Annotated in this window: 96 protein-coding genes, 1 tRNA gene and 1 pseudogene (2 of these 98 only partly in view); 56 read left to right on the forward strand and 42 right to left on the reverse strand. The window is 73.0% G+C overall.

Features of this window, described 5'->3' with window-relative positions; genetic code table 11:
* The 6 genes from GTY84_RS21580 to ligD form a co-directional block, all read right to left on the reverse strand.
* Positions 1 to 735, reverse strand: the 5' portion of a protein-coding gene (locus tag GTY84_RS21580; protein WP_161227958.1) for a penicillin-binding transpeptidase domain-containing protein. It extends 723 nt beyond the left edge of the window; only the first 735 of its 1,458 coding nucleotides appear in the window; it begins with the start codon at positions 733 to 735; the stop codon falls past the left edge of the window.
* Positions 732 to 2,066, reverse strand: a complete 1,335-nt coding sequence (locus tag GTY84_RS21585) for an FtsW/RodA/SpoVE family cell cycle protein (protein ID WP_161228049.1) — start codon at positions 2,064 to 2,066, stop codon at positions 732 to 734. Before GTY84_RS21585 ends, GTY84_RS21580 begins: the two co-directional genes overlap by 4 nt.
* 145 nt (positions 2,067 to 2,211) lie before the next feature.
* Positions 2,212 to 2,751 carry an SH3 domain-containing protein gene (locus GTY84_RS21590; RefSeq protein WP_161227959.1) on the reverse strand — a complete coding sequence of 180 codons (540 nt, stop codon included), beginning with the start codon at positions 2,749 to 2,751 and terminating at the stop codon, positions 2,212 to 2,214.
* A gap of 563 nt (positions 2,752 to 3,314) precedes the next feature.
* Complete coding sequence (locus GTY84_RS21595) at positions 3,315 to 4,550, reverse strand: HAMP domain-containing sensor histidine kinase (RefSeq protein ID WP_161227960.1); 1,236 nt, start codon at positions 4,548 to 4,550, stop codon at positions 3,315 to 3,317.
* Entirely contained in the window at positions 4,547 to 5,347 is an 801-nt protein-coding gene (locus GTY84_RS21600) for a hypothetical protein (protein WP_161227961.1), read from the reverse strand. The genes GTY84_RS21595 and GTY84_RS21600 overlap by 4 nt, the downstream gene beginning before the upstream one ends.
* Positions 5,348 to 5,777: 430 nt before the next feature.
* The gene (gene ligD / locus GTY84_RS21605) at positions 5,778 to 6,644 is read right to left on the reverse strand and encodes a non-homologous end-joining DNA ligase (RefSeq protein WP_161227962.1); all 867 of its coding nucleotides are present in this window, start codon (positions 6,642 to 6,644) and stop codon (positions 5,778 to 5,780) included.
* A 67-nt stretch (positions 6,645 to 6,711) separates the two neighbouring features.
* Here ligD and GTY84_RS21610 point away from each other — a divergent pair, with 67 nt between their 5' ends.
* Positions 6,712 to 7,881: a Ku protein gene (locus tag GTY84_RS21610; protein ID WP_161227963.1), complete on the forward strand. Its 1,170-nt coding sequence runs from the start codon at positions 6,712 to 6,714 to the stop codon at positions 7,879 to 7,881.
* A gap of 530 nt (positions 7,882 to 8,411) precedes the next feature.
* Here the strand turns inward: GTY84_RS21610 and GTY84_RS21615 are convergent.
* The 10 genes from GTY84_RS21615 to GTY84_RS21660 form a co-directional block, all read right to left on the reverse strand.
* Positions 8,412 to 8,987 (reverse strand): hypothetical protein, encoded by a 576-nt coding sequence (locus GTY84_RS21615; RefSeq protein ID WP_161227964.1) that lies wholly within the window; start codon positions 8,985 to 8,987, stop codon positions 8,412 to 8,414.
* Between the two features lie 286 nt (positions 8,988 to 9,273).
* Positions 9,274 to 9,786 carry a nitroreductase family deazaflavin-dependent oxidoreductase gene (locus GTY84_RS21620; RefSeq protein ID WP_161227965.1) on the reverse strand — a complete coding sequence of 171 codons (513 nt, stop codon included), beginning with the start codon at positions 9,784 to 9,786 and terminating at the stop codon, positions 9,274 to 9,276.
* Positions 9,787 to 10,078: 292 nt separating this feature from the next.
* A complete protein-coding gene (locus GTY84_RS21625) occupies positions 10,079 to 10,894 on the reverse strand; it encodes a DUF3152 domain-containing protein (protein ID WP_161227966.1) in 816 nt (271 codons plus the stop codon).
* Positions 10,895 to 11,285: 391 nt separating this feature from the next.
* Entirely contained in the window at positions 11,286 to 11,621 is a 336-nt protein-coding gene (locus GTY84_RS21630) for a TcmI family type II polyketide cyclase (RefSeq protein WP_161227967.1), read from the reverse strand.
* A gap of 30 nt (positions 11,622 to 11,651) precedes the next feature.
* Positions 11,652 to 12,131: an SRPBCC family protein gene (locus tag GTY84_RS21635; RefSeq protein WP_161227968.1), complete on the reverse strand. Its 480-nt coding sequence runs from the start codon at positions 12,129 to 12,131 to the stop codon at positions 11,652 to 11,654.
* A gap of 2 nt (positions 12,132 to 12,133) precedes the next feature.
* A complete protein-coding gene (locus GTY84_RS21640; RefSeq protein WP_161227969.1) occupies positions 12,134 to 12,403 on the reverse strand; it encodes an acyl carrier protein in 270 nt (89 codons plus the stop codon).
* 80 nt (positions 12,404 to 12,483) lie between these two features.
* Positions 12,484 to 13,734, reverse strand: coding sequence for a ketosynthase chain-length factor (locus tag GTY84_RS21645; protein WP_161227970.1), 1,251 nt, complete (start codon positions 13,732 to 13,734; stop codon positions 12,484 to 12,486).
* On the reverse strand, positions 13,731 to 14,999 hold the full coding sequence (locus GTY84_RS21650; protein ID WP_161227971.1) for a beta-ketoacyl-[acyl-carrier-protein] synthase family protein: 1,269 nt from the start codon (positions 14,997 to 14,999) through the stop codon (positions 13,731 to 13,733). The genes GTY84_RS21645 and GTY84_RS21650 overlap by 4 nt, the downstream gene beginning before the upstream one ends.
* Complete coding sequence (locus GTY84_RS21655; protein WP_161227972.1) at positions 14,996 to 15,463, reverse strand: cupin domain-containing protein; 468 nt, start codon at positions 15,461 to 15,463, stop codon at positions 14,996 to 14,998. The genes GTY84_RS21650 and GTY84_RS21655 overlap by 4 nt, the downstream gene beginning before the upstream one ends.
* A gap of 198 nt (positions 15,464 to 15,661) precedes the next feature.
* Entirely contained in the window at positions 15,662 to 16,909 is a 1,248-nt protein-coding gene (locus GTY84_RS21660; protein WP_161227973.1) for a SchA/CurD-like domain-containing protein, read from the reverse strand.
* A 370-nt stretch (positions 16,910 to 17,279) separates the two neighbouring features.
* On the opposite strand from GTY84_RS21660, the gene GTY84_RS21665 reads away from it, so the two are divergent.
* Both GTY84_RS21665 and GTY84_RS21670 read left to right on the forward strand, forming a co-directional pair.
* The gene (locus GTY84_RS21665) at positions 17,280 to 18,983 is read left to right on the forward strand and encodes an FAD-dependent monooxygenase (RefSeq protein WP_161227974.1); all 1,704 of its coding nucleotides are present in this window, start codon (positions 17,280 to 17,282) and stop codon (positions 18,981 to 18,983) included.
* A gap of 210 nt (positions 18,984 to 19,193) precedes the next feature.
* Positions 19,194 to 19,445, forward strand: a complete 252-nt coding sequence (locus GTY84_RS21670) for a LapA family protein (protein ID WP_161227975.1) — start codon at positions 19,194 to 19,196, stop codon at positions 19,443 to 19,445.
* Positions 19,446 to 19,701: 256 nt separating this feature from the next.
* Here the strand turns inward: GTY84_RS21670 and GTY84_RS21675 are convergent, their stop codons facing one another.
* Positions 19,702 to 20,028 (reverse strand): thioredoxin domain-containing protein, encoded by a 327-nt coding sequence (locus GTY84_RS21675; RefSeq protein WP_161227976.1) that lies wholly within the window; start codon positions 20,026 to 20,028, stop codon positions 19,702 to 19,704.
* Positions 20,029 to 21,567: 1,539 nt separating this feature from the next.
* Between GTY84_RS21675 and GTY84_RS21680 the strand changes: the two genes are divergently transcribed.
* The 8 genes from GTY84_RS21680 (at position 21,568) to GTY84_RS21715 (ending at position 37,079) form a co-directional block, all read left to right on the forward strand.
* A complete protein-coding gene (locus GTY84_RS21680; protein ID WP_202551549.1) occupies positions 21,568 to 23,730 on the forward strand; it encodes an N-6 DNA methylase in 2,163 nt (720 codons plus the stop codon).
* 89 nt (positions 23,731 to 23,819) lie between these two features.
* Positions 23,820 to 25,814 (forward strand): class I SAM-dependent DNA methyltransferase, encoded by a 1,995-nt coding sequence (locus tag GTY84_RS21685; protein WP_161227977.1) that lies wholly within the window; start codon positions 23,820 to 23,822, stop codon positions 25,812 to 25,814.
* A complete protein-coding gene (locus GTY84_RS33085; RefSeq protein WP_202551550.1) occupies positions 25,811 to 27,112 on the forward strand; it encodes a restriction endonuclease subunit S in 1,302 nt (433 codons plus the stop codon). The genes GTY84_RS21685 and GTY84_RS33085 overlap by 4 nt, the downstream gene beginning before the upstream one ends.
* A complete protein-coding gene (locus GTY84_RS21695) occupies positions 27,109 to 30,300 on the forward strand; it encodes a type I restriction endonuclease (protein ID WP_161227978.1) in 3,192 nt (1,063 codons plus the stop codon). Before GTY84_RS33085 ends, GTY84_RS21695 begins: the two co-directional genes overlap by 4 nt.
* 291 nt (positions 30,301 to 30,591) lie before the next feature.
* Positions 30,592 to 32,169 (forward strand): serine/threonine-protein kinase, encoded by a 1,578-nt coding sequence (locus tag GTY84_RS21700; RefSeq protein WP_161227979.1) that lies wholly within the window; start codon positions 30,592 to 30,594, stop codon positions 32,167 to 32,169.
* 72 nt (positions 32,170 to 32,241) lie between these two features.
* A complete protein-coding gene (locus tag GTY84_RS21705; protein WP_161227980.1) occupies positions 32,242 to 34,419 on the forward strand; it encodes an AIPR family protein in 2,178 nt (725 codons plus the stop codon).
* A 24-nt stretch (positions 34,420 to 34,443) separates the two neighbouring features.
* Positions 34,444 to 36,576: a UvrD-helicase domain-containing protein gene (locus GTY84_RS21710; RefSeq protein WP_161227981.1), complete on the forward strand. Its 2,133-nt coding sequence runs from the start codon at positions 34,444 to 34,446 to the stop codon at positions 36,574 to 36,576.
* Between the two features lie 65 nt (positions 36,577 to 36,641).
* A complete protein-coding gene (locus GTY84_RS21715) occupies positions 36,642 to 37,079 on the forward strand; it encodes a hypothetical protein (protein ID WP_161227982.1) in 438 nt (145 codons plus the stop codon).
* A gap of 46 nt (positions 37,080 to 37,125) precedes the next feature.
* On the opposite strand, the gene GTY84_RS21720 is transcribed toward GTY84_RS21715, so the two are convergent.
* The 3 genes from GTY84_RS21720 to GTY84_RS21730 all read right to left on the reverse strand — a co-directional run bounded on the left by GTY84_RS21720 (position 37,126) and on the right by GTY84_RS21730 (position 38,410).
* Complete coding sequence (locus tag GTY84_RS21720) at positions 37,126 to 37,539, reverse strand: PIN domain-containing protein (protein ID WP_161227983.1); 414 nt, start codon at positions 37,537 to 37,539, stop codon at positions 37,126 to 37,128.
* Positions 37,536 to 37,799 carry a CopG family transcriptional regulator gene (locus tag GTY84_RS21725; RefSeq protein WP_161227984.1) on the reverse strand — a complete coding sequence of 88 codons (264 nt, stop codon included), beginning with the start codon at positions 37,797 to 37,799 and terminating at the stop codon, positions 37,536 to 37,538. Before GTY84_RS21725 ends, GTY84_RS21720 begins: the two co-directional genes overlap by 4 nt.
* Positions 37,800 to 38,338: 539 nt before the next feature.
* Positions 38,339 to 38,410 (reverse strand) — tRNA-Arg (locus tag GTY84_RS21730).
* Between the two features lie 180 nt (positions 38,411 to 38,590).
* On the opposite strand from GTY84_RS21730, the gene GTY84_RS34090 reads away from it, so the two are divergent.
* The 25 genes from GTY84_RS34090 (at position 38,591) to GTY84_RS21855 (ending at position 66,385) form a co-directional block, all read left to right on the forward strand.
* Positions 38,591 to 39,040: a response regulator gene (locus GTY84_RS34090; protein WP_161227985.1), complete on the forward strand. Its 450-nt coding sequence runs from the start codon at positions 38,591 to 38,593 to the stop codon at positions 39,038 to 39,040.
* Positions 39,041 to 39,522: 482 nt separating this feature from the next.
* Entirely contained in the window at positions 39,523 to 40,737 is a 1,215-nt protein-coding gene (gene nrtL / locus GTY84_RS21740; protein ID WP_161227986.1) for an ArgS-related anticodon-binding protein NrtL, read from the forward strand.
* 17 nt (positions 40,738 to 40,754) lie between these two features.
* Positions 40,755 to 42,146: a diaminopimelate decarboxylase gene (lysA, locus tag GTY84_RS21745; RefSeq protein ID WP_161227987.1), complete on the forward strand. Its 1,392-nt coding sequence runs from the start codon at positions 40,755 to 40,757 to the stop codon at positions 42,144 to 42,146.
* Positions 42,147 to 42,296: 150 nt separating this feature from the next.
* The gene (locus GTY84_RS21750) at positions 42,297 to 43,589 is read left to right on the forward strand and encodes a homoserine dehydrogenase (protein WP_161227988.1); all 1,293 of its coding nucleotides are present in this window, start codon (positions 42,297 to 42,299) and stop codon (positions 43,587 to 43,589) included.
* 6 nt (positions 43,590 to 43,595) lie between these two features.
* The gene (gene thrC, locus GTY84_RS21755; RefSeq protein ID WP_161227989.1) at positions 43,596 to 44,654 is read left to right on the forward strand and encodes a threonine synthase; all 1,059 of its coding nucleotides are present in this window, start codon (positions 43,596 to 43,598) and stop codon (positions 44,652 to 44,654) included.
* Between the two features lie 567 nt (positions 44,655 to 45,221).
* Positions 45,222 to 46,139, forward strand: a complete 918-nt coding sequence (gene thrB / locus GTY84_RS21760; protein WP_161227990.1) for a homoserine kinase — start codon at positions 45,222 to 45,224, stop codon at positions 46,137 to 46,139.
* Between the two features lie 406 nt (positions 46,140 to 46,545).
* Entirely contained in the window at positions 46,546 to 48,612 is a 2,067-nt protein-coding gene (gene rho, locus GTY84_RS21765) for a transcription termination factor Rho (protein WP_161227991.1), read from the forward strand.
* A 910-nt stretch (positions 48,613 to 49,522) separates the two neighbouring features.
* Positions 49,523 to 50,698: an LCP family protein gene (locus GTY84_RS21770; protein WP_161227992.1), complete on the forward strand. Its 1,176-nt coding sequence runs from the start codon at positions 49,523 to 49,525 to the stop codon at positions 50,696 to 50,698.
* 122 nt (positions 50,699 to 50,820) lie between these two features.
* A complete protein-coding gene (gene rpmE / locus GTY84_RS21775) occupies positions 50,821 to 51,045 on the forward strand; it encodes a 50S ribosomal protein L31 (protein ID WP_055625166.1) in 225 nt (74 codons plus the stop codon).
* Positions 51,046 to 51,160: 115 nt separating this feature from the next.
* Positions 51,161 to 52,237, forward strand: a complete 1,077-nt coding sequence (prfA, locus tag GTY84_RS21780) for a peptide chain release factor 1 (RefSeq protein ID WP_161227993.1) — start codon at positions 51,161 to 51,163, stop codon at positions 52,235 to 52,237.
* 107 nt (positions 52,238 to 52,344) lie between these two features.
* Entirely contained in the window at positions 52,345 to 53,190 is an 846-nt protein-coding gene (prmC, locus tag GTY84_RS21785) for a peptide chain release factor N(5)-glutamine methyltransferase (RefSeq protein ID WP_161227994.1), read from the forward strand.
* A 55-nt stretch (positions 53,191 to 53,245) separates the two neighbouring features.
* Entirely contained in the window at positions 53,246 to 53,893 is a 648-nt protein-coding gene (locus GTY84_RS21790) for an L-threonylcarbamoyladenylate synthase (protein ID WP_161227995.1), read from the forward strand.
* Entirely contained in the window at positions 53,890 to 54,567 is a 678-nt protein-coding gene (locus GTY84_RS21795) for a protein-tyrosine-phosphatase (protein ID WP_161227996.1), read from the forward strand. Before GTY84_RS21790 ends, GTY84_RS21795 begins: the two co-directional genes overlap by 4 nt.
* Positions 54,568 to 55,002: 435 nt before the next feature.
* Positions 55,003 to 56,244: a serine hydroxymethyltransferase gene (locus GTY84_RS21800; protein ID WP_161227997.1), complete on the forward strand. Its 1,242-nt coding sequence runs from the start codon at positions 55,003 to 55,005 to the stop codon at positions 56,242 to 56,244.
* A 129-nt stretch (positions 56,245 to 56,373) separates the two neighbouring features.
* Positions 56,374 to 57,684 carry an MraY family glycosyltransferase gene (locus GTY84_RS21805; RefSeq protein ID WP_161227998.1) on the forward strand — a complete coding sequence of 437 codons (1,311 nt, stop codon included), beginning with the start codon at positions 56,374 to 56,376 and terminating at the stop codon, positions 57,682 to 57,684.
* 289 nt (positions 57,685 to 57,973) lie between these two features.
* The gene (locus tag GTY84_RS21810) at positions 57,974 to 58,411 is read left to right on the forward strand and encodes a hypothetical protein (RefSeq protein WP_161227999.1); all 438 of its coding nucleotides are present in this window, start codon (positions 57,974 to 57,976) and stop codon (positions 58,409 to 58,411) included.
* Positions 58,412 to 58,621: 210 nt separating this feature from the next.
* Positions 58,622 to 59,461: a F0F1 ATP synthase subunit A gene (gene atpB, locus GTY84_RS21815; RefSeq protein WP_161228000.1), complete on the forward strand. Its 840-nt coding sequence runs from the start codon at positions 58,622 to 58,624 to the stop codon at positions 59,459 to 59,461.
* 69 nt (positions 59,462 to 59,530) lie between these two features.
* On the forward strand, positions 59,531 to 59,752 hold the full coding sequence (gene atpE, locus GTY84_RS21820; RefSeq protein ID WP_161228001.1) for an ATP synthase F0 subunit C: 222 nt from the start codon (positions 59,531 to 59,533) through the stop codon (positions 59,750 to 59,752).
* Between the two features lie 40 nt (positions 59,753 to 59,792).
* Positions 59,793 to 60,353 (forward strand): F0F1 ATP synthase subunit B, encoded by a 561-nt coding sequence (locus GTY84_RS21825; protein ID WP_345943498.1) that lies wholly within the window; start codon positions 59,793 to 59,795, stop codon positions 60,351 to 60,353.
* 5 nt (positions 60,354 to 60,358) lie between these two features.
* Positions 60,359 to 61,174 carry a F0F1 ATP synthase subunit delta gene (locus tag GTY84_RS21830; protein WP_161228002.1) on the forward strand — a complete coding sequence of 272 codons (816 nt, stop codon included), beginning with the start codon at positions 60,359 to 60,361 and terminating at the stop codon, positions 61,172 to 61,174.
* A gap of 152 nt (positions 61,175 to 61,326) precedes the next feature.
* Positions 61,327 to 62,916, forward strand: coding sequence for a F0F1 ATP synthase subunit alpha (gene atpA / locus GTY84_RS21835; RefSeq protein ID WP_161228003.1), 1,590 nt, complete (start codon positions 61,327 to 61,329; stop codon positions 62,914 to 62,916).
* Positions 62,917 to 62,937: 21 nt separating this feature from the next.
* Positions 62,938 to 63,855, forward strand: a complete 918-nt coding sequence (locus GTY84_RS21840) for a F0F1 ATP synthase subunit gamma (protein ID WP_161228004.1) — start codon at positions 62,938 to 62,940, stop codon at positions 63,853 to 63,855.
* Positions 63,855 to 65,291 (forward strand): F0F1 ATP synthase subunit beta, encoded by a 1,437-nt coding sequence (gene atpD, locus GTY84_RS21845; RefSeq protein ID WP_161228005.1) that lies wholly within the window; start codon positions 63,855 to 63,857, stop codon positions 65,289 to 65,291. The genes GTY84_RS21840 and atpD overlap by 1 nt, the downstream gene beginning before the upstream one ends.
* Positions 65,292 to 65,424: 133 nt before the next feature.
* Positions 65,425 to 65,799, forward strand: a complete 375-nt coding sequence (locus tag GTY84_RS21850) for a F0F1 ATP synthase subunit epsilon (protein WP_161228006.1) — start codon at positions 65,425 to 65,427, stop codon at positions 65,797 to 65,799.
* Positions 65,800 to 65,941: 142 nt separating this feature from the next.
* A complete protein-coding gene (locus tag GTY84_RS21855) occupies positions 65,942 to 66,385 on the forward strand; it encodes a DUF2550 domain-containing protein (protein ID WP_161228007.1) in 444 nt (147 codons plus the stop codon).
* A 71-nt stretch (positions 66,386 to 66,456) separates the two neighbouring features.
* Here GTY84_RS21855 and GTY84_RS21860 read toward each other — a convergent pair whose 3' ends face one another.
* The 3 genes from GTY84_RS21860 to GTY84_RS21870 all read right to left on the reverse strand — a co-directional run bounded on the left by GTY84_RS21860 (position 66,457) and on the right by GTY84_RS21870 (position 70,258).
* Positions 66,457 to 68,292 carry a glycoside hydrolase family 18 chitinase gene (locus GTY84_RS21860; protein ID WP_161228008.1) on the reverse strand — a complete coding sequence of 612 codons (1,836 nt, stop codon included), beginning with the start codon at positions 68,290 to 68,292 and terminating at the stop codon, positions 66,457 to 66,459.
* A gap of 134 nt (positions 68,293 to 68,426) precedes the next feature.
* Positions 68,427 to 69,068, reverse strand: a complete 642-nt coding sequence (locus GTY84_RS21865; protein ID WP_161228009.1) for a response regulator transcription factor — start codon at positions 69,066 to 69,068, stop codon at positions 68,427 to 68,429.
* Complete coding sequence (locus tag GTY84_RS21870; RefSeq protein WP_161228010.1) at positions 69,065 to 70,258, reverse strand: histidine kinase; 1,194 nt, start codon at positions 70,256 to 70,258, stop codon at positions 69,065 to 69,067. The genes GTY84_RS21865 and GTY84_RS21870 overlap by 4 nt, the downstream gene beginning before the upstream one ends.
* Before the next feature lie 149 nt (positions 70,259 to 70,407).
* Between GTY84_RS21870 and GTY84_RS21875 the strand changes: the two genes are divergently transcribed.
* The gene (locus GTY84_RS21875; protein WP_161228011.1) at positions 70,408 to 70,986 is read left to right on the forward strand and encodes a hypothetical protein; all 579 of its coding nucleotides are present in this window, start codon (positions 70,408 to 70,410) and stop codon (positions 70,984 to 70,986) included.
* 52 nt (positions 70,987 to 71,038) lie between these two features.
* A pseudogene (locus GTY84_RS21880) lies at positions 71,039 to 71,548 on the forward strand (DUF6596 domain-containing protein); the annotation flags it as partial.
* Between the two features lie 106 nt (positions 71,549 to 71,654).
* Here GTY84_RS21880 and GTY84_RS21885 read toward each other — a convergent pair.
* Together GTY84_RS21885 and GTY84_RS21890 are read right to left on the reverse strand one after the other, a co-directional pair.
* Positions 71,655 to 72,227: a cob(I)yrinic acid a,c-diamide adenosyltransferase gene (locus tag GTY84_RS21885; RefSeq protein ID WP_161228012.1), complete on the reverse strand. Its 573-nt coding sequence runs from the start codon at positions 72,225 to 72,227 to the stop codon at positions 71,655 to 71,657.
* Between the two features lie 117 nt (positions 72,228 to 72,344).
* Positions 72,345 to 73,079: a D-Ala-D-Ala carboxypeptidase family metallohydrolase gene (locus GTY84_RS21890; RefSeq protein ID WP_161228013.1), complete on the reverse strand. Its 735-nt coding sequence runs from the start codon at positions 73,077 to 73,079 to the stop codon at positions 72,345 to 72,347.
* Positions 73,080 to 73,431: 352 nt separating this feature from the next.
* On the opposite strand from GTY84_RS21890, the gene GTY84_RS21895 reads away from it, so the two are divergent.
* From GTY84_RS21895 to GTY84_RS21905, 3 genes are all read left to right on the forward strand, one after another.
* Positions 73,432 to 74,280 (forward strand): 3-hydroxyacyl-CoA dehydrogenase family protein, encoded by an 849-nt coding sequence (locus tag GTY84_RS21895; RefSeq protein ID WP_161228014.1) that lies wholly within the window; start codon positions 73,432 to 73,434, stop codon positions 74,278 to 74,280.
* 207 nt (positions 74,281 to 74,487) lie between these two features.
* A complete protein-coding gene (locus GTY84_RS21900) occupies positions 74,488 to 74,811 on the forward strand; it encodes an STAS domain-containing protein (protein ID WP_161228015.1) in 324 nt (107 codons plus the stop codon).
* A gap of 518 nt (positions 74,812 to 75,329) precedes the next feature.
* Positions 75,330 to 78,173, forward strand: a complete 2,844-nt coding sequence (locus GTY84_RS21905) for an ATP-binding protein (protein WP_161228016.1) — start codon at positions 75,330 to 75,332, stop codon at positions 78,171 to 78,173.
* A gap of 349 nt (positions 78,174 to 78,522) precedes the next feature.
* Here GTY84_RS21905 and nucS read toward each other — a convergent pair whose 3' ends face one another.
* Positions 78,523 to 79,194 carry an endonuclease NucS gene (nucS, locus tag GTY84_RS21910; RefSeq protein ID WP_161228017.1) on the reverse strand — a complete coding sequence of 224 codons (672 nt, stop codon included), beginning with the start codon at positions 79,192 to 79,194 and terminating at the stop codon, positions 78,523 to 78,525.
* Between the two features lie 301 nt (positions 79,195 to 79,495).
* Between nucS and GTY84_RS21915 the strand changes: the two genes are divergently transcribed.
* Positions 79,496 to 79,888 carry an SCO5389 family protein gene (locus GTY84_RS21915; RefSeq protein ID WP_161228018.1) on the forward strand — a complete coding sequence of 131 codons (393 nt, stop codon included), beginning with the start codon at positions 79,496 to 79,498 and terminating at the stop codon, positions 79,886 to 79,888.
* A gap of 156 nt (positions 79,889 to 80,044) precedes the next feature.
* Here the strand turns inward: GTY84_RS21915 and GTY84_RS21920 are convergent, their stop codons facing one another.
* Complete coding sequence (locus GTY84_RS21920; RefSeq protein ID WP_161228019.1) at positions 80,045 to 81,073, reverse strand: LLM class flavin-dependent oxidoreductase; 1,029 nt, start codon at positions 81,071 to 81,073, stop codon at positions 80,045 to 80,047.
* Positions 81,074 to 81,264: 191 nt separating this feature from the next.
* Here GTY84_RS21920 and GTY84_RS21925 point away from each other — a divergent pair, with 191 nt between their 5' ends.
* Positions 81,265 to 81,597 carry an ATP/GTP-binding protein gene (locus tag GTY84_RS21925; RefSeq protein ID WP_161228020.1) on the forward strand — a complete coding sequence of 111 codons (333 nt, stop codon included), beginning with the start codon at positions 81,265 to 81,267 and terminating at the stop codon, positions 81,595 to 81,597.
* 22 nt (positions 81,598 to 81,619) lie between these two features.
* On the opposite strand, the gene GTY84_RS21930 is transcribed toward GTY84_RS21925, so the two are convergent.
* The 7 genes from GTY84_RS21930 to mce form a co-directional block, all read right to left on the reverse strand.
* On the reverse strand, positions 81,620 to 82,492 hold the full coding sequence (locus GTY84_RS21930) for an ABC transporter permease (RefSeq protein ID WP_161228021.1): 873 nt from the start codon (positions 82,490 to 82,492) through the stop codon (positions 81,620 to 81,622).
* Positions 82,489 to 83,607 carry an ABC transporter ATP-binding protein gene (locus GTY84_RS21935; protein ID WP_237532493.1) on the reverse strand — a complete coding sequence of 373 codons (1,119 nt, stop codon included), beginning with the start codon at positions 83,605 to 83,607 and terminating at the stop codon, positions 82,489 to 82,491. The genes GTY84_RS21930 and GTY84_RS21935 overlap by 4 nt, the downstream gene beginning before the upstream one ends.
* A gap of 130 nt (positions 83,608 to 83,737) precedes the next feature.
* On the reverse strand, positions 83,738 to 84,514 hold the full coding sequence (locus GTY84_RS21940; protein ID WP_161228022.1) for an ABC transporter permease: 777 nt from the start codon (positions 84,512 to 84,514) through the stop codon (positions 83,738 to 83,740).
* Positions 84,511 to 85,566 carry an ABC transporter ATP-binding protein gene (locus tag GTY84_RS21945; protein ID WP_161228023.1) on the reverse strand — a complete coding sequence of 352 codons (1,056 nt, stop codon included), beginning with the start codon at positions 85,564 to 85,566 and terminating at the stop codon, positions 84,511 to 84,513. Before GTY84_RS21945 ends, GTY84_RS21940 begins: the two co-directional genes overlap by 4 nt.
* Before the next feature lie 96 nt (positions 85,567 to 85,662).
* A complete protein-coding gene (locus GTY84_RS21950; protein ID WP_161228024.1) occupies positions 85,663 to 86,598 on the reverse strand; it encodes a cellulose-binding protein in 936 nt (311 codons plus the stop codon).
* Positions 86,599 to 86,804: 206 nt separating this feature from the next.
* Positions 86,805 to 90,785 (reverse strand): polarized growth protein Scy, encoded by a 3,981-nt coding sequence (gene scy, locus GTY84_RS21955; RefSeq protein WP_161228025.1) that lies wholly within the window; start codon positions 90,783 to 90,785, stop codon positions 86,805 to 86,807.
* 235 nt (positions 90,786 to 91,020) lie between these two features.
* Positions 91,021 to 91,461 (reverse strand): methylmalonyl-CoA epimerase, encoded by a 441-nt coding sequence (mce, locus tag GTY84_RS21960; RefSeq protein ID WP_161228026.1) that lies wholly within the window; start codon positions 91,459 to 91,461, stop codon positions 91,021 to 91,023.
* Between the two features lie 149 nt (positions 91,462 to 91,610).
* Here mce and GTY84_RS21965 point away from each other — a divergent pair, with 149 nt between their 5' ends.
* The 3 genes from GTY84_RS21965 (at position 91,611) to GTY84_RS21975 (ending at position 95,861) form a co-directional block, all read left to right on the forward strand.
* Positions 91,611 to 92,834: an acetyl-CoA C-acetyltransferase gene (locus GTY84_RS21965; protein WP_161228027.1), complete on the forward strand. Its 1,224-nt coding sequence runs from the start codon at positions 91,611 to 91,613 to the stop codon at positions 92,832 to 92,834.
* A 33-nt stretch (positions 92,835 to 92,867) separates the two neighbouring features.
* Entirely contained in the window at positions 92,868 to 93,824 is a 957-nt protein-coding gene (gene meaB, locus GTY84_RS21970; RefSeq protein WP_161228028.1) for a methylmalonyl Co-A mutase-associated GTPase MeaB, read from the forward strand.
* A gap of 534 nt (positions 93,825 to 94,358) precedes the next feature.
* Complete coding sequence (locus GTY84_RS21975) at positions 94,359 to 95,861, forward strand: MFS transporter (protein WP_345943499.1); 1,503 nt, start codon at positions 94,359 to 94,361, stop codon at positions 95,859 to 95,861.
* A gap of 197 nt (positions 95,862 to 96,058) precedes the next feature.
* Here GTY84_RS21975 and GTY84_RS21980 read toward each other — a convergent pair whose 3' ends face one another.
* The 4 genes from GTY84_RS21980 to GTY84_RS21995 form a co-directional block, all read right to left on the reverse strand.
* A complete protein-coding gene (locus tag GTY84_RS21980) occupies positions 96,059 to 96,535 on the reverse strand; it encodes a MarR family transcriptional regulator (protein WP_161228029.1) in 477 nt (158 codons plus the stop codon).
* A 101-nt stretch (positions 96,536 to 96,636) separates the two neighbouring features.
* Positions 96,637 to 97,410, reverse strand: a complete 774-nt coding sequence (locus tag GTY84_RS21985; RefSeq protein WP_161228030.1) for an AIM24 family protein — start codon at positions 97,408 to 97,410, stop codon at positions 96,637 to 96,639.
* Positions 97,407 to 98,057, reverse strand: coding sequence for an AIM24 family protein (locus tag GTY84_RS21990; RefSeq protein WP_161228031.1), 651 nt, complete (start codon positions 98,055 to 98,057; stop codon positions 97,407 to 97,409). Before GTY84_RS21990 ends, GTY84_RS21985 begins: the two co-directional genes overlap by 4 nt.
* A gap of 1 nt (position 98,058) precedes the next feature.
* Positions 98,059 to 98,691 (reverse strand): AIM24 family protein, encoded by a 633-nt coding sequence (locus tag GTY84_RS21995; RefSeq protein ID WP_161228052.1) that lies wholly within the window; start codon positions 98,689 to 98,691, stop codon positions 98,059 to 98,061.
* A 258-nt stretch (positions 98,692 to 98,949) separates the two neighbouring features.
* On the opposite strand from GTY84_RS21995, the gene GTY84_RS22000 reads away from it, so the two are divergent.
* The 5 genes from GTY84_RS22000 (at position 98,950) to GTY84_RS22020 (ending at position 102,960) form a co-directional block, all read left to right on the forward strand.
* Positions 98,950 to 99,294, forward strand: a complete 345-nt coding sequence (locus tag GTY84_RS22000) for a DUF3817 domain-containing protein (RefSeq protein ID WP_161228032.1) — start codon at positions 98,950 to 98,952, stop codon at positions 99,292 to 99,294.
* The gene (locus tag GTY84_RS22005; RefSeq protein WP_161228033.1) at positions 99,291 to 99,584 is read left to right on the forward strand and encodes an MTH1187 family thiamine-binding protein; all 294 of its coding nucleotides are present in this window, start codon (positions 99,291 to 99,293) and stop codon (positions 99,582 to 99,584) included. Before GTY84_RS22000 ends, GTY84_RS22005 begins: the two co-directional genes overlap by 4 nt.
* 84 nt (positions 99,585 to 99,668) lie before the next feature.
* Entirely contained in the window at positions 99,669 to 100,178 is a 510-nt protein-coding gene (locus GTY84_RS22010; RefSeq protein ID WP_161228034.1) for a MarR family transcriptional regulator, read from the forward strand.
* 259 nt (positions 100,179 to 100,437) lie between these two features.
* On the forward strand, positions 100,438 to 100,776 hold the full coding sequence (locus tag GTY84_RS22015; protein ID WP_161228035.1) for a DUF3817 domain-containing protein: 339 nt from the start codon (positions 100,438 to 100,440) through the stop codon (positions 100,774 to 100,776).
* A 483-nt stretch (positions 100,777 to 101,259) separates the two neighbouring features.
* Positions 101,260 to 102,960, forward strand: coding sequence for a methylmalonyl-CoA mutase family protein (locus GTY84_RS22020; RefSeq protein WP_161228036.1), 1,701 nt, complete (start codon positions 101,260 to 101,262; stop codon positions 102,958 to 102,960).
* Positions 102,961 to 103,248: 288 nt separating this feature from the next.
* Here the strand turns inward: GTY84_RS22020 and GTY84_RS22025 are convergent, their stop codons facing one another.
* Positions 103,249 to 103,866: a TetR/AcrR family transcriptional regulator gene (locus GTY84_RS22025; RefSeq protein ID WP_161228037.1), complete on the reverse strand. Its 618-nt coding sequence runs from the start codon at positions 103,864 to 103,866 to the stop codon at positions 103,249 to 103,251.
* Positions 103,867 to 104,232: 366 nt separating this feature from the next.
* Between GTY84_RS22025 and GTY84_RS22030 the strand changes: the two genes are divergently transcribed.
* The 4 genes from GTY84_RS22030 (at position 104,233) to GTY84_RS22045 (ending at position 108,787) form a co-directional block, all read left to right on the forward strand.
* Entirely contained in the window at positions 104,233 to 105,213 is a 981-nt protein-coding gene (locus GTY84_RS22030; protein ID WP_202551551.1) for a tetratricopeptide repeat protein, read from the forward strand.
* Positions 105,214 to 105,849: 636 nt separating this feature from the next.
* Positions 105,850 to 106,482, forward strand: coding sequence for a DUF6230 family protein (locus tag GTY84_RS22035; RefSeq protein WP_161228038.1), 633 nt, complete (start codon positions 105,850 to 105,852; stop codon positions 106,480 to 106,482).
* A 129-nt stretch (positions 106,483 to 106,611) separates the two neighbouring features.
* On the forward strand, positions 106,612 to 107,205 hold the full coding sequence (locus GTY84_RS22040; RefSeq protein WP_161228039.1) for a DUF6114 domain-containing protein: 594 nt from the start codon (positions 106,612 to 106,614) through the stop codon (positions 107,203 to 107,205).
* A 94-nt stretch (positions 107,206 to 107,299) separates the two neighbouring features.
* On the forward strand, positions 107,300 to 108,787 hold the full coding sequence (locus GTY84_RS22045; RefSeq protein WP_237532495.1) for a hypothetical protein: 1,488 nt from the start codon (positions 107,300 to 107,302) through the stop codon (positions 108,785 to 108,787).
* Between the two features lie 82 nt (positions 108,788 to 108,869).
* Here GTY84_RS22045 and pyk read toward each other — a convergent pair whose 3' ends face one another.
* From pyk to pta, 3 genes are all read right to left on the reverse strand, one after another.
* Positions 108,870 to 110,303, reverse strand: coding sequence for a pyruvate kinase (gene pyk / locus GTY84_RS22050; protein ID WP_161228041.1), 1,434 nt, complete (start codon positions 110,301 to 110,303; stop codon positions 108,870 to 108,872).
* Between the two features lie 73 nt (positions 110,304 to 110,376).
* Positions 110,377 to 111,591 carry an acetate kinase gene (locus GTY84_RS22055; protein ID WP_161228042.1) on the reverse strand — a complete coding sequence of 405 codons (1,215 nt, stop codon included), beginning with the start codon at positions 111,589 to 111,591 and terminating at the stop codon, positions 110,377 to 110,379.
* The gene (gene pta / locus GTY84_RS22060) at positions 111,588 to 113,696 is read right to left on the reverse strand and encodes a phosphate acetyltransferase (RefSeq protein ID WP_161228043.1); all 2,109 of its coding nucleotides are present in this window, start codon (positions 113,694 to 113,696) and stop codon (positions 111,588 to 111,590) included. The genes GTY84_RS22055 and pta overlap by 4 nt, the downstream gene beginning before the upstream one ends.
* A 274-nt stretch (positions 113,697 to 113,970) precedes the next feature.
* Here pta and GTY84_RS22065 point away from each other — a divergent pair, with 274 nt between their 5' ends.
* On the forward strand, positions 113,971 to 114,693 hold the 5' portion of the coding sequence (locus GTY84_RS22065; protein WP_161228044.1) for an ATP-dependent 6-phosphofructokinase. The gene runs 303 nt beyond the window's last position; the window shows 723 of its 1,026 coding nt (coding positions 1-723); its start codon is at positions 113,971 to 113,973; the stop codon falls past the right edge of the window.

Below are 114,693 nucleotides of genomic sequence, written 5' to 3' on the forward strand. Positions count from 1 at the left end.
GTACGGGTCGGGGGTGAGGGTCGGCGCGTCCAGGTCCCGCACCACCCCGGCGTCCAGCGCCGCCGCCGCCGTGACCACCTTGAAGGTCGACCCCGGCGGATAGGTGCCCCGCACCGCCCGGTTGAGCATCGGCTTGTCCGGATCGCGGTTCAGCCGGGTCCAGGTGCCGTCGGCGTCCGCGCCGTTGCCGGACAGCAGCTGCGGATCGTACGACGGCGTGGACACCAGCGCCAGCACCCGCCCCGTCGCCGGGTCGACCGCCGCCACCGCCCCCTTGCGCGCCCCCAGCCCCTCGTACGCCGCCCGCTGCGCCGCCGGGTCGACGGTCGTCACCACGTCGCCCCCCGGGCTGCGGCCGCCGGTGACGTCGTTCCACAGCGGCAGCGGTGCCAGCACCGGATCGGCGCCCGACAGCAGCCCGTCCTCCGCGTGCTCCAGCAGCGTCGTGCCGTACGCCTGCGAGGCGAAGCCGGTCACCGGCGCGTACAGCGGACCGTCGGCGTACGTCCGCTCGAAGCGCAGGTGCTCGCCGGTGTCCCGGGAACCGGTGACCGCCCGCCCGCCGACCAGGATGTTCCCGCGCGGCTGCTGGTAACGGGCGATGTCCGGGCGGCGGTTGGCCGGGTTGCCGTCGTACTCCGGGGCGCGCACCAACTGCACCCGGACCGCGTTCGCCAGCAGCGCGGCCAGCAGCAGCGCGCAGAAGAGGGCGGCGTGCCGGATGTTGCGGGTCATGGCCGCGCCCCGCGCCGGGCCGCGTCGCTGATCCGGATGAGCAGCGCCACCATCGCCCAGTTGGTCACCACCGACGAGCCGCCCTGCGCCAGGAACGGCATCGCCATCCCGGTCAGCGGGATCAGCCCCGTCACCCCGCCCGCGATGACGAACACCTGGAGCGCCACGATGGAGGCGAGGCCGACCGCCAGCAGCCGGCCGAAGGGGTCGCGGGCGCCCAGGCCCGCCCGCAGCCCCCGCTCCACCAGCAGCCCGTAGAGCAGGAACAGCGCGGCCAGCCCGAGGAAGCCCAGCTCCTCGCCCGCGGTGGCGAGGATGAAGTCGGACTTCACCGCGAAGCCGATGAGGGCCGAGTGGCCGAGCCCCAGCCCCGTCCCCGTCCAGCCGCCCGCCGCGAACGCGAACAGCGACTGCGCGAGCTGGTTGGGGCCCCGGCCCGCCTCGATGGAGGCGAAGGGGTGCAGCCAGTCCTCCACCCGCGCGTGCACGTGCGGCTCCAGCCACCCCACGGCGAGCGCGCCCAGCGAGGCCAGCAGCAGGCCGACGGCGATCCAGCCGCTGCGGCCGGTCGCCACGTACAGCAGGACCACGAACAGGCCGAAGAACAGCAGCGAGGTCCCGAGGTCCCGCTCCAGCACCAGCACCAGCACGCTGACCAGCCACACGGCGAGGATGGGGCCGAGCACCCGCCCGGTGGGCAGCCGCATCCCCCACACCCGGCGCCCCGCGTACGCCAGCGCGCCCCGGTTGGCGGCCAGATAGGCGGCGAAGAACACCGCGAGGAGGACCTTGGCGAACTCCCCGGGCTGGATCGACAGGTCCCCGACCCGCAGCCAGATCCGGGCCCCGTTGACCGCCGGGAACAGGATCGGCAGGGTCAGCAGCACCAGCGCGGCGGCGACCGACAGATAGGCGTAGCGCTGGAGCACGCGGTGGTCGCGCAGCAGCAGCACGACCAGGGTGAACAGCCCGATGCCCAGCGTCGACCAGACGAGCTGCGCGGGGGCCGCCCGGTCGCCCGGCGTCTCCAGGTCCAGCCGGTAGATGAGGACCAGGCCCAGGCCGTTGAGCAGGACCCCGATGGGCAGCAGCAGCGGGTCGGCGTACCGGGCGCGCAGCCGGACGGCGAGGTGCGCGAGGACCGCGAGCACGCCGAGCCCGGCGCCGTAGCCGGCGGCGCCGGGCGGGAGGGTGCCGTGCCGGGCGAGGCCCACGGCGCAGTAGCCGCAGACCGAGAGCAGGACGGCCAGCAGGATGAGGGCGAGCTCGACGCCGCGGCGCCGGGGGAGCCCGGCGGTGGGTTCGGGGGCGTCCGCCTCGGCCACGGCCATTCCGATGCCCGGCCCGGCGCCGGTGCCGCGGCCGTCCTCCGCGCCGTGCCCGCCGTCTCCGGGGCCCTGTCCGCCGTCTCCCGTGCCGTGCCCGGTCCCGGTGCCGGGTCCCGCTCCGGCCGTCGTCATCCGCGGTCCTCCGGCGTCAGCACCAGCGCGGTGCGGGGCCGATGTTGTCGATGTACCGGGCGGCGCCCCAGGCCCAGGTGCCGTCCGTGAGGAGGTACCAGAGCGGATTGCCCCGCACGGTGTCACCGGGGGTCTTGCAGTGGATGGACACGATCTCGCCCCGGTGGGCGTAGCGGATCACGTCCCCGCCGCGGGTGGGCGAGGTGCGCAGGGCCAGCCGGTCGGCGGTGACGACACCCCGGTAGGCGCCGCTCTGCTCCGGCCGCCCGGTGCCGTTGCCCCCGGTGCCGCCGCTCCCGGCGACGTTGCCCTGGTGGCCCACGCCTCCGCCCCCGTTGCCCCCGCTCCCGTTGCCTCCGCCTCCGTCGCCCCCGGCGCCGGAGCCGCCGCCGGGCCGTTCGCCGTGCGCGTTCTGCCCGGCGGCCGCCGAGGGCCCCGGGTCCGGGCCGTCGGCCGCACCCGCGGGGGCGGCGGCCACGGAGGCGAGGAGCGCTCCGGTGGCCGCCGCTATGGCGAACCGGCGGACGAGGACGGGGCGCGGCTGCGGTGTCGGCATGGGAACCTCCCGGGAGGACGAGTGCGACGGAACGGTGTCGAAGGTGGGCAAACGCCACCTTAGAAGCGCCCCCGGCGCCCCGCCCGTCTCACTGCGCCATCGGGGCCCCGAGCGGGTGTACGGCGGCGGGTGCGCGGTGGGGCGGGGACGTGCGGCGGGGCACGGCGGGCACGGCGCGGGGTTCCCGTCCGCCGGGCCCCGGGACGGGCAGCGGGATGGCGAACGACCTTTCGCCGGGAGGGGGTTGTCATGAGGAGTCGGCGGCCCCGGGGCCTGTCGGGGGCGTCACCGGTGGCTCGCGGTCGGCACCCCGGCGGGGTGTGGCGGGCGGGTGGCGGGCGTCCGGCGCGGGGTGCGGGGGCGGGCGGCCGGCTCTGGGCGGGACGGGTCGGGGGCGGACGGTCGGCTCGGGGTGCGACGGGGCGGGGGCGGACGGTCCGCTCGGGTGCGGTCGGGGTGCGGTCGGCCGGGTGGGTCGGACGCGGTCGGGGTCGGAGTTCCGGGGGCAGAGGACAGGGGGGCAGGGGCCGGGGGCGGAAGTCGGGCGTCCCTTGGGGGCGCTGTCAGGGGAGGGTCAGGACCGCCCGGGCGCCGCCGTCGGGCGGGTTGGTGAACTCCAGGCGCGCGCCGAGCACGTCCGCCTGCCCCAGGGCGATGGTCAGCCCCAGCCCGTGGCCCTTCGAGCCGCCCTCCGTGCGGAACCGCTGCGGTCCGTGCGCGAGCAGGTACTCCGGATAGCCGTCCCCGTGGTCCCGCACGGAGACCTCCCGGCCGTCGACGGTCAGCACCACCGGCCCCCGCCCGTGCCGGTGCGCGTTGGCCACCAGATTGCCGAGCACCCGCTCCAGCCGCCGCCGGTCCGTCTCCACCCGGACCTCCCGCAGGACATCCACCCGGGTGCCGGTGCCCGAGGCGCCCACCACCCGCCGGGCCAGCTCGCCCAGGTCCTCGGTGTCCGTCTCCAGCAGCTCCCGGCCCGCGTCCAGCCGGGAGATCTCCAGCAGGTCCTCGGTCAGCGTGCGCAGCGCCGCCACCCGGTCCCGCACCAGCTCCGTCGGACGGCCCGGCGGCAGCAGTTCGGCCGCGGCGTGCAGCCCGGTCAGCGGGGTGCGCAGCTCGTGCGCCACGTCCGCGGTGAACCGCTGCTCCGCCAGCAGCTTGCCCTGGAGCGAGGCGGCCATGGAGTCCAGCGCGGCGGCGACCGCGGCCACCTCGTCCTGCCGGGACACCGGGTCCTTGGTCCGGGGGTCGTCGACCCGCGCGTCGAGGTCGCCCGCGCTGATCCGCCGGGCGACCCGTGCCGTCGTGTGCAGCCGGCGGGTCACCCGGGCCACCGCGAACGCCCCCACCAGCAGCGTCGCCCCGATCGCCAGCGCCGACGACCACACGATCGCCCGGTCCAGGTCCTCGATGGTGCGCCTGCCCTGGGAGTGGTCGACCCCGACCGCGAGCACCCGGCCCCCCTCGGCCGGACCCGCCGCCCACATCGTGGGCCGCCCGCCCTCCTCGGTGGCCATCGTGCCGCGCCGCCCGGAGGCGGCCAGCGCCCGCAGCGGCTCCGGCAGCCCCGGCGGATCGATGGCGGCGCCCGGCCGCAGCGGGTCCCCCGCCTCGTACGCCGCCGTCGCGTCCCGCAGCCGGACCAGCGCCGTCTCCCGGGCCCGGCCCTCGGTCTGGTCGGCCACCGAGACATGGACCAGCACACCGAGCAGCGCGGCCAGCGCGCAGCACATCACGGTGATGAACACGGCGGCGCGCACCGCCAGCGGACCGGCCCAGCGGGGGCGGGCGAGCCTCACCGGACGCCCGCCGGAGGCGCGGGAGGCGACGGCGCGGGGGAGGACGGCGGTGGTGAGGGCGCCGGGGGTGAGGACGGGGAGGCGGAGGGCGGGCCCGACGGCCGTAGGCCGTCACCGGTGCGCAGCATCTCGTCCCGGGTGAGCAGCATCGCCCTCTGGTCCGGGTCCCAGGTCCACTGGAGCCGGTACTCGTAGCCCGCGACCTCCGACGGCGCGCGGACGATCACCGACCGCCCGGCCAGCTCGACGGCGCTCACGGCGTCCTCGTAGGCCATGATCCGGACGAGCCGGTCCCCCTCCACGGTGAAGACGCGCACGGCGGTCAGCTTCTCCGGCAGCAGCCGGAACCCCAGCGTCAGCTCGGGCCGCCCGTCTCCGGTGAGGTCCCGGTAGTACGGCCGCAGCACCGGGCACCCGGTGCCCCGCCCGGCCGCCGAGCAGTCCGCCAGGCGGCGGGTCGTCTCCCGGTACGGTGCCCGGTCGCCGTCGTACTGCTCGGGATGCGCGGCGATCTCGGCCCGTACGGCGGCCAACGGGTCGACGTCCCGGATGTCCCCGCCGGGCACGCCGACGCCCTCGACGTCCTGGTGCTCCACCTCGCCGATGTCGTAGGCGGGGCTCGACGCGGGCGGCAGCTCCGGCCAGGGCCGGGCCGGGCTCACGGCCGTCGGGGTCGCCCCGGCGCCCCGCAGCCCGCCGGTGTCCCCGCAGCCGGACAGCGCCACGGCGGCCCCCAGAGCCGCCACCGCGGCGGCGGACGCGCGGGCGGCGCGGCGCCGTGGGTGACTGGTGGGCACAGCACTCCTGTGGGGGGAGGGCGGACGGGGCGGCCTGGCCCCGCACGCCCTGTTCGGCTTCGTACGCCTGTCCATCTTGCCTGGCGCAACCCGCGAACGACCACCGAGACCCCCGGAGCCCCGGCCCACCCCGGGCGCACCCGCGGGGACCGCGCCCTCCAGGGGCCGGTGAACCGTGGCCGCGAAGCCCGGCCCGCGCGCACTCGCGAAGCCTGCCCCGCGCGTACCCGTGGGGACCGCCCGGCTCCGGGCGCGTCCCGGGTTCCCTCCGCGGGTGCCGACCCCGGTCCTCCAGGCACCGGGGGGCCTCCCCGGCTCTCCGCCCCGTCCGGCCCTGGCGCGCGCCTCTGGTTCCCGCCGTGTCCCGGCGCCGTGCGCACCGTGCGTTCCCGGCCGCGCGGATGCCGCGGTCCCGGCTCCCCGGCCGGGCTCAGGGTGGCGGGGCCAGGAGGGGGGCGAGCAGGTCGCCGTGGGAGGCGAGGCGCGCGAGGACGTCCCCGGGGAGGAAGCGCAGCCGGTCCGGGTCGTCGCAGTCCGCCACCTCGTCCCAGGTCACCGGCGTCGACACGGCGGGAGTGGCGCGGGCCCGCACGGTGTAGGGGGCGGCGGTGGTCTTGCGGGCCGCGTTCTGGCTCCAGTCGACGAACACCTTCCCCGGCCGCAGGCTCCGCGTCATCCGGTGCACCACCAGTCCCGGCAGCGCCGCCTCCGCCTCCACGGCCAGCCCCTTCGCGTAAGCCGACACCCGCTCGGGCGACGCCCCCCGCACCCCCGCCAGCAGGTGCAGCCCCTTCGCCCCGGACGTCTTCGCGTACGCCTCCAGACCGTCCGCCGCCAGCCGCTCCCGCAGCCACAGCGCCACCTCGCAGCACTGCGCGACGGTCGCGGGCGGACCGGGGTCCAGGTCGAGCACCAGGCGGTCCGCCTCACCGGGCACGGCGGCGGTCCACTGGTGGGTGTGGAACTCGGCCACCAGGTTCGCCGCCCACATCAGGCTCGGCAGGTCCTGCACCAGCACCATCCGCGCGGGCCCCTCCGACCGGGCCACCTCCGCGGTGGTGACCCAGCCGGGCGTACCCGGCGGCACGTTCTTGGTGAAGAACACCTGCCCGTCCGGCCCGTCCGGATAGCGCAGGAAGGAGAGCGGGCGGTCCCGCAGGTGCGGCAGCAGCGCCCCGGCCGCCGTCGCGTAGTAGTGCAGCAGTTCGCCCTTGGTGAGGCCGGTCGCCGGATACAGCACCTTCTCCAGGTTGCTGAGGGCCACCCGCCGCCCCTCCACCACGGTGATAGGCGCCATACCATGAGAATCTCACGCAATACGGATGAACCGCCCGGCGGTGGGCGCGACCGGAAAGGTGCTGCACATGAGATCCATCTGGAACGGCGCCATATCCTTCGGCCTGGTCAGCATCCCCATCAAGCTGGTGAACGCGACCGAGAGCCACACCATCTCCTTCCGCCAGATCCACACCGAGGACGGCGGCCGGATCCGCTACCGCAAGGTCTGCGAGCTGGACGACCAGGAGGTCGCCTCCGGCGAGATCGGCAAGGCCTACGAGGACGCGGACGGCTCGATGATCCCGATCACCGACGAGGACCTCTCCCGGCTGCCGATCCCCACGGCGCGCACCATCGAGATCGTGGCCTTCGTGCCCGGGGACCGGATCGACCCGCTCCAGATGGGCTCCGCCTACTACCTCGCCGCCGCCGGGGCGCCCGCCGCCAAGCCGTACACCCTGCTGCGCGAGGCGCTCAAACGCAGCGACCGGGTCGCCATCGCCAAGTTCGCGCTCCGCGGCCGGGAGCGTCTCGGCATGCTCCGGGTGGTGGGGGACGCCATCGCCATGCACGGGCTGCTCTGGCCGGACGAGGTGCGCGCCCCCGAGGGCGTGGCCCCGGACGCCGACGTCACCGTCCGGGACAAGGAGCTGGATCTCGCGGACGCCCTGATGGACACCCTCGGCGAGATCGACCTGGACGATCTGCACGACGAGTACCGCGAGGCCCTGGAGGAGGTCATCGCCGCGAAGTCGGCCGGCGAGGCGCCGCCGGAGAGCCCGGAACCGGCGGGCCACGGCAAGGTGCTGGACCTGATGGCCGCGCTGGAGAGCAGCGTGCGGGCGGCCCGGGAGTCGCGGGGCGAGGGAGAGGGCGAGGGCGGGGGAGACGGGGCGGAGGGCGGCGGCGCGAGCGGGAAGGGCGCCGGGGGCGATGCCGCCGGGCGCGAGGACGCCGAGGTCAGGGCGTTGCCGCGGCGCGAGGCGTCCTCCCGGGCCACCCCCAAGCGGACCGGCGGCAAGAAGACGGCGTCGGCGGCGAAGGGGACGGCCGCCGGGAAGTCGTCGGCGTCGTCGGCGAAGAAGTCGACCGCGCGGTCCTCCGGATCGCGCTCCGGCTCGGCCTCCGGCTCGGGGTCGGGGAAGAGGACCGCCGCCAAGGGTTCCGGCGGGAGGGCGACGGCGGGCGGCGGCTCGGGGAAGGGCACGGCGGGGACGACGGCGAAGAAGACGTCGTCCCGCAAGCGCACGGCCTGATCCCGGCCGCGTGGCCCCGGCGGGACCGGGGCCGGGTCCTGCCGGGACGCCACCGCCGGGTGCCGGGGGAGTACGTACGGCGGCCGGGCCCGCCCGCCTGCCCGACCGGACCGGCACCTGGGTCTGCCCGACCGATGGCCATCGGGGTCTGTCCGGCCGGGGCGGTGCCGTGCCTGCTCATCCGAACGCCGTCCGGGCCCGCCCACGGGTCGGTGTCCGGGATTGCCCGACGGGACGGACCGGTACCCGGGCCTGCCTGGCTGGACCCGCGTTCGGGCCCGCCCGATCAGACCGACACCTGGGTCTGCCCGACCGATGGCCATCGGGGTCTGTCCGGCCGGGTCGGTGCCGTGCCTGCTCATCCGAACGCCGTCCGGGCCCGCCCACGGGTCGGTGTCCGGGATTGCCCGACGGGACGGACCGGTACCCGAACCCGCCCGGCCGGACCCGCGTCCGGACCGCCCGACCCGGACCGACATCCGGGCCCGCCCGACCCGGCGCCGGTCCGCCATCGCTCCCCGTGGGCGGCGTCAGCCTCCCGGTGTCCCGGAGGGTGCGTACAGCGCGGGGCCCGCGGACGCCGGCGCATCCGGAGCCCCCGTGGCCACGGGCACCGCCGGGGCCACCGACGCCGCCGGGGCGACCGGTACCGCCGAAGCCGCCGGGGCCGCCGGTGCCGTCGACGCCGGCGGTGACGCCTCCGGGGGCAGCCCGAACGGGGTCTCCTCCAGCGGGCGGCCGATGGTGTCGGCGGGGCCCTCCACGGGGGCGACCGGGCCCCCGGCCCATTGCGACCAGGCGGTCAGGGCCAGGGCGACCGCCGCCGCCGTGCCCGCCACCCGGCCCGCGCGGCGCAGCCGTCCGCCCCGGTCCAGCTCGCCCCAGGCGGGGCGGGAGCGCGGCTCCTCCGGCTGCCACGGCTCGCCCACCGTGTCGGCGTACGGCGCGCGGGACGGCGGGGGCGGGACCGGCGGGGGCGGCGGCGCGGTCGTCCGCCCCCGGCCCCGCTCCGCGGCGGCGGGCTCCCTGGGCGCCGAGGCGAGGATCGCGCGCTCGGTGTCCGCCAGGAACTTCCGCCAGACGTCCTCGCCCACCGGCTCGTCCACCGGGGGGACCGGGGGGACCGGGGGTGGCGCGGGCACGGGGGCCGCCGGGGGCGGGGACGGCCACGAAGCCACCCCGTCCGGTCCCGGAGGAACCCCGGCGGCACCGTCGGGTCCGCCCGACGCATGGGGTCCGCCCGGTCCGCCCCGTCCGTCGAATCCACCGGGTCCGTCCGGCTCAGCCGAACCGTTCGGCCCGTCCGGGCCGGACGCGCTCATCGTGCCCCTCCGGCCGTCACGGAGTCCGCGCGGTGCGCGGGGCGCGGGGGATCGTGGCGGTGCCCGTCCGTCATCCGCGGCCCCCGTCCGCCGCGTCCAGCCGGACGAACGGGATGACCCGCCCCGCCGCGCGGAACGACTCCTCGCCGCCGTCCACCGCCAGTCCCATCAGCGCGCACATCCGCCGGGCGGTACCCGGATGGCGTCGGGCGTAGTCCGCCATGATCCCGGCGCCCGCGTCCGGCGTCAGGAACCGCGCGGTGATGGCGTGATGGCGGTTGCCGAACTGGATGACGGTCTTGGGCTGCCGCAGCAGGTTGCGGTACCAGTCCGCCGTCGGGCCGAACCCGGAGGCGACGGTCCAGCTCCGGCCGTCCGGCTCGTGGCGCTCGTACTCCACCACCTCCAGCACCGACCGCCGGTCCAGGCCGCTGACCCGGCCGGTGTGGTGCAGCAGGAGCAGTCGCCCCCGGAAGAGGGGGGCCAGGCCCGCGCGGAAGAGGAGGTCCGGCAGCCGGGCGGCGAGCCGCCGCCACCGGGTGGGCGACTGGGGCCGGCCGGGTGCGGTGCGGGTGCGCGCCATGATCGCCCTCCCGGTGCGAGCGGTACGGAACGGAACGGTACGGATCGCCAGGGAACAGATCCTTCGCCGCCCACCCTTCCACAGTCACCCGGTCACCGTGCAGTCGCCGCCGTTCACGGTCCGCTCACGGTCGGGTCACGGCCGCCCCGGGCCGCCGTCGCGGAGGAGCGGGAGCGGGGGAATGGGGGAGCGGGGCAGCGGGGGAGGGCGACGACGGGGAAGCGCGGGTGCCTCCGGGGAGAGAGCGGGGATCGGGGGGCGCCGTCCCGCCGTGCCCGGCTGGCCGGGAGCCTCAGGGGACCGGGGGGCCGCCGAGATAGGTCCCGGCGCGGTCGTGGGGCCAGGCGTTGGCGACGCACCCCTTGAGCCCCTTGATCTGCTGCATCATCACCGGCGCCGGACGGCCGGGCCCGGGGCAGGTCTCGTGGCCCCGGCCGATGCGGTGGCCCACCTCGTGGTTGACGATCAGCGCCCGGTACTCCCCGATCGGCCCGTCGAACTCCGGCGAACCCAGCTTCCAGCGCTTGAGGTTGACCACCACGTCGCTGCCGACGCTGCAGTTCACCTCGCCGCGCGTGTCCAGCCCCGCCCGGCCGCAGATCGCGTCGACGGTGCCGGGGGTGGCGATCCGCACCACGAAGTCGTACGGCTCCGAGCCGGCCAGCCGGAAGGACTCGGTGCCGTCACGGGTCCAGCCGCGCGGGTCGGCCAGCACGTCGGCGATCTCGGCGGCGGCCTTCTCCGGGTTGACGTCGATGCCGTTCTCCACGACCACCATGTACCGCCGGACCCGGCCGCCGTGCCCCACGACCCGGCCGTCCGCCTTCGCCGTGACGAAGGTGCCGGGGCCGGTCGCCGGGATCGCGGCCGGTGACGGCGGGGGCGCGGCGGGGGAGGCCGGGGCGGGCGCGGAGCCGGGCGGAACGGCGGCCGGGGAGGGCCCGCCGGGGGACGCGGTGCCTCCGGCCGCCGGGGTCCCGGACCGGTCCGGCGGGTCCGCCGCCCCCGGTGTCCGGGTCCCGTTCCAGTACAGCAGCGCGGCACCCGCCAGCACGACGGCTCCGGCGGTCCGCGCGGTCACGGGCGGGCGGCCTCGGTGTGGGCTCATGGCGGGTGCCTCCTCCTCACGGCGCGTCACCTCCGGCGCCGTTCCCTCCGCCAAGATCAAACCGGATGGATGTGCGAAAGGGGTACGGATGGTCATGTAACCCTTCTCACAGGGGGGTTGACACGAGGTGGGGCAACCTCCGGGGACCGGCGGCCCTCCCCGGTCGCGCCTGCCCCGCGTGCCGGCGTCCGTGTCCCCGCGCGTCCGCGCCCCGTGCCCCGCGCTCGCGCTCCGCGTCCGCGGTCCCGGCCCTTTCCCCTCCCCGGCGCCGCGCCCCACTCGCGCCGGCCCCCTTCCCCCGCGTCCCCGTCCACGCGCCCGTCCACGCCCCGTCCACGCGCCGGGGCCGCCCCGCGACGGCGGGACGGCCCCGGAGGGGGGAGCGCGGGCGTCAGCCGGGGGCGGACCGCTCCCAGCGGTAGAAGCAGCGGGCCATCGCGTCCCGGGGACCCCGCCAGGTCTCCGGGTCGTACGCCGAGACGTACGGCTCCAGCCGCTCGCTGACCTGCCGGAACTCCGGATGTCCGGTCAGTCTGCCGATGGCCGGCGCCGGGTCCTCCTCGCTCTCGATGAGGTGCAGGTACACACCGTCACCGAACTCGAAGAGACTGCGCCGGCTGACCCCCACCAGATGGGGCAGCTCGCCCCGGTCGGACTCGGCGAACACCTTCGCGATGTCCGGTGCCGCGCCCGGGGTCATCCGGGCGACGATCAGGGTGTGGTGCATGCGGATGCCTTCCCGGTCGGCGGGGCCGTGTCAGTCCGCGACCGCGGCGGCGGTCCGCCGCTCGCCCGCCGCCTGCTCGATCCGGTCCCGGATCAGGGCCATCTGCGTACGGGAGTTGCGGTTGATGTTGTCCGTCATCCCCGCGTCGTCCACCGGGGCCTCCGGCTTCATCGCGAAGTCCTGGATCCAGCGCATCCGGGTCCCCTGCGGGGTCTCGGCGTACTCCCAGACGATGTCCATGTACTGGAACGGGCCCGTCTCCACCCGCCGGGCGCGGACGGTGCGGGCCACCGGGTCCACGACCCGCTCCGAGACCCAGCTCCACACCCGGTCCTGCTCGTCCGGGTGCATGGTGAGCCGGAACACCACGCGGTCCCCGTCCCGCTCGATGACCTCCACCGAGGCGTACTCGCTGAACAGCCGCGGCCAGTTGTCGACGTCGTTGGTCATCGTCCACACCAGCTCCAGCGGCGCGGCGATGGTGATCTCGTTCTCGGTGTGCCCTGCCATGCTCACACTCCTGTCCTGAGGGCGCCGTTGACCAGCGCGAGGAAGTCCGCGGGCGTCTTGCACCGCTCGGCCTGCTCGGGCAGGCCGAGGCCGTAGCGCTTCTCCAGCTCGGCCACGATGCCCAGCAGCCCGAGGGAGTCCAGGCCGAAGGCCTCGAAGCCGTCGCCGGCCTGCTGCTGGAGGGTGACCGGGTCGACCTGGACGCCCGCCGTGCGCCTCATCAGCGCCGACAGCTCCTCGACGGTCACCTGGTGGTCCACTTGGTCGGTCATGGGTGGTGCTCCTTCACTGGTTCGCTGGATACGGCGCGCGCCCGCGGCGGCGCCGGTCTGATCGGCCGGACCGGCCGCGGTCAGGCCCCCGGGGTGCCGCCCCGGCGCAGGACGAGCGCCGAGTTGCCGCCCATCAGGCCCCGGCCGAGGACCAGCGCGGTGCGCGGCCGGGCGGCCCGGGCCCGGCCGGTCACCAGGTCGAGGTCGTGGTGGACCTCGTGGACGTTCGGGGTGGGCGGGATCAGCCCGTGCTCCATCGAGAGCACCGCCGCCGCGACGTCCAGCACCGGCGCCGCGCAGTACGCCCGGCCGGTCCCGGTCTTCGGCGCCGTCACCGGCACCCGGCGGGCGTGCGGGCCCAGCGCGTCGGCGAGGGCGAGGGCCTCGGCCCGGTCGGCCTCCGGCACCCCGAGGGCGTCGGCGAAGACCACGTCGACCTCCTCGGGCCGGCACTCCGCCTCCGCCAGCGCCCCCCGTACCGCGCGGGCCAGCCCCTCCCGGGACTCCGCCCACCGGGACGCGCCGGTGAACGTCGCCGCGTGCCCCGCCACCGTCGCCCGGACGTCGGCGCCCCGCCGCCGGGCCGCCCGCTCCTCCTCCACCAGCAGCACCGCACCGCCCTCGGCGGGGGCGAAACCGCACGCCGCGTCCGTGAACGGGCGGTAGGCGCGGTCGGGTTCGGACTCCCGGCTCAGCTCCGGGTAGCCGAGCTGGCAGACGATGGAGTACGGGGCGAGCGGCGCCTCCGTCGCCCCGCACACCACGGTGTCGGTGCCCCCGCGCACGGTCAGCGCCGCGTGCGCCAGCGCGTCCAGCCCGCCGGCCTCGTCGGCCGCGACCACCCCGCAGGGGCCCTTGAAGTCGTTGCGGATGGAGATCTGGCCCGTGCTGGCCGCGTAGAACCAGGCGATCGACTGGTACGGGCCCACGTACCGCGAGCCCTGGCCCCACAGGTTCTGCAGCTCCCGCTGGCCGAACTCGCCGCCGCCGGAACCGGCCGCCGTCACCACCCCCACCGAGAACGGCGAGGCCACGTCCGCCCGTCCGAACCGGGCGTCGTCCAGGGCCAGTTCGGTCGCGGTGAGTGCGAAGTGCGTGAACCGGTCGGTCTGGACGAGGTAGCGCTCCTCGACCGTCCCGGCCGGCTCGAAGCCGCGCACCTCGCCCGCCACCCGCAGCGGCAGGTCCCCGCAGCCCTCCCGGGTCACCGGCCCGAGGCTGCTGGTGCCGTCCGACGTCGCCTTCCAGAACGCCTCCACGCCGATGCCGTGCGGGGACACCACACCGAGGCCGGTGATGACGGCGTTCCGCCGCCGCTGCCGTCCGCTCATCGCAGCCCTCCTTCGCCGCCGAGGACGACCGCCGACTGGAAGCCGCCGAAACCGCTGCCCACCGACAGCACCTGCCGCAGCGTCCGCTCCCGCGCCTCGCGCGGCACGTAGTCGAGGTCGCACTCGGGGTCGGGGGTGGTGTAGTTCGCCGTCGGCGGCACCACCTGGTGGTGCAGCGCCAGGACGCAGGCGGCCAGCTCGATGGAGCCGATGGCCCCCAGCGAGTGGCCCACCATCGACTTGATGGAACTCATCGGGGTCGCGTACGCGTGCTCGCCCAGGGACCGCTTGACGGCCGCGGTCTCGTGCCGGTCGTTCTGCAGCGTGCCCGAGCCGTGCGCGTTGACGTAGTCGACGGCGGTGCCGTCCAGCCCGGCCATGTCCAGGGCGGAGTCGATGGCCCGCGACATCTCCAGGCCCTCCTTGGTGAGCCCGGTCATGTGGTAGGCGTTGCCGAAGGTGGCGTAGCCGGTGATCTCGCAGTACACGTCGGCGCCTCGGGCCCGCGCGTGCGCCAGGTCCTCCAGGACCAGCACCGCCGCGCCCTCGCCCATCACGAAGCCGTTGCGGTCGGCGTCGAACGGCCGGGAGGCGTGCTCCGGGTCGTCGTTGTTCGGCGAGGTGGCCTTGATGGCGTCGAAGCACGCCATGGTGATCGGGGCGATCGGCGAGTCCGAGGCGCCCGCCAGGCAGACGTCGGCACGCCCCTCCACGATCGTGTGGTAGGCGTACCCCACCGCGTCCAGCCCGGAGGTGCACCCGGTGGACACCGTCCGCACCGGTCCCCGCACCCCGGCCCGCTCGGCCACCGCCGAGGACAGCGTGGCCGGGGTGAAGGCCCGCTCCAGATGCGGCTCGGCCCGCCCGGCGTCGACGTCCCAGCGCGAGCCCCGCTCGCTGACCAGCACGTAGTCGTGCTCCAGCCGGGTGGTGCCGCCGACCGCGGTGCCCAGCACCGCACCGGCCCGCCAGGGGTCCTCCCGCGCCATGTCGAGCCCCGCGTCGCGGATCGCCTCGTCGGCGGCGACCAGCCCGAACTGCACATAGCGGTCGCTGCGCTGGACGGTCGCGAGGTCCAGGCCGTGCTGCGCGGGGTCGAAGTCGCACTCGGCGGCGATCCGCGACCGCAGCCCCTCCGGGTCGAAGAGGGTGATGCCGCGCGTCGCCGTCCGTCCGGCCGCCAGCATGTCCCAGAACGCCCGCGCGCCGATGCCGCCGGGCGCGACCACGCCTATGCCGGTGACGGCCACCCGACGCCGGGTCATGACAACGCCTCGGCGGCGGTGGGCCGCCCGTGCCCGGCGCACCCCGCGTGGTCCGCGCCGGGCAGGGGGTTGCCGGCCGCGTCCTCCGTGTCGACGTGGCCCAGTTCCGGGCGGGGCGCGAGCGGCCCCAGGTGGAACACGATCCGGGCCTCCGTGTCACCGGTGTTGCGGAAGCGGTGGCGCACGTCCTGCGGGATGAGCACGCCCTGCCCGGTCGCGAGCGGGTGCGGCACACCGTCCAGGTCGACCTCCAGGGCGCCGTCGGTGACGTACACGAACTCCTCGGAGTACGGGTGGTAGTGCTCGGCGATCCGCTCGCCGGGCGGCACCGTGGCCACGCCCATGAAGCCGCTGGTCGACCCGGCGGTCGTGGGGGTGAGGAGGGCGCGGAGGTCACCGCCGCGACGGCGGTTGGGGGCGATGTCGGCGAGGGAGACGATGCGTGCCTGCTGCTGGTCTGACATGTCGGTCACTCCGGGGTGGGCGGAAGGCTGGGGGAGGGGCACCGCGGTGTCCGGCACCCGCCTCGGCGGGACCGCCGGACACGGCGGTGGGTCGGGGTGGCGGACCGGGGCCGCCGGGTCGGGGCCGCGGGACCGGTGGGACGGGCCGCGGGCGACGGGCCGGTGGGGGAGGGGCGCGGACGGGGCGGACCCCGGCCGTCAGGTCTCGGAGGCGCGCCGGTCGGTCAGCGGCCTCATCCGCGCGTACGCGAGCAGCCGGGCCTGCGTCTCCGGGTCGGTCAGCGGACCGTCCGCCCCGGCGGCGTCGGTGTCCAGCAGCCGCCGGGCCCCGTCGGCCGCCCGCCCGTACAGCCCGAGGACCCGGCCCGGGGCGTCCGCCGGGTCACCGGCCACGTCGACCAGGCGCACGACGAGGTCCTCCCGGTGGAAGACGGTGGCGGCGCGCACCGGGCCGCCCGGCTCCCGTACGGCGGCCTCGTCCTGCCGGGCCAGCAGCCGCGCCAGTTCGGGACCGGCGCCGGGGCGCACCGGGTAGAGGAGCCCGCAGCGCGTCGTGGCGGCGGTGTCCGACGCCGATCCGGTGGCCGCCCCCGGCGTCCTGCCCGTCCCGGCCGGGGCCGTCATGTGGTGCACGGCGGGCATCGCGGCCCGGGTGAAGAACGCGCGGGCGGACCGCGGGTCGTCCAGGTCCCGGTCCTCCTCCAGATGCGGGTTGAGCGCCTCCTCGACGGCCCGTACGCCGGGCTGCCGGGCGACGTGCCGCAGCGCGGTCTGGAGGTCGCCGCGCACCTCCACGGCCCGCACGATCCGGTTGCCGTGCAGGAACAGCGAGGTCCGCAGCAGCCGGGTGGTGCCGTCGACCTCGGCCGCGGGCGACACATAGGTCGACAGCAGCTCCGCGGCCTCCGCCTCGCTTCCGGGCCGCACCGTGAAGGTCAGCGCGTGCCGCACGACGTCCCCGCCGATCCGGGGGGCGCCGAGCAGCGGGCCGTCGGCAGGGGCGGCGCCGCCCTCCGGGAGGGTCTCCCGCAGGACGCTGTAGCGCAGCGAACGCGTGTCGCGGACGCAGTCCTGCAGCGGCTCGACGGTCGCCAGGTGTTCGTCGCTGTTGACCCACGCGAGGAAGGGCCCGGCGCTCTCCCACTCGCTGGTCAGCAGCCACTGCGTGGGGTTCTCCAGGGACTGGCAGAGCTGGTCGCTCACATGCCCCGGCACCGCCGCCACCCGGTCGCGGATGCGTTCGTAGGCGTTCAGGAACTCCCGCTGCATGCCGTCGTGGATGTCCAGCATCAGCACGACCCGCACGCGGGCTCCGTCGAACGCGGATATCGAGACGCCGCCCTCCTCGGCGGCTCCGGCGGCCGTCGTCGCGGCGGCGGCCGGGGCGTCCAGGGACGCGGCATCGGTCGATTCGGCGTCCGTCGGTACGACGGGAGAGACCGTCATCCGGCCCACCTCTTCTCGGAAACGTCTTTCGGGTCTTCTTCGTGGCCTGGGTACGGAACAGGTGCCGCGGCGGGGAGCCGATGCTCCGGCCGGGCGGCCGCCCGGCCGTCCGCCGGGACGTGCCGCGGGCGCGCCCGCCGCGGCGGTGCGGGGACCGTGCCGGCGCCGGACGCGTCACGCCGTTGTGACGAGGGGTGCCGGTCGCACAAGGACGATCGTGTGCCGTGCCCGCGGGGACCGCGAACCAGACGGGTTAAGCGGGTGAAGCCTGGGCCGCGGGCGGCCCGGCGGGGCATGGATGAAGGCCCAGGTCCCGACGTGTCCGGGACCCGACGTCAGACATCAGCCGCGCCGCAACGGAGGACGAGCAATGAAGGAAAGAGCCGATCGATCCGCGCCCCGGTCCGACCCCGGGGCGGCGTCCGAGCCCGGCCCCGGGCCCGGCAGTCTGCGGGTGCCGGTGCTGATCGTCGGGGGGTCCCTGGTCGGACTGTCGGCCTCGGTGTTCCTGGGCCGGCTCGGCGTCCGGCACACCCTCGTGGAACGCCACACCGGCACCTCCCGCCACCCCCGGGGGCGCGGCAACAACGTCCGCACGATGGAGCTGTTCCGCGTCTCCGGCACCGAACCGGACATCCGGCGGGCCGCCGCCACCCTCGCCGGCAACCACGGCATCCTGCAGACGCCCACGCTCGTCGGCGACGCCGGGGAGTGGCTGTTCAAGGACATCGACCCGGGCAACGGACTGGCCCGCTTCAGCCCCAGCTCCTGGTGCCTGTGCAGCCAGAACGACCTGGAGCCCCAACTGCTCCGGCACGCCCGCGACCTCGGCGGCGACCTGCGCTTCGGCACCGAACTGCTGTCCTTCGAGCCGGCCGCCGACGGGGTGACCGCCGTCCTCAAGAGCCGGGAGACCGGCGAGCACACCACCGTCCGCGCGGACTATCTGATCGCCGCCGACGGCCCCCGCAGTCCCGTCCGCGAGCAGCTCGGCATCGGCCAGAGCGGCCCCGGCGACCTCTTCCACAACATCAGCGTCACCTTCCGCTCCCGCCGCCTCGCGGACGTGGTCGGCGACCGCCGCTTCATCGTCTGCTACCTGACCGACCCCGACGCCGACGGCGCCCTGCTGCCCGTCGACAACCGCGAGAACTGGGTCTTCCACGCCCCCTGGCACCCCGAACGGGGCGAGACCCTGGAGGACTTCACCGACGAGCGGTGCGCCGCCCACATCCGCCGCGCGGCCGGCGACCCGGACCTCGACATCGAGATCACCGGCCGGGCTCCCTGGCACGCCGCCCAGCGCGTCGCCCGCGGCTACCGGGCGGGCCGCGTCCTGCTCGCCGGGGACTCGGCGCACGAGATGTCCCCCACCGGCGCGTTCGGCTCCAACACCGGCATCCAGGACGCGCACAACCTCGCCTGGAAGCTGGCCGCGGTCATCGGCGGCTGGGCGGGCGACGGCCTCCTCGACACCTACGACGCGGAACGCCGCCCGGTCGCCGAGGCCACCAGCGCCCGCGCCGCCGCCCGTTCGACCGAGCACAGCCACCCCGGCTTCGCCCCGCCGCCCACCCCGGGAGGCGGCCCCGGCCCCCAGCGCGGCATCCTCAACGTCGCCCTCGGCTACCGCTACCCCCGGGGCGCGGTCGTCGGCGCCGACCCGGCCACGCCGGTGGTCCCCGAGGGCCTCGACCTCACCGGAGCCCCCGGCAGCCGGGCCCCCCACCTCTGGCTGCTCCGGGGCGGGGAGCGGATCTCCACGCTCGACCTCTACGAGGACGCCCCGGTCCTGCTCAGCGACGCCGCCGAGGGCACCGGATGGCACGAGGCCGCGCTCCGCCTGGCCGACGACACCGGCATCCCCCTGCGCTCCCACCGCCTCGGCGACGGCCCCGGCGCGGACCTCGCCGTCGAGGACGGCGCGGACTGGGCGAGGCCGCACGGCGTCACCCGCGGCGGGGCGGTCCTGGTCCGTCCCGACGGCTTCGTCGCCTGGCGCTCCCCGGGCCCGGCCACCGACCCGGGCCCCCTCCTGCGCCGGACCCTGACGGCGGTGCTGTCCCTCACCTGACCCCCGGCCGGGGACACACCACCCCCCACCGGAGACACCCGCACCCCCGGGCTCCACGCGGCTCCACGCGGGCTCGGGGGATGCGGGCCGGGGCGCCGGTGGCTCGGGGCGACGGACCCGTCCGTCCGCACCCGGACCGAGCGGAGGCCGTGCACCCGACCGGCCGTACCCAACGGACCGCCACCCGCCGGAGCGGCCGATCCTGACTCCATGAGCCCAGACCGATCGTCCCCGCAGTCGTCCGGCACCCGAAGGGGGCGCGGCTCCCCGCTCACCCCGTCCCGCATTGCCACCCTGGTGGTGGCCGCGCTCGCCGTCGTGCTCATCGTGCAGAACACCAGGGAGGTCAGGATCCGGCTGCTGGTACCGGTGGTGACAATGCCGCTGTACCTGGCGCTGCTCATCATGTTCATCCTCGGCGGCCTCTGCGGTGCCCTCCTGTGGCGCGGCAGGGGCAGGTGAGTCGGCGGCCGGGATCAGCACCGTGGACGCCCGTCCCGACGGCCGGACGCCCGCGGCGGCGTGCCGGGAGCCGGACGTGGAGCCCGGTTCCCGGCACGCCGCCGAGACGTTCGCGGACCGCCCTGTTCAGTCTGCGAAGACCGAACGCAGCTTGGCCTCCTGCTCAGTTCGGATCTACTTGACCGATTCGATGAAGTCGTCGCCGATCCCGACACCGGCCAGCCGCATGTCGCGAGATCCCTCACCGCCCGTCCGGTCACAGGTGCGGCGTGACCAGCTCCACGACGTTGTCCCTGGAAGCCGGCCCGATCCTCGTGGCCGCTATGCTCCCGCCCTTGAACAGGTGCAGGGTCGGGATGGCCGTGACGCCGTACCGCGGCGGCGTCTGCGGGCTCCCGTCGATGTCCAGCCGGGCAACGGTCAGACGGCCCGCGTAGGCGGCGGCGACGTCCGTCAGCACCGGGTCCAGGGCGCGGCACACGCTGCTCCACTCGGCGCGGAAGACGGCGAGCACCGGCCCGGCGGCCGTGGCCACCCTCGCCTCGAAGTCCGCATCGGTCACGTCGACGACGGTCGCGGTCACTGGTGATCCTCTCGTTTCGCACGGCACGCACCGAACGTAGCCAGGCAGGTGCAATGCGTCACGATCGATTCCCGCCCCGCAAAGGTTGGCCGAACGGCCCCCCTTGCGGAACGCGATCGTGCGACGAGGGACGCCGGGCGGCCCCGGGGCGCACGCGCGGCGGACAGGGAGGTGATTTTCTTCGTGAGCACAATGGGGGAGACTGTCCGGAGAGTGCTCATATGAGCGCAAGCCTCTGCCAATCCGAGCGGCACCTGACGCGGAATCCTGAAACGACCGGGCCCAGGACCCCGGATCACCCAGGGCGCCGAACACGATGCGACGAATCGCGTCCGCCCAGGCCCCGGAACATCGACGAACCCCACCACACCTGCCCGTACGGCATGGAGGCAACGGCCCGCGCCTCCTCCAGGAGGCCACCAGTCCCGAACAGCTCGGCAGATAGGCGTAGTCAAAGCCAGCGCCCGCCCAACCCGCCTTTCCTGGACGGCGCAACGCAGCCGTCGAACGCCAACCGGGCGACCGTCAGGCGTGGTTCGTCACCCATCGGCCCCTTCCTTCGAGTGCTCCTCGTCGACGGACCGCGTCGAACCCCGAATGCGCCCGGCGCCCACCCGCTGGCTTGGGGGACCGCTGACGGGAGTGGGGAAGGCGTGGGGCGATTCAGGGATTCGGAGCCGCGATCGGCGTCCGGAGCAAGCTCGTTGGCGCGCGGGCGCGCCTGCGTCGACTGGGTCTCGGGCGTCGAATCCGGCGAGGGGCGGATCAGGGCGTCGGGCGCCGGCAAGGGAGTGGTGCACGGTGGAGCTGGACCTCAACGGCGACGACGGGCCGACGGGCAGACGCGACCGTCCCTGCGGGTAGGGGGAGACTTCTGCGAGCGCCTGGTCGCCCTCGGCCTGTCCCTGCTGCCTGAGCGCGCCGGCCTCTCCGGGCCGTTGGAGGACGAACGTGAGCGCGCGGCACCTGGATGACCGGCTGTCGGGCCTTGGCGAGAGAGGGCCTGCTCTCCCTGGTCCGGGGTGAGGCGGCCACCGACGCGCGTCGGTGGAGCAGGAGGTTTCCCGTTCCGAAGGTGAGGGCGAAGGAGTCCTCGGCGACAGGGAGGCGGTGCGTACTCCGATGCGCGGTTCTCCACGGGCGGTTTCCGCCAGGTGAGGGTGTGCACGGCCGAGGTCCGGTCGGGCGGCTGACGGCGGCCGATCACGCCTTGGCGCAGGAGCGCCGGGGTGCCCCCGATCGTCACCTCCTCGACGAAGGAGTGATCGCGTTCGTGCCCGGCTTGAACGCGTCGCACAGGTATGCGGAAGACGTGCCGGTATCCCTGGGCAGGTAGAGGGTGCTGCATCGTGTTTTGGTGGTGGAAGGGCCGTGGTCGATGGTCGGGTCGAGCAGTGTGCGGGCCTCCCGGGGTGGTGAGGCGGAGGGTGATGGGCGCGACCTCCAATGGCGTACGTGAAAGCGTTGTCAAATAGTGATTGCCGTTCAGGTGGTGGTGTAGAGTGTGAACTGTCCACCCCGAGGAGGTGTGCCCCTGCCATGCCCGAGGCAACAGCCCACGTGACAGCCGCGGAGATCTCCCGCATCGCCGGTGTCACCCGGGCCACCGTCAGCAACTGGCGTCGACGGCACGAAGACTTCCCGGCTCCGTCCGGAGGTACCGACACCAGCCCGCTCTACGACCTCGGAGCGATTCAGGCATGGCTCGGCTCCCGTGGCCACACGCAGGTCGCCGACCCCCGCGAGGAATTGCGCACCGCGGTCCGCCTTCAGGCATCCGACCCGGACAGGACGACCAGTCGCATGGGCTTCGTCCTCACGCTCGCCCGCCACTCCCCGGACGAGACGGCGGCGCTCGCCGACCTCGCGGACGCCGAACTGGTCGCCCGTGCCTCCGAGGAGGTGGCCAAGCTCCTGACCTCGCTCCCCGGCCCGACACCCGAGCCCCCCCTGTTCACCACATCCGACGGCACCATCTTGCGCGCGCTCCTCAGCTGCGTTCGTGAGCAAGGCGGTTCGGTCGCCCTCGCGGTGCTCGCGGAAAGGGAACTGGAGGACAGTGCCGCGACCGGCGTCCACGGAACCCCCGAGCCGTTGGCGCAGATGGTCGCCAGGCTGCTCCCGGCTGGGGTCGCGCGGGTGCTGGACCCGGCCTGCGGTAGCGGCGCGCTGCTGGCGGCCGCCTCCGGGCGCGGCGCCACCATCCTCCTCGGCCAGGACTCCGTACCCGTGCAGGCCCAGCGCGCCACGGTCGGCCTGAGGCTCGCCGCGCCACGGGCCGAGGTTGCCGTACGCATCGGGGACAGTCTCCGCGCGGATGCCTTCGACGGGCTGACGGCGGACGCGGTGGTGTGCACCCCGCCCTACGGGGATCGCGACTGGGGGCACGACGAGTTGGCCTACGACCCCCGCTGGGCGTACGGCGTGCCCGGGCGGGCCGAATCCGAGCTCGCCTGGGTGCAGCACTGCCTCGCCCACCTCGTTCCCGGCGGCCGGGCCGTACTGATCCTGCCGCCCGCCACCGCCTCCCGCCCCTCCGGGCGCCGGATACGGGCGGAACTGGTGCGCGGCGGCGCCGTGCGGGGCGTGCTCGCCCTGCCGCCCGGGGCCGCGCCACCGCTGCACGTGGGCTTGCATCTGTGGCTGCTCCAGCGGCCCGAGCCGGGCGGCCCGGAGCGCAAGTCGGTGCTGTTCGTCGACACGACCGGGTCGCCCCCGCCGGGCGCGACGGAACAGGAGCCGGGCACGCCGCGTACGGGTTCCCCCCGTGCCCCGATCGACTGGGCCGGCCTGACGGCCCGCACGCTCGCCCACTGGGAGGCCTTCACCGCCGACCCGGACCGGTTCGCGGCCGAGCCCGGCACCGCACGTGCGGTGCCGGTCGTGGACCTCCTGGACGACCTCGTCGACCTCACCCCGGCCCGCCAGGTCCGCATCTACCGCACGGACATCGATCCCGCCGAGCTGTACACACGTACGGAGACGGGCCGCCGCGAGCTGACTGAAGCCGCCCGCGCCCTCCTCGACTCGGCGGACCTCACCGGCTGGACCGCATCCGCACCCGGCGGCCCGGCCCGGGAATGGCGTACGGCCACCGCCTCCGACCTTGCCAGGGGCGGGGCGCTGGCCCTGCTTCGCACGGTGCCGGACACCAGGGGTCTGGAGCCGGGCAGGACGGATCCCGCCGCCGCTCCGGTCCTCACCGGGGCCGACATCGCCCGGGGGACGGGTCCGACCGGCGACCCGGCGGAGCTGGGCTCCACCACCGCGCCCGTGGTCGCCGCCGGAGACGTCCTCGTCCGGGCGGTCGCCGGCGGGGGCGGGCCGATGGCCCGGGTGGCCGAGAAGGCGGACGCGGGCGCACTGCTCGGCCCTCAGGTCCACCTTCTGCGCCCCGACCCGGATCGTCTGGACTCCTGGTTCCTGGCCGGCTTCCTCGGATCGGCGGAGAACGTCGCCGGGGCTTCCACCGGAAGCACCGTCCTGCACGTCGCCCCGGGCCGGCTCCGGGTCCCGCTGCTCCCGCTGGAGGAACAGCGGCGCTACGGCGAGGCCTTTCGGCACGTCCATGAGCTGCGGGCGCGGGCGCGGCGGGCCGCGCGCCTCGCGGAGGAGACGGCCGCCTTGCTCGTGGGCGGGTTCACGGGCGGTGCGCTGCTTCCGTCCACGACCGAGACGCCGGCAGATGCCGGCCCGGCCTGAACCGCACCTGATCTTCGTAGCCATCCACCACACTTGTCCGCACCCGCTCCGGTTGGGCGGGACGGTCCGGAAGGAAACCGGGGAACCCCTTGAACAGCAGTAAGCACACGGAACTGGCGAATCACGCCTGGTCCGTCGCCGACCTCCTGCGCGGTGACTACAAGCAGTCCGACTACGGCAAGGTCATCCTGCCGTTCACCGTGCTGCGCCGGCTGGAGTGCGTCCTGGAGCCTACGCGGGACAAGGTCACCGAGACCGTCGCACAGTACAAGGGACAAGGGGACATCGACCCGGACCACTGGCTGCGCAAGGCCTCCGGCCACTCCTTCTACAACAGGAGCGACCTGACCCTGAAGAGGATCGCCGCGGACCCGCAGAGCGCGGCGGAGAATCTCCAGCTCTACGTGGCCGCCTTCTCGGACAACGCCCGCGAGGTCCTCGACAAGTACGACTTCGCCCAGCAGATCAAGCGGCTCGCCGCCGCCGACCTGCTGTACAAGGTCATCGGCAGGTTCACGGACCTGGATCTCCACCCCGAGCGCGTGCCCAACCACAACATGGGCTACATCTTCGAGGAACTGATCCGACGCTTCGCGGAGCAGTCGAACGAGACGGCGGGGGAGCACTTCACCCCCCGCGAGGTCATCAAGCTGATGGTCAACCTGCTGATCGCGCCCGACGGCGACGCGCTGCAGGTGCCAGGCGTGGTCCGCACGGTCATGGACCCGGCATGCGGCACGGGCGGCATGCTGTCGGCGGCCGAGGAGCACATCCGTTCCCTGAACCCGGACGCCACGGTGGAGGTCTACGGTCAGGAGCTCAATCCCGAGTCCTGGGCCATCTGCCGGTCCGACCTGATGATCAAGGGACAGGATCCGGAGCACATCGCCGCCGGCAACTCGCTGAGCGATCCGGGGCAGGGCCGTGAGAAGTTCGACTACCTCCTGGCCAACCCGCCGTTCGGTGTGGAGTGGAAGAAGGTCAAGGACGAGGTCGAGTACGAGCACCAGCACCTGGGCGAGGCCGGCCGCTTCGCCGCAGGCCTGCCCCGGATCAACGACGGCTCACTCCTCTTCCTCCAGCACATGATCTCGATGATGAAGCCGGTGGACGCCAAGGGCGGTGGCGGTTCCCGCCTGGCCATCGTCTTCAACGGTTCTCCGCTCTTCACCGGAGCGGCCGGCTCGGGCGAGTCCGAGATCCGCCGCTGGATCCTGGAGAACGACTGGCTGGAGGCGATCGTCGCCCTCCCGGACCAGCTCTTCTACAACACCGGCATCTCCACGTACTTCTGGATCCTCACCAACCGAAAGTCCCCGGACCACAAGGGCAAGGTCGTCCTGCTTGACGCGCGCGACCAGTTCCAGAAGATGCGCAAGTCGCTGGGTGACAAGCGCAAGGAGTTGGGCACGCGGCACATCGCGGACGTGACGCGCCTGTACGGGGAGGCCGTCCAGGCCGCGGCGGACCCGGGCCACGAACTCCACTCCAAGGTCAAGGTCTTCGAGAACTCGGCCTTCGGCTACCAGCGCATCACGGTCGAACGCCCGCTGAAGCTCCGCTTCGAGGTCACGGAGGAGACGCTGACGGCCCTGGCGGCGGCCAAGCCGGTCCAGAAGCTGGGATGGGCGGGCGCGTTCGTGGCCGCCGTCCGTACGCTGCTGGGTTCGTCGTGGCCGACGAAGTCGGACGCGCTGGTGGCCCTGAAGGGCGCGGTGGCCGACGCGGGCTTCCTCTGGCCGACGGGCGCGCCTTTCGCGAAGGCGGTACGGGACACGATCGGTGTGCGAGACCCCGAGGGCGAGGTCCAGCTCCTCAAGGACGGGCCGGAGCCCGACGCGGAGCTTCGTGACTACGAGAACGTGCCGCTGGGTGAAGACGTCGAGGATTACCTGAAGCGCGAGGTCCACCCGCATGTCCCGGACGCTTGGATCGACCACACGAAGACAAAGATCGGCTACGAGATTCCGTTCACGCGGCACTTCTACGTGTACGAGCCGCCGCGGGCACTGGCGGAGATCGACGCGGAGCTGAAGTCGCTGGAGGCGGAGATTCAGGCGCTGCTGGGAGAGGTGACGGAATGAGCTCAGTGCTCGGCATTTCGCTGCCCGGCGAGTGGTCCTCGGCGCCGCTCAAGCATGTCACCACATATCTCAACCGTGGTTCGGCCCCGACGTATGTTGATGAGGGGCCGGTGCGGGCGGTCAGCCAGGCTGCAAACCAGAACGCCGGCCTTGACTGGACGCGGACCCGCTTTCATGATTTCAACGGTGACCCGAGGAAGCTCAAAGGCTTTCTGCGGCCTGATGACGTTCTCATCAACTCAACGGGCACTGGCACGCTCGGTCGAGTCGGCTATTTTGATCAGTCGCCGGACGGTCTCCCTTGCATGGCCGATAGTCACGTTACTGTTGCGCGTTCGACGCGGGGAAAATTGGATCCCCGTTTTATGTACTACTGGCTGAGTTCGCGTCCCTTCCAGGGGTTCGTGCATGCAGCGCTCGTGGTCGGGGCAACAAACCAGATTGAGCTCAATCGGGATCGCTTGGGCGACGCGCCTGTGCCGCTTCCTGAAATAGAGGAACAGTGCCGTATCGCTGCCTTCCTCGACGTCGAGACCGCCCGAATCGATAGACTGGTCATCCTTCAGCGGAGCGTCCTTCGGAAGATTGACGAGCGCGAAGCCACTCAGCTTGATTTGGAGATTGATGAACTAGTCGAGCGTCACGGTGCGGTGCCGCTTCGTCGGTTCCTCCTAGGAGTCGACCAGGGGACCAGTCCTCAGTGTGACGCGGTGCCGGCTGCCGACGACGAGTGGGGAGTCCTAAAGGTGAGCTGCCTTCGGCCCGGAAATTTCGTGCCAGCAGAAAACAAGAGGCTTCCGGAGGGGACAGAACCCGATTCGATCAGTGAGGTGCGAGAAGGGGATTTGCTCATTGTTCGCGCGAACACTCCGCAACTAGTCGGGTCGACTGCCGTTGTTCCCAAGGTGCGGCGGAGGCTGCTTCTTTCGGACAAGATTTTCCGCGTCCGCTTGGACGACAGACTTAGCGCCGACTTCGTGGCTGCCATCGCACGGGGGCGCCGCATCCGCGCTCTCTGTTCCGCAGGCTCAAACGGTGCTTCCCAGTCCATGGCGAACATCCGGTTCGAAGAGGTCAAGGCGTGGCCGATGCCCGCCGTGGGACCGGGCGCGCAAGCCGATTTCGTAGCAAAGGTCGCCAACGGTCGGGCGGTGTTGGACAAGCTGCACCCCCGTATTGAGCGCCAGCTTGCTCTCTTTGCTGAACGCCGCCAAGCCCTCATCACCGCCGCCGTAACCGGCCAGTTCGACGTCTCCACCGCCAGCGGACGCAACGTCACGGAGGGAATCACCGTATGAGCCCCGGCCCCGTCCACCGCGAATCCGCCTTCGGCGACGCCATAGTCGCCGCCATGGCCGAGCGTGGCTGGCGCGAAGCGAGCCCCGCCGGCTACCAGCCCGACCTCGGCCTGGACACCCAGGAACTCTTCGAGTTTCTCGGCAAGACCCAGGCCGAGGAGTGGCACGAGCTCCGCACCGTCTACGGCGACGCCAACGAGGCCCAGCGCGGCTTCGCTCGCCGCCTCGACCAGGCCATCGCCGGCGACGGCCTCCTCCACGTCCTCCGCAATGGCGTCAAGGACCGTGGCGTCCTCCTCCGTGTGGCCTACTTCAAGCCAAACCTGGTCGCCGACGAATCCGTCCTCCACGGCTACCGCGCCAACCGCCTCACCGTCGTCCGCGAGCTGCCGTACGCCACCAAGCAGCTCGACCGGAACAACCGCCTCGACCTGGCCCTGTTCCTCAACGGCATCCCGGTCGCCACCGCCGAGCTCAAGAACCCGCTCACCGGACAGGGCGTCGAGCACGCCAAGGAGCAGTACCGCACCGACCGCGACCCCACCGAGCCGATCTTCACCCGCCGGGTCATCGCGAACTTCGCCATAGACCCCGACCTGGTCTTCGTCGCCACCCAGCTCAAGGGCAAGAACACCCGCTTCCTGCCCTTCAACACGGGCTCCGAGGGCCCCGGCCGCCCCGGCGGCGCGGGCAACCCGGCCCCCACCGTGTACGGGCAGTACGCGACCTCCTACCTCTGGGAGCAGGTCTGGGAGCGGGCCAACTGGCTGGATCTGCTCCAGCGCTTCGCCCACCAGCAGAAGTCCAAGACGCCCGGCGGCGGCACCACCCGCACCACGATCTTCCCGCGCTTCCACCAGTGGGACGCGGTCAGGAAACTGACCGCCCACGCCGCCACCCACGGCGCCGGTCAGAACTACCTGATCATGGCCTCGGCCGGTTCCGGCAAGTCCAACACCATCGGCTGGCTCGTCCACCGCCTCTCCGACCTGCACGCGGACAACGACCCCCGCACGCTCGACACGGAGGCTCTGTCAGCGGGCTTCATCAAGCCCGGGGCACCGGTCTTCGACAAGGTCATCGTCATTACCGACCGCCGGAATCTGGACGCCCAGCTCCGCGAGACGGTCGGCAGCTTTTCCCAGACCGACGGCCTGGTCGTCAAGATCGACGATAAGCAGGGTGCCAAGAGCGAGCAGCTCGCCCGCGCCCTCTCCCGCGACACCGGCAAGATCGTCACCGTCACCCTGCACTCGTTCCCCGCGCTGCTGGACTACCTCCAGCGCAATCCGACCGAGATCAAGGGCACCACCTTCGCCATCGTCATCGACGAGGCCCACTCCTCCCAGTCCGGCGACGCGGCGACCTCCGTCCGCGCCGCCCTGCGCGAGCTCGGCCTCGACTCGGACTCCGAGGACGTCGGCGCGACCAGCCTGACCGTCACCGACAAGCTCAAGAAGAAGGCGCTGGAGCGGTCCCGGGCCGCCAACCTCTCCTACTTCGCTTTCACCGCCACCCCGAAGTCGAAGACCCTCGAACTCTTCGGCACCCCGGACCAGATCGATGGCAAGGCCGCCTACCGCCCCTTCCACACGTACTCCATGCGCCAGGCCATCGAGGAAGGCTTCATCCTCGACCCGCTGCGCAACTACGTCACGTACAACACGTACTGGAAGCTGGTGAACCAGAACACGGACGAGCGCGAGGTGGACCCCGCCAAGGCGAATTCGCTGCTCGCCCGGTACGTGCTCACCCACGACTCCACCGTCTCCCAGCACGCCCAGGTGATCGTCGAGCACTTCGTGGCCCACACCCGGGGCCGGCTCGGCGGGCGCGCCAAGTCCATGGTCGTAACGGCCTCTCGGCACTCCGCCGTCCAGATGGCCCGGGCCATCAAGAGCTACATCGAGGATCGCGGGTACGACACCAAGTATCCGGACTTGGGCGTTCTGGTCGCCTTCTCCGGCTCCCTCACCATCGACGGCGAGGAGACCACCGAGCCGAAGGAGAACGGGGGGCTGTCCGAGACCGCCCTTCCCAAGGCCTTCGGCTACACGCGCGCCGACGACAAGGCGGTGAAGGCCGGAGGGAAGGGGCAGCAGGAGTACCGGATCCTGGTCGTCGCCGAGAAGTACCAGACCGGGTTCGACCAGCCCCTGCTGACGGCCATGTACGTCAACAAGAAGCTGACCGGTATCTCGGCCGTCCAGACCCTCTCCCGCCTCAACCGCACGGCCGAGCGCAAGACACAGGCCGACCTCGCCGTCCTCGACTTCACCAACGAGGCCGAGGACATCAAGGAGGCGTTCCGCCCCTACTTCGAGGAGGCCAACACCCTCCCCTCGGATCCCAATCTTCTCTACACCGCCCAGAGCCGGGTCATGTCCGCGCCGGTCATCTCCGAGACGGAGATGGACGAGTTCGCCGCCGCCTGGTTCGAGGCGAAGGAGAAGGCCGCCGGATCCCCGGCCAAGTGGGAGAAGCTGCACGCCGAGCTGTACCGCCGGCTCTCCCCGGCCGTCACCCGCTACGAGACCCTGCGGGACAACGACGAGGACGAGGACGAGGTCAAGACGGCCGAGGACTTCCGCGCCGACCTTCACGACTACGTGCGCAAGTACGGCTTCCTCGCCCAGATCGTGCCCTACCACGACCCGGACCTGGAGCGTCTCCACCTCTACGGCCGCTACCTCCTCACCCGGCTGCGCGGCCGCACGGACGGCGGCGTGGACATCGGTGAGGTCGACCTCAGCCACCTGCGCGTGCAGAAGACCGGGGAACACGACGTCTCCCTCAGTCCGGAAGGAGCCGCGACCATGCCCGGTTTCGGCGAAGGGCCGGGCGGGGCCAAGGAAGCAGAGAAGTCGCTTCTGTCCGAGCTGATCGAGAAGTTCAACGCGAAGTTCGGCACGGACTTCACCGAACAGGACGTCATCCGGCCCTTCGAGGAGGCCAAGGCCGACGCCAAGGTCCGGGCCGCGGCCGTCGTCAACGACGAGGACAACTTCGGCAAGGTCTTCGACAAGGTCTTCGCGGACAAGATGGCCGACCACGTCGGCTCCATCGCCGGTCTCGGCCGCCAGTACTTCGGCGCCGACCGGAACTTCAAGTCCAGCCTCGACCGCAGCGCTCGCCGCGCCGCGTGGCGGATGATCCGCCGAGAGGAGGGCGTGGACGACGCCGCGTAGCCTCTCGCCGCATGCAGGCCCTCGCGCAACTCCCCGGGACACGAGGGCCTCGCAAACGCATCACACTGCCTGGCCAGCCATCGACACCGAGCACCTGGCGAGGTCGTCCGGGGCGAGTGCGACGGACGGATCCCGCGACGCACAGACGGTTCTCGGTCAAATCTGACAGACCTCGAACGCCTCCCTGGACGGAAGATCGCCGCCCCACCACACTGGTTCGGACATATCGGGTCGGCCGGCACCACCTCGGATGCGACGTAGCCGACAGCAACACCACGGGGCAGGGGCACGGTGCCGCAGCGGATCATCGACGGACGATACGAACTCCTGGAGGAGCTCAGCCACGGCGGCATGGGCGACGTCTGGCGCGGCTACGACTCTGTACTGGACCGGCCCGTGGCGGTGAAGCTCATCCGGTCCCAGGCCGTCACCTCGCCGCAACTGGCGGACGAACTCGCCAAGCGGTTCCGGCGCGAGGCCAGGATCACGGCCCGCATCCAGCACCCCGGCGTGCCACAGGTCTACGACGCCGTCCTGGACGACTCCCACGAGCACCTGCTCCTCGTCATGGAACTGGTCGACGGCGTCCCGCTGTCAGCCTATGTGGACCCGGACCGGCCGCTGCCGGTGAGCTGGGCCGTGGCGGTGGTCGCGCAGGTGGCCACCGTACTGTCACACGCCCACGAGGTCCCCGTGATCCACCGGGACCTCAAGCCCGGCAACGTCCTCGTCGCCCGCGACGGGACCGTGAAGGTCCTGGACTTCGGCATCGCGGCCATCCTGCGCTCCGACGCCACCAAGCTGACCGCGACCGGCAGCCCGATCGGGACCTCCCAGTACATGGCGCCCGAGCAGGTCCGTGGCGGGCGTGTCACCCCGCGGACGGACCTGTACGCGCTAGGTTGTGTGCTCCACGAACTGCTCTCCGGACGCGTGCTGTTCAAGGCGGACAGTGAGCTCGCGCTCATGTACCAGCACGTCACCGCGGAGCCCGTCCCGCTCCGCCGCTTGCGCCCCGAGCTTCCGGCCGCGCTGGAGGAACTCGTCCTTCACCTGCTCCGCAAGGCACCGGAGGCGCGACCCGCCGATGTGCAGGAAGTGCACGAGCGGCTGCGGCCCTTCCTCCCACAGGCCGGCCAGGACCCGGTGCCCGGCGAGACGGGCCCGGCTGGCGCCCCGGATCCGACCGCGCTGTTCCGCCATCCCTACGCGCCCCGCTCCCGGCCCCGCCCGGCGGCCACCACGACGCTCTCGGGGGAGCAGGCCGTCGTTCCCGTCCCTGTACCGGATGGACTCAGGGCGGATATCAAGGAGGCGTACGCGCACTCCGACGCCCTCCTCGAAGAGGAGCGGTTCACGCAGGCCGCGGAGGTCCTGAGCGAGGTCATCGAACCGGCCGCCCGCGTCCTCGGCACCGAGAACCGGCAGGTGCTCGAACTGCGCACCCAGCGAGCGGCGATCCGACTGCTCGGCGGGGACTACCGGGCCGCCCTGCCGGAGTTCACATCGCTCGCCGACGCCTACGGGCGTATCGCGGGGCCCACGAGTGAACAGGCTCGCGCCTGCCGTGCGCAGGCCGCGCGTTGCCGTGCCGAACTCGGCCACGTGACCGAGGCGCTCACGGCACTGGAAGCCGTACTGGCCGTGGTCCGGGTCGTGGACAGCGATGTCAGCGAGGAGGCCGTGGAACTCCGTCGTGACATCGGCATGCTGCTGCTTGCCCAGGGCCGGGCCGCCGACGCCGCGGTCGTCCTCGAACCGCTGCACGCCGACCTCAACGTGGTCTACGGGCCCGCGGACGAACTGACTGCCGAGGTCGCCGAGGCACTGGCGCTGATACGGCTCGACCTGGACGGGTCGACCGGCTGAGCCCGTCACGCCCCCGCATGCCAGAAAGCAAGGTGGTCGGACACGCCCCGGCCGTGGGAGGGAACCAGGAACATGGACGCACACCACACCCCCGAGAACGCACCGAACGTGACCACGATGGTGCGTCAGGTGGGCAACGGCCTCAAGCAGCTCTACGGCGAGCTGCTGGACGTCGGGGACCTGGACAGCATGCCGGACAAGGAGCGTGAACCCCGTCTGCTCTCCCGGGCCCTGACCGCCCAGGCTGTGCGCATCGTCACCGGCTTCAACCCTGAGGACGCTGCCGCCACGGTCATCGACGGGCATGCCGACCAGGGCATCGACGCGATCGCCGTCGTGGACGGACCCAATCCCCACGTGTACTTGATCCAAGGCAAGTGGAGCAAGGACGGCAAGGCCAAGGGCGAGCGGGACGCGGTGCTTGAGCTCCTGGCCGGGCTGCGCTTGATCGACGACGAGGACTTCGCCCCGTTCAACCCGCGAGGGCGGCAACTGGCCGAATACGCCAAGACCGTCATGGACCGCGGCCCTGTGCCCGTCACTCAGGTCGTCGTCCTCATGCGACCCGACAGCCCCGGCATCGGCTTCCAGCAGGCCATCGTCACCGGTGAGAAGGAGTTCAACCGCTACGGCGACATCCTCGATCACCGGATCATCCTGGCGTCCGAGGTGTGGTCGTCCGTCCGCCGTGACCTCACTCCCGAGCCGGTGCGTTTGTCGGCCACCCTGTTCCCCTGGTTCGGCATCAGCACTCCGTACGAGTCGTACCAGGGTGTCGTCGCCGCCGAAGAGGTGGCGCAGTGGGCGAAGAGCGGCTCCGGCCTCTTCAACCTGAACATCCGGAACCCTCTGGGCAGGACTTCGATCAACAATGAGCTGATCACGACGCTCAGCCAGGAACCGGCGCTGTTCTGGTACTTCAACAACGGCATCACCGTGCTCTGCGACTCCGTAGGGAAAGCCCAGCAGAACATGCGCGCGCCCCAACACCACCCCCTGACACTGACCCTGCACCATGCCAGCGTCGTCAACGGAGCTCAGACCGTCCGGTCGGTCGCCGAAGCGCTCGCCGCCGATGACATTGCCGCCGAGGCCCAGATCGGCGTACGGATCATCGTCACAGGCAAGGCAGAGGAGTTCGCCAAGGAGACGACCAAGGCGACCAACCGGCAGAACAGTGTCGGTGCCCGCGACTTCATTGCGCTGGATCCTGTCCAGGCCGCGATCATGGAGGAGATGAGGGCGGAGCTCGGCCTGGAGTACAGCGTCAGGCGCAGCGAGCTGGATCCGCCGGAGGAATCGGGCTGCTCCGTGGTGGAGGCCGCTTGCGCCCTGGCCTGTGCCCGTGCCGACAGCCAGTACGCAGCCCGCATCGCCCTTTCCCGGGAACCGCTATGGGAGCGTGGCTCACAGGGCGTCTACGACGTTCTCTTTCGGCCTCAGCCCGGTGTGTTCCTGCTCTGGAACGCGGTGCAGGTGTTGCGGCAGGTGCGGCGTAGTCTGCTCGAACTCCGCAAGCGCTACGAGGGGCGGGGCGCTGCCTTGACTGAGCACGGCACCTACCTGCTGACCCATCTGGTGTTCCGTCTGCTGGACACCGACTCGATCGGGGAGCCCGACCAGGATCTCGCTTGGGCGGCAGACGTGAAGGAGCGGACGAAGGCGCTCGTCGAGCGGCTGCTGCCCGTCACCGCGGCAGCGATCGATGAACTCTTCACCGAGCGCTCTGTCATCCGCGCCGTGTGCTCCGACATCACCCGCTGTCGGGAGCTCGTCGGACACGTGCTCGCCGTCATGTCGGAGGAGTCCCGCGGTACTGTGCCCGACACGTATCGCCGCGTCCGTCCGTCGCGCAAGCGGCGCCGCCCCAACGCCGTACATGTTCTCGTCGACAAGGGAATCCTGCACAACGGGGAACCGCTCACGCTGAGCAGCGGCTACCCGCTCGAAGCGGCAGCTCTGCGGGACTGGCTCGCCGGAGACGAGCGGCGCAGCCGGGCCACCTGGGTCAACCACCGTACGAAGCCGGTCCTGTGGGCGGCTGATGGCAAGCAGTACTCTCCCACCGGCCTGGTCACGCGTATGTGGGAAGAGGCTGGCTGGGCGGACCGGCCCGTGGCGAACCAGGGAACCGCCCGTTGGGTGATCGCGTCGGGGGAGACACTTGCCGATCTGGCATGGAGTGTCCTGGACGCTTTGGAGGAGTCAGACGAGCCGGTCGGGCCGACAGACGGCCAGACCGACCAGTAGACACACCGGGAGAGATGCTCCGCCATGCCCCGCCTCGCCTTCGACATCGCCTTCTGCGCCCAGCTTCCCAAGCTGCAGGGCACGGTCCGCAAGGGAGTCTTCGACGCCTGGGAGAAGTTCGAACGGCTCAGCTTGAAGCAGCTGTTCAAGGACCCGGGCCTGAAGCTGGAGTCACTCAAGAACGCTCGGGACCCGCACATCCGGACCATCAGGATCGACCGCGGCACCCGAGGGGTCGTGCTGGCTCCCGACAGCGGGGACACCTATGTCCTGCTGCGGGTGCTGCCGCACGACGAGGCCAACGCATGGGCGGTCAAACAGAAGGCATCCATCAACACGGTCACCCGGGCCGTGGAGATCCGCGACATCGCCGTTCTGGAGGAGCTCACCCCCGCGTACGAGCGGACCGCTCCCGTCCCTGAGCAGCGGCTCTTCGCAGCCTTCTCGGACGGAGATCTGGCCGCCCTCGGCATCGACGGGACGACGCTGCACCAAGCACGGGTCCTCACCAGCTCGGAGCAGTTGGAGGCCTTCGCGCCGTTCTTTCCCCAGGACCAGCGTGAGGTGCTCGAATACCTCGCCGCCGGCTTCACGGTGGAGGAAGTATGGCGGGACGTGGTCGCCGTCCACCTCGACGCAGCGGGCAGTGCGGGGCCCGTGAACCCGGCCGACTACGAGACGGCCATCCGGTATACGCGCACCCGCATCGCCCTGGTCACCGGATCGGACGAACTCCGCGAGATCCTCGACAAGCCCTTCGCCGCCTGGAGGGTCTTCCTCCATCCGTCCCAGCACAAAGTGGCCTACCGAGCCTCGTACTCCGGCCCGGCCCAGGTCACCGGGGGCCCCGGCACCGGCAAGACGGTCGTCGCCCTGCACCGTGTGCGCCACCTGCTCGGCCACCTCCGGGACGGGGACCGGATCCTGCTCACCACCTACACGAACACCCTGGTGGCTGCTCTGCGCTCGGGCCTCGCCGAACTCGTCGAAGACGCGACACTCCGGGACCGGGTGGACGTCATGACTGTCGACGCCTTCGCCGGACGAGTGCTGTCCACCTCCCGCCGGCCGCTGCGCGCCGATGAGGAGCAGGCCCGCTGGGAGCGAGCCGCCGGGGCAGCGGGCTTCACCGGAAGCCCGCAGTTCCTCGCCCAGGAGTACAAGCATGTGGTCCTCGCCCAGAACCTGCGGACGTACGAGGAGTACGAGGCCGCCGAGCGCAAGGGGCGCGGCAGCGCATTGCCCGCCGCGGCCCGGCCGCCGGTGTGGGACGCCGTGGAGCAGTTCACCGCGCGGCTGGCCTCCGACAAGCTGCGGACCTACCTCGGAACCTGTGCGGAGGCCGCAGACCTGTTGGAGCGGACCGGGCCGCGCTACCGTCACGTGGTCGTCGACGAGGCCCAGGACCTGCATCCCGCCCAGTGGCGTCTTCTGCGCGCCGCCGCCCCGGTCCGCCCGGACGACCTGTTCATCGCAGGCGATCCGCACCAGCGGATCTACGACAGCAGGGTCTCCCTCAAGGCGGTCGGGATCCGGGTGGCGGGGCGGTCGACGAAGATGCGTAGGAACTACCGCTCCACGCACGAGATCCTCAGTTGGTCCACCGCGCTGCTCGTCGGCCGTCCCTTCGCAGAGCTTGAGGACGACGGCCGCCACGAAACCCTCATCGGATACCGCTCCGCCCTGCGCGGGAGCGGCCCCCGGACCCATGCGGCAGCCTCTCACGAAGCGGAGCTGGCTGCGCTCGTCGCGAGCGTGCGCGGTTGGCTGGAGGACGGCATCGCCCCTGGTGACATCGGCGTGAGCGCACGTTTCAACCGGACCTGCGACCAGGTGACGGAGCGCCTGTCGGTGGCCGGTATCCCCGCTCGACGACTGCGGGCGGACCAGCCGTCGGCGGCCGACGCCGTGAACGTCGGCACCATGCACTCCTTCAAGGGTCTGGAGTACCGCTGTGTCGCGGTGGTCGGCGTCCATGACGGCGCGGTGCCTTATCCCAAGGCGGTGACGCCGGCGGACGTCGACCGCCTCCAGCACGAGGCCGACCTGCTGGCGGAACGCTGCCTGCTGTTCGTCGCCTGCACCAGGGCCCGCGACGGCCTGTACGTGTCCTGGGCGGGGAACCCCAGTCCCTTCCTGCTCACGACCGGGATGTGAGCGGCGATGGACCGGTCTGGCCACGCAACGACCGGGTACGGAGTCACGACAGGTCGAGGAGGGAAATGGGCGAGCTCGCGGACCGCGTGGCCCGGCTGGAACGTGAGGTCACGGAGGCCCAAGAGGCGTTGCGCGTCGTCGCGAAGATCGATGAGGAGATCGAGAACGCCCTGGAAGAAGTCGCGGACCGTATGCACGAGGCGAGACAAGAGGCGACCTCTGACCGTGCGGCACGGGCGGGCCGCTTTCTGATGGAGCTCTGTGATCACCTCGCGGAGACGGTGTGGCCGGAGGTCACGGGAGCCCTTCGTCGAACGGACCTCGAAAAGGCGGCCCGGGCCCTGAAGGAGGCGTCCATGGCGGGGAAGACGGCTCCGGCGGTGTACAAGCTCTACGAGGTCAATCTGTCGGTGCAGTACGAATCCTCGCCGTACTCGCTGGGGGCCGTGGGCGAACAGTTGATGGCCTTCGAGTCATGGCTGGGGGCAGAGGGCAGGGGCTGACACGGCTGCCCGAATTCGCGATCGCGGTTCGTACGGTCAGTTGCTGTCAGACCTTGATCACTGCGGCGCGTCCACCGCACAGGGCGATGAGGTCCTCGGGGTCGGAGGTGAGGATCGTCGCCGGCCCGGGTGCGGCCAGTGCGGTGGCGGCGAGCATGGCGTCGATGGCGTACTTGTGTCCGTGCAGGCCGGCGTCGGCGAGGAGGGCGGCGGCGTGGCAGGCGATCGGTTCGGTGATCGGTTCCACGACGAGACGGGAGAGCGTCCACTCCAGGGCCGGGCGGTTGATGCGGGGGTGGACCACCTCGACGAGGGTGGCCGCTGAGGTGATCACGCGCAGGTCGTCGGCGCGGGCCAGAGCGAGCCAGGCGGTGACCGTGCGGTCGCGCAGGACGGCCTTGGCCAGGCCTTCACTGTCGAGGACGAGGGTTCCGCCGGGGATCGCAGGGGAGCGGGTCACGCGGCGCTTGCCCCGTGCCGGGTCTGCTCACGTCGCGCCTGGGCGAGCTGGTCGCGCAGGGACTGGATCTCGTCGTCAGTGACGGGGCCGTGCTCGGCCTCGGCGACGGCGATGAGTTCGTTGAGGTTGTCGCGTTCGATCTGGCGGGCGACGGCGGCGGCCACGTAGGCGGAAAGGCCGGAGGGGCCGCTGCGGGCCTTGGCGGCTTCGGCGATGTCGCGCGGCATGGTGATCGAGTACTTTCCGGTGGGCTCACTCATGCTACTTATCCTACCCTTCATCCTCCTAAGATCGCCTTCTTGGCTGGCACTGGAGCCGTGGACGGCACGTTCACCTGGAAAGGCGGTGGACGCTGTGCGTAGTTCGGCAGGCCAGGTATACGAAGTGCACCGGAATGGCGTGGGCCGAGCGCGGTGAAGCCCTGGTGGGGGCCGGCAACTGGCGATGGGGCGGATGTCAGGGCTTTGATCGACGAGCGCGGGGCCTCATTGGTCCGGGCCGTAAGCGAAGCCCCTGCTGCTGACTTCGGCCAGGTGAGGAACGGGTGAGGTGCGACGCCTATCAGTTGGTACGCCTTCGTGCTCGGATATCTGGACACCGGTACCGCGGCGGCATCGACGGACACGAGGAAGTCACCGACGCGAAGATCTCAAAGGAGGCCTGTCGCGTTGTATCGCCGATGGTGTGCGGGTATTGAGAGGAAAAAGGAGAGGGGTAGGAGTCAGTGAGACTGACTCCTACCCCTCTCGTATCGGCATCCGCCTTGGTCGGGCCGCTTGTTGACCTTGTGACCGGCGAGTGCCCCCGGCAGGATTCGAACCTGCGCACACGGCTCCGGAGGCCGTTGCTCTATCCCCTGAGCTACGGGGGCGTGTCCGTCGCGGTGGTGTTGCTCGCGGCGACAGGTAGAACACTACCAGCTCCGGTGGGGTGGTCCGGAACGGGTTTCCGTGAGGTCGGGGGCGTCATCGGCGTGGGGCGTTGTCCCCCGCACGGGGCGGAAGTGGGGAAAACCCGGACGCGGCGGCCGGGGTCGACCTACTCTCGAAGGGTGCCTAGGGCGTCCGGCCGGATTCTTGTTGTGGACGACAACAAGGTCATCCGGCAGCTGATCAGGGTCAACCTCGAACTGGAGGGCTTCGAGGTCGTGACCGCGGCCGATGGTGCCGAGTGTCTGGAAGTCGTCCATCAGGTGCGTCCCGACGCGGTCACCCTGGATGTGGTGATGCCGTGCCTCGACGGCATCCGGACCGCCGCCCGGCTGCGTGCCGATCCGCGCACCCGTGATCTGCCCCTCGCGATCATCAGCGCGTGCACCCAGGCCGAGGTCGACGCCGGATTCGAGGCCGGGGCCGACGCCTATCTCTCCAAGCCCTTCGAACCCGCCGATCTCGTCGCCCTCGTACGGCGGCTCGTCGAGGGGAAGGGCAAGCGCCGGGGGAGTCGCCCCAAGCGGGAGAGCCGGGGGTCCTCGGCCGCCCAGGCCGAGTCGGCCGGATAGTTCCGCAGTCCCCGTCCCCGTGATTCCGGTAGTCCCCGCGGCCCCCGTAGTTCCGGCGTTCGGTGAGCCGGACCGGGGCGGGCCGGGCTGCTTGACGGGTGAGGGCTCGTGCCCTACCCGTCCCGCCCGTTCCGCGCGCGTGCGCGATTGAAGTGCCGGACCCCCACCGCCGGGTCGTCCCATCCCATCCCGTTCCGCGCTTGTGCGTGGCCTTGCGTGCCACCGTCGTGTTGTCGTGGGTGGGTGTCGCCGGCCGCTCAGCGTTCCACGTCCCCTCGTCGCCGGCTGTCGCGTGCCGCCCCCGCCCCGCCACTCCCCGCCCCGGCACTCCCCGCCCCGCTCGCCCATCCCGCTCCCCCTGTCGCCCCCGGGTGAGGAGAACCGTCCCGTCCGCCCCCTTCGTCGCCCTCCTCGCGTCCATATGTCGGGACTGGCATAAACCAGTTCGCCTACCCACCCCCCTCCTCCCCTACGCTTGTCCCGTGACCCCCGCCGAGCTGTCCCGTACCGTGCTGCACGCGGTGCGTCGTGCCGTGGAGGCGGGGGAGCTGCCCGGCGTGAGCGTTCCCGGGCGGGCCGTCGTCGCGCCGCCGGGGCCCGGGGGCCGCGGCGACTACGCCACCACCATCGCCCTCCGGCTCGCCGGGGCCGCCGGGCAGCCGCCCCGCCGGGTCGCCGAGGTGCTGCGGGCTTACCTCGTCGAGGCGGACGGCGTCACGGACGTCGTCATCACCGGGCCCGGGTTCCTCAACCTCACCCTCGGCTCCGCCGCCCCCGCCGCCCTCGTCGCCGAGATCCTCCGGCGCGGCCCCCGCTACGGGCACGCCCCCACGGCCCCCGGCGCCGTAGACCTGGACGCCCCCGACGCCCCCGCCCCCGACGCCCCCGCCCCCCTCGTGCTGACCTGCGCCCACGAGCCCCGGGCCGTCGTCGTCGCCCAGGCCGCCGCCCGCATCCTGCGCTCCCAGGGCACCCCGGCCCGCACCCGGTGCGCCGCCGAGCCCCACCCCGCCTGGACGGCCGCCCTCGGCGCGCGCGTCGACGCCTTCGGCGAGGGCGGGTCCGGGGAGACCGCCGCCCGGATCCGCCCCGTCCCCGCCCCCGGCGGCGTGCTGCGCCTCGGCCGGGACGCCGGGCGCTGGGCCCTGCTCCACCCCGCCCCGCACGACCGGCCGCGCGCCGGAGAGGGGCACCTCGTCCAGCGCGAGAGCAACCCCCTGTTCCGGGTGCGGTACGCCCACGCCCGCAGCCGCGCCCTCCTCCGCAACGCCGCCGACCTCGGCTTCGCCCCCGACGCCGCGGCCGACACGGGCACCGCGGCCGGAGCGGCCCCCCACGCCGCCCCCGCCACGGCCCCCGCCGCCGTCACCGCCGACGCCCGGCCCGGCACGACCGGCATCCCCGGCACACCCGCCGGCCCCGCCGACGCCCCCGCCCCCCGGGCCCTGCTCGCCGCCCTCGCCGCCCATCCCCGCGTCCTCGCCGCCGCCGCCGAGCACCGCGCGCCCGACCGGCTCGCCCGGCACCTCGTCGTCACCGCCGACGCCGCGCTGCCCTTCCTGCCCACCGTGCTGCCGTGCGGCGCGGAGAAACCCTCGGCCGCCCACCGCGCCCGGCTGGCGCTCGCCGTCGCCGCCGGGACGGTGCTGGCCGGCGGCCTGACCCTGCTCGGCATCGACGCACCCGACCACCTCTGAGAGAGCATCAAGACGCCATGAGCCGTTCCGCGCACCCCGCCGGGCCCCGTCACGCCGACGTCCTCCCCGAGGGCCACTACGCCGCGCCGCCCGCCGACCTCAACGCCCTCGACCCCAAGGTGTGGGCGCGGACCGTCGAGCGCGCCCCGGACGGCACCGTCACCGTGGCCGGCATCCCCGTCACCCGGCTCGCCGAGGAGTTCGGCACCCCGGCGTACATCCTCGACGAGAGCGACTTCCGGGCCCGCGCCCGCGCCTGGCGCACCGCCTTCGGCAGCGAGGCCGACGTCTTCTACGCGGGCAAGGCCTTCCTCTCCCGGGCCGTCGTGCGCTGGCTGCACGAGGAGGGGCTCAACCTCGACGTCTGCTCCGGCGGCGAGCTGGCCACCGCGCTCTCCGCCGGCATGCCCGCCGAGCGCATCGCCTTCCACGGCAACAACAAGACCGTCCACGAGATCCGCCGGGCCGTCGAGGCCGGGGTAGGGCGGATCGTGCTCGACTCCTTCCAGGAGATCGTCCGCGTCGCCCACATCGCCGGGGAACTCGGCCGCCGCCAGCGCGTGCAGATTCGTATCACCGTCGGCGTCGAGGCCCACACGCACGAGTTCATCGCCACCGCCCACGAGGACCAGAAGTTCGGCATCCCGCTGGCCGGCGGGCAGGCCGCCGAGGCCGTGCGGCGGGCCCTGCGGCTCGACTCGCTGGAACTGATCGGCATCCACTCGCACATCGGCTCGCAGATCTTCGACATGTCGGGCTTCGAGGTCGCCGCCCACCGGGTCGTCTCCCTGCTGCGCGACATCCGCGACGAGCACGGCGTCGAACTCCCCGAGATCGACCTCGGCGGCGGCCTCGGCATCGCCTACACCAGCGATGACGACCCCCGCGAGCCGCAGGAGATCGCCAAGGCGCTGACCGACATCGTCACCCGGGAGTGCGAGTCGGCGAAGCTGCGCACCCCGCGGATCTCCGTCGAGCCCGGCCGGGCCATCGCCGGGCCCACCGCCTTCACCCTCTACGAGGTCGGCACCATCAAGCCCCTGGAGGGGCTGCGCACCTATGTCTCCGTCGACGGCGGCATGTCCGACAACATCCGCACCGCGCTGTACGACGCCCAGTACAGCGTCGCCCTGGTCTCCCGCGCCTCCGACGCCGAGCCCGTGCTGGTCCGCGTCGTCGGCAAGCACTGCGAGAGCGGCGACATCGTGGTGAAGGACGCCTTCCTCCCCGGCGACCTGGCCCCCGGCGACCTGATCGCCGTCCCCGCCACCGGCGCCTACTGCCGCTCCATGGCGAGCAACTACAACCACGCCCTGCGCCCGCCGGTCGTCGCCGTCCGGGACGGCGGGGCGCGCGTGATCGTCCGCCGGGAGACGGAGGAGGACCTGCTGGGCCTCGATGTGGGATGAGACACGGCACTGAGGGCGGGGGGCGGAAGATCTCCGCTCCCACCCCTGCGAGAATGAAATAAATGTCTCACGATTCGGACGAAACACGGAAAATCCCGTCCGTTGCATGAGACTGGTCGAACCGTAGACGGTATGAGGAAACGAGGTCGGATGATGCGTACGCGTCCGCTGAAGGTGGCGCTGCTGGGCTGTGGAGTGGTCGGCTCAGAGGTGGCGCGCATCATGACGACGCACGCCGACGATCTCGCCGCCCGCATCGGGGCCCCGGTCGAGTTGGCCGGGGTCGCCGTCCGCAGGCCCGACAAGGTGCGCGAGGGCATCGACCCCGCCCTGGTCACCACCGACGCCACCGCCCTGGTCAAACGCGGTGACATCGACGTGGTGATCGAGGTCATCGGCGGCATCGAGCCCGCCCGCACCCTGATCACCACGGCCTTCGAGCACGGCGCCTCCGTCGTCTCCGCCAACAAGGCGCTGCTCGCCCAGGACGGCGCCGCCCTGCACGCCGCCGCCGACCAGCACGGCAAGGACCTCTACTACGAGGCCGCCGTCGCCGGTGCCATCCCGCTGATCCGCCCGCTGCGCGAGTCCCTCGCCGGGGACAAGGTCAACCGCGTGCTCGGCATCGTCAACGGCACCACCAACTTCATCCTCGACGCCATGGACAGCACCGGCGCCGGGTACCAGGAAGCGCTCGACGAGGCCACCGCCCTCGGATACGCCGAGGCCGACCCGACCGCCGACGTCGAGGGCTTCGACGCCGCCGCCAAGGCCGCCATCCTCGCCGGGATCGCCTTCCACACCCGGGTGCGCCTCGACGACGTGCACCGTGAGGGCATGACCGAGGTCACCGCCGCGGACTTCGCCTCCGCCAAGGGCATGGGCTGCACCATCAAGCTGCTCGCCATCTGCGAGCGGGCCGCGGACGGCGCGTCGGTCACCGCGCGCGTGCACCCGGCGATGATCCCGCTCAGCCACCCGCTGGCCAGTGTGCGGGGCGCCTACAACGCGGTGTTCGTCGAGTCCGACGCCGCCGGACAGCTCATGTTCTACGGCCCCGGCGCCGGCGGCTCGCCCACCGCCTCCGCCGTGCTCGGGGACCTCGTCGCCGTCTGCCGCAACCGGCTCAGCGGCGCGACCGGACCCGGCGAGTCCGCCTATGCCGCACTGCCCGTCTCCCCGATGGGCGACGTCGTCACGCGCTACCACATCAGCCTCGACGTCACCGACAAACCGGGCGTGCTCGCCCAGGTCGCGACCGTGTTCGCGGAGCACGGTGTCTCCATCGACACCGTGCGGCAGTCCGGCAAGGACGGCGAGGCCTCCCTCGTCGTCGTCACCCACCGCGCGTCCGACGCCGCCCTCGCCGGCACCGTCGAGGCGCTGCGCACCCTCGACACCGTGCGGGGTGTCGCCAGCATCATGCGCGTTGAAGGAGAGTAACGAGCAATGACCCACCAGTGGCGCGGAATCATCGAGGAGTACCGGGACAGGCTGCCGGTCTCCGCCAGCACCCCGGTCGTGACGCTCCGCGAGGGCGGCACGCCGCTCGTGCCCGCGCAGGTGCTCTCCGAGCGCACCGGCTGCGAGGTCCACCTCAAGGTGGAGGGCGCCAACCCCACCGGTTCCTTCAAGGACCGCGGCATGACCATGGCGATCAGCCGCGCCAAGGAGGAGGGCGCGCAGGCCGTCATCTGCGCGTCCACCGGCAACACCTCCGCCTCCGCCGCCGCCTACGGGGTGCGGGCCGGGATGGTCTCGGCCGTCCTGGTGCCGCAGGGCAAGATCGCGCTCGGCAAGATGGGCCAGGCCCTCGTGCACGGCGCGAAGATCCTCCAGGTCGACGGCAACTTCGACGACTGCCTCACCCTGGCCCGCGCGCTCAGCGACAACTACCCCGTGGCGCTGGTCAATTCGGTCAACCCGGTGCGCATCGAGGGCCAGAAGACCGCGGCCTTCGAGATCGTCGACATGCTCGGCGACGCCCCCGACATCCACGTCCTTCCGGTCGGCAACGCGGGCAACATCACCGCGTACTGGAAGGGGTACCGGGAGTACGCCGCCGACGGGCCCGCCACCCGGACGCCCCGCATGTGGGGCTTCCAGGCCTCCGGCAGCGCCCCGATCGTGCGCGGCGAGGTGGTCAAGGACCCGTCGACCATCGCCACCGCCATCCGCATCGGCAACCCCGCCTCCTGGGATCTCGCGCTGGCCGCGCGCGACGAGTCCGGCGGCGCCATCGACGAGGTGACGGACCGTGAGATCCTGCGCGCCTACCGGCTGCTGGCCTCCCAGGAGGGCGTCTTCGTCGAGCCCGCCTCCGCCGCGTCGGTCGCCGGTCTGCTGAAGGCCGCCGAGCAGGGCAAGGTCGACCCGGGCCAGCGGATCGTCTGCACCGTCACCGGCAACGGCCTGAAGGACCCCGACTGGGCCGTGGCCGGAGCGCCGCAGCCGGTCACCGTCCCGGTCGACGCGGCCACCGCGGCCGAGCGCCTCGGCCTGGCCTGAGCACGACCCTCCCGGCCGGGCCCCGGGTCCCCCACCGGGGCCCGGGGCCCGGCCGCGAGAGCGGCCTCCGGCGGTGGCCCGCGGGACGTCCGGCGGGGCCGGCGCCGTGAAACCGCCGGTGGAAGCGGTGGGCGGCGGCCGGGTCCGCCGTCCGGACGGCGCGGGCACCGGGCGGGGACCGCCCGGCGGGGCCCTACGGGACGGCGCCCGGCGCGGACAGGCGTAACCGCCGCCCGTCCGGGAATGTCTGGAACAGGGGGTGCACAGGGGGCTTACGACACGCATCGTGCGCCTGCCGTGCGCCCTGTGTCGCCGCAGAACCTTCCTTCGATAGGCTGTACCGAATCCAACCGCCGCATATGCCGCGGCGCCGCGCTGTCCCCGCGGCCCGCCGACGGCAGCGGAGGGCCGCCCGCCCGGGTGCGCGGCGCCGGCCGGGCGACCGTCACCGGACGCCGGTCGCACGCCATCCGGTCACCGGACGGCCCGCGCCGCTCCACCACCCGCTCCACCCCGCCGTTCCACCAGGCAGTCCACACCACGCCGTTCAAGGAGAGTCATCGAGCGATGGCCGGTCCCGCGTTCCGCGCCGCCGCCGTCCGGGTGCGCACCCCCGCCACCAGCGCCAACCTCGGTCCGGGCTTCGACGCCTTCGGGCTCGCGCTGGGGCTGTACGACGACGTGGTCGTCCGGGTGGCCGACTCCGGGCTGCACATCGACATCGCCGGGGAGGGCAGCGAGACGCTGCCGCGCGACGAGCGCCACCTGCTCGTCCGCTCCCTGCGCACCGCCTTCGACCTGCTGGGCGGCCAGCCGCGTGGTCTGGAGATCGTCTGCGCCAACCGCATCCCCCACGGCCGCGGGCTCGGCTCGTCCTCCGCCGCCATCTGCGCGGGCATCGTCGCCGCGCGCGCCGTGACCATAGGCGGCGAGGCCCGCCTCGACGACGCGGCGCTCCTCGACCTCGCCACCGAGATCGAGGGCCACCCCGACAACGTGGCGGCCTGCCTGCTCGGCGGGTTCACCCTGTCCTGGATGGAGTCCGGAGCCGCCCGCGCGATCAGGATGGAGCCCGCCGATTCCATCGTTCCGGTGGTTTTCGTGCCCGGGAAGCCCGTGCTGACGGAGACCGCCCGCGGACTGCTCCCGCGCACCGTCCCGCACGTCGACGCCGCGGCCAACGCCGGCCGTGCCGCCCTGCTCGTCGAGGCCCTCACCCGGCGCCCCGAACTGCTGCTCCCGGCCACCGAGGACCGGCTCCACCAGGAGTACCGGGCCCCTGCCATGCCGGAGAGCGCCGCCCTGGTCGAGAGGCTGCGCGCGGACGGCGTCCCCGCGGTCATCTCCGGCGCCGGACCCACGGTGATGGCGCTGGCCGACGCCGGTACGGCGGACAAGGTGGAGGCGCTGGCCGGCGCCGACTGGGCGGCCAACCGGCTGGGCCTCGACACCCGGGGCGCGAGCGTTCTGCCACTGGCGGCCTGACACGGTTGCCGTATTTCGAGAGGGGGAATGTTTGTTGGGTCCGGTAGTGTTAACCTCAAGTCTGCACCCGACCCCACCATGGCGAGGTGCCTCGTGTCCCCGTCCGGGACAGACATTCTTCCGGGAGCCCCCCAAGTCGCATTGTGTGCTGGATGTCGTACGCGAACAGTACGGCCGACACGGACACTGAGCGGCCCCACGGGCACGCTCCGGAACCGGTGCGACCACACCGCGTGACCCAGTCCCTGGGTGCCACGGCCAGGGGGCGCGCCATCACCAGTTATCTCTTCCGCCGAATGGGCGGACAACCGCCCCGGCACGGTCCGCACAGCAAGGACCGAAGCCGGACAGCACAACCGGTCGCCGAGCCAGACAGGCCGACGTCCGCTCCAGGGAAGGACCCTTCGTGAGCGACACCACCGATCTGATGGGCGCACGTGTCGAGGAGACCGCTGCCGCGCCCGCCACAGACGCCTCCGCGCCTGCCACCGGTGCCGGCTCCCGGCGGCGCCGCGGTACCGGCCTCGAGGGCATGGTCCTGGCCGAGCTGCAACAGGTCGCGTCCGGCCTCGGTATCAGGGGCACCGCGCGGATGCGCAAGAGCCAGCTGATCGAGGTCATCAAGGAGGCGCAGGCCGCCGGGGGTGCCCCGGCCAAGGCCGCGCCCGCCGCCGACGCCGGTGAGACCAAGCCGAAGCGCCGCACCACCTCCCGGGCCCGCGCCGACGAGGCCCCCGCCGCCGAGAAGGCGGAGAAGCCGGCCGCGAAGGCCGCCGCCGCCGAGCAGACCGCGGCCCAGCAGCAGATCGAGATCCCCGGTCAGCCCTCCCCGAAGGCCGCCGCGTCCGAGCAGGCCCCCGCCGAGGAGGCGCCCGCCCCGAGCCGTCGCCGCCGCGCGACCGCCGAGGCCGGCAGCCCGGCCGCCGGTGCCGAGACGGCCGTCGCCGAGGCCAGGACCGAGACCCGGTCCGAGACGAGGACCGAGCAGTCCGCCCCGCAGCAGTCCCAGGGCCAGCAGCACCAGGGCGACGACGGCGACGGCCGCCGGGGCCGTGACCGCGACCGCCGCAGCCGCGACCGCGAGCGCCGCGGCAAGGGCGACGACCAGCAGCAGGGCCAGACCGGCGGCCAGCAGCAGCGCCAGCAGCAGAGCAACGGCCGCCAGGACCGGCAGGAGCGCCAGGAGCGCCAGCAGCAGCACCAGGACCGTCAGCAGCACGACGACGGGTACGACGACGACGGCGGCGGGCGCCGCGGGCGCCGCGGGCGCTACCGCGACCGCCGGGGCCGCCGCGGGCGCGACGAGGTGCAGGAGCCGCAGATCACCGAGGACGACGTCCTGATCCCGGTCGCGGGCATCCTCGACATCCTCGACAACTACGCGTTCATCCGGACCTCCGGCTACCTGCCCGGCCCGAACGACGTGTACGTCTCCCTCGCCCAGGTCCGCAAGAACGGCCTGCGCAAGGGCGACCACCTCACCGGTGCCGTGCGTCAGCCCAAGGAGGGCGAGCGCCGCGAGAAGTTCAACGCGCTGGTGCGCCTGGACTCCGTCAACGGCATGGCGCCCGAACACGGCCGCGGGCGGCCGGAGTTCAACAAGCTGACGCCGCTCTACCCGCAGGACCGGCTCCGGCTGGAGACGGACCCGGGCGTGCTGACGACCCGCATCATCGATCTGGTCTCGCCCATCGGCAAGGGCCAGCGCGGTCTGATCGTGGCCCCGCCGAAGACCGGCAAGACCATGATCATGCAGGCGGTCGCCAACGCGATCACGCACAACAACCCCGAGTGCCACCTGATGGTCGTCCTGGTCGACGAGCGTCCGGAAGAGGTCACCGACATGCAGCGGTCGGTCAAGGGCGAGGTCATCTCCTCGACCTTCGACCGCCCGGCCGAGGACCACACCACCGTCGCGGAGCTGGCCATCGAGCGCGCCAAGCGCCTGGTGGAGCTGGGCCACGACGTGGTCGTCCTGCTCGACTCGATCACCCGTCTGGGCCGTGCGTACAACCTCGCCGCCCCGGCCTCCGGCCGCATCCTGTCCGGTGGTGTCGACTCGACCGCCCTGTACCCCCCGAAGCGCTTCTTCGGCGCGGCCCGCAACATCGAGGACGGCGGCTCGCTGACCATCCTCGCCACCGCCCTGGTGGACACCGGGTCCCGCATGGACGAGGTGATCTTCGAGGAGTTCAAGGGCACCGGCAACATGGAGCTCAAGCTCGACCGGAAGCTCGCCGACAAGCGCATCTTCCCGGCGGTGGACGTCGACGCGTCCGGCACCCGCAAGGAGGAGATCCTGCTCAGCGGCGAGGAGCTGGGCATCGTCTGGAAGCTGCGCCGGGTGCTGCACGCCCTCGACCAGCAGCAGGCGATCGAGCTGCTCCTCGACAAGATGAAGCAGACCAAGTCGAACGCCGAGTTCCTGCTCCAGATCCAGAAGACGACCCCGGCCCCCGGCAACGGGGACTGACAGCGTCGCACCACGGCCGCGCGGCCCGTCCGCGCGCCCGGCCGAAAGGGCCGCTCCCGTCACCGCAGGGTGAGGGGGGCGGCCCTCTCGCATCCCGGGGCCCGCGCCCGGGGCCCGCGCCCGGGGCCCGCGCCCCGGGGCTCGTGTCCCGGGCCCGTCTCCCGGCCCCCGCCCCGGGGCCCTCCCGGGCCCGCTCCCACGGTCACGGAGTCGCCGCAGCCCGCCGGGCCCGGGTTCGCGCCCCGGGACCTGCTTCCCGGGCCCGCGCCTCGGGACCCGCTCCCGCGGCCACGGAGTCGCCGCAGCCGCCGGGCCCGGGTTCGCGGTCACGCGTGCCCGCCGGTTCCCGGGCCCACCGGTTCCCAGGCCAGGGCCCCGGCTCGCGGGCCCCCGGCTCACGGCCCGCCCCACCGGCCCCGGCGCGCCCGCCTCACGGCATCCACGCGGGCCCCGCGCCTGCCCCGTGCGCCCGGCGCCGTGCCCGCGGCGCCACTTCCACCCCCGGTCCCTCGGAGGCCGTCTCCGACCCGTCAGGGCTCCCCAGAGGTTCCTCTCGGGAAAACCCCCTCCGGCCTCCTTCCGGACACGCCGGTCCACCGTCCCCCGAAGATCCCACGCCGGCCCCCGCCTCCCCTCGGAGGGACCCCGCAGAGGACCCACGCCGGCCCCCGCCTCCCCCTCGGGCGACCCCGCAGGGGACCCGGAGGACTGCCCGGCGCGGGAACCCGTCCCGCCCGGCGGCCCCGGCGAGCGCCCCGCACGCGACCCTCACCCCCGCGCCCGGCTCCCTCCGGCTTGCCGGTACGGCCGGACGGGCGACGATGGTTCCCTAGGGGTTCTCAGGGACCCGGGCCGACGCGAGGACGGGGGAGCAGGGGGCAGCCGACCGGGGAGACGAGCCGAGGAGCAGATGGCCGACAGCAGCAGACCGGACCCCGCCGCACCGGGGGAGCACCCGGGCACCGGACCGCCGGCCGGAGCGGCCCGGCTCTTCCGGCGCCGGCCCCGGCGCGGGTCCCGCCGCGGCCCCCGGAGCGCGCGGCGCACGGCCCTGCTGGTCACGGCCTGGACCGCGGCGGGCATCCTCCTGCTCGGCGGCACCGGCGCCGCGTATCTGTACATCAAGCTCAACGGCAACCTCAGCAGCGTGGACATCGACCACGTCCTCGGCGGCGACCGGCCCGAGAAGTCCGCCAACGGCTCCCGCAACATCCTCGTCCTCGGCTCCGACACCCGCTCCGGCGCCAACCGCGACCTCGGCGGCGGCGGTGACGACGGCACCGCCCGGTCGGACACGGCGATGGTCGTGCACGTCCGGGCGGGCCACGAGCGGGCCGACGTGGTGTCCATCCCCCGCGACACCCTCGTCGACCGGCCCGCCTGCACCGGACAGGACGGCGCCGAGCACCCCGCCGCGCGCGGCGTGATGTTCAACTCGGCCTACGCCACCGGCGGCGCGGTCTGCGCCGTCAAGACCGTGGAGACCCTGTCCGGGCTGCGCATGGACCACTACCTGGAGATCGACTTCCGCGGCTTCCAGCGGATCGTGGACGACCTCGGCGGCGTGCGGATCACCACCACCGTCGACATCCACGACCCGGACAGCCACCTCGACCTCAAGGCCGGCACCCACACCCTCGACGGCGCCCGTGCGCTCGGCCTGGTCCGCACCCGGCACGGCGTCGGGGACGGCTCCGACCTCGGCCGCATCCAGCTCCAGCAGGCCTTCGTCCGGGCCCTGCTCGACCGGATCGACGACATCGGCCTGCTCACCAGCCCCAAGAAGCTCTACGACCTCGCCGACACCGCCACCAGCTCCGTGACCACCGACTCCGGGCTGGGCTCCGTCAACGCCCTGATGTCCTTCGCCGACGGGCTCAAGGACATCGGCCCCCGCGGCCTGCGCCTGCTCACCCTCCCCGTCGGCTACGACCCCGCCGACCGCAACCGCGTCCTGATCCAGCCGGAGAAGGCCCGGCAGGTGTGGGACGCCCTGCGCGCGGACCGGCCCGTCCCGCGCGGCGCCACCGAGGGAACGGCCACCGGCGAGGCGCGGGGAGTGGTGGGCGCGGAGCGCGGGGAATAACGGCCCCCACCCCCCGGTTTGGGGACATGGCACCGGTCCTGGCAGACTGGTACGTCGGCTCCGGTTCACGCTTCCGCATCCCGCGGCTGCGACCCGGCGCCCTCCCGAACCTAGGAGACACCTTGAAGCGCGACATCCACCCCGAGTACGTCGAGACGCAGGTCAGCTGCACCTGTGGCGCGTCGTTCACCACCCGCAGCACCATCTCGTCCGGCACCGTCCGCGCCGAGGTCTGCTCCGAGTGCCACCCGTTCTACACGGGCAAGCAGAAGATCCTCGACACCGGTGGCCGCGTGGCCCGCTTCGAGGCCCGCTTCGGCAAGGCTGCCGCCGGCTCCAAGAAGTAGCGAGCCACCGATCGCCGGTCCACGGCCGCGCCCCCAGCCCGGGGGAGCGCCGGGACCGGCGTTTTTGGTCGCCCGCCTTCCCCCTCCCCACGCCACGCAGTAGCAGGAGCCCAAGATGTTCGAGGCCGTCGAGGAACTCGTCGCCGAGCACGCCGACCTGGAGAAGAAGCTCGCCGACCCGTCGGTCCACTCCGACCAGGCCAACGCGCGCAGGCTGAACAAGCGCTACGCCGAGCTGACCCCGATCGTCGGCGCCTACCGGTCCTGGCGGGCCACGGGCGACGACATCGGGACCGCGCGCGAGCTGGCCGCCGACGATCCCGACTTCGCCGCAGAGGTCAAGGAGCTGGAGCAGCGCCGCGACGAGCTGACCGAGAGGCTGCGCCTGCTCCTCGTCCCGCGCGACCCCAGCGACGACAAGGACGTCATCCTGGAGATCAAGGCCGGCGCCGGCGGCGACGAGTCGGCCCTGTTCGCCGGCGACCTGCTGCGCATGTACCTGCGCTACGCCGAACGGGTGGGCTGGAAGACCGAGATCATCGACTCCACCGAGTCCGAGCTGGGCGGCTACAAGGACGTCCAGGTCGCCGTGAAGACCAAGGGCGGCCAGGGCGCCACCGAGCCCGGCCAGGGCGTCTGGGCGCGGATGAAGTACGAGGGCGGGGTGCACCGGGTGCAGCGGGTGCCGGCCACCGAGTCCCAGGGCCGCATCCACACCTCCGCGGCGGGCGTGCTGGTGACGCCCGAGGCGGAGGAGATCGACATCGAGATCAACCCCAGCGATCTGCGCATCGACGTCTACCGGTCCTCCGGCCCCGGCGGCCAGTCCGTCAACACCACCGACTCCGCGGTGCGGATCACGCACCTGCCCACCGGTGTCGTCGCCTCCTGCCAGAACGAGAAGAGCCAGCTCCAGAACAAGGAGCAGGCGATGCGTATCCTGCGCTCCAGGCTGCTCGCCGCGGCGCAGGAGGAGGCGGAGCGGGAGGCCGCGGACGCCCGCCGCAGCCAGGTCCGCACCGTCGACCGCTCCGAGAAGATCCGCACGTACAACTTCCCGGAGAACCGCATCTCCGACCACCGCGTCGGATTCAAGGCGTACAACCTGGACCAGGTCCTGGACGGCGAGCTCGACGCGGTGATCCAGGCCTGCGTCGACGCGGACTCGGCCGCCAAGCTGGCCGCGGCCTGACCCGCGACGGCCGGTCCGCACCGCCCGCCGGGGCGGCGGACCCGGCCCCCGGACGCACCACCCGCGCGCCCCGCGCGACCGAACGGAAGACAGCTCGGAGGACCAGCGTGAACCTGCTGCTCGCGGAGGTGGCCCAGGCCACCCAGCGGCTGGCCGACGCCGGCGTGCCCTCGCCGCGCACCGACGCGGAGGAACTGGCCGCGCATCTGCACGGCGTCAAGCGGAGCGAGCTGCACACCGTCCGGGACGCGGACTTCGACGCCCGCTACTGGGAGGTCGTCGCCCGCCGGGAGGCCCGGGAGCCGCTCCAGCACATCACCGGCCTGGCCTACTTCCGCTATCTGGAGCTCCAGGTCGGGCCCGGGGTCTTCGTGCCCCGGCCCGAGACGGAGTCCGTGGTCGGCTGGGCCATAGACGCCGTGCGCGCCATGGACGTCGTCGAGCCCTGCATCGTCGACCTGTGCACCGGCTCCGGGGCCGTCGCGCTGGCGCTCGCGCAGGAGGTGCCGCGCTCGCGCGTGCACGCGGTGGAACTGTCCGAGGACGCCCTGGTGTGGACCCGCCGGAACATGGCCGGCTCCCGGGTCGACCTGCGCCAGGGCGACGCCCGCACCGCCTTCCCCGACCTCGACGGCCAGGTCGACCTGGTGATCTCCAACCCGCCGTACATCCCGCTCACCGAGTGGGAGTACGTCGCCCCCGAGGCCCGTGACCACGATCCGCAGATGGCCCTGTTCTCCGGCGAGGACGGCCTCGACCTGATCCGCGGCCTGGAACGCACCGCCCACCGCCTGCTGCGCCCCGGCGGGGTCGTCGTCGTCGAGCACGCCGACACCCAGGGCGGCCAGGTGCCCTGGATCTTCGCCGAGGAGCGGGGCTGGGCCGACGCGGCCGACCATCCCGACCTCAACAACCGCCCGCGGTTCGCGACCGCCCGCAAGGCGCTGCCGTGACCGGCGACCGGACTTCGACCCCGCAGCAGGACCTGTACGAGGAGGACCGCTAGACATGGCACGGCGATACGACACCAACGACGCGACCGACCGAGTGACGGGTCTGCGCGAGGCCGCGTCCGCCGTCCGCCGTGGCGAGCTGGTGGTCCTGCCGACGGACACCGTCTACGGCGTCGGCGCCGACGCCTTCTCCCCGGAGGCCGTCGCCGCCCTGCTCTACGCCAAGGGCCGGGACCGCGCCATGCCCACCCCCGTCCTCATCGGCTCCCCGAACACCCTGCACGGGCTGGTCACCGACTTCTCCGAGCGGGCCTGGGACCTGGTGGACGCCTTCTGGCCGGGCGCGCTGACGCTGGTCACCAAGCACCAGCCGTCCCTCCAGTGGGACCTCGGCAACACCCGGGGCACGGTGGCCGTCCGGATGCCGCTGCACCCGGTCGCCCTGGAGCTGCTCACCGACTTCGGCCCGATGGCGGTCTCCTCCGCCAACCTGACCGGGCACCCGGCCCCGGAGGACTGCGACGCCGCCCAGCAGATGCTCGGCGATTCCGTCTCCGTCTACCTCGACGGCGGCCCCACCCCCGGTATCGTCCCGTCGTCCATCGTCGACGTCAGCCGTGACGTGCCGGTCCTGCTGCGCGCGGGCGCGCTGTCGGCGGAGGAGCTGCGCAAGGTGGTACCCGACCTCGAGGTGGCGAATTGACGGCCCCTGGGACGGGGCGTGGCATAGGCGGCCGGGAGAGCGCCGCGGAGGTGACGACGACGTTCGGCTTTCCGCGCGACAGTTTCCGCATCCTCCATGTCAGCACCGGCAACGTCTGCCGCTCGCCCATCACCGAGCGGCTGACCCGGCATTTCGTGGCGGAGCGGCTCGGGGTGCTGGGCGGCGCGCTGATCGTGGAGAGCGCGGGCACCTGGGGCCACGAGGGCGCGCCCATGGAGGCCAACGCGGAGACGGTCCTCGCGGACTTCGGCGCGGACGCGGCCGGCTTCACCGGGCGCGAGCTGCTCGACGAGCACGTCATCCGCGCCGACCTGGTGCTGACCGCCACCCGGGACCACCGGGCGCAGGTCATCTCCATGGGGCACTCGGCGGGGCTGCGCACCTTCACCCTCAAGGAGTTCACCCGCCTGGTCAACGCCATCGACCCGGCGACGCTGCCGCCGCTGGAGGACGGGGTGGTCGGCCGGGCCCGCGCCCTGGTCCGCGCCGCCGCCGCGCTGCGCGGCTGGCTGCTGGCGCCCACCGCCGAGGCGGACGAGGTCCATGACCCGTACGGGGCGCCCCTGCCGTTCTTCCGCTCCATCGGCGACGAGATACACGAGGCCCTGGACCCGGTGGTCACGGCGCTGACGGGGGTCGCGGCCCGGACGTAGGGCCTCTCGTTTGGATCATGCCGGGCTGATGGGCCCCGGCGCCGCGCCTCGCCGCGTCGTTGTCGGTCGCCGGGGCTCCGCCCCGACTCCCTCCTCCGCCCTGCGACGCACGGCGCCGGACCCCGCTCCCCGATCCGGCCCGATCCAGACGAAACACCCTGGCCGGTCCGCTCCGCGGCGCGACCGGTTGCGCCGGTCGCCGCGCGGGGCGGGCGGGCGGGGAGCGGCGGGCCTACATTGGTGCCACGGGCCGTTCCGTGATCCCCGGCGGGTGTGCGACGACGGCCACGGCACCTCGCGGCGCCGCCGGGGTCCGGACGGCCGGGCACCCGGACGCCCCTCCGCCGCGCGGCACCGGGTCCGGCGCCGCGCGCCGGTCCGCCGGGGATCACGGGACGCCCCCATGCCACCGTCGACGCACGCCCGGAGCGCCCCATGTCGGTCACCCACGAGGTCCCCCCGGCCACCACCCTGCGGGAGCGGGACCCCGAGCTGGCGGAGATCCTGCTGGCAGAGAAGCGGCGGCAGGAGACCACGCTCCAGCTCACCGCCGCCGAGAACTTCACCCCGCCCGCCGTGCTGGCCGCCCTGGCCTCCCCGCTCGTCAACAAGTACGCCGAGGGCTACCCCGGGGCCCGGCACCACGGCGGCTGCGAGATCGTCGACACCGCCGAGCGGCTCGCCGTGGAGCGGGCCCGTAGCCTCTTCGGCGCCGGGCACGCCAACGTGCAGCCGCACTCCGGCTCCTCCGCCGTCCTCGCCGCCTACGCGGCACTGCTGCGGCCGGGCGACACCGTCCTCGCGATGGGCCTGGAGCACGGCGGCCACCTCACCCACGGCTCGCCCGCCAACTTCTCCGGCCGCTGGTTCCGCTTCATCGGCTACGGCGTGGACGCGGAGACCGGGCTGATCGACCACGACCAGGTGCGGGCGCTGGCCCGGGTGCACCGGCCGAAGGCGATCGTCTGCGGCTCCATCGCCTATCCCCGCCACATCGACCACGCCTTCTTCCGGGAGGTCGCCGACGACGCGGGCGCGTACCTGATCGCGGACGCCGCGCATCCGATCGGCCTGGTCGCCGGGGGAGCGGCGCCCAGCCCGGTGCCGTACGCGGACGTGGTCTGCGCCACCACCCACAAGGTGCTGCGCGGGCCGCGCGGCGGCATGCTCCTGTGCCGGGCCGAGCTGGCCGGGCGGATCGACCGGGCGGTGTTCCCGTTCACCCAGGGCGGGGCGCAGATGAACGCCGTCGCCGCCAAGGCGGTGGCCCTCGCCGAGGCGGCGACCGGGGCCCACGCCGCTTACGCCCACCAGGTGGTCGCCAACGCCCGCACGCTCGCGGCCGCCCTGGCCGACGAGGGGCTGGCGGTGATCACCGGCGGCACCGACACCCATCTGATCACCGTCGACCCAGGTCCGCTCGGTACCGACGGCAGGACGGCGCGGGGGCGGCTGGCGGCGGCCGGGATGGTGCTGGACTGCTGCCCGCTGCCGCACGGCGACGGCCGGGGGCTGCGGCTGGGCACGGCGGCGACGACCACGCAGGGCATGGGGGAGCGGGAGATGCGGGTGGTGGCCACGCTGCTCGCCGGGGTGGTGCGGGGTGCGGTGGACCCGGCGGCGGCGCGGGCGGACGTGCGGGAACTGACCGCGGAGTTCCCGCCGTATCCGGCCTGATCCGGGGTGGGCGCGGCGGGTGGACCGGTTGTCGTGCAACCATCGTCGATACCCGGAAGTCCTCATACGTATGCGTGCCTCGCTAGGGTGTGAGGCTGGGAATGGCCAGCGAGACCTGTGGGGAAGCCCGTGCGTGAATACCTGCTGACGCTCTGCATCACGGCCGCGGTCACGTATCTGCTGACCGGACCGGTGCGGAAGTTCGCGATCGTGGCGGGTGCCATGCCGGAGATCCGGGCGCGCGACGTGCACCGGGAGCCGACGCCGCGGCTCGGCGGGATCGCGATGTTCTTCGGGCTGTGCGCGGGTCTGCTGGTCGCCGACAACCTCACCAACCTCCACGAGGTCTTCGAGAAGTCCAACGAGCCGCGGGCCCTGCTCTCCGGCGCCGCGCTGATCTGGCTGATCGGCGTCCTGGACGACAAGTTCGAGATCGACGCCCTGATCAAGCTGGGCGGCCAGATGATCGCCGCCGGTGTGATGGTGGTGCAGGGCCTGACGATCCTGTGGATCCCGGTGCCCAGCGTGGGCAACGTGGCGCTGACCCAGTGGCAGGGCACCCTGCTGACGGTGGCGCTGGTCGTGATCACCATCAACGCGGTCAACTTCGTGGACGGCCTGGACGGGCTGGCGGCCGGCATGGTCTGCATCGCCGCCGCCGCGTTCTTCATGTACGCCTACCGGATCTGGTACTCGTACGGCATCGAGGCGGCGGCCCCGGCCACCCTGTTCGCGTCGGTGCTGATGGGCATGTGCCTGGGCTTCCTGCCGCACAACATGCACCCGGCGCGGATCTTCATGGGCGACTCGGGCTCGATGCTGATCGGCCTGGTGCTGGCGGCCGGGGCGATCTCGGTGACCGGGCAGGTCGACCCGGACGCGATGCAGCTCTTCTCCGGCTCGGAGCGCAGCGCGGTGCACCAGATGGTGCCGGTGTACATCCCGCTGCTGATGCCGCTGACGATCATCGCCATCCCGGCCGCCGACCTGATCCTGGCCATCGTGCGGCGCACCTGGCGCGGCCAGTCGCCGTTCGCGGCGGACCGGGGGCACCTGCACCACCGGCTGCTGGAGATCGGCCACTCGCACAGCCGGGCGGTGCTGATCATGTACTTCTTCTCGGCGCTGATCGGCTTCGGGGCGCTCGCCTACTCGGTCAACTCGGCGTCCATGTGGATCGTGCTGGGCGTCGTCTTCCTCAGCGCCGTCGGCCTGGTGCTGCTCCTGCTGCCCCGCTTCACCCCGCGCGCCCCGCGCTGGGCCGAGGGGTTCCTGCCGCCCCGCTACCGGCGCCGCCGCGCGGTGCCCGCGGCGGCGGGAGGGGCGTCCGGGGCGGGCCCGGAGGGTGCCGGGGAGGCCGGCGCGGAGGAGCGCGTTCCGGTGGCGGCGGGGACGGCCAACGGTGCGACGGCCCTGGGGGCCCGGTCCCGCACAAGGTAAGAATCTGACGAGAGCATTGCCAATCCGTGGGAGAGCGAACTCCCGCAATATCAGACAATTCGGTTCAGTAATTGCCCAAACGCGCGCCGTCACTCTCATGTGTGACCGCAAGCACACGGACAGGTAAAGACCTCATCAAATAGTTTGTGATACGGTTCACGAGAACCCCCCGGATGGCGCTGATGGCCCGCAATGCGACGGTCCCTCGGCGTGAGGGCCTCGCTCGTCCCGGGACTACGCTCGTCCATGACGACACCCTGCCCCCTGTTGAAAAAGCGGAGTTGCCGCCATGCCGCCGTCCAATGACGTCCGCATCCTGCTTCAGGCCGCCGTGCCCACGGCTGCCGTCGGCGCCGTAGCCGCCGTCGTCAGCGGCGTGGTGGCCGGCGGCAAGGGCGCGGTCGGGGCCCTGGTCGGGACCCTGGTGGTGATCCTCTTCATGGGGCTCGGCCTCCACATCCTCCAGCGGACCGCCCGATCGCTTCCGCACCTCTTCCAGGCCATGGGCCTGATGCTCTACGCGGCGCAGATCCTTCTGCTGTTCGTCTTCGTCGCCGTGTTCAAGAACACCACGCTGTTCAATCCCCGGGCCTTCGCGCTCACCCTGGTCGCCGGCACCCTCGTGTGGATCGCCGCCCAGACGCGGGCGCACATGAAGTCGAAGATTCTTTACGTCGAACCCGAACCTTCGGGCGAAAAGCCCGAAAAGACGGGCCGCTCGTCGTGAGGGGTAGGGCCGGGATAAAGAGGCATGAGAGATCCTGCTATCGTCCGGTGCCAACTGCGGCATCGCGGGCGCGGGTATCCGAGCTGACATCTGCTCGATCGCGAGGCGAGATGCCCCACAGCAGCCCCCACATCCGTAACACCAGTCCCGTGCCGAACAGCGGCAGCGCGCCGCGCCGACACAACGAGGTTGTCGTACCCATGCGCCACGATGAAGGAGCCCGCGGTGAGTGCTGACCCGACGCAGGTGCTCGCCTTCGAGACCGACTGCCACATTTTCGACGGATGTGGCTTCCCGGCTCCCGGCCTGCACTCGTTCCTCTTCGAGCCGCTCTGGGGCAACGCAGACGGCAACGGCATGTACTTCAACAAGCCGATGCTGCTGGCCCTGCTCGGGTCCGTTCTCGTGGTGGGCTTCTTCTGGGCCGCGTTCCGGAAGCCCACCATGGTCCCCGGCAAGCTCCAGATGGTCGCCGAGGCCGGCTACGACTTCGTGCGCCGCGGCATCGTCTACGAGACGATCGGCAAGAAGGACGGCGAGAAGTACGTACCTCTCGCCGTCTCCCTGTTCTTCTTCGTCTGGATGATGAACGTCTGGTCCATCATCCCGATCGCGGCCTTCCCGGTGACGTCGATCATCGCCTACCCGATGGTCCTGGCGCTCATCGTCTACATCACCTGGGTCGCGCTCACCTTCAAGAAGCACGGCTTCGTCGGGTTCTTCAAGAACGTGACGGGCTACGACAAGACGCTCGGCCCGGTGCTGCCGCTCTCCATGACGATCGAGTTCTTCTCGAACCTCCTGGTCCGGCCCTTCACCCACGCCGTCCGGCTGTTCGCGAACATGTTCGCCGGTCACACCCTGCTGCTGCTGTTCACCATCGCCACCTGGTACATGCTGAACGGCATCGGCATCGCCTACGCCGGCGTCTCCTTCGTGATGGTCCTCGTCATGACCATCTTCGAGGTCTTCATCCAGGCTGTTCAGGCGTATGTGTTCGTGCTTCTGACCTGCAGCTACATCCAGGGCGCGCTCGCCGAGCACCACTGAGCGCCCACCCCGCCCGCAATCGTCCGGTGGCCAACCCCCACCGGTCCGTAAAGAGAAGGAAGAACTGGCATGTCTACCCTTGCTGCTGTCACCGGTGACCTCGGTTCCGTCGGTTACGGTCTCGCGGCCATCGGCCCCGGCGTCGGTATCGGCATCATCTTCGGCAACGGCACCCAGGCCCTCGCCCGCCAGCCCGAGGCCGCCGGTCTGATCCGCTCCAACCAGATCCTGGGCTTCGCGTTCTGTGAGGCGCTCGCCCTCATCGGCCTCGTCATGCCCTTCGTCTACTAAGACGGCCTGACGACCGACCCTTTCGACGAAAGGCACTGATGTGAACTCCGCCCTGGTTTTCCTGGCGGCTGACGGCGAGAAGGAGAACCCTCTCATTCCGCCGTGGCCGGAGATCGTCATCGGCCTCATCGCTTTCGTCATCGTCTTCGGTTTCCTCGCCAAGAAGCTCCTCCCGACCATCAACAAGGTCCTGGAAGAGCGCCGCGAGGCCATCGAGGGCGGTATCGAGAAGGCCGAGGCCGCGCAGACCGAGGCCCAGAGCGTCCTTGAGCAGTACAAGGCCCAGCTCGCCGAGGCCCGGCACGAGGCCGCGCGCCTGCGCCAGGAGGCGCAGGAGCAGGGCGCCACGCTCATCGCCGAGATGCGCGCGGAAGGCCAGCGGCAGCGTGAGGAGATCATCGCCGCCGGTCACGCCCAGATCGAGGCCGACCGCAAGGCCGCGGCGTCCGCGCTGCGCCAGGACGTCGGCTCGCTGGCCACCGAGCTGGCCGGCAAGCTCGTCGGCGAGTCCCTGGAGGACCACGCCCGGCAGTCCCGCGTGATCGACCGCTTCCTCGACGAGCTGGACGACAAGGCCACGACGGCAGAGGCGACCCGGTGAGTGGGATGCACGGAGCGAGCCGCGAGGCTCTGGCCGCCGCCCGGGAGCGCCTCGACGCGCTGACGGACTCCACCTCGGTGGACCCCGGCACGCTCGCCGACGAGCTGGCCGCCGTCACCGCGCTGCTCGACCGCGAGGTGTCGCTGCGTCGGGTCCTGACCGACCCGGCGCAGGGCGGCGAGGCCAAGGCCGAGCTGGTCCAGCGGCTCCTCTCGGGGCAGGTCGGCGGCGCGACCGTCGACCTGGTCTCCGGCACGGTGCGCTCCCGCTGGTCGCAGTCACGCGACCTGGTGGACGCGCTGGAGGAGCTGGCGAACACCGCCGACCTCACCGCCGCGCAGAAGACGGGCCGTCTCGACGGCGTGGAGGACGAGCTGTTCCGGTTCGGCCGGATCGTCGCCTCCAGCACCGAGTTGCGCGCCGCGCTCACCAACCGGTCGGCCGGTGCCGCCGCCAAGAGCGAGCTGCTGCGCAGCCTGCTCGGCGGACGCGCGGACGCCACCACGGAGCGTCTGGTGACGCGCCTGGTGACCGCCCCGCGGGGACGTAGCCTGGAAGCGGGACTCGAGTCCCTGTCCCGGCTCGCCGCCGACCGCCGGGACCGCATGGTCGCCGTCGTCACCTCGGCGGTGCCCCTGAGCGACGGGCAGAGGGAGCGCCTGGGCGCCGCCCTCGCCAAGCTCTACGGGCGCCGGATGCACCTCAACCTCGACGTGGACCCCGAGGTCCTCGGCGGAATCCGGGTGCAGGTCGGTGACGAGGTCATCAACGGCTCCATCGCGGACCGTCTCGAGGACGCCGGCCGCCGCCTGGCGGGCTAGCGCCCCCGCGCGGCAGCACAACAAGCAGTAGGTACTTACGACGGCCCTGGTTGGGCCGTGCAGAGGATTCACCTCTTATTGGGGGGAGTCCCGAAACGTGGAATACCCCCCAAGTGAAACTTCGGGCCCAACAAGGAGAGCAGGGAACTCAGATGGCGGAGCTCACGATCCGGCCGGAGGAGATCCGGGATGCGCTGGAGAACTTCGTCCAGTCGTACAAGCCGGACGCGGCCTCGCGCGAGGAGGTCGGTACGGTCACCCTTGCCGGCGACGGCATCGCCAAGGTGGAGGGTCTTCCCTCGGCCATGGCCAATGAGCTGCTGAAGTTCGAGGACGGCACCCTCGGCCTCGCCCTCAACCTCGAGGAGCGCGAGATCGGTGCCATCGTCCTCGGTGAGTTCAGCGGCGTCGAGGAGGGGCAGCCGGTCACCCGTACCGGCGAGGTCCTGTCGGTCGCGGTGGGCGAGGGTTACCTCGGCCGCGTCGTCGACCCCCTCGGCAACCCGATCGACGGCCTCGGCGAGATCGAGACGGAGGGCCGCCGCGCCCTCGAACTGCAGGCCCCCACGGTCATGCAGCGCAAGTCGGTGCACGAGCCGATGGAGACGGGCTACAAGGCCGTCGACGCCATGACCCCGATCGGCCGCGGCCAGCGCCAGCTGGTCATCGGCGACCGCCAGACCGGCAAGACCGCCCTGGCCGTCGACACGATCATCAACCAGCGCGACAACTGGCGCACCGGCGACCCGAACAAGCAGGTCCGCTGCATCTACGTCGCCATCGGCCAGAAGGGCTCCACCATCGCGTCGGTCCGCCGCGCGCTGGAGGAGAACGGCGCGCTGGAGTACACGACCATCGTGGCCGCCCCGGCGTCCGACCCGGCCGGCTTCAAGTACCTGGCCCCCTACACCGGCTCGGCCATCGGCCAGCACTGGATGTACGAGGGCAAGCACGTCCTGATCGTCTTCGACGACCTGTCGAAGCAGGCCGACGCCTACCGCGCCGTGTCGCTGCTGCTGCGCCGCCCGCCGGGCCGCGAGGCCTACCCCGGCGACGTCTTCTACCTGCACTCCCGGCTGCTGGAGCGCTGCGCCAAGCTCTCCGACGAGATGGGCCGCGGTTCGATGACCGGTCTGCCGATCGTCGAGACGAAGGCCAACGACGTCTCGGCGTTCATCCCGACCAACGTCATCTCCATCACCGACGGCCAGTGCTTCCTGGAGTCCGACCTGTTCAACGCCGGCCAGCGCCCGGCCCTGAACGTCGGCATCTCGGTCTCCCGCGTCGGTGGCTCCGCCCAGCACAAGGCCATGAAGCAGGTCTCCGGCCGACTGCGCGTGGACCTCGCCCAGTTCCGTGAGCTGGAGGCGTTCGCCGCCTTCGGTTCCGACCTGGACGCCGCGTCCAAGTCCCAGCTGGAGCGCGGTCAGCGCATGGTCGAGCTGCTGAAGCAGGACCAGTACCAGCCGATGGCCACCGAGGACCAGGTCGTCTCCGTCTGGGCCGGCACCACCGGCAAGATGGACGACGTGCCGGTCGCGGACATCCGCCGCTTCGAGAAGGAGCTGCTGGAGCACCTGCACCGCCAGGAGCAGGGCCTCATGACCTCCATCCGCGAGGGCGGCAAGATGTCGGACGACACCCTGGGGGCCGTCGCCGAGGCCATCGCCGCGTTCAAGAAGCAGTTCGAGACCTCGGACGGCAAGCTGCTCGGCGAGGACGCCCCGTCCGCCGCCAAGTGACGTAAGGAAGGGACCTGACTCATGGGAGCCCAGCTCCGGGTCTACAAGCGTCGCATCCGATCCGTCACCGCGACCAAGAAGATCACCAAGGCGATGGAGATGATCGCCGCCTCGCGCGTCGTCAAGGCGCAGCGCAAGGTGGCGGCCTCCACGCCGTACGCGCAGGAACTGACCCGCGCGGTCACGGCGGTCGGCACCGGGTCGAACACCAGGCACCCGCTGACCACGGAGGCGGAGAACCCGTCCCGTGCCGCGGTCCTGCTCCTCACGAGCGACCGCGGTCTGGCCGGCGCCTTCAACTCCAACGCCATCAAGGCCGCGGAGCAGCTCACCACGCGCCTTGAGCGCGAGGGCAAGCAGGTCGACACGTACATCGTCGGCCGGCGCGGCGTCGCCCACTACAACTTCCGCGAGCGCACGATCTCGGAGTCGTGGACGGGCTTCACCGACGAGCCGGTCTACGGGGACGCCAAGCTGGTCGCGGCCCCGCTGATCGAGTCCATCGAGAAGGACACGGCGGACGGCGGGGTGGACGAGCTCCACATCGTCTACACCGAGTTCGTCTCGATGATGACCCAGACGGCGGTCGACGCCCGGCTGCTGCCGCTGCGTCTCGACGAGGTGGCGACGGAGTCCGGGGCGAAGGGCGAGATCCTTCCGCTCTACGACTTCGAGCCGTCCGGGGAGGACGTCCTCGACGCCCTGCTGCCGCGCTACGTCGAGAGCCGGATCTACAACGCGCTGCTCCAGTCGGCGGCCTCGAAGCACGCCGCCACGCGGCGCGCGATGAAGTCGGCCACCGACAACGCGGGCGAGCTGATCAACACGCTCTCCCGCCTTGCCAACGCGGCCCGCCAGGCCGAAATCACCCAGGAAATCAGCGAGATCGTCGGTGGCGCCAGCGCCCTGGCCGACGCGACCGCGGGGAGTGACAACTAATGACCACCACTGTTGAGACCGCGGCGGCCACGGGCCGCGTCGCCCGGGTCATCGGCCCGGTCGTCGACGTGGAGTTCCCCGTCGACGCGATGCCGGAGATCTACAACGCCCTGCACGTCCAGGTCGCCGACCCGGCGAACGAGGGCGAGCTGAAGACGCTGACCCTGGAGGTCGCCCAGCACCTGGGTGACGGCCTGGTCCGCACCATCTCCATGCAGCCCACCGACGGTCTGGTCCGCCAGGCCGTGGTGACCGACACGGGCTCGGCCATCTCGGTCCCCGTCGGTGACTTCACCAAGGGCAAGGTGTTCAACACCCTCGGCGAGGTCCTGAACGTCGACGAGAGCTACGACGGCGAGCGCTGGCCGATCCACCGCAAGGCGCCGAACTTCGACGAGCTCGAGTCGAAGACCGAGATGTTCGAGACCGGCGTCAAGGTCATCGACCTGCTGACCCCGTACGTCAAGGGCGGCAAGATCGGTCTGTTCGGCGGCGCCGGCGTCGGCAAGACGGTGCTCATCCAGGAGATGATCTACCGCGTCGCCAACAACCACGACGGTGTGTCGGTGTTCGCCGGTGTCGGTGAGCGCACCCGTGAGGGCAACGACCTCATCGACGAGATGAGCGAGTCGGGCGTCATCGACAAGACCGCGCTGGTCTTCGGCCAGATGGACGAGCCGCCGGGCACCCGTCTGCGCGTCGCGCTGGCCGGCCTCACCATGGCCGAGTACTTCCGCGACGTCCAGAAGCAGGACGTGCTGTTCTTCATCGACAACATCTTCCGCTTCACCCAGGCGGGTTCCGAGGTGTCGACCCTGCTCGGCCGCATGCCCTCCGCGGTGGGCTACCAGCCGAACCTGGCCGACGAGATGGGTCTCCTCCAGGAGCGCATCACCTCGACCCGCGGTCACTCGATCACCTCCATGCAGGCGATCTACGTCCCTGCGGACGACCTGACCGACCCGGCCCCGGCCACCACCTTCGCCCACCTCGACGCGACGACGGTGCTCTCCCGTCCGATCTCGGAGAAGGGCATCTACCCGGCCGTGGACCCGCTGGACTCGACGTCCCGCATCCTCGACCCGCGGTACATCGCGGCGGACCACTACAACGCCGCGATGCGCGTGAAGAACATCCTGCAGAAGTACAAGGACCTGCAGGACATCATCGCGATCCTCGGTATCGACGAGCTGGGCGAGGAGGACAAGCTCGTCGTCCACCGCGCCCGTCGCGTGGAGCGCTTCCTGTCCCAGAACACCCACGTCGCCAAGCAGTTCACCGGCGTGGACGGTTCGGACGTGCCGCTGGACGAGTCGATCACCGCGTTCAACTCGATCTGCGACGGCGAGTACGACCACTTCCCGGAGCAGGCGTTCTTCATGTGCGGTGGTATCGAGGACCTGAAGAAGAACGCGAAGGAGCTCGGCGTCTCCTGAGCCGTGCGCTCGTCGTGAGCCCCCCCGGGGCTCGCACCGGAGGGGGCGGGCACGTCCCGCCCCCTCCTTCACGCCCATTAGACTTGTAACCAACACCCGGCTCCACGGCCGGGTGGTGACCCGAGGAGCCACCTTGGCTGCTGAGCTGCACGTCGCGCTGGTCGCGGCCGACCGAGAGGTCTGGTCCGGCGAGGCCACCCTGGTCGTCGCGCGCACCACGTCCGGCGACATCGGCGTCATGCCCGGTCACCAGCCGCTGCTCGGTGTGCTGGAGTCGGGCCCGGTGACCATCCGTACGAGCGGGGGAGGGACGGTCGTCGCCGCGGTGCACGGCGGTTTCATCTCGTTCGCGGACGACAAGCTGTCGCTGCTGGCCGAGATCGCCGAACTGTCGGACGAGATCGATGTCCAGCGTGCGGAGCGGGCGCTCGAGCGCGCGAAGTCGGAGGCCGACGCCTCCGCCGAGCGTCGTGCGGACGTCCGTCTGCGCGCGGCGGCGGGGCGCTGAACCACAGCACTGTGCTATAGCGTCGTACCGTGACGTCACTCAGCCGCGGCTGGGACCGGAGCCATCCGGACCCGGCCGCGGCTGAGGCAGATCCGGGTGTTTTTTCCGTTCCGTTACCAATTGGACGAGGAGGTCGGTGCCGATGATCCTCGCTCTGACTGTGTGCGGAGCCGTCGTCGCCCTCGTGGTGGTGGGGCTGTTCGTCTTCGGCCTGCGCCGCAGGCTGATCCAGCGCTCGGGCGGCACCTTCGACTGCTCGCTGCGCTGGGACGCGCCCGGCCGGGGCGACGCCGGCAAGGGCTGGGCGTACGGGGTGGCCCGCTACAACGGCGACCGCGTCGAGTGGTACCGGGTCTTCTCCTACTCCCCGCGCCCCCGCCGCGTCCTGGAGCGTTCCGCCATCGAGGTCGCCGGCCGCCGTCTTCCCGACGGCGAGGAGGAACTGGCCCTGCTCTCCGACGCGGTCGTGCTCACCTGTCTGCACCGCGGAACCCGCCTCGAACTGGCCATGAGCGAAGACGCGCTGACCGGATTTCTCGCGTGGCTGGAAGCAGCCCCGCCCGGTCAGCGCGTCAACGTCGCTTGAACGATCTTCAGTTGTCGTACCAGGAGCTAGCCGGGCTCACCAGGAGCTAGCCGGGCTCAGGAGCCGTGGAGTCAGGACTTCAGTCCGCTGTCCATGGCGGCCACGAGCTCGCCGTTCGCGGTGTCACCGCTGAACTCCCAGAAGAAGGCGCCGCCGAGCTTCTGCTGGTTGGCCCAGCTCATCTTCGCCTTGATGGTGGCGGGGGTGTCGTAGGACCACCAGTTGGTGCCGCACTTGGCGTAGGCGGTACCGGCGATGGTGCCGGTCGACGGGCAGCTGTTCTTCAGGACCTTGTAGTCCTCGATGCCGGCCTCGTAGGTGCCGGGAGCGGCGCCGGTGGCGCTGCCGCCCGGGGTGGCCTGCGTGACGCCGGTCCAGCCGCGGCCGTAGAAGCCGATGCCGATCAGGAGCTTGCTGGCCGGGACACCCTTGGCCTTGAACTTCGCCATCGCGTCAGCGGTGTTGAAGCCCTGCTGGGGGATGCCGTCGTACGCGGTCAGCGGCGAGTGGGGGGCCGTCGGACCGGTCTTGTCCCAGGCGCCGAAGAAGTCGTACGTCATGACGTTGTACCAGTCGATGTACTTCGCGGCCTCGCCGTAGTCGGCGGCGTCGATCTTGCCACCGGTGGAGGCGTCGGCGGTGGTGGCCGCCGTGACCAGGTCGCTGCCGAACTCGGCACGCATGGCCTTCATCATCTCGCTGAAGGCGTTCTTGCTGCTGGTCGTGTCACAGTCCAGACCGCAGGCGTTCGGGTACTCCCAGTCCAGGTCGATGCCGTCGAAGACATCGGCCCAGCGCGGGTCCTCGACCAGGGCGCGGCAGGACTTCGCGAAGGCGGTGGGGTTCTTCACAGCCTGCGGGAAGCCGCCGGACCAGGTCCAGCCACCGAAGGACCACAGGATCTTGATCTTCGGGTACTTGGCCTTCAGCTTGCGGAGCTGGTTGAAGTTGCCGCGCAGCGGCTGGTCCCAGGTGTCCGCGACGCCGTCGACGGAGTCGGCGGCGGTGTACGCCTTGTCGTAGTCGGCGTACGAGTCACCGATCGTGCACTTGCCGTTCTGCACGTTGCCGAAGGCGTAGTTGATGTGCGTGATCTTCGCGGCGGAGCCGGAGGTGACCAGGTTCTTCACGTGGTAGTTGCGCCCGTAGACGCCCCACTGGATGAAGTAGCCGAGGTTGACCTTGCTGCCGCCGGTGCCACCGCCACCGTCGTCGCCGCCACCACCGGTGGTGGTGACCTTGACGGCGCCGCTGAGCGGACCGGTCTGGTCCGCGGTGTCGCGGGCCTTGATGGTGTACGAGTAGTCCGTGCCCTTGGTGAGGCCGTTGTCCGTGTACGTGGTGGTGTTGACGGTGGCGACCGTCAGCCCGTCACGCAGGACGTCGTAGTTCTTGACGCCCTTGTCGTCCGTCGCCGCCGCCCAGGTGAGCTTCACCGAGGTGTCGGTGATGTTCGAGGCGGTGGGCGTGCCGGGGGCCGAGGGGGCCTCGTCGCCGGGGGTGTCGTTGCCGTCGCAGCTGCCGCCGTTGAGCTTGCAGCCGGACGGGTTGCCCGGGCCGGTGCCGTTGAAGCCGAAGGAGACCGACGCCCCGGGGGCGAGGGTGCCGTTCCAGCCGACGTTCTTGGCGGTCCAGTGGGTGCCACTGCTGGTGACCTGGGCGTCCCAGGCCGAACCGACGCTGGTGCCGGCGGGGAAGTCCCACTCGACGGTCCACGAGTTGATCGTCGTGGTGCCGGTGTTCTTCACCGTCCAGTTGCCACCGAAGCCACTACCCCAGTCCGAGGTCTTGGTGAAGGTGGCGGTCGCGCCCGCGGCCGCCTGAGCGGGACTCGCGAGGCCGACCATGCCGGCGAGGGGGAGAGCCAGGGTCGCGGCCATCGCCGCGGCTCTGTACCTGAAGCGCATGCTGCGCCTCCTTTGTGGGGATGTTGTTGTGGGCATGACTGAGCCTCATGCCCGCAGTGCCGCGAGAATAGAAAGGTCTGGACCAGAGGTCAATAGGTCTGGACCACTGCCGAGGAAACCGGCCGCGAATCCGGCTAGATACCCAACTCCTGCGCGAGCACCGCCGCTTGCACCCGGCTGCGCAGCTCCAGCTTCGCCAGAAGGCGGCTGACGTGCGTCTTCACCGTCGCCTCGGCCATCCCGAGCCGCTCGGCGACGGCCGCGTTCGACAGTCCCCGGCCGAGACAGGAAAGAACTTCCCGTTCCCGCCGCGTCAGGGTGTCGAGGACGGCCGGATCGGCGCCGGAGCCCCGGCCGGGCCGCGCGGCGAACTCCGCGATCAGCCGCCGGGTCACCCCCGGGGCGACGACGCCCTCTCCGCCGGCGACCGTGCGCACCGCCGCGATCAGCTCCCGCGCCTCGGCGTTCTTCAGCAGGAAGCCGGCCGCGCCCGCCCGCAGCGCCCCGAAGAGGTACTCGTCCAGGTCGAAGGTGGTCAGCACCAGCACGTCGGCCAGCCTCTCCGCGGTGATCAGCCGGGTCGCCGACACCCCGTCCAGCCGGGGCATCTGAAGATCCATCAGCACCACGTCGGGGCGCAGCTCCCGGGCCAGCTCCACCGCCCGCTCGCCGTCCGCCGCCTCGCCCGCCACCTCGATGTCCGGGGCGCTGCCGAGGATCAGCACCAGCCCGGCCCGGACGGCCGACTGGTCCTCGGCGACGAGTACACGGATCACGCGGCATCTCCTTCGTCGAGGGGCAGTGCGGCCCGGACCGTCCAGAGGGTGGAGTCATCCGACGGGGAAGGTTCCGGTCCGGCGCCGAAGGTGCCCCGCAGCAGCGCCACCCGCTCGCGCATCCCGACCAGCCCCGCGCCCGAACCGGGCACACGCGGACCGTCCTTCCCGCCGTACGGGCTGGTCACACGCACCCGCAGCACCCGCTCCCCGCAGGCGAGCCGCACCCGGACGGGGCCGGGCGCGGCGTGTTTGAGGGCGTTGGTGAGCGACTCCTGGACGATCCGGTAGGCGGCCAGTTCGACCGGGGCGGGCAGCCCCTGGCCGTGCTCCGCCTCCAGGGTGACGTCGAGTCCGTTGGCGCGGGCGCCCTCGACCAGCGCGCCGAGCCCGTCGAGGGTGGGCGCGGCGGCGGGCCCGCGGTCGCCGGCGGTGTCCCGGAGGAGCCCGATCAGCCGCCGCATCTCGGCCAGTCCGGCGACGCTGTTCTCCCGGATCACCCCGAGCGCCCGCCGGGTGGTCGCCGGATCGTCCAGCGAGAGCGCGGCGGTGGAGTGGATGGCGATGGCCGACAGGTGGTTGGCGACCAGGTCGTGCAGCTCCCGGGCCATCCGGGAGCGTTCCGCGGTGACCGCCTGGACCCGGTCCTTCTCGGCCAGCAGCGCGGTCTGCTCGGCGCGCAGCCGGGCGGCGTCGGCGGCCTCGCGGTGGCTGCGCACGATCAGCCCCGTGGAGGCGGGCGCGAACGACACGATGCCGACCGCCACCCCGATCAGCAGCGCCTCCGGGACCCGCCACAGCGCGTACGGCACCACCGCTCCGGCGACCGTGAGCAGCCCGGTGATCCAGGGGATGCGGCGGGCGGAGGCGGGCGGTCCGTAGAGCACGGCGGCGTACATCAGATCGGTGTACATCATGATCGTCACCAGATTGCCCCGGGTGACGGTGTCGGCGATCAGCGCGGCCGTGCCGGTCAGCAGGGCGGCCCGGGGCGCGGCGCGGCGCAGCACCTCGCAGCCCGCCGTGAGCGCGAGCGGGACCAGCGGCACCCAGGGGGCGCCGAGCAGCACGAACGGCTCGCCGGCGGGCCGTACGCCCAGCCCGAGGCCCCACAGCAGCAGCCCGCCGAGCAGTCCCGCCGTCGCCGCGTACACGTCGAAGCGGTGCGGGCGGGGGAGTCGTACGGCCATGTCCCCATCCAACACGGGCCCCGCGCCGTCCGCCCGCTCCCCGGGGAGGGTCCGGGACTGCATCCTTCGATGTACCCGGGGTTCGTCACCGGCGACGACGCCGCGGCCCGGCGCGCGCGGGAGGCTGGAGCGGACGAGGGGAGACCGCCGTGGTCATCGGACTGATCATCGCCTGCGAGGTGGGCTTCTGGGTGCTCCTGGCCCTGGGCCTGGCCACCCGCTACCTGCTGAAGCGGCCCCGCGCGGGCGCGCTCCTGCTCCTCGGCGAGCCGGTCCTGGAACTGGTCCTGTTCGCCGTCACCGCCATCGACCTGCGCGGCGGCGCCGAACCGGGCTGGCAGCACGGCCTGGCCGCGCTGTACCTCGGGTACACGGTCGCCTACGGGCGCTACACGCTGCACTGGCTGGACGGGCACGCCGCGCACCGCCTGGCGGGCGCCCCGCGCCCGCCGAAGCCGCCCCGCCACGGGATGGCCCGGGCCCGCCACGAGGGCGGGCTGTGGCTGCGCACCGTGCTGGGCGCCGCGGTGGCCTGCGCGCTGCTCCAGGGCGCCGTCTGGTACGTCGGCGACGCGGGGGACACCGCGTCGCTGCGGAGCTTCCAGGGGGCGGCGCTGCGGACCGTGGCCCTGCACGGGCTGATCGCGCTGTCCTACGCGGTGTGGCCGAGGAAGGCCCCCGCCGACGGCTCCGGGGAGGCCCGGCGGGAGGAGCGGGCGCACCGCTGAGGGCGCTGCGGGCCCGTACGGCCGCCCCGGGCCCCGCGGGGTGCTCCGCCGGGCCCGGCGGGCCGCCCGGACCACGCCCGACGGCCGCCTGGTCCCGCTCGCCGAGCAGGACCGGGGCCGGTGGGACACCGGGATGATCACCGAGGGCGTCGGCGTGCTCCGGGCGGCCCTCGCCCGGGACCGGCTGGGCGAGTTCCAGGCCCAGGCCGCCATCGCCGCCCCGCACGCCGACGCGGCCACCGCCGAGGAGACCGACTGGGTCCAGATCGTGGAGTGGTACGACGAGCCGGTCGGCCTGAGCGACAGCCCCGTCGTCCGGCTCAACCGCGCGGTCGCGGTCGGGGAGGCCGACGGGCCGCGCGCCGGTCTCGCCGCGCTCGCGGAGCTGGATCCGGCGCTGCCCCGGTACACCGCGGTCGCGGCCCACCTCCACGAGCGCGACGGCGATCCGGTGACCGCGGCCCGGCTGTACGCCGAGGCGGCCCACCGGGCGCCCAGCCTCGCGGAGCGCGACCACCTGACCCGGCGGGCCGCCCGGCTCAACGCCCGCCGCGTCACCTGACGGGGCGCCGGGGGAGGGCGCCCGGGCCACGGAGAGCGGCGCCGGAGAGCGGCGCCGGGCCGGGGCGCCCGGGAGCGCGGGGTGCCGCGTCAGCGCGGGTGCCGCGTCAGCGCTCCCCGCCCGGCACCCAGAGCACGTCGCCGACCGCCTTGTTGGCCGTGCGGGCCAGGATGAACAGGAGGTCGGAGAGGCGGTTCAGATACGTCGCCGTGAGCGGGTTCATGGTGTCGCCGTGCGCCTCCAGCGCCGCCCAGGTGGAGCGCTCGGCACGGCGCACCACCGTGCACGCCTGGTGCAGCAGGGCCGCGCCGGGGGTGCCCCCGGGCAGGATGAAGGAGCGCAGCTTCTCCAGCTCGGCGAGGAAGCGGTCGCAGTCGGCCTCCAGCCGGTCGACGTAGAACTGCTCGACCCGCAGCGGGGGGTACGCGGGGTTCTCCGCCACCGGGGTGGACAGGTCGGCGCCCACGTCGAACAGGTCGTTCTGGACGCGGACGAGGACCTCGGTGACGTCCTCCGGCAGTCCGCCCAGGGCGATGGCCGTGCCGATCACCGCGTTGGCCTCGTTGGCGTCGGCGTAGGCGGAGATCCTGAGGTCCGTCTTGGGGACCCGGCTCATGTCGCCGAGGGCGGTGGTGCCCTGGTCGCCGGTGCGGGTGTAGATGCGCGTCAGATTGACCATGGGGCCAGCGTAGTGACGGCCCGCCCGGAGCGGGCGCCGATGTGCCGGGCGCCACGCGGCCGGGCGGGACGGGGGAGCGGAGTCCCGGCCGTCCCGCCCGGCGTCCGGTGCCGTCCGTCAGATGCCGCAGGAGGACGCGGACCAGTACGGCGACGGGTCGAAGGCCACGTGGGTGTGGGTGCTGTGGCCCGGGTAGCCGGGGCCGAGGATCTCCGAGAAGCCGTGCACCCGGGCCTGGCGGGCGAGGGTGCAGAAGCTCGGCGAGCCGACCAGGTCGGCCGCGTCGCCGTAGAGGTGGCGGCTGCCCGCCGCGCCGCCGACGGCGCTGTTGCAGGAGGCGGAGCGGAACCCGCTGGAGATGGTGATCGGCACGTCGCCGAGGGCGTGCCGCAGGGCCTCCAGCTTCCACATGGTCTTCAGGGCGTTGGCCTTGGCGGTGGCCGCCGGTACCGCACCGCCCGCCCAGGTGGAGTTGCACCGGTTCAGTTCGGCGTAGGTGAAGTGCGCGGGGGTGCAGTCGTTGTCCTGGAGCGCGTAGATCCTGTTGAAGGTCGCCGGACCCGCCACACCGTCGGCGGCCAGCCCGTACGCCGACTGGAACTTCTTGACGGCGGCGGTGGTCCGGGCGCCGTACTGGCCGTCGTAGGAGAGCCGCTCGCCGGAGGTGACCCAGCCGGCCACCCGGATCTGGAGCTGCGTCACATCGCTGCCGGAGGAGCCCTGGGAGAGGGTGCGGCCCCAGGTGTAGCAGCCGTCGGCCCGGGCCGTTCCCGCGCCGGCGGCCACACCGAGCATTGAAGCTGCCATGACCATGACAAATGAGAGGAGGATGCGTGTCGTGCGTCCGACCATCTGGGTCTCCCGATCGACCGTCGTGGGGGTGGGGTCGCGGCGGCCCCTCGCTGCGGGGCGTCCGGCGACCAGCGTGCGCCACGACGCTACGCGCGTCAACAACTCATGCGTGAACAAAGGCGGTTGGTGGAAGGAACACCGGCGGGGGGTCCTTTCGCCGGGCCTCCCGCCTCCGGGCCCGGAGGGGTCCGCCGGGCCCCCGCGGGGAGGGTCGGGAGCGGGACGTGACCGGCGTCTCACTGCGTGAGACGTGACACGCGTTACTAACCCGTCCCGCACCCGGCCGCTAGCGCTAGTGTCCGCGAGTAACAGTCAGGAACAGTCCGTGAGTGTCTCGAAGGGGAGTCGCACAGTGGCACGGAAGCTCGCCGTCATCGGAGCCGGTCTCATGGGATCCGGTATCGCCCAGGTCTCCGCCCAGGCGGGCTGGGACGTCGTCCTGCGCGATGTCACCGACGAGGCGCTGCGCCGCGGCACCGACGGCATCAGGGCGTCGTTCGACCGGTTCGTCGCCAAGGACCGGCTCACCGCCGAGGACGCCGGGGCCGCCCTCGCGCGCATCACCCCGACCACCGACCTGGACGCCGTCGCGGACGCCGACATCGTCGTCGAGGCCGTCTTCGAGCGGCTGGACGTCAAGCACGAGATCTTCCGCGCGCTGGACAAGCTGGTGAAGGACGAGGCGGTCCTCGCCTCCAACACCTCCGCCATCCCGATCACCAAGATCGCGGCGGTCACCGGGCGTCCCGAGCGGGTCGTCGGCACCCACTTCTTCTCGCCGGTCCCGATGATGCGGCTCTGCGAACTGGTGCGCGGCCACAAGACCAGCGACGAGACGCTGGCCACCGCCCGGGAGTTCGCCGAGTCCACCGGCAAGACCTGTGTCGTCGTCAACCGCGACGTGGCCGGCTTCGTGACGACCCGTCTCATCTCGGCCCTCGTGGTCGAGGCCGCCAAGCTCTACGAGTCGGGCGTCGCCAGCGCCGAGGACATCGACCTCGCCTGCAAGCTGGGCTTCGGCCATGCGATGGGGCCGCTGGCCACCGCCGACCTGACCGGCGTGGACGTCCTGCTGCACGCCACGGAGAACATCTACACCGAGTCCCAGGACGAGAAGTTCGCCCCGCCGGAGCTGATGCGCCGGATGGTGGACGCCGGTGACATCGGGCGCAAGAGCGGGCAGGGCTTCTACAAGCACTGACGCCGCATCCGCACCGTCGACATCACACGCCGGGGTGAATTCGGTATCGGTTCACTCACGGACGGCAACCTCTGAAGGTGACGGCCGGTCAGAGTTTGCATCGCCCGGCCGGGGCCGCGTCATGACCGCGCCACCCCGGCCGTGCCGAGAGGCCGTACACGCCGGGACACATTCGCGGAGCACCACGACGCACGCCGGGGAGCGCATATGCACATCAGGGGCGACCACGTCGAGCTGGTCGTCGGGGGCCGCCTCGACGTCCGCAGCGCGGCGGACGCCCGTACGGTCCTGCACTCGGCCGTCGACGACGGGGTCGGCGACCTCGTGCTGGACCTGTCAGAGCTGGACTCCTGGGACGCCACCGGGCTCGGAGTGATCATGGGTGCGCACCGCCGGGCCGGGCGCCGCGGGCGACGGCTGGTCCTGCGCGACGTACCGCCGCAGATGCAGCGCCTGCTGGTGGCCACCCGGCTGCACCGCATCCTCGCGATCGAGGGCGGCATCGGTGTGGAGAGCCTGCCGAGGGTGTGACCCCTCCGGCGCCGGGTCCCGCCCGGCGTGCGCGGCCTGCGGAGCGTGCCGGTGGCGGTTCCGGGGCCGGTGACGGCGTTGGCGGCGGGTGCCGGGTGCCGGGTGTCGGGCGGTGGGTGTCGGCACGGTACGGGTTCCCTCGCGGGTGACCGGGGTGACCGGGGTGACCGGGGTGACCGGGGTGCCGCGCGGGGCCGGGTCGTCGTGCGGGCGGGTGCCGGGCGCGGAGCGCGCCCGTGAACACGGCGGGCGCGGGTGCGCTGCGGCGGGCGGCGGCGCGGGACGGGACCCGGCGAATCCGCCCTCCGCACGCAATCCTCACGAGACCGTGATGTCCCGGGCGGCCCGGTACCCCGGACTGTCGGCGATACTGGGCGAAGGTTTAGGGTCTGGCTGCCCGCCGACTCGCGACCCACTGGCGGGCCCGGACCAGAGGCGACAGCGCGGTGTGCGGCAAGGCCGGGAGGGGACGGCCCCGACCGGGGCCCGGCACACGACGCTTTTGGGGGCTTTGACCGATGGACCCGAACACCCGGGGACCCGAGGAGCGCCGCAACGGCGACGGCCGCCCGCCGCGCCCGCCCAGGGACCCCCTGGCGGCCGACTTCGGGCAGCCCGCACTCGTCCGTACGGCACGGCTGCACACCGGGGACCTGCTGCTCACCGTCAACCCCGTCGACGGCAGCGAGATAGAGGTCTGCCCGCCGCCCGCGCGCCCCGGGCCGCCCGCCCGCCGCACCGCCGCGGAGCGCGCCGAGGCGGACCGCGACGCCGCGCCGTCCGCCCCGGCGGGGACCGCCGCGTCCCTCCTCGCCCCCGACGCCCGCCGCGACGAGCGCGAACGGCTGGTCGGCCTGCTCGCCCGGGGGCGCTCCGTCCGCCTCACCGGCCCCGAGGGCTCCGGCCGCAGCAGCCTCCTCGACCTCGTCGCCGGGGACTGCGCCGATCTCGCGCCCGACGGCGTCGTCCGCCTCAGCGGCTTCCGCCGGGGCGCCGAGGACCTGCTCCACGACCTCTTCCACGCCGTCCACCACGCCCCCGGGTACCACCCGGACCGGGACCAACTGGCCGCGCACGTGCGGGACATCGGCGCCGTCGTCGTCCTCGACGACCTGGAGTTCGGCGGCGACGCGCTGGACGGGCTGCTGGCCGCCACCCCCGAGTGCGCCTTCCTCCTCGCCGCCGCCCCGGACGTGCCCGCGCCCTCCGCCGCGGCCGCCGTCGAGGAGGTCGCCCTCACCGGACTGGACCGTGCCGCGGGCGCGGAACTGCTGAAACGTGCCGCCGGACGGAGCCTCACCGACGAGGAGGTCACCTGGGCCGGTGACCTCTGGTTCGAGTCCGAGGGCCTGCCGCTGCGGTTCGTGCAGGCCGGTGCCCTGCTGAGGGACCGCGACCGCAGGCGGGCCGGGGCCGCCGGCGACCTCGGCGACGCGGGGGAGCACCAGGCCCCCGACGAGGCGGGCGGAGCCGGTGAACTCCGCTCCCACGAGGGGGAGGACGCCGCCGGGGACGCCCGGCCCGGCAGGGACGACGCTCCCCGCGACGCCGTGGCCGACGCCCCGTCAGGGGCCGCGCCCGCGCCGCCGCTCCCCTCGGTCGGGGAGGCCGCCGCGCCCGCGCCGCTGCTCGCCGCCGGGCTGAGCGAAGCGGCCCGCGCCACCCTGGAGTTCGCCGTCGCCCTCGGGGGCGAGGTGCCCCACCAGGCGCACCTGCCCGCCCTGGTCGGCGACACCCACGCGGACGCCGCCCTGGGCGAGCTGACCGGCTGCGGACTGGTCACCCCCGTCGGCTCCCGCCACCGGCTCGCGGCCGGTGTCCTCGGCCAGTTGGAGGACGCCGGATACGCCGGCACCTCCGCCGACCGCGCCCTGGCCGCCGCCCGGCACTACACCTGGTGGACCGGCCACCCCTCGGTCGGCCCCGACCGCGTCCGCGCCGAGGCCGACGCGGTGCTCGCCGCGCTGACCGCCCTCGCCGCGCTCACCCCGGCGGCCGGCGCCGAGGCGCCGGAGACGGCCGGGACCGGTCCGTCGGAGCCGGACGGGCGGGCGGACGACGAGGGTGTCCCCGCCGTCCGGCTGGCCCGCGCGGCGGCGCCCGCCCTCGCCGCCGGGCTGCACTGGAGCGCCTGGGAGCGGGCGCTGCGGGCCGGGGCCGAGGCATCCCTGCGCGCCGGTGACGTGGCCGGAGCGGCCTACTTCCGCCATGAGCTGGGCGTGCTCGCCCTGTGCGGGGGACACCTCGACCGGGCCCGCGCCGAACTGGAGGCGTCCATCGCCCTGCGCGGCGCGCTCTCCGACCGGCGCGGTGCCGTGGCCGGGCGGCGCGCCCTGGCCCTGGTCGCCGACCGCTCCGGGGACACCCCCGGCCCGCTCGCCCTGGAGGCCGGGCCCGCCGCCTCCACCTCCGCCGGATTCGGCACCCTGGCCCTGCCGGGCGGTCCCGGCGCCGCAGGTCCCGGTCCGGCGGCGCGCCGGGGGCCGTCCGGCGAGGAGCCGTTCCCGGCGGGGGCGTTCGGGACGGGAGCGTTCGGGGCGGGTCCGTTCGGCACGGAGCCCGAGGAGCCGGTGACGGCGGTCGTGCCCGCGCCGTTCCCGCCGCTCCAGCCGCCGTCGCACTTCCCGTCCGGCGGCACCCGCCCGGTGCCGAGGGCCGAGCCCGGCGGCGCCCGCAAGGGCGGTGGCATCAAGGGCTTCGCCCGGCGCAATCTGGTCGCCGCCGGGGCCGCGGCCCTGCTGGTCGCCGTGCTGGGCACCGTGGTGACCCTGGGCGCCACCTCGGACCACGACCCCACCGACCCCGTCGACAGCGTCGGCACCACCCCGACGGCCACCCGGGACGCCGACGAGGGCGAGCCGGACACCGGCCGCTCCGAGGACGACGGCAGCACCTTCGTGGACGCCGAGCGGACCGCCGGGCCCTCCGTGCCGGACCCCGGCACCCCCACCGCCCCCACCGGGTCCCCGTTGCCCAGCGACTCGGTGGAGCCCTCCGACGAGGCCACCACCCCGGACCCGACCGACGACGGGGACGGCGGCGCCACCGAAGGCACCGGCACGGGCTCGCCCAGCGGGACGCCCGGCTCGCCGACGCCGACCGGGACCGGGCCGGACCCCACCACGTCGCCCACCGGCGAACCGGACCCGACGGCCACCACGGCGACGGAGGAACCGCCCACCGACGGCACCTCCACGGAGGCCGAACCGCCGGTGCCGCCGCAGACGGACACCGCCTCCGGCCCCGTCGGCGCCCCGGCCACGGCCGTCTCCCCGGAGCCCGGCCCGGGGAGCGGCTCCCCGGGCGGCGCCGAGGACCTTCTCGTCACGGTGCCGGGCAGGGCCACCGACCCGATGATCTGAGCCGGCCCGCCGCCCTGCCCCTGGCCCGTCCTGCGGTCCCCGTGTCCGCGAGCCGGGCCCGTGTCCGCGCGCCCGACGCGCGCGCCCGCGCCGCACGTCCGCGCCGCACGTCCGCGCCGCACGTCCGCGGTGCCCGCCGCGGTACCGGTCCGCGGCTCCCCCCCTCCCGCCGTAGGGGGCCGCGGCGCGGTGACGGCCGCCGAGCCCCCGCCCCCGCGCGACGCGGCGGCAGCCGTCCGGCCCCGGTGCCCCCGGGGCCCGCCGGTGAGGCCCCCGCCGGTCACCGCCCGCGCACGGCGAAGGGCCGGGTCCGTGATCCGGACCCGGCCCCGTGCGGGGGAGACCCCGCTCAGAACAGGCGCAGCTTGTCGTCCTCGATGCCGCGCAGCGCGTCGTAGTCCAGGACGTGGCAGCCGATGCCCCGGTCCGTGGCCAGCACCCGGGCCTGCGGCTTGATCTCCTGGGCGGCGAAGACACCGCGCACCGGGGCGAGGTGGGGGTCGCGGTTGAGCAGCTCCAGGTAGCGGGTGAGCTGCTCGACGCCGTCGATCTCGCCGCGCCGCTTGATCTCGATGGCGACGGTCCCGCCGTCGGCGTCCCGGCACAGGATGTCGACCGGACCGATGGCCGTCGGGTACTCGCGGCGGATCAGGGTGTAGCCCTCACCGAGCGTCTCGATGCGGTCGGCCAGCAGCTCCTGGAGGTGCGCTTCCACGCCGTCCTTGATCAGGCCGGGATCGACGCCCAGCTCGTGCGAGGAGTCGTGGAGGACTTCCTCCATCGTGATGATGAGCTTCTCGCCCGCCTTGTTGACGACGGTCCAGATCCCCGCCTCGTCACCCCCGCCCTCCTTGAGGGTGCAGGGCGGCGACATCCAGTTGAGGGGCTTGTAGGCCCGGTCGTCGGCGTGGATCGACACACTGCCGTCGGCCTTGACCAGGATCAGGCGGGGGGCCGAGGGGAGATGGGCGGTGAGCCGCCCCGCGTAGTCGACGGAGCAGCGGGCGATGACGAGACGCATGGTCGGCAACGCTACTCGACGCGCCCGCCCCGGCGCGATTCGCCCGCCCCGGACCCGCCCGCCCCGCCGCCCGGCGGTCCGGGGGGTCCGTCCCACTTCTCCCATTGGCCCCGACTTCGGCACTGGCCGATTGTGTGCCTACCGCTTGATGTTCATACCGGCGTTCTCCTGGTGCCGTCACGTTCGGTTGCTTACGGTGGTGAACGGGAGGTCGCGAGGCGTGTACGCAGCGTGATCGGTTTCGTGTCCTCCTTTCACTGTCCGGCAACCCCTGCTGGTCGGGGGTGCGAGAGGAGAACCCATGTCGCTCGACGTCTCACCGGCCCTACTGGAAAAGGCCGAGCGAGGCGAGGTCGACGAAGCAGAATTCGTCGACTGCGTCCGGACCTCCCTTCCCTACGCGTGGGAGATGATCAGCTCCCTGGTGGCCCAGCTGAAGGTCGACGGCGGTGTCTTCGCCGACAACCAGACGCCTCCGCCGGACGAGCAGGCGCGCGGCCAGTTGCTGCGCGCGCTCGCCAGCGACGCGATCCGCGGCGCTCTGCAGCGGCACTTCGGGGTGCGGCTGGCCTTCCAGAACTGCCACCGGGTGGCGGTGTTCCCGACCGACTCCTCGGCGGACGAGAGGCTGACCCGCTTCACCTCGGTGCGGGGTCAGTTGCTCAACCAGTCGCCGGAACTGCGCGACTGCTGACCGCCGTCGGTCCGCCGCTCCGCGCCCGGGAGGTGCGTCAGTACCGGAGCGGCGGGCCGCCAGCGCGGCCCGGCGGTCCGGCCCCCGGGGGGACCGGGGCCGGGCCGTCCGGGGCCGTGCGGGACCGGGGCGCGGGCTCAGGGGCGCGGTGCGGGCTCAGGAGAGCCGGGGGAGCACCTCGGCGCCCAGCCGCCGGACGTTCTCCTCGGTCGCCGCGAGATCGCCGGAGCCCTCGACGAGCAGGGCGAAGCGCGTGATCCCGGTCCGCTCTCCGGTCGCCGCCAGCCGGTCCGCGCAGAGCCCGGGCGGTCCCACCGGATGGAGCCCGCAGAGCAGCTCGGTGTACGCCAGCGGGTCGCGCATCCGCCGGGGGCGCCCGTCCACCGTGACATGGGCGCCGAGCCCCTGGCGCAGCCAGCCCGGCATCGCCTTCTCCAGGGCCTCCGCCGCGTCCGCCCGCCGGTCCGCGATCTGGCAGACCCCGGCCGAAACATGGCCCGCCGCCGCGGCCTCGTCCGCCGGGACACCGGCCGCGCGGGCGTGGCGCCGCCACAGGGCGACCATCTCGGCCTTCTCCTCGTCCCCGGCGTGCATCCCGAGGAGCATCGGCAGCCCCCGCTCGGCGGCGAGCCGCACGCTCACCGGGGAGGTGCAGGCGACGACCACCTCCGGGCCCGGGGTCTCGGCCAGCGCCTCCGAGGGGCGCGGCACGACCGGCACCTCGCGGAAGCGGAAGCGGTCCCCCGAGGCGCCGACGGACGGTTCGCGCAGCCAGCGCATCAGCAGATCGAGTGACTCCGGGAACCCGTTCTCGTACGCCGCGAGGCCGCTGCCGAACACCTCCAGGTCGACCCAGGGGCCGCCGCGCCCCACGCCCAGCGAGAACCGGCCGCCGCTGGTGATGTGCAGCAGCGCGGCCTGCTCGCCCAGGGCGACGGGGTGCGCGGTGGGCAGCACGCTGACCGCGGTGCCGACCCGGATGCGGCGGGTGCGGCCCAGCAGCAGCGCCGCCAGCGTCACCGCCGACGGGCAGGTGCCGTACGGGACGAAGTGGTGCTCGGCCAGCCAGACCGCGTCGAGCCCCGACTCCTCCGCGACCTCGGCCGTGCGGACCGCGCGGTGCAGCGCCTCCCCGTGGCCCTGGCCCGGGAACTGGGCACCCAACACGAAACTACCTACGCGCATGCTCTTCCTGCTTCCTCGGCCCCTACCCGGAGCTCCCCCGCAGGGCATAACCGCCCGACACGTGCCGAGGACACGGTGGGCTCAGAGAGATTTGCGGATTGTCTGCAGAATCGCTCGTCGCGCCGGGGCGCCGCTCCCCGCCGCGTACGCTGGACGGGCCCCGTCCCCGCACAGCTCCGAGAGGTGTCCGAGTGTCCCCGCGTCGCAACCGACCCAAGGGAGCAGGTCCGTCCGGCCGGAGCGCCGAGGACGACGACCCGGGCCGCTACGGCGGCTGGCAGTCGTCCGAGGACTGGCGGGGCGAGGAGTGGAACGTGCGGCACGTGGCGGGCGCCAGCGCGCGGGGCAAGGCGTACCGCTGCCCCGGCTGCGACCAGATGATCCCGGACGGCGTCCCGCACGTGGTGGCCTGGCCCGACCACGCGGGCGTCGACGACCGCCGGCACTGGCACAAGGCCTGCTGGAACGCGCGGGACCGCCGCACCACGCGGGTGCGGCGGTCCCGGAACGCGCCGAAGTTCTGAGCCGGGGCGGCCGTCCGGCCGGTCAGACGTCCCGCTGCTCCAGCAGGGCGAAGGCGGCGCCGAACGCCACGGCCGTCACCCCGAGCATGATCCACAGCGGGTCCCAGCCCGTCGGGCCGGTGTCGCTCAGCGACGTGGAGTAGAAGACGCCGAGCTGGTTGGGGATCGAGTACTCGAACAGGGCGAGCTGGAGGCGCTCCAGCGAGGACGAGAACATGAACAGCGCGATCACCAGCGGGGCGAGGACCAGCCCGATCATGATGGTGATGGCGCCCGCCGAGTGGCGCATGACCGAGCCGATGGCCAGCGACAGCAGGCCGAGCAGCGCGATGTAGAGCGAGATGCCCACGGTGGCCTTGAGCCACTCCTCGCCCGTCGGGTCCGCGGCGCCGTTGCCCTCCAGCATCGACGCGTGGGCCAGCGCGACCAGGGTCACGGCGACCAGCGTCACCGAGAAGGCCACCAGGAAGAAGACGAGCGCCTTGGCCGCGAGCACCCGGCCGCGGCTGGGGCAGGCGGTCATGGTGGTGCGGATCATGCCGGTGCCGTACTCGGAGGCGGTGGTCAGCACGCCGAGCGTGATGACGCACATGCTGCCGAGCAGCAGCCCGAACATGCCGAGGCTCAGCGGGCTCTCGCCCGACGCGTCCGCGTCGGAACTCGCCACGATCGCCCCGGCCGCCAGGCCGATGCCGATGACCAGCAGGACGAAGACGCCCAGGGTCCACATCGTCGAGCGCACCGACCGGATCTTCGTCCACTCCGAGGCCAGCGCGTGCCCGAGGTGGGTGCGCACCACCGGGATGGGCGAGGTGTAGGTCGCGTACGGCGCGGCGGACGCCGCCGGGTGGGCGCCGGGGGCGGCCTGCGGCGTCGGGGGCTGGGGCGTGCTCATCGGGAGTCCTCGGGCTGGCTCGGGTCGGTGGCGGGCGTGGGCGCGGGCGCCGGTGTGGGCGGGGCCGCCTGGCCCGGCGGGGTGCCCTGGGGAGGCGGCGGGGCGTACCAGCCGGGTTGGCCCTGTCCCGGCACGGGCATCGGCACCGGGGGCTGCGCCCCGGGCGGCAGCGGCTGCTGGAGCCCGGCCCTCTGGTCGACGGTCGAGCGGTAGTCGACGGCGCCCTGCGTCATCCGCATGTACGCCTCCTCCAGCGACGCCTGGTGCGGGGACAGCTCCCACAGCCGTACGTCCGTGCCGTGGGCGAGGTCGCTGATGCGGGGCAGCGGCAGCCCGGTCACCCGGAGCGCGCCGTCCTGCTCGGGCAGCACATGGCCGCCGGCGCCGGTCAGCGCGGAGATGAGCTTCTCGCGCGGTTCCGGCTCGCCGTCCGGGGTGCGGACCCGCGCGAAGTCCGCGGAATTGGCCGAAATGAAGTCCTTGACGCTCATGTCGGCGAGCAACTGGCCGCGCCCGATCACGATCAGGTGATCGGCGGTCAGCGCCATCTCGCTCATCAGGTGGGAGGAGACGAAGACGGTGCGGCCCTCGGCGGCGAGCGCCCTCATCAGATTGCGCACCCAGAGGATGCCCTCCGGGTCGAGGCCGTTGACCGGCTCGTCGAACAGCAGGACCTGCGGGTCGCCGAGCAGCGCCGCGGCGATGCCGAGCCGCTGGCCCATGCCGAGGGAGAAGCCCTTGGAGCGCCGCTTGGCCACGTCCTGGAGGCCCACCACGCCGAGCACCTCGTCGACCCGGCGGGCCGGGATGCCGGAGAGCTGGGCCAGGCTCAGCAGGTGGCTGCGGGCGGACCGCCCGCCGTGCACCGCCTTGGCGTCGAGCAGCGCGCCGACCTGACGGGGGGCGTTCGGCAGCCTGCGGTACGGGTAGCCGCCGATCGTCACATGGCCCGCGGTGGGGTTGTCCAGGCCGAGCACCATCCGCATCGTCGTCGACTTGCCCGAGCCGTTGGGGCCCAGGAAGCCGGTGACGGCGCCGGGCCGTACCTGGAAGGACAGGTTGTGCACAGCGGTCTTGTCGCCGTAGCGCTTGGTGAGGCCGACTGCTTCGATCATGCTCCGCACCCATCGAAAGGTTCAGGACAGCGGGGCATCAGCCCCCGTAAGGGTTAGGAGGATACCGAGGAGCTGACGGTTCCGTTCAAACGCGGGTAAAATCGGGCGGGATCGGAACCGATGGAGCGGATCACGCATCCCGGCGCCGCAGCACCAGATATCCGCCGAGCAGCGCCGCCGCCACCCACAGCGCCATGATGCCGAGCCCGCCCCAGGGGCCGTAGGGCGGCTCGCGGTCGACCGGGGTGACGACCTGCATGATCCGGCTGCCCGCCTGGTCGGGCAGGTACTGGCCGACCTTCCTGGTCACGTCCACGTTGCCGAGGATGTTGGAGATCAGGAAGAAGAACGGCATCAGGATGCCGAGCGAGAGCATGGGGGAGCGGAGCATCGCGGCGACGCCCATCGAGAACATCGCGATCAGCGTCATGTAGAGCCCGCCGCCGATCACCGCGCGCAGCACGCCCGGATCGCCGAGGGAGGCCCTGAGGTCCCCGAGCATCGCCTGGCCGAGGAAGAAGGCCAGGAAGGCGGTGACCAGGCCGACGGCCAGGGCGAGCGCGGTGGCCACCGCGACCTTGCTGAACAGGAAGGTGCCGCGCTGCGGCACGGCCGCCAGCGAGGTGCGGATCATTCCGGAGCTGTACTCGTTCGCCACCACCAGCACCCCGAACACGATCATCGCGAGCTGACCGAGGCTCATCCCGGCGAAGCTGACGTAGGTCGGGTCGAAGGAGAGCCGGTCCCGGGGGCTCATGCTGTCGAACTCGTTCCGGGACAGCACCGAGATCAGCATGCCGAGGGCGACGGAGACGACCACGGCGAGCGACAGCGTCCACACCGTGGACGCCACCGAGCGGATCTTGGTCCACTCCGACCGTACGACCTGCGCCGCCGCCGTGCTCATCGCTGCCTCCACTCGCTGCCCCAGCCCTGCCGCGGACCCCGCGCCCCCGGCCGTCCCGGCGGCCCCACCGCCCCCACCGCCCCCGCCGGCACGTCCGGTCCGGCCGGCACGTCCGGTCCGGCCGCCCCGGGCGGCGCGGCGGGCTCTCCGTCGTGCGCGTGGTACTCCACCGACCCGGCCGTCAGCCGCATGAACGCCTCCTCCAGCGAGGCGCGCTGCGGACTCAGCTCGTGCAGCGTGATCCCGTGCCGCGCGGCCAGCTCCCCGACCGCCTCCGATTCGGCGTCGTCCACCTCCAGCACCCCGCCGCCGCCCTCGACGGCCGTCAGTCCCGCCCCGCGCAGCGCGTCCAGCAGGGACTCGCGCTCGGGGGTGCGGACCCGGACGTAGCCGCGCGAGTTCTCCGCGATGAAGTCCGCCATCGAGGTGTCGGCCAGCAGCCGGCCCTGGCCGATCACCACCAGATGATCGGCGGTCAGCGCCATCTCGCTCATCAGATGTGAGGAGACGAAGACCGTGCGGCCCTGTGCCGCCAGCGACTTCATCAGGTTCCGGATCCAGTGGATGCCCTCGGGGTCGAGACCGTTCACCGGCTCGTCGAACATCAGGATGCGCGGGTCCCCGAGCAGCGCCCCCGCGATCCCCAGCCGCTGGCCCATGCCGAGCGAGAAGCCCTTCGCCTTCTTCCGCGCCACCGGCGTCAGCCCGACCGTGTCCAGCACCTCGTGCACCCGCCGCGCCGGAATCCCGTTGGCCTGCGCCAGGCACAGCAGATGGTTGAAGGCGCTGCGCCCGCCGTGCATCGCCTTCGCGTCCAGCAGCGCCCCGACCCGGGTCAGCGGGTCCTTCAGCCGGTCGTAGCGCCGCCCGTCGATGCGGACGTCCCCCGAGGTGGGACGGTCCAGACCGAGCACCATCCGCATGGTGGTGGACTTGCCCGCGCCGTTGGGACCGAGGAAACCGGTGATGATGCCGGGCCTGACGGTGAAGGTGAGGTCGTCGACCGCGACCCTGTCGCCGTACCGCTTCGTCAGCCCGTCCAGCTCGATCATGCGGCCCACGCTAGAACGGGACGGAGCCCCCTGCCACCGCAGTGGCAGGGGGCTCCGCCGGTGCTCCTCACCCGTCCGGCCGGGTGCGCCCGGGCGTCAGCGCGACTGCTGGGCCGGCACCCCGCGGGAGACCGACTCGTCCTCGACGGGCGAACCCGCCGCCGCCACCGCGGCACCCGTGAGCGTCGCCAGCATCTCGCGCACGTTGGTGAGCTGCGCGTTGATGGAGTCGCGACGGTTGGTCAGCGCCGCCAGCTCGCGCTCGGACTCCGAACGGATGCGGTCGGCCTTGGTGTTGGCGTCGGCCACGATGTCCTCGGCCTGGCGCTGCGCCGTCTCCACGGTCTGGCGGGCGCGGCGCTCGGCGTCCGTGCGCAGCTTCTCGGCCTCCAGCCGGAGCTGCTCCGCCCGGTGCTCGATCTCCGCGAGCCGCTTCTCCGCCTTGGCCTGACGGGAGGCCAGGTCGCGCTCGGACTGCTCGCGGCGCTTGGCCAGGTTCGTCTCGAAGTCGGCGGCGGCCTGCGCGGCCTTGGCGCGGGTCTCCTCGAAGAGGGCGTCCGCCTCCTCCCGCTTGGACTGCGCGTCCTTCTGCGCCTCGGCCCTGAGCTGCGACGCGTCGCTCTTGGCCTTCTCGACGATCCGGATGCCCTCGTCCTCGGCCTTGGCCTTGCGCTCGCTCGCGTAGGACTCGGCCTCGTTGCGGACCTGCTGGGCGGACGCCTCGGACAGCTCACGGTGCTGCTCGGCCGCGCGACGGGCCTCCTCACGCAGGTCCTTCGCCTCCTCCTCGGCCAGGCGCAGGATCTTCTCGACCCGGGCACCGAGACCGGCGTACGACGGCTCGGCGTCGCTGACCTGGGCCTGGGCGTTCTGGGTCTCGAGGTGGAGTTCCTCGATCCGCTTTTCCAGGGCGGTGATACGGGTGAGAGCGCTGTCACGGTCGGAGACGAGCTTGGAGATCCGTTCGTCCACCTGAGCGCGGTCGTACCCACGCCGCACAAGCTCGAATCCGTAGGGGGAAGTGTCGCTCATGGGGTTCCTGTCGAAAGAGACCGGTGAGGTGATAGGGGGAATCCTAGGCGCCGATGCGGTGTGTCATCGAGCGGTTGCGCTGTTGATCTGGAGAATCACACCTCTTTTGGGTGGCTGGCTTCCGGAAGGCTTGCCAAAGGTCTGATCAGAGCATCGAACCGGGGTGTGGTCAAATACCCCAGGACACTACGAAACCGCCCCCCACGCTAGCTGTCTGACGACTTGCCACCCGAACGAGGGGCCCCCACGGTGGCATTCGCCTTCCCCCCGTTCTCCTTCACCCCCGTCGGCGCCTCGAAGGACTCCAGTGCCTCCAGGACGTCCTGCACCCTGGAGATCTCGGCGTTGATGTCCTGGCGGCGGCGCACCAGCGTGTCCAGTTCGCGCTTGCCCTCCTCGACCGTGCGCCGTGCCTCGCGGATCGCCTCGGCCTTGATCGCCTCGGCCTCCTTGGTCAGCGAGGACGTCTTCGCCTCGGCCTCCTTGAGCAGCCCCTCGGCCTTCCGCACGGCGGCGATGCGCACCTTGCCCGCCTCCGAACCGGCCTCGGAGACCAGGTCCTTGGCCTTCGCCTCCGCCTTCGCGAGCTGCTCCTCGGCCGCCTTGATGAGCGCGTCGCACCGGTCGCCGGCCGACTTCATCGTCTCGGCCGCCTCCCGGCGGGCCCGCTCGTGCAGCTCCTCGATCTCGGAGGTCAGCCGGTCGCGCAGCTCCTCCGCGCGCTCCCTTGTGGCCGTCGCGTCCCGGCGGGCCCCGACCAGCAGCTCGTCGGCGTCCGTGCGGGCCCGCTCCACCCGGGTGTTCCCCTCGATGGCCGCCTCCGCGAGGATCCGCTCGGCCTCCTTGCGGGCCGCGCCCACCATGGTGTCGGCCTGCGCCTCGGCGTCCGCCGTCGTCGTCTGCGCCTGCTGCCGCGCCTCGGCCAGCAGCTTGTCGGCCTCCGCCGCCGTCTCGGTGATCAGCGTGTCGACCTGCTCGGCCGCCTCCGAACGCCGCTTGTTGGCGTCCTTGCGGGCCTCGTCCAGGGTGCGCTCGGCCTCCTCCCGGGCCGCCGCGGTGACCCGCTCCGCCTCCCGGGCCGCCTCCGCGCCGGCCCGCTCCGCCCCGGCGCGCACCCGCTCCGCGTGCTGCTGGGCCGACCCCACCGTCTCGGCGGCCTCGGCCCGCAGCCGCTCAGCCTCCCCGGTGGCCTCCGACACCAGCCGCTCGGCACGGGCGGTGGTCTCCGCGCGCAGCCGGTCGGCCTCCGCCACCGACTCCGTCAGCAGCCGGTCCGCCTCGCCCGCGGCCTCCGCGCGGACCCGCTCCGCCTCCGCCGTCGCCTCGGCGCGGACCCGCTCCGCCTCCGCCGCCGTCTCCGCCGTCAGCCGCTCGGTCTCGGCCGCCGTCGTCGTCGTGAGCCGCTCGGCCTCCGACCGGGCCTCGGTGATCAGGGTGTCGGCCTGAGCCGCGGCGTCGGACCGGATGCGGTTGGCGTCCTCCCGGGCGTCCGCCCGGGTCCGCGCCGCGCCGCGCTCCGCCTCGGCGATGGTGTCCGAGGCCTCCGTGCGCAGCCGCTGGACGTGCTCCGCCGCGTCCGCCCGGACCCGCTCGGCCTGCTCGACGGCCTCCGTCACGGTCCGCTCGGCCAGCGCCTTGGCGGCCTCCGACTCCTCCCGCGCCTCGCGGCGCAGCCGGGAGGCGTCCTCGCCCGCCCGCTCCCGCTCCGCGTGGGCGTCGGAGCGGACCCGGTCGGACTCCTCGCCCGCCTCGCGCCGGGTGCGCTCCGCCGCGTGCTCGGCGGCGCTGCGCAGTCCGGCGATCTCCTCCTGCGCCTGCTCGTGCAGCCCGGCGACCGACTCCCGCACCTGCGTCGCGTGCTGCTCGGCGGCGGCCACCATCTCCGTCGCGCGCCGCTCGGCCTCCTCGACCAGGCGGACCGCCTCGGCCTGCGCCTCCTCCACCCGGGTGCGCGCCGAGGCCAGCAGCTCCTCGCTCTGCTCCCGGGCCCGCTCCCGCTCCTGCCCGGCCTCCTGGCGGGCGGCGCCGAGCGTCTCCTCGGCCTCGCGGCGGCGGCGGGCCGCCTCCTCCTGTGCGGCGGCCAGGGTCTCCGACGCCTCCGCCGAGATCCGCTCGGCCGCGGCCCGCGCCTCCGCGCGCACCCGGTCGGCGGTGTCCTGCGCCTCCGACTTCAGCCGCTCCGCCTCGCTCGCCGCCTCCGACCGCAGCCGCACGGCGACGGACTCGCCCTCGGCACGGGAGGCGGCGGCGTCCGCGCCGGCCTCGGTGCGCAGCCGCTCGGCCTCCGCCTCGGCCTGCTGCTGGAGCGCCCGGACCCGCTCGGCGGCCTCGGTGCGCAGCCGCTCGCTCTCCTCGCCGGCCTCCCGGCGGATGCGCGCGGCCTCCTCGCGGGCCCCGGCCAGCGCCTCGTCGGCCGCGGTGCGGCGCTCCTCGGCCTCCGCCTGGAGCCGCGCCGCCTCCTCGGCCGCCTCCGCCCGCCGGGCCTCCATGGCCCGCTCGGTCTCCTCGCGCAGCTCCCGGGCGGCCCGCTCGGCCTCCTCCTGGAGCGCCTCCACCCGCTCGGCGGCCTCCGCGCCCTGCCGCTCGGCGTCGGCGCGGGCCCGCTCCAGCGTCTCCTCGGCCTGACGGCGCAGCGACGTCGCCCGCTCGATCGCCTCGGTGCGGACCTTCTCGCTGTCCGCCGCCGAGGCCCGCCGCAGCTCGTCGGCGTCGGCCTTCGCCTTGGCGAGCAGCTCCTCGGCGGACTTCGCCGCCTCCTCGATCTGCGCCACCGCCTCCTTGCGGGCCCCGGCACGGATCTTCTCGCCCTCGGCCACCGCGTCGGCACGGAGCTGCTCGGCCTCGCCGCGCAGCCGGCGCGCCTCCTCCTGCAGCTCGACGGTCTTGGCGCGGTACTCCTTGGTGTCGTCCTTCGCCGCGCCCTTGAGCTGCGCGGCGATGTCGTGCGCCTCGGCCCGCAGCCGGTCCGACTCGGCCTCGGCCTCGCCCCGGATCCGCTCGGCCTCCTCGGCGGCGGCCCGGGTGGTCCGCTTGGCCTCCTCGGACGCCTTGTTCAGCACGTCCTCGGCGGTCCTCGCCGCCTTCGACAACTGGGTGGCCGACTCCTCGGCGGTCAGCGTCCGGGCCTTCTCGACGGCCTCGGCGACGACCTTCTCGGCCTCCGCGCGGGCGTCCGCGACCACCTGCTCGGCCTCGGCCCGCGTCGACTCGGCGTCCTTCGTGGCCTCGCCGACCAGCCGGGCGACCTGCTCCTTCGCAGTCCGGGTGCGCTGCTCGTTGGCGGACTCGGCGCTCGCCAGGGCCTTGGCCGCCGCCTCGGTCGCCTCCGTGACCAGCTTCTCGGCCTCGGTCTGCGCCGTGCGCAGCGCCTCCTCGGCCTCCGTCATGCGCTGCTCGGCGGCCCGGCTGAGCTCCTGGGCCTCGCGGCGGCTGGTCTCCGACTCGGCCGCCGTGGTGCTGCGCACCTGCTCGGCGTGGTCGGTGGCCTCCTGCGCCTGGGTGGAGGCGGCGTTCAGCAGCCGCTCGGCGTCCGCGCGGGCCCGGCGCAGGATCTGCTCGGCCTCGGAGCGGGCGCTCTCCGCCTCGCCGCGCAGCCGCTGCCGCGCCTCGCCCGTCACCCGTTCGGCCTCCGCGCGGGCGGTGGCCAGGGCCTGCTCGGCCTCGGTGCGGGACTCGTCGAGCAGCCGGCGGGCCTGCTGCTCGGTGCGGGCCCGCAACTGCTCGGCCCACGACACGTTCTCGTTGACGTGCGCCTCGACGGTCTGGCGGCGCTCGGCCAGCTCCTGGTCGAGCTGCTGGCGCCGGGTGACGGCCTCCTGGTGCAGCTCGGCCTGGAGCCGGGCGGCCTGCTCCGCGTGCTCCTGGAGGATGCGCTGGGTCTGCGCGCGCGCCTGGCTCAGCTCCCGCTCGGCGTCCGCGCGCAGCTGCTCGGCCTGCACCTGCGCGTTCCGCAGGAGCTGCTCGGCCTGGTACCCGATGTCCCCGCCGTCGAAGGCGGGCCGGGACATGATGGTGCGCCGCGCCTCGTGCAGCTTGGCGCGCAGCACCTCGACCTGGTAGCCGAGGTCCTCGGCGTGCTGGATCGCCTTTTCCCGCTCGGTCCTCAGCCGCTTCATCTCGGCCTCGAACCGAGAGAGGTGGTCGACGTCAGCCGCCGGCTCTCGCTCCTGGCTCTCGTAGCCCCGCACTGCGCGGTCCCATCCGTCCCCTGGTCGCGAATCTCCTTGACAGGGCTCCGTCCGTCCCGCCGAACGGGGCCCCCGGGGAATGGTGTCAGATCACGGGGGGAGCGGAGGCCGCCGCCCCGTCGCCCGCCCCCCGAAACACGGGCCCCGGCGGTCCCGGCGCCGACGACGACAGGACCGGGTCACCCTGGACTGAGCGGCGACCGCACCCAACCCTACCGGCCCCTATGCAGGAGGGTCAGTGCTCCGGTGTCCCAACGGCCGCCGAAGTGACCAGTTCTGTCAGAACGCCATGGCAGTCCTTGGGATGCAGGAAGGTGATGCGGGACCCCATGGACCCGCTGCGGGGCTCGTCGTACAGGACCCGGACCCCCTTGCCGCGGATCTCCTCCGCGTCCCCGTCGACGTCCGCCGTGCCGAAGGCGATGTGGTGCACGCCCTCCCCGTTCCTGGCGAGCCACTTGCCGACGGCGGAGTCCTCCCGGACGGGCTCCAGCAGCTGGAGGTAGCAGGAGCCGCCGTCCGAGGTGCCGTTGATCCTCAGCATGGCCTCGCGCACCCCCTGCTCCTCGTTGACCTCGGTGTGGGTCACCTCGAAGCCGTAGGTGGCACGGTAGAACTCGACGGTCGTGTCGAGATCGCGGCAGGCGATTCCGATGTGGTCGATTCGCGTCAGCATGGACTCAGTGCAACGCCCCCGCCGCGGTTACGCAACGTGCGCGCGATCACACCGACGGCCCGGTGACGGGGCGGAGGGCCGCTCAGTACATTCGTAGTAAACCCTCGTTCACTCCGCGGCTGTGCAGGCCGGTAAGGGGATCGCAGCTCATGGCTTCTGGAACTTCGGGAACTTCTGGGACGAACCGCACGACCTCGGTGATCGTCGCGGGCGCGCGCACCCCCATGGGGCGGCTGCTCGGCTCGCTCACGCCGTTCTCCGCGGCCGACCTGGGCGGCTTCGCGATCAAGGCGGCCCTGGAGCGGGCGGGCATCACCGGTGACCAGGTGGAGTACGTGATCATGGGGCAGGTGCTCCAGGCGGGCGCCGGGCAGATCCCCGCCCGCCAGGCCGCCGTCAAGGCGGGCATCCCCATGAGCGTCCCCGCGCTCACCGTCAACAAGGTGTGTCTGTCCGGCCTCGACGCCATCGCCCTGGCCGACCAGCTCATTCGCGCCGGTGAATTCGACGTGGTGGTGGCCGGCGGCCAGGAGTCCATGACCAACGCCCCGCATCTGCTGCCGAAGTCCCGCGCGGGCCACAAGTACGGCGCGGTGGAGATGCTGGACTCCATGGCGCACGACGGGCTGACCGACGCCTTCGAGAACATCGCCATGGGCGAGTCCACCGACCACCACAACACCCGCCTCGGCATCACCCGCGAGGAGCAGGACGCCATCGGCGCCCTCTCCCACCAGCGCGCCGCCGCCGCCCAGAAGGACGGCGTCTTCGAGGCCGAGATCACCCCCGTGGAGATCCCGCAGCGCAAGGGCGACCCGGTCCTCTTCAGCCAGGACGAGGGCATCCGCGGCGACACCACCGCCGAGACCCTCGCCCGGCTGCGGCCCGCCTTCGGCAAGGACGGCACCATCACCGCCGGCACCGCCTCGCAGATCTCCGACGGCGCGGCGGCCGTGGTCGTCATGAGCAGGGCCAGGGCCGAGGAGCTGGGCCTGGAGTGGATCGCCGAGATCGGCGCCCACGGCAACGTGGCCGGTCCCGACAACTCTTTGCAGTCGCAGCCCTCCAACGCCATCCTGCACGCCCTGCGGAAGGAGGGGCTGGACGTCTCCGACCTCGATCTCCTGGAGATCAACGAGGCCTTCGCCGCGGTCGCCGTGCAGTCAATGAAGGACCTCGGCGTCTCCACCGAAAAGGTGAACGTCCACGGCGGTGCCATCGCCCTGGGCCACCCGATCGGCATGTCCGGCGCCCGCCTCGTCCTCCACCTCGCGCTGGAGCTGAAGCGGCGCGGCGGCGGGACCGGGGCGGCGGCGCTGTGCGGCGGCGGCGGCCAGGGCGACGCGCTGATCGTCCGGGTCCCCTCGGCCTGACCGGGCCACCACCTCTCACCGAACGGAGCTGTGATGCAGGACGTCTCCTCGCTGGTCGCCCGGGCCCGGGAAGGCCGGCCGCGGGCCGTGGCCCGGCTGATCTCCCTGGTCGAGGGGGCGTCCCCGCAGCTCAGGGAGGTGATGGCGGCCCTCGCCCCGCTGACCGGGGGCGCCTATGTGGTGGGCCTGACGGGCTCGCCGGGCGTCGGCAAGTCGACGTCCACCTCGGCGCTGGTGACGGCCTACCGCAAGCAGGGCAGACGGGTCGGCGTGCTCGCGGTCGACCCGTCGTCCCCCTTCTCCGGCGGCGCCCTGCTCGGCGACCGGGTCCGCATGTCCGACCACGCCTCCGACCCGGGCGTCTACATCCGCTCCATGGCCACCCGCGGCCACCTCGGCGGGCTCGCCTGGGCCGCGCCGCAGGCCATCCGGGTCCTGGACGCGGCCGGCTGCGACGTGATCCTCGTGGAGACGGTCGGCGTCGGCCAGTCCGAGGTCGAGATCGCCTCGCAGGCCGACACCTCCGTCGTCCTGCTGGCCCCCGGGATGGGCGACGGCATCCAGGCGGCCAAGGCGGGCATCCTGGAGATCGGCGACGTGTACGTCGTCAACAAGGCCGACCGGGACGGCGCGGACGCCACCGCGCGGGAACTGAACCACATGCTCGGCCTCGGCGAGGCCCGCGGTCCGGGCGACTGGCGCCCGCCCATCGTGAAGACGGTCGCCGCGCGCGGCGAGGGCGTCGACGAGGTGGTCGAGGCGCTGGAGAAGCACCGGGCCTGGATGGAGGAGCACGGCGTCCTGGCCGAGCGCCGCCGGGCGCGCGCCGCCCGCGAGGTCGAGACCATCGCGGTCACCGCGCTGCGCCGCCGCATCGGCGACCTCCACGGCGACCGCCGCCTGGACGCCCTCGCGGAACGCATCACCGCCGGCACGCTGGACCCCTACCGCGCGGCGGACGAACTGATCGAGGGCCTGACCGGGGCGTGACCCTCCGGGGGTGAACGGCGGTCCGGAGCGCCGGGCGCCGCTGCCCGTGCGGGTGGCTGTGCCCCGGCCTGGGCCCGCCTGTGCCCTGCCCTGCCCGTGCCCGGGGACGGGCGCGCGCCGGTGGCCGCGCCGTGCCCGGTGCCCGCGGGGGAGCGGCGTCGGTGCCGACGGGGGAGCGGCGTCGGGCCGGCGCCGTGCCGGGTGACCGGTCCGGGCCGGCCGGTGGCGGAGGGGGGGACGCGGCGCGTGAGCCGGTGCGCGGGGCGGGCCGGGTCCGCGCCGGGCGTTGGTACGGGTTGCCGGTGGGACGGGGCCCGGAGCCGTGCGGCGGCGGTGCCCCGGGGCCGGGGCGTAGGACGGGGCGGGGCGTAGGACGGGGCGGGGGAACGCGGGTGACCCGTGCCGTGCGGGCTGGTAGGTTGCCCGGCATGTTCCTCCTCTTGGCATAGGGCCCGCCCAGGACCGCGACCGGCGCACACCGGCCGTCGCGGCACTCCGGCGACCCCTTCCGCCTCTTCTCCGAGGAACCCTCGCGTGACCACCTCAGCCGCGCGGCCCACCTATGCCGCCGTGTTCCGTTTCCCCCGTGCCCGCCGCACCTTCCTGTCCGCCCTCGTGGGCCGGCTCTCGTACGGCACCGTCTCCCTCGCCCTGATGCTCTCCGTGACCCGGTCCACCGGGTCCTACGCCGTGGCCGGTACGGTCATGGCCCTCTTCGGCGCCGCCGGCGTGGTACTGACGCCCACCCGAGCGGCCCTGGTCGACCGGTACGGCCCGCGCCGCGCCCTGCCGCCCATGGCGCTGCTCTACGCCGCCCTGCTCTGCGTCCTCGCGGCGGTCGCCCGGCTGCCGGGCGTCCACGTGGCGCCGCTCGCCGCCACCGCCGTCCTCGCCGGCGCCTGCGCGCCCCCGCTCGGGCCCACGATGCGCGCGGTCTGGGCCGCCCTCCTCCCCGACCGGGAGCTGCTGCAACGCGCCTACAGCCTGGACGGCGTCGCCGAGGAACTCCTCTTCGTCACCGGCCCCCTGCTGATCGGCGTGGTGATCGGGGTGGCCTCGCCGGACGCCGGGGTGGTGCTGAGCGCGCTGCTGGTGGCGGTGGGCACCCTCGCCTTCGCCGCCTCCCCGGCCACGGGCGCCCTCAACCGGGCGGCGCCCCCGGCCCCGGACGGCGCCCCGGAGCACCCCGGCGACCCCGGCACCGTCGGCGACCCCGGCACCCCGGCGGCCCTCGGTGCCCCTGGTGCCCCGGCGGACCCCCGCGTGGCGGGCAGGCCGGTCCGCGTCCTGGTGCAGCCGGTCGCCGTCGCCGCGGGCGTCGGCCTCGCGCTGAGCGCCGTCGACCTGCTGGCCGTCGCCTCCGCCGGGGAGCGGGGCCTCGGCGACGGCGCCGTCGCCTGGATGCTCGCGGCGCTGTCGGCGGGCAGCGCGGTGGGCGGTCTGCTCAACGGCGCCGTGCGCTGGAGCACCGCCGCGCGCGTCCGGCTTCCGCTGCTGGTGGCGGGGCTCGGGCTGACCCTGGCCGTCGCGGGGCTCGCCCCCGGTCCGGGCACCCTGGTCGCGGTCCTGGCCGTCGCGGGGCTGTTCGTGTCACCGGCGCTGACGACGGCGTATCTGATCGCGGACGCGAGCGTCCCGCCCGGGTTCCGGGTCCGGGCGGGCGCCTGGGTCAACACGGCGGTCAACGCGGGCAGTTCCGCCGGGATGGCGGCGGTGGGCCTGCTGCTGGAACGGGTTCCGCCGGCGGGGTGCTTCGCGCTCTGCGGGGCGTGCGCCCTCGCGGCCGCGCTGGTGCCCGGCGGGCGGGAACGGGCCGGGGGCGGAGGGCGCCGCTCCGTCCTCCGCCCGCGCCGTGGCGACGACGACCGGCCCCGGGCCCGCGCGGGTGGTCCGGACGGGGGCTCGGGCGGCGTGAACGGTCCGGGCGGGGGTCCGGGCCGCGCGGGTGGTCCGAGCGGTGGCGCGGGTGGTCCGGGTCCGAGCGGTGGGCCGGGTGGCCCGGGCGTGGGTCCCGGTGGCACGGCTGTCGGGAGCTGATCCCGTGCCGCCCGGCACCGGGCGCTCCCGCCGCGCCGCCCGGCCCGCGGGGCACCGGTGGTCCCGCGGGGCGGCCCGGCGGACGCGGGTCCCGGCGCCGAACGGCCCGGCCCGGCGGGCGGTGCGGGGGTGCGCACCGCCCGCCGGGCCGGGCCGCGGAAGGGTTCCTCAGCGTGCGGTCGGCGTGCCGCTGAGGGTCACGGGCGCCCGCGCTGTCCGCGCAGGTGCTCCGCGATGGGCTTGAGCGCCTTGTCCAGGTCGGTCAGCGCCTCGGGGTCCATCAGGTCGATGAAGTGCCTGCGCACGGAGGCCACGTGGTGCGGCGCGACCTTGCGCATCGTCTCCATGCCGTGCTCGGTGAGGACGGCGAACAGGCCCCGGCGGTCGGACTCGCAGTTCTCCCGGCGGACCAGGTTCGCGTTCTCCATGCGGGTGATCTGGTGGGAGAGCCGGCTCTTGGACTGCATCGTGGCGGCGGCGAGATCGCTCATCCGCATCCGGTCGTCCTCCGACTCGGACAGGTTCACCAGGATCTCGTAGTCGTTCATCGTCAGGCCGAACGGCTGCAGATCCTTTTCGAGCTGGTAGGTCAACAGCCTGTTGACCTCCAGATGGGTGCGCCACGCACACTGCTCCGACTCGGTCAGCCAGCGGGTGGCGGTATCGGTCTCCATGAATGAAGTCTACCTAAAAAGTTGAAATGTGAACTAGGAAGAGTGGCGATGTGACGGAGTCGCTGGGCAGGCGTTCGAGGTGACACTCCGCAGGGTACCGCTCACCGTCCGAAGCGGTTCTGAAGACCGCCGAGCTGTCCGGGAAGACCCCCCGCCCCCGGGCGGCCCCCCTGGCCGCCCGGACCGCCGCCGGGCACGCCCGCCTGTGCCGGGGGCAGCCCCCTGTCCCTCTCCTCCATCAGGGCCTCGCTCGACTGCAGCAGCACCGTCCCGGCGCCCACGAACTCGAACTGGTGCTCCTCCCCCGAGGCCCCTCCCAGCCCCGTCATGGCCCGCAGACCGCCCAGGAAGCCGGTCAGATAGGCGTGGTCGTAGTGGTGGCACGGGGAGGGGCAGTCCGCCCAGCCGACCAGGGCCTGCGGATCCACCCGGATCGGCGGCTCGACGAACACCACTGGACCATTCGACGCCGCCACGAACTTCCCGGTTCCGATCAATGTCAGAAAGCCCGGCACGATCGACTGCTTCAGTGCCAGACTCGGCTCGAAAGCGAGCAGATTGCCGGAGCGGATGGTCAGATTGCCGTCCTCCAGGTCGTACGAGTTCACATCGAAGGCCCGGTCCGCCAGCAGCATCAGGCCCGACCCCTCGGCCACCACCCAGTCGCTCGCGTGCAGCGGCGAGTGGAACGACATGCGCGTCAGGCGGTCCAGCCGGCCGTGCCCGATCCCGTTGAACTCGACCGACCCGTAGTAGGCGATCATCTTCCCCTTCTGCAGGAACCACTGACTCCCCTTCAGGGAGACGCAGAAGGTGTACGCGTTGACGTTGTCGTTCTCCGGCAGGGTCGACGGATCGTGGTGGACGATGCTCACAGCTTCTCCTCCGACGCCTGGACGTACACCGCGCCGCTGCCGCTCAGCTCCAGTTGGAACGCCTCGCCGGAGCCGCGCCCCACCATGTCCCGCCAGCCCAGCGCCGTGGACAGCCGGTTCCGCACGTCCCCGTGGTGGGCGACGTAGGCCTGGGGATCGACGTGCACCGGGCGCTGCGGGGTGATCGGGACCTCCAGCACCCCGCCGTGGGCCATCACGGCGACCGCGCCGTGCCCCTTCAGGGTGGTGGTGAACAGGCCCTGGCCGCTGACCTGGCCGCGCACCATGCCCATCACCCCGCCCTGCGAGCCCAGGAACACCGTGCCCTGCTCCAGGGTGCCCTCGAAGGCGAGCAGCCGGTCCGCCTCCACGTACAGGGTGTCGCCGGAGAGCCGGATCACCTGGACGTGGTGGCCGCCGTGCCCGAAGAACACCGTGCCGTCCCCCTCCACCGTCATCAGCGGCGTCGACTCGTTGGCCACCCGGCGGCCGATCATCGACATCACCCCGCCCTGCCCGCCGAGCAGATCGGGGGTGAACGTCACCTCGCCCCGGTACGCCAGCATGGCGCCGCGCTGGCTGAACAGCCGGACGCCCGGGGTCACCGTCGCCCGCACCATCTTGGAGTTGACCTCCTCGAAGCCCATGTCACACATCCCCCCCGACGGTGTTCCGCTCGCTGGGCTGCACGTACACCAGCCCGTCGCCCTCGAAGCGGATCTGGAAGGCCTCGCCGCCGCCCTCGCCGAACAGCGTGCGCACGCTCGCCCCGGACTGGAAGGACTGGCGCAGATTCCCCTGGTGCGCGACGTACGCCCCCGGGTCCACCGTCAGCGGGTACCGCGCGCTCACCCGCAGCACCACCGCCGGGCCGTCCGACATGATCGCCACCTGGCCGTGCCCCTCGACCGTCGTGGTGAACAGCCCGTTGCCCTGGGAGGCGCCGCGCAGCCCGGTGAAGCTCGTGCCGGTGCGCAGCCCGGGGTCGGCCGCCAGGAAGTTGCTGGACTCCACGTAGAGTCTCTCGCCCCGGAGCGCCACGAGGTTGATCTCCGAGGCCCGGTCCGCGAACCAGCAGGTGCCCCGCCCCTTCACCTCCATCACGGCCATCCGCTCACCGGTGAGCCGCCGCGTCACCATGCCCCGCACGCCCTCACCGCCGCCCGTCAGCTTCTTGAAGGCCATCTCGCCGTCGTACGCGACCATCGAGCCGTTCTTCGCCTTCACGGCGTCCCCGGCCAGGTCGACGGCGAGCACCCTGCTGCCCTGAAGTCGAAACATCGCCACGCAGCGAAGGTAGCCGCCGCGGGGGCCCCGCCGACAGCCCCGCGGGGGTGGGTTCGCCCTGATCTCTCCCCTGGGGGACGTCTCGGGGTCGCCCCGGGCGCGCGGCCCCGTCCCCGCCCCTCGCGCGGCCCGGTCCCACCCCCTCGCCCGGTCGCTCCGCGCGTTTGCCACAATGGACGGGGCGCTTGTGCGCGAGTTCACAAGCCGCCCCGGCCCATCGCTGCCCGATGCCCCTTTCCCTGAAGGTGACCCGTGGACCTCAAGACCGCCTCCGCCCTCCGCCGCCTCCGACTGGTCTCGGCCCCCGAGGCGATCTCGTTCCTGCTGCTGATCGTCTGCTCGGTGCTCAAGCGGACCACCGACTTCAACGCGGTGCCCGTGATGGGCATGCTCCACGGTGTCCTCTTCGTGCTCTATGCGGTCTTCTGGGCGGACGCCTGGAACCGCGCCAAGTGGCCGCTGGGCACCGCCGCGCTCTACTTCGTCCTCTCGGTCCTGCCGCTCGGCGGCTTCTTCGCGGAGCGGCGCCTCAAGCGCGAGGCCGAGAGCGCGGTCATCGCCTCCCGCGCCCGCCGGGAAGGGGTCGTCGGCGCATGATCGTCGCCTTCTCCGTGACGCCCCTCGGTGTCGGCGAGGACGTGGGGGAGTACGTCGCCGACGCCGTCCGCGTGGTCCGCGAGTCCGGGCTGCCCAACCGCACCGACGCGATGTTCACCTCCGTCGAGGGCGAGTGGGACGAGGTCATGGACGTGGTCCGGCGGGCCGTCGCCGCCGTGGAGGCGCGGGCGCCCCGCGTCTCCCTCGTTCTCAAGGCCGACCTCCGCCCCGGTGTCACCGACGGGCTCACCGGCAAGGTCGAGACCGTGGAGCGCCACCTCGCGTCCTGACCGGGCGCGGGGCGGCGAACAGGACGGTATCGAAGGACGAGACGGGGCTGAACGGCATATGACCGGCCGGTATGGTCTGGTCCCGTGCCGAAGCCCCTCAGTCTCTCCTTCGATCCCATCGCCCGAGCCGACGAACTCTGGAACCGGCGCTGGGGCGCTGTCCCCTCGATGGCGGCGATCACCTCCATCATGCGGGCCCAACAGATCCTGCTGGCCGAGGTCGACGCGGTGGTCAAGCCGTACGGGCTGACGTTCGCGCGCTACGAGGCGCTGGTGCTGCTCACCTTCTCCAAGGCGGGCGAGCTGCCGATGTCCAAGATCGGCGAGCGGCTGATGGTCCACCCCACCTCGGTGACGAACACCGTCGACCGGCTGGTGCGGTCGGGCCTGGTCGGCAAGCGGCCCAACCCCAACGACGGGCGCGGCACCCTCGCCAGCATCACCGCCAAGGGCCGCGAGGTCGTCGAGTCCGCCACCCGCGACCTGATGGCCATGGACTTCGGCCTGGGCGCCTACGACGCCGAGGAGTGCGCCGAGATCTTCGCCATGCTCCGCCCCCTGCGGGTCGCCGCCGGAGACTTCACGGCGGAGTGACGCCCGCCCGGCCGCGGGAGGCCACCCGTGCGGGTGGGAACCCCCGGCCGCCCGGCGCGCGCGGCCGTGCCCGCGCGGCGAGGAGGCCCGCCGGTTCCGGTTCGCGGCCGCCCCGCGTGCGGCCGTGCCCGCGCGGCGGAGCGGCGGCCCCTCGTGGCCCGTCGTGTCCCCGCGGGCCGGACGCGCCGCCCTCCGGCCGCCGCCGGGGTCCGGCGACCCGGGGCGGGATCTCCCGGAACGGCCCGTTACGCTCGATGCCATGAAGAAGAGCGTGCTGACCCGCTACCGGGTCATGGCCTACGTCACCGGTGTCCTCCTGGTCGCGCTGACCCTCGGCATGATCGGCAAGTACGCCCTGGACATGGGCGGCGCGGCCGACTTCACCCAGGTGGTCAGCATCGCCCACGGCTGGCTCTACGTCGTCTACCTGATCTTCGCCTTCGACCTGGGCTCCAAGGCCAAGTGGCCGGTGAAGAAGCAGCTCTGGGTGCTGCTCGCCGGGACGATCCCCACCGCCGCGTTCTTCGTCGAGCGCCGGATCAGCCGCGAGCTGGGGGCCCGGGGCGCGGACGGCGCCCCCGCCGTCGCCGAGGCCTAGGGCCTCTCGTTTGGACCATGCCGGGCTCGCGGGCCCCGGCGCCGCAGCTCGCCGGGTTGTCGTCGGTCGCCGGGGCTTCGCCCCGACTCCCTCCTCCGCCTTGCGACGCACGGCGCCGGACCCCGCTCCCTGATCCGGCCCGATCCAGACGAAACACCCTGGGCTCCCGCAGGGGGCCGCTCCTCCACGGCCGGTCCCCGCGCTCCGTCGCCGGTCCCGGTCGCGTCGCCGGCCCCGGTCGCGTCGCCGGGGCCGCACTCCGGCTGCCGGTGCCCGCGCTCCCGCCGCCGGGTGCGGCAACCCGCGTCACGGACGACGACGATGCCGCCGCCCGGCCCGGCGGCTCCGTGGGCGGGGCCGGGGCTCCCCGCGTCCGGCCGGTGACCGGTGACATGCCCGGTCACGGCCTCCCCGCCGCCGTACGGAGCAGCGCGTCGCGGCCCGCCGTCGACATTTACTTGGACGTCCTAGTAAATTGGAGTCATGGACGCTGACGCCATTGAGGAAGGCCGCCTTCGGTGGCAGGCCCGTTACGACGCGGCGCGCAAGCGCGACGCCGACTTCACCACGCTCTCCGGCGATCCCGTGGAGCCGGTCTACGGGCCCCGGCCCGGGGACGCGTACGAGGGGTTCGAGCGCATCGGATGGCCCGGGGAGTACCCCTACACCCGGGGCCTGCACCCGACCGGCTACCGGGGGCGGACGTGGACCATCCGCCAGTTCGCCGGGTTCGGCAACGCCGAGCAGACCAACGAGCGCTACAAGATGATCCTGCGCAACGGCGGCGGCGGCCTCTCCGTCGCCTTCGACATGCCGACGCTCATGGGCCGCGACTCCGACGACCCGCGCTCCCTCGGCGAGGTCGGCCACTGCGGCGTCGCCATCGACTCGGCCGCCGACATGGAGGTCCTGTTCAAGGACATTCCGCTCGGCGACGTCACCACCTCCATGACGATCAGCGGGCCCGCCGTGCCCGTCTTCTGCATGTACCTGGTCGCCGCCGAGCGGCAGGGCGTCGACCCCGCCGTGCTCAACGGCACGCTCCAGACGGACATCTTCAAGGAGTACATCGCCCAGAAGGAGTGGCTCTTCCAGCCCGAGCCCCACCTCCGGCTCATCGGCGACCTGATGGAGCACTGCGCCGCCGGCATCCCCGCCTACAAGCCGCTCTCCGTCTCCGGCTACCACATCCGCGAGGCCGGGGCCACGGCCGCGCAGGAGCTGGCGTACACCCTCGCGGACGGCTTCGGCTACGTCGAGCTGGGCCTCAGCCGCGGCCTGGACGTGGACGTCTTCGCGCCGGGCCTGTCCTTCTTCTTCGACGCGCACCTCGACTTCTTCGAGGAGATCGCCAAGTTCCGCGCCGCCCGCCGTATCTGGGCCCGCTGGATGCGGGACGTCTACGGCGCCCGGAGCGACAAGGCCCAGTGGCTGCGCTTCCACACCCAGACCGCGGGCGTCTCCCTCACCGCCCAGCAGCCGTACAACAACGTCGTGCGGACCGCCGTCGAGGCGCTCGCCGCCGTGCTCGGCGGGACCAACTCCCTGCACACCAACGCACTGGACGAGACCCTCGCCCTCCCCAGCGAGCAGGCCGCCGAGATCGCGCTGCGCACCCAGCAGGTCCTCATGGAGGAGACCGGCGTCGCCAACGTCGCCGACCCGCTGGGCGGCTCCTGGTTCGTCGAGCAGCTCACGGACCGGATCGAGGCCGACGCCGAGAAGATCTTCGAGCAGATCAAGGAGCGCGGTCTGCGGGCCCACCCCGACGGGCGGCACCCCATCGGCCCGATCACCTCCGGCATCCTGCGCGGCATCGAGGACGGCTGGTTCACCGGCGAGATCGCGGAGTCCGCCTTCCGCTACCAGCAGGCCCTGGAGAAGGACGAGAAGAAGGTCGTCGGCGTCAACGTCCACACCGGCTCCGTCACCGGCGACCTGGAGATCCTCCGGGTCAGCCACGAGGTCGAGCGCGAGCAGGTCCGCGTGCTCGGCGAGCGCAGGACCGCCCGGGACGACGCCGCCGTGCGCACCGCCCTGGACGCGATGCTCGACGCCGCCCGCTCCGGCGCCAACATGATCGGGCCCATGCTCGACGCGGTGCGCGCCGAGGCGACGCTGGGCGAGATCTGCGGGGTGCTGCGCGACGAGTGGGGCGTGTACACCGAGCCCGCCGGTTTCTGACCCGGGACCCCCGCCGGTGCCCGTGCCGCCGCTCCGGCGGGGCGTGGGCGCCGGCGCGGGCGTGGCGCCGGCATCGGCGTGGCGTGGGCACCGGCGGAGGCGTGACGCCGGTGTGGGCGCGGGCCTGGGGCGGGCTCGGCCGGTTCTCTGCGCCTCGCCCTTCTGCGCCGCCCTCGCCCTACCGCGCGCCCTCGGTTCACCGCGCACCCCCGCCCTCCCGCGCACCCCCGCCCTCCCGCGCACCCCCGCCCTTCTGTCCCGCCTCTCCCCTCTGCGCCGCCCGCCCTCCTACGCCGCCTCCGACAGCCCGCCCAGCAGCACCCGTATGAGGCCGCGCACCCACTCGCCGTCCGCCGGTTCCGCGCGGACCAGCGTGCGGTGCACCACCGCCCCCGCCACCACGTCGAAGATCAGGTCCGCCGTGCGGGCCGCCTCGGCCGGGTCCGTCTGCGGCGGCAGCTCCCCGCGCCGCTGCGCCCGCGACCGCCCCTCCAGCACCAGCCGCTTCTGCCGCTCCACGATCGACGCCCGGATGCGCTCGCGCAGCGCCTCGTCCCGGGTGGACTCCGCGACCACCGCCATCAGCCCGCTCATCGCCTCCGGCCGGGCCAGGATCGCCGCGAACTGGCGCACCACGCCCTCGATGTCCGCCGCCAGCGAGCCCCGGTCCGGCAGCTCCAGCTCGTCGAACAGCTCCGCCACCGCGTCCACGACCAGCTCGTTCTTGCCCGCCCAGCGGCGGTAGAGGGTCGTCTTGGCGACCCCCGCCCGCGTCGCCACGTCCCCCAGCGTCAGCCCGGACCAGCCCAGGTCGACCAGTGCCGCCCGCGTCGCGGCCAGGATCGCGGCGTCCGCGGCGGCGCTGCGGGGGCGTCCGGCACGGCCGGCGGAGGCGCTGCTCTGCATGTGCCGACCCTAAGGGCTGTCCCGCCGGGGAGCGCGGGACGGCCCTCGGCGGCGGCCCGCCGGTCCGGTCGTGAGAGAGATCACCGGGGCGGGCTGTCGCGGCGGCCCCCGGTGGCATTACGCTACGAGGCGTAGCGAAAGCGCGGGCGACCTCCCGCGCCCGAGCGACGACCACGACAGGCGCGGGGTGGGGACCCGGCGCCGCACCGCCCCTGCGGCCGGCGCCCTCCGGCCGGTGGCGGCACCCGCGGGACCCGCCGGGGGACCTGCCCGCGGAGCACGGCTCGGCACGGCGAACGGCACACATACGGGCGGGCTTCCACCCCGCTTTTCACGCGCACGCGCGGTACGGGGGAGGATGGGTCCATGCAGCCACGGAACATGTCCATGAGCGGGGTCGTCGACCTCGCCGCGGTGAAGGCGGCCCAGGAGGCCAAGGCGAAGGCGGAGCAGGCGCGCGCCGAGGCCGCCCGCAACGGCGGGGCGGGTGCCGTCTCTCCCGCCGACCTCGTCATCGACGTCGACGAGGCCGGATTCGAGAGCGAGATCCTCCAGCGGTCCACCGAGGTCCCGGTCGTCATCGACTTCTGGGCCGAGTGGTGCGAGCCCTGCAAGCAGCTCAGCCCGGTACTGGAGCGGCTCGCCGTCGAGTACGACGGCCGCTTCCTGCTCGCCCGGATCGACGTCGACGCCAACCAGATGCTCATGCAGCAGTTCGGCGTCCAGGGCATTCCCGCCGTCTTCGCGGTCGTGGCCGGGCAGGCCCTGCCGCTCTTCCAGGGCGCCGCGAGCGAGACCCAGATCCGCCAGACCCTCGACCAGTTGGTCCAGGTCGCCGAGGAGCGCTTCGGCCTGACCGGCCTCACCGTCGACCCCGACGCCGAGCCGGGCGGCGGCGGTCCCGACGCCGCCGCCGAGCCCCCCGCCGGTCCGCACGACGCGGCCCTGGAGGCGGCCGTGCGCGCGCTGGACGCGGGCGACATGGGCGCGGCCGTCGAGGCGTACCGCGGTGTCCTGGCCGAGGACCCGGGCAACTCCGAGGCCAAACTGGGCCTCGCCCAGGCCGAGTTGCTCCAGCGGGTGCAGGCCGCCGACCCGCAGGCGGTGCGCCGGGACGCCGCCGAGCGGCCCGGCGACGCCGAGGCGCAGATCGCCGCCGCCGACCTCGACCTCGTGGGCGGCCACGTGGAGGACGCCTTCGGGCGCCTCATCGACACGGTGCGCCGCACCACCGGCGACGACCGCGATGCCGTACGGCTGCGGCTGCTCAAGCTGTTCGACGTCATCGGCGCCGACGACCCCCGGGTCGCCGCCGCGCGCCGCGCGCTCGCCCGCGCCCTGTTCTGACGGATCCGCAGCGCCCTCCGGCCTGTGCCGCCGACGGCTCCCCGTCCGGGAGCCGTCGGCGGAACCCCGGAATGGTTCCCGCTTTGCCAAATCTTGGTAATCGGCTTTGCTGTTACTGCAAGTAAGTCAACCGCGTCGTTCTGTCGGCCTTCGTCCGGCCATCGCGGTCTTTGTTCTGCCCTGACGTCGCACCCAGTGTCGCTGTTTCGCGGCTCTGCGAGGTGCCACGGGCATGTGCGCGTTACCAGCGAGTAATGAACCCCTTGTGCCGGGGGCGGGAATGCACCACGATCGGCCACGCTCGGTCCATTCCCCCCTCCCCGACAGCCAATCGGGGCACGGGGCTTCCTGGGTCCCCACCGGGCAGGACCGCGGCCGTGCCGTCGGTCCTCGGGCAGGGGGGTCTTCGCTCTCCCGGCGGAGCCTGTCCGTGCAAGGTTGTGCGTGATCTGTGTCAGGCGCGACCAGTGGTTGTCGCTCGGGGGTGATCGCCGGTGATTCGGACGCGCTTACGTGCCGCCGAGCACGGGCGCTCTCCTTCCCGAGGACGTAGCACTTCTCCCATCCCTGCCCTGCCGAGCCGCCGTCCGGCGGTGGAGCCGGGGTCAGGAGATGTACGTCCGAGAAGGAGGAAATATGGAGTCCCAGGTGCGTGGCGGGACGAGATGGAAGCGGTTCGCGGTCGTCATGGTGCCGAGCGTGGCCGCCACCGCAGCGATAGGCGTCGCGCTGGCGCAGGGCGCCCTCGCCGCGTCGTTCAGCGTGTCCGGCCAGTCGTTCAAGGTGACGGCGGACCGGCTCGACGGTACGGGCTTCGTCCAGTACGGGGCCATCGACTCGGGCTACACGCTCGACGGCAGGCAGACGGCGCACCCGGTCGCCGTGTCGGCGTTCAAGACCGCGTCGATCGAGGGCATGTGCCAGTCCGTGGTCACCCCGGACATCCCGGTGCTCGGTTCGGTCAGCCTCATCCTGAAGGCCGGCGGGGGCGGCACCCCCGTCCGCGCCGAGAACCTGTACATCGACGTCGAGCAGCTCGAGGCCGATGCCACCTTCCGCGGCATCGACATCGGCGTGGCCGCCAAGGACGCCGCCAAGGGTCCGGGCATCCACAAGGGCGACACCGCGAACCCGTACGGGTTCGCCCAGCAGGCCGACTCGGCGACGCTGCTGAACGTGAAGCAGACGGCGTGGGCGACCACCGCCGGAACCTTCAAGCTCAGCGGGCTGAAGATGTCGCTGTCCAAGGGTGTCAAGGAATGTTACTGAGCACCCCCTGACGGGCGCTCACTGACGGGTGGGGGAGCCGGTGGCGCCCCCGCCCGTGCAACCCGGTCCGCGCCCGGCGCGCGGGCCGGGTCTCCACCCCAGCAAAGCCGTACCAGGGAGCTGTTTTCCATGAGCGCCGAGACCCCTGCCGCCGCATCCGGCCAGTTCACGCACTGGAGGCTGCAGTTCCGTGACTGGCGAGGCACCCGGCCGTTCTGGGCCGGCCTGTTCGTCGCGCTCGGCGGACTCCCCATCGCCTACTTCCCCTACGCGAACCTCCAGATCGGGCACCTGACCCTGGCGATGGCCACCACCGCCGGCGCCGGGTCGCTGATCATCGGCGTGCTGCTGGTCGTCCTGGGCGTCAGCCTCTGGTTCCAGAAGCACGTCCGGGTCTTCGCGGGCGTGGCGGCGATCCTGCTCGCGCTGGTGTCCATCCCCGTCTCCAACCTCGGCGGCTTCTTCATCGGCTTCCTGCTCGCCCTGGTCGGCGGCGCGATGGCCGTGTCGTGGGCGCCCGGCGAGCCGTCGGCGGACGAGTCCCCGGCGGAGGGCAAGGGAGCGGGCGTCGCGCCCGGGGGCCCGGTCCCCGGCATGGCGGTGCCCGGCGTCCCCGCGCCCGGCGCCCCGGTGCCGCAGCCGCGGGACACCACGGACGAGCCGAACGATCTGTCAGGAACGAGCCCGGCCAACGGGGCGAACGGGAGGCACAGTGCCGGCTGACGAGGTGACCAGCGGGACCGATGCGGAGGGGGTCCGGGCGAGGACCGGGCCGCGCCACGCGGCGCCCAGAAAGCCGTTGCTCACCAGATTCCACATGCCGGCCGGGAAGGCGATAGCCCTGGCGGCGATGCCCACGGCCGTCCTCATGGGCATGGGGTTCACGCCCACCCTCGCCCTCGCCGACGGCAACGACGCGGTGGCGCCGTCCTCCAACAGCCTGACGGCCGAGGAGTACCGGGCGTGCGTGGAGGCCCTGGCGGGCGGGCCCGGGCCCTCCGGCTCCGCCGAGCCCCCGCACTCCGCCGGGCCCTCCGAGCCGGCCGCCGGGCCGAGCGGTACCCCGACCCCGTCCTCCTCCCCCGACCCCACGCCGGACCCCACCCCGACCTCCGCCGTCACGTCCTCGCCGACGGACGACGGCGGCCAGGGCGTGGGCGGCCGGCCGTCCCCCTCCGCGAGCGCGGGCCGGGGCACGGGACCGTCCCCTTCGCCGGATTCAGGTTCCGACGACGAGGGCGGGCCCGGAACCGCGCCCGGCACGGGCACCGTCCCGCCCGCCCCGCAGCCCTCGGTCCCCCGGGGCGGCGGTCTCCTCCAGGACGTCGGCGACGCCCTCGGCGACGGGCTCGGTGACACCCTGGGCGGTGTGCTTCCCGGCGGTGTGCTCCCCGGCGGCGGGGGAGGGGGCGGCGTCGGCCCCGGTCCCGGCCGGGGCGGAGGGGGCGGCACCGGGGGCGGCCCGGGTGCCGGGGCCGGCCGGCCCCCGGTGCCGGACGCCGCACCCACCGCCGGGGCCCCGCGGCCGGAGGCGTCCGGCCCCGCGGCGGACACGTCCCCGGCAGCGGACGCCACGGCGACCGGCGTGGCCGGGAAGACCGCGAAGGACACACCGGACACCGGCACCGGCGGCGCGGCGGGGGACACCGGCGGCGAGGGCACCCCGCCCGGCCCCGGCACGACGCCCGGCCCCGGCACGGCCGACGGCGCCACGGCCGGGACCGGTCCGGCGGGCGGGGAGAAGGACGGAGCCGGCGACGGGCCGCCCGGTGCCACGGAGGCGGCCACCCCGGCCCCCACCCCCTCCGCCAGCACCGGCCCCGACCCCGCCGACTGTCCCGTCGCCACGGACGCCGAGGGCGGTGTCGACAACCCGGTGCCGCTGCCCGACGACCCCTGGTACCTCAACGCCGGCTCCCTTCTGCTCAAGGGCGCCTCGTACCAAGGCGTCGTGCGCGTCAGGACCGCCAACGGCACCACCAAGAAGGTGCTCAAGTACGTCATATCCGGCGGCACCGACATCGGCGACCTGCACCAGACCTACAAGGACGCGCAGTCCGGGCGGACCTACCACGTCCGGGCGGCCCGGGGCTCCACGTCCACCATCCGCGACGGTGAGACCGTGATGTACACGGAGAGCATCTCCGGCAACCTGCTCGGGCTCGTCCCGGTCACCTTCGCCCCGGACACCCCGCCGCCGCTCGACATCCCGCTGATCTACTTCACCAAGGTCACCGTCGTCCAGGCCGGGCAGTTCGGCGGCACCCTGCACATCCCCGGGCTGCGCCAGTACATCACCGGCTGACCGGCCGTCCCGGTACGACGACGAGGGTGCCCCCGCATCCCGGGGGCACCCTCGTCGTCGTTCCGTACCGCGCGCCGGGGCGTCAGGCGTCGCGCCGCGCCTCGCCCAGGTGGAGCACCCGGACCATGTTGGTCGTGCCGGGCACCCCGGGGGGCGAACCGGCGGTGATGATCACCGTGTCACCGGCGTTGAAGCGCTTCAGCTCCACCAGCCGCTGGTCGACCAGCTCGACCATCTCGTCCGTGGTGTTCACCAGCGGCACGACGTGCGGCTCCACGCCCCAGCTCAGCGCCAGTTGGTTGCGGGTGCCCTCGTCACTGGTGAAGGCCAGGATCGGCTGCACCGCGCGGTACCGGGACAGCCGGCGCGCGGTGTCGCCGGACTGGGTGAAGGCCACCAGGCCCTTGCCGCCCAGGAAGTCCGCGATCTCGGCGGCGGCCCGCGCCACCGAACCGCCCTGCGTCCGCGGCTTCTTGCCCGGCACCAGCGGCTGGAGGCCCTTGGAGAGCAGTTCCTGCTCGGCCGCGGTCACGATCTTCGACATGGTGCGTACCGTCTCGATCGGGTACGCGCCCACGCTGGACTCGGCGGACAGCATCACCGCGTCGGCGCCGTCCAGGATCGCGTTGGCCACGTCCGAGGCCTCGGCGCGGGTAGGCCGCGAGTTGGTGATCATCGACTCCATCATCTGGGTCGCCACGATCACCGGCTTGGCGTTGCGCCGGCACATCTCGATGAGGCGCTTCTGCACCATCGGGACCTTCTCCAGCGGGTACTCGACGGCCAGGTCGCCGCGGGCGACCATCACACCGTCGAACGCCATGACGACGTCCTCCATGTTCTCCACCGCCTGCGGCTTCTCCACCTTGGCGATGACGGGGACCCGGCGGCCCTCCTCGTCCATCACCCGGTGGACGTCGCCCACGTCCTTGGCGTCCCGGACGAAGGAGAGCGCGACCAGGTCGCAGCCCATGCGCAGCGCGAACCGGAGGTCCTCGATGTCCTTCTCGGACAGCGCGGGGACGTTCACCGCCGCGCCGGGCAGGTTGATGCCCTTGTGGTCGGAGATGACACCGCCCTCGATGACGATCGTCCGCACCCGCGGACCCTCGACCTCGACGACCTTCAGCTCGACGTTGCCGTCGTTGATGAGGACCTGGTCGCCCTTGGTGACGTCGCCGGGCAGGCCCTTGTACGTCGTCCCGCAGACCGTGCGGTCGCCGGGCACGTCCTCGGTGGTGATGGTGAACTCGTCACCACGGACCAGTTCCACCGGGCCCTCGGCGAAGGTCTCCAGACGGATCTTGGGGCCCTGGAGGTCGGCCAGCACGCCGATGGCCCTGCCGGTCTCCGCGGCGGCGGCCCGGACCCGGTCGTACCGGCCCTGGTGCTCGGCGTGGGTGCCGTGGCTGAAGTTGAAGCGGGCCACGTTCATCCCGGCCTCGATCAGCGCGACGAGCTGCTCGTGGGAGTCGACCGCGGGGCCGAGAGTACAGACGATTTTCGAACGGCGCATGGGGCGATCCTAACGGTTTGTTTCGCGGCGGAATATTCCGGCCGTCGGAAGATACAAAAGGGCGGGATGCCGCTCAGGTGAGATCGGATGAGTCGCTCACCAGCGCGTAGGTCTGCGTCGCGATCTCCATTTCCTCGTCGGTCGGCACCACGGCCACCGCCACCCGCGCACCGGGCGGCGAGATCAGCCGCGGCCCGTCGGCCCGAGCGGTGTTCAGCACCGGGTCGACCTCCGGCCCCAGCCCCTCCAGCCCCGCCACCGCGGCCTCCCGCACCGGCGCCGCGTTCTCCCCGACACCCGCCGTGAACGCGATCGCGTCCACCCGCCCCAGCACCGCGCAGTACGCGCCGATGTACTTCCGCAGCCGGTGGACGTAGATGTCGAAGGCGAGCCGGGCCCGCTCGTCGCCCGCGTCGATCCGGCGCCGGATCTCCCGCATGTCGTTGTCACCGCACAGCCCGATCAGACCGCTCCTCTTGTTGAGGAGAGTGTCGATCTCGTCGGCGGACATTCCGGCAACGCGCGTCAAATGGAAGATGACGGCCGGGTCCACGTCTCCCGACCGGGTCCCCATCACCAGCCCCTCCAGCGGCGTCAGGCCCATCGACGTGTCCACGCACCGCCCGCCCCGCACCGCCGACGCGGACGCCCCGTTGCCCAGGTGCAGCACGATCACGTTCACCTCCTCCGGCTCCCGGCCCAGCAGCCGTGCCGTCTCGCGCGAGACGTACGCGTGGGACGTGCCGTGGAAGCCGTAACGGCGGATGCGGTACGCGTCGGCGGTCTCCACGTCGATGGCGTACCGCGCGGCCGACTCCGGCATCGTGGTGTGGAACGCGGTGTCGAAGACCGCCACCTGCGGCAGGTCCGGCCGCAGCGCCCGTGCCGTGCGGATGCCGGTCAGATTGGCCGGGTTGTGCAGCGGGGCCACTGGGATCAGGCGCTCGATCTCCGCCATCACCTCGTCGTCGACCACCGTCGGTTCGCTGAACCGGATGCCCCCGTGCACCACCCGGTGACCGATGGCCGCCAGCTCCGGCGAATCGATGCCCAGACCGTCCCGGTCCAGCTCCGCCGCCATGGCCTTCAGCGCGGCGTCGTGGTCCGCGACGGGCCCGGTCCACTCGCGGTCCGCACCGCCGGCCGGGGAGTGCGTCAGCCGGGACGTCCCCTCCCCGATCCGCTCCACCAGACCCACCGCGAGCCGGGACCGGTCCCGCATGTCGAGCAACTGGTACTTCACCGACGACGAGCCGGAGTTGAGGACCAGAACACGGGAGGCGTTCACCGGCTCCCCTCCTTCCCGCTCGGGGACGCCGCGGCGGACGGCCGCTGCGCCTGGATCGCGGTGATGGCCACGGTGTTCACGATGTCCTGCACCAGCGCCCCCCGCGACAGGTCGTTGACGGGCTTGCGCAGCCCCTGCAGCACCGGCCCCACCGCGACCGCCCCGGCCGAACGCTGCACCGCCTTGTACGTGTTGTTCCCGGTGTTCAGGTCCGGGAAGATCAGCACACTGGCCTGGCCGGCCACCTCCGAACCGGGCAGCTTGGTCGCGGCGACCGACGGCTCCACCGCGGCGTCGTACTGGATCGGCCCCTCGATCCGCAGATCCGGACGCCGGGCCCGCACCAACTCGGTGGCGGCGCGCACCTTGTCCACGTCCGCGCCCGAGCCGGAGGTCCCGGTCGAGTACGACAGCATCGCGATCCGGGGCTCCACCCCGAACCGCGCCGCCGTGGCCGCCGACTGGGCCGCGATGTCCGCCAACTGCTCCGCGTCCGGGTCCGGGTTGACCGCGCAGTCCCCGTACACCAGGACCTTGTCGGCCAGGCACATGAAGAACACCGACGAGACGATCTCCGCGTCCGGCTTCGTCTTGATGATCTCGAAGGCCGGCCGGATGGTCGCCGCCGTGGAGTGCGCCGAGCCCGACACCATGCCGTCGGCCAGGCCCTCCTCCACCATCAGCGTCCCGAAGTAGTTCACGTCCGACACCACGTCGTAGGCCAGCTCCACGGTCACCCCCCGGTGCGCCCGCAGGGCCGCGTACCGCTCGGCGAAGGAGTCGCGCAGCTCCGAGACGGCCGGATCGATCAGCCGCGCCTCGCCCAGATCGATCCCGAGGTCGGCCGCCTTCTTGCGGATCTGCTCCACCGGACCGAGCAGCGTCAGCTCGCACACCCCCCGGCGCAGCAGCACCTCCGCGGCCCGCAGCACCCGTTCCTCCGTCCCCTCCGGCAGGACGACCCGGCGCAGATCGGACCGCGCCTGCTCCAGCAACTGGTGCTCGAACATCATCGGCGTGACCCGGTCACCGCTGGGCGCGGAGACCCGGCTCCGCAGATCGGCGGTGTCGACGTACCGCTCGAAGACGCCCAGCGCGGTCTCCGCCTTGCGCGGGGTGGCGGCGTTCAGCTTGCCCTCCAGCGAGAACAGCCGCTCGGCCGTCGGGAAGCTGTTGGCGGGCACCGAGAGCACCGGGGTCCCCGGGGCGAGGCGGTCGGCCAGGGTGAGGATCCGGTCGCCGGGAACCTCGTCCAGGGTGAGCAGCACGCCCGCTATCGGCGGTGTGCCCGCACTGTGCGCGGCCAGCGCCCCGACCACCAGGTCCGCGCGGTCACCGGGCATGACCACCAGACAGCCGGGGGTCAGCGCGGCCAGCAGGTTCGGCAGCATGGCGCCCCCGAAGACGAAGTCCAGCGCGTCCCGCGAGAGCCCGGAGTCGTCGCACAGCACCACCCGGGCACCGAGGGCGTGCACGATCTGCGACACGGTCGGTGCCGCCAGGGCGGGCTCGTCGGGCAGCACCCAGCACGGCACCGGCAGCCTGCCCGCGAGCCGCTCCTCGATCAGGTCGCGGTCCTCGCGGGCCACCCGGTTGGTCACCATCGCGAGCACGTCGCAGCCCAGCCCGTCGAAGGCGCGGAACGCGTTGCGGGTCTCCGCCAGCACCGACTCCGCGGACTGCCTGCGGCCCCCCACCACCGGGATCACCGACGCGCCGAACTCGTTGGCCAGCCGGGCGTTCAGCGACAGCTCGTCGGGAAGCTGGGTGTCCGCGTAGTCCGTGCCCAGGACCAGGACGACGTCGTAGTCGCGGGCGACCAGGTGGAAACGGTCGACCAGCGCCGACACCAGTTCGTCCGTGCCCTGTTCGGCCTGCAGCGCGGACGCCTCGTGATAGTCCAGTCCGTACAGCGTGGCCGGGTCCTGGGCGAGCCGGTAGCGGGCGCGCAGCAGCTCGAACAGCCGGTCCGGTCCGTCGTGGACCAGGGGACGGAAGACGCCCACCCGGTCCACCTGCCGGGTCAGGAGCTCCATGACCCCCAGCTCGACGACCTGGCGGCCGTCACCGCGGTCGATGCCGGTCACGTACACGCTGCGCGTCACGCGTGCTCTCCGTTTCGTGTGGTGCGTCCGGTGTGTTCCGGGGCCGGTCCGGCCCGTGCGGGAGACCCAGTGTGGGAGCCCCGGTGCGGGGAGCAGGGACGGGGTCGGCGCCTGAATCGCCAAAAATCGCCCCTACGGGTCAGTGGAACCCTCTTGACAATACCCTCGGGCGTAGGTACGACGCCCGTCAATGTAGCGTCGCCACTGTTACCCGGAACGTGGAACAATCGGCACCGGTTCACCGGCGTCGACAGCGAGCAGGAGACACAGCACGATGCGTATCGGAGTTCTGACCGCAGGCGGCGACTGCCCTGGCCTGAACGCAGTGATCCGGTCGGTCGTGCACCGAGCGGTGGACAACTACGGCGACGAGGTCATCGGCTTCGAGGACGGCTACGCCGGTCTGCTCGACGGCCACTACCGCACCCTCGACCTCAACGCCGTCAGCGGCATCCTGGCCCGCGGCGGCACCATCCTCGGCTCGTCGCGCCTGGAGCGCGACCGGCTGCGAGAGGCCTGCGACAACGCGGGCGACATGATCCAGAGCTTCGGCATCGACGCCCTCATCCCGATCGGCGGCGAGGGCACCCTGACGGCGGCCCGGATGCTGTCCGACGCGGGCCTCCCGGTCGTCGGCGTGCCCAAGACCATCGACAACGACATCTCCTCCACCGACCGCACCTTCGGCTTCGACACGGCCGTCGGCGTGGCGACGGAGGCGATGGACCGGCTCAAGACCACCGCCGAGTCCCACCAGCGCGTCATGGTCGTCGAGGTCATGGGCCGGCACGCAGGGTGGATCGCCCTGGAGTCCGGCATGGCCGCCGGCGCGCACGGCATCTGCCTGCCCGAGCGCGCCTTCGACCCCGCCGATCTGGTCAAGATGGTCGAGGCGCGCTTCGCCCGCGGCAAGCGGTTCGCCGTGGTCTGCGTCGCCGAGGGCGCCCACCCCGCCGCCGGCACCATGGACTACGGAAAGGGCGAGATCGACAAGTTC

Origin of the sequence: Streptomyces sp. SID8352 (assembly GCF_009862265.1) — a bacterium.
In the GTDB taxonomy this organism is placed as follows: Bacteria; Actinomycetota; Actinomycetes; order Streptomycetales; family Streptomycetaceae; genus Streptomyces.

What these genes read in the sequence shown, in the direction of transcription:
- GTY84_RS22045 (WP_237532495.1), top strand. Translation starts at nt 107,300, where the DNA reads ATGCCGGCCGGGAAGGCGATAGCCCTGGCGGCGATGCCCACGGCCGTC.
- thrC (WP_161227989.1), top strand. Translation starts at nt 43,596, where the DNA reads ATGACCCACCAGTGGCGCGGAATCATCGAGGAGTACCGGGACAGGCTG.
- GTY84_RS21645 (WP_161227970.1), bottom strand. Translation starts at nt 13,734, where the DNA reads ATGAGCGGACGGCAGCGGCGGCGGAACGCCGTCATCACCGGCCTCGGT.
- GTY84_RS21665 (WP_161227974.1), top strand. Translation starts at nt 17,280, where the DNA reads ATGAAGGAAAGAGCCGATCGATCCGCGCCCCGGTCCGACCCCGGGGCG.
- GTY84_RS21860 (WP_161228008.1), bottom strand. Translation starts at nt 68,292, where the DNA reads ATGCGCTTCAGGTACAGAGCCGCGGCGATGGCCGCGACCCTGGCTCTC.
- GTY84_RS21650 (WP_161227971.1), bottom strand. Translation starts at nt 14,999, where the DNA reads ATGACCCGGCGTCGGGTGGCCGTCACCGGCATAGGCGTGGTCGCGCCC.
- GTY84_RS21630 (WP_161227967.1), bottom strand. Translation starts at nt 11,621, where the DNA reads ATGCACCACACCCTGATCGTCGCCCGGATGACCCCGGGCGCGGCACCG.
- GTY84_RS21945 (WP_161228023.1), bottom strand. Translation starts at nt 85,566, where the DNA reads ATGATCGAGCTGGACGGGCTGACGAAGCGGTACGGCGACAGGGTCGCG.
- GTY84_RS21635 (WP_161227968.1), bottom strand. Translation starts at nt 12,131, where the DNA reads ATGGCAGGGCACACCGAGAACGAGATCACCATCGCCGCGCCGCTGGAG.
- GTY84_RS21750 (WP_161227988.1), top strand. Translation starts at nt 42,297, where the DNA reads ATGATGCGTACGCGTCCGCTGAAGGTGGCGCTGCTGGGCTGTGGAGTG.
- GTY84_RS22035 (WP_161228038.1), top strand. Translation starts at nt 105,850, where the DNA reads ATGGAGTCCCAGGTGCGTGGCGGGACGAGATGGAAGCGGTTCGCGGTC.
- GTY84_RS21980 (WP_161228029.1), bottom strand. Translation starts at nt 96,535, where the DNA reads ATGGAGACCGATACCGCCACCCGCTGGCTGACCGAGTCGGAGCAGTGT.
- GTY84_RS21995 (WP_161228052.1), bottom strand. Translation starts at nt 98,691, where the DNA reads ATGTTTCGACTTCAGGGCAGCAGGGTGCTCGCCGTCGACCTGGCCGGG.
- atpE (WP_161228001.1), top strand. Translation starts at nt 59,531, where the DNA reads ATGTCTACCCTTGCTGCTGTCACCGGTGACCTCGGTTCCGTCGGTTAC.
- prfA (WP_161227993.1), top strand. Translation starts at nt 51,161, where the DNA reads ATGTTCGAGGCCGTCGAGGAACTCGTCGCCGAGCACGCCGACCTGGAG.
- GTY84_RS21625 (WP_161227966.1), bottom strand. Translation starts at nt 10,894, where the DNA reads ATGAGCCCACACCGAGGCCGCCCGCCCGTGACCGCGCGGACCGCCGGA.
- GTY84_RS21725 (WP_161227984.1), bottom strand. Translation starts at nt 37,799, where the DNA reads ATGAGTGAGCCCACCGGAAAGTACTCGATCACCATGCCGCGCGACATC.
- GTY84_RS21680 (WP_202551549.1), top strand. Translation starts at nt 21,568, where the DNA reads ATGCCCGAGGCAACAGCCCACGTGACAGCCGCGGAGATCTCCCGCATC.
- GTY84_RS21710 (WP_161227981.1), top strand. Translation starts at nt 34,444, where the DNA reads ATGCCCCGCCTCGCCTTCGACATCGCCTTCTGCGCCCAGCTTCCCAAG.
- GTY84_RS21930 (WP_161228021.1), bottom strand. Translation starts at nt 82,492, where the DNA reads ATGAGCACGCCCCAGCCCCCGACGCCGCAGGCCGCCCCCGGCGCCCAC.
- nucS (WP_161228017.1), bottom strand. Translation starts at nt 79,194, where the DNA reads ATGCGTCTCGTCATCGCCCGCTGCTCCGTCGACTACGCGGGGCGGCTC.
- GTY84_RS21920 (WP_161228019.1), bottom strand. Translation starts at nt 81,073, where the DNA reads ATGCGCGTAGGTAGTTTCGTGTTGGGTGCCCAGTTCCCGGGCCAGGGC.
- GTY84_RS21810 (WP_161227999.1), top strand. Translation starts at nt 57,974, where the DNA reads ATGCCGCCGTCCAATGACGTCCGCATCCTGCTTCAGGCCGCCGTGCCC.
- GTY84_RS21950 (WP_161228024.1), bottom strand. Translation starts at nt 86,598, where the DNA reads ATGAGCGACACTTCCCCCTACGGATTCGAGCTTGTGCGGCGTGGGTAC.
- GTY84_RS33085 (WP_202551550.1), top strand. Translation starts at nt 25,811, where the DNA reads ATGAGCTCAGTGCTCGGCATTTCGCTGCCCGGCGAGTGGTCCTCGGCG.
- GTY84_RS22030 (WP_202551551.1), top strand. Translation starts at nt 104,233, where the DNA reads ATGCAGCCACGGAACATGTCCATGAGCGGGGTCGTCGACCTCGCCGCG.
- GTY84_RS21655 (WP_161227972.1), bottom strand. Translation starts at nt 15,463, where the DNA reads ATGTCAGACCAGCAGCAGGCACGCATCGTCTCCCTCGCCGACATCGCC.
- atpA (WP_161228003.1), top strand. Translation starts at nt 61,327, where the DNA reads ATGGCGGAGCTCACGATCCGGCCGGAGGAGATCCGGGATGCGCTGGAG.
- GTY84_RS21640 (WP_161227969.1), bottom strand. Translation starts at nt 12,403, where the DNA reads ATGACCGACCAAGTGGACCACCAGGTGACCGTCGAGGAGCTGTCGGCG.
- GTY84_RS21660 (WP_161227973.1), bottom strand. Translation starts at nt 16,909, where the DNA reads ATGACGGTCTCTCCCGTCGTACCGACGGACGCCGAATCGACCGATGCC.
- GTY84_RS21705 (WP_161227980.1), top strand. Translation starts at nt 32,242, where the DNA reads ATGGACGCACACCACACCCCCGAGAACGCACCGAACGTGACCACGATG.
- atpD (WP_161228005.1), top strand. Translation starts at nt 63,855, where the DNA reads ATGACCACCACTGTTGAGACCGCGGCGGCCACGGGCCGCGTCGCCCGG.
- GTY84_RS22020 (WP_161228036.1), top strand. Translation starts at nt 101,260, where the DNA reads ATGGACGCTGACGCCATTGAGGAAGGCCGCCTTCGGTGGCAGGCCCGT.
- meaB (WP_161228028.1), top strand. Translation starts at nt 92,868, where the DNA reads ATGCAGGACGTCTCCTCGCTGGTCGCCCGGGCCCGGGAAGGCCGGCCG.
- GTY84_RS22005 (WP_161228033.1), top strand. Translation starts at nt 99,291, where the DNA reads ATGATCGTCGCCTTCTCCGTGACGCCCCTCGGTGTCGGCGAGGACGTG.
- pyk (WP_161228041.1), bottom strand. Translation starts at nt 110,303, where the DNA reads ATGCGCCGTTCGAAAATCGTCTGTACTCTCGGCCCCGCGGTCGACTCC.
- GTY84_RS21855 (WP_161228007.1), top strand. Translation starts at nt 65,942, where the DNA reads ATGATCCTCGCTCTGACTGTGTGCGGAGCCGTCGTCGCCCTCGTGGTG.
- atpB (WP_161228000.1), top strand. Translation starts at nt 58,622, where the DNA reads ATGAAGGAGCCCGCGGTGAGTGCTGACCCGACGCAGGTGCTCGCCTTC.
- GTY84_RS21770 (WP_161227992.1), top strand. Translation starts at nt 49,523, where the DNA reads ATGGCCGACAGCAGCAGACCGGACCCCGCCGCACCGGGGGAGCACCCG.
- GTY84_RS21940 (WP_161228022.1), bottom strand. Translation starts at nt 84,514, where the DNA reads ATGAGCACGGCGGCGGCGCAGGTCGTACGGTCGGAGTGGACCAAGATC.
- GTY84_RS22040 (WP_161228039.1), top strand. Translation starts at nt 106,612, where the DNA reads ATGAGCGCCGAGACCCCTGCCGCCGCATCCGGCCAGTTCACGCACTGG.
- GTY84_RS21900 (WP_161228015.1), top strand. Translation starts at nt 74,488, where the DNA reads ATGCACATCAGGGGCGACCACGTCGAGCTGGTCGTCGGGGGCCGCCTC.
- thrB (WP_161227990.1), top strand. Translation starts at nt 45,222, where the DNA reads ATGGCCGGTCCCGCGTTCCGCGCCGCCGCCGTCCGGGTGCGCACCCCC.
- GTY84_RS21965 (WP_161228027.1), top strand. Translation starts at nt 91,611, where the DNA reads ATGGCTTCTGGAACTTCGGGAACTTCTGGGACGAACCGCACGACCTCG.
- GTY84_RS21990 (WP_161228031.1), bottom strand. Translation starts at nt 98,057, where the DNA reads ATGGGCTTCGAGGAGGTCAACTCCAAGATGGTGCGGGCGACGGTGACC.
- GTY84_RS21870 (WP_161228010.1), bottom strand. Translation starts at nt 70,258, where the DNA reads ATGGCCGTACGACTCCCCCGCCCGCACCGCTTCGACGTGTACGCGGCG.
- lysA (WP_161227987.1), top strand. Translation starts at nt 40,755, where the DNA reads ATGAGCCGTTCCGCGCACCCCGCCGGGCCCCGTCACGCCGACGTCCTC.
- GTY84_RS21840 (WP_161228004.1), top strand. Translation starts at nt 62,938, where the DNA reads ATGGGAGCCCAGCTCCGGGTCTACAAGCGTCGCATCCGATCCGTCACC.
- GTY84_RS21610 (WP_161227963.1), top strand. Translation starts at nt 6,712, where the DNA reads ATGAGATCCATCTGGAACGGCGCCATATCCTTCGGCCTGGTCAGCATC.
- GTY84_RS21915 (WP_161228018.1), top strand. Translation starts at nt 79,496, where the DNA reads ATGTCGCTCGACGTCTCACCGGCCCTACTGGAAAAGGCCGAGCGAGGC.
- GTY84_RS21715 (WP_161227982.1), top strand. Translation starts at nt 36,642, where the DNA reads ATGGGCGAGCTCGCGGACCGCGTGGCCCGGCTGGAACGTGAGGTCACG.
- mce (WP_161228026.1), bottom strand. Translation starts at nt 91,461, where the DNA reads ATGCTGACGCGAATCGACCACATCGGAATCGCCTGCCGCGATCTCGAC.
- GTY84_RS21885 (WP_161228012.1), bottom strand. Translation starts at nt 72,227, where the DNA reads ATGGTCAATCTGACGCGCATCTACACCCGCACCGGCGACCAGGGCACC.
- GTY84_RS22015 (WP_161228035.1), top strand. Translation starts at nt 100,438, where the DNA reads ATGAAGAAGAGCGTGCTGACCCGCTACCGGGTCATGGCCTACGTCACC.
- GTY84_RS21585 (WP_161228049.1), bottom strand. Translation starts at nt 2,066, where the DNA reads ATGGCCGTGGCCGAGGCGGACGCCCCCGAACCCACCGCCGGGCTCCCC.
- ligD (WP_161227962.1), bottom strand. Translation starts at nt 6,644, where the DNA reads ATGGCGCCTATCACCGTGGTGGAGGGGCGGCGGGTGGCCCTCAGCAAC.
- GTY84_RS21670 (WP_161227975.1), top strand. Translation starts at nt 19,194, where the DNA reads ATGAGCCCAGACCGATCGTCCCCGCAGTCGTCCGGCACCCGAAGGGGG.
- GTY84_RS22025 (WP_161228037.1), bottom strand. Translation starts at nt 103,866, where the DNA reads ATGCAGAGCAGCGCCTCCGCCGGCCGTGCCGGACGCCCCCGCAGCGCC.
- GTY84_RS21830 (WP_161228002.1), top strand. Translation starts at nt 60,359, where the DNA reads ATGCACGGAGCGAGCCGCGAGGCTCTGGCCGCCGCCCGGGAGCGCCTC.
- GTY84_RS21890 (WP_161228013.1), bottom strand. Translation starts at nt 73,079, where the DNA reads ATGGTCGGACGCACGACACGCATCCTCCTCTCATTTGTCATGGTCATG.
- GTY84_RS21620 (WP_161227965.1), bottom strand. Translation starts at nt 9,786, where the DNA reads ATGGCGCGCACCCGCACCGCACCCGGCCGGCCCCAGTCGCCCACCCGG.
- GTY84_RS21590 (WP_161227959.1), bottom strand. Translation starts at nt 2,751, where the DNA reads ATGCCGACACCGCAGCCGCGCCCCGTCCTCGTCCGCCGGTTCGCCATA.
- GTY84_RS21935 (WP_237532493.1), bottom strand. Translation starts at nt 83,607, where the DNA reads ATGATCGAAGCAGTCGGCCTCACCAAGCGCTACGGCGACAAGACCGCT.
- GTY84_RS21800 (WP_161227997.1), top strand. Translation starts at nt 55,003, where the DNA reads ATGTCGGTCACCCACGAGGTCCCCCCGGCCACCACCCTGCGGGAGCGG.
- GTY84_RS21905 (WP_161228016.1), top strand. Translation starts at nt 75,330, where the DNA reads ATGGACCCGAACACCCGGGGACCCGAGGAGCGCCGCAACGGCGACGGC.
- GTY84_RS21790 (WP_161227995.1), top strand. Translation starts at nt 53,246, where the DNA reads ATGGCACGGCGATACGACACCAACGACGCGACCGACCGAGTGACGGGT.
- GTY84_RS21695 (WP_161227978.1), top strand. Translation starts at nt 27,109, where the DNA reads ATGAGCCCCGGCCCCGTCCACCGCGAATCCGCCTTCGGCGACGCCATA.